The 114,730-nt window shown below is 52.7% G+C and carries 114 protein-coding genes, 1 tRNA gene, 1 other RNA gene and 1 pseudogene (1 of these 117 cut by a window edge); 99 read left to right on the top strand and 18 right to left on the bottom strand.

All coding sequences use genetic code 11. The features are described 5' to 3' along the window. The 10 genes from B5E62_RS00810 to B5E62_RS00855 all read left to right on the top strand — a co-directional run. Positions 1–1,482 carry the 3' portion of a L,D-transpeptidase family protein gene (locus B5E62_RS00810; protein ID WP_087172870.1) on the top strand. The gene continues 255 nt to the left of window position 1, outside the view, so the window shows 1,482 of its 1,737 coding nt (coding positions 256–1,737); its start codon lies beyond the left edge, outside the window; the stop codon is at positions 1,480–1,482. A 22-nt stretch (positions 1,483–1,504) separates the two neighbouring features. After that, positions 1,505–2,635, top strand: coding sequence for a tRNA guanosine(34) transglycosylase Tgt (gene tgt / locus B5E62_RS00815; protein WP_087172871.1), 1,131 nt, complete (start codon positions 1,505–1,507; stop codon positions 2,633–2,635). 103 nt (positions 2,636–2,738) lie between these two features. Next, the gene (gene yajC, locus B5E62_RS00820; protein ID WP_033125393.1) at positions 2,739–3,044 is read left to right on the top strand and encodes a preprotein translocase subunit YajC; all 306 of its coding nucleotides are present in this window, start codon (positions 2,739–2,741) and stop codon (positions 3,042–3,044) included. Between the two features lie 82 nt (positions 3,045–3,126). Further along, complete coding sequence (locus tag B5E62_RS00825; RefSeq protein WP_087172872.1) at positions 3,127–3,678, top strand: hypothetical protein; 552 nt, start codon at positions 3,127–3,129, stop codon at positions 3,676–3,678. 68 nt (positions 3,679–3,746) lie between these two features. After that, positions 3,747–4,832, top strand: a complete 1,086-nt coding sequence (leuB, locus tag B5E62_RS00830) for a 3-isopropylmalate dehydrogenase (protein ID WP_087172873.1) — start codon at positions 3,747–3,749, stop codon at positions 4,830–4,832. 33 nt (positions 4,833–4,865) lie between these two features. Beyond that, positions 4,866–6,545, top strand: a complete 1,680-nt coding sequence (gene ilvD, locus B5E62_RS00835) for a dihydroxy-acid dehydratase (RefSeq protein ID WP_087172874.1) — start codon at positions 4,866–4,868, stop codon at positions 6,543–6,545. 48 nt (positions 6,546–6,593) lie between these two features. After that, the gene (gene ilvB, locus B5E62_RS00840; RefSeq protein ID WP_087172875.1) at positions 6,594–8,273 is read left to right on the top strand and encodes a biosynthetic-type acetolactate synthase large subunit; all 1,680 of its coding nucleotides are present in this window, start codon (positions 6,594–6,596) and stop codon (positions 8,271–8,273) included. A gap of 32 nt (positions 8,274–8,305) precedes the next feature. After that, entirely contained in the window at positions 8,306–9,388 is a 1,083-nt protein-coding gene (serC, locus tag B5E62_RS00845) for a 3-phosphoserine/phosphohydroxythreonine transaminase (RefSeq protein ID WP_087172876.1), read from the top strand. A gap of 2 nt (positions 9,389–9,390) precedes the next feature. Next, entirely contained in the window at positions 9,391–10,554 is a 1,164-nt protein-coding gene (locus B5E62_RS00850; protein ID WP_087173025.1) for a phosphoglycerate dehydrogenase, read from the top strand. A gap of 173 nt (positions 10,555–10,727) precedes the next feature. Continuing rightward, on the top strand, positions 10,728–12,200 hold the full coding sequence (locus B5E62_RS00855) for a polysaccharide deacetylase family protein (RefSeq protein WP_087172877.1): 1,473 nt from the start codon (positions 10,728–10,730) through the stop codon (positions 12,198–12,200). A gap of 71 nt (positions 12,201–12,271) precedes the next feature. On the opposite strand, the gene B5E62_RS00860 is transcribed toward B5E62_RS00855, so the two are convergent. Then, positions 12,272–13,906, bottom strand: coding sequence for an ABC-F family ATP-binding cassette domain-containing protein (locus B5E62_RS00860; protein ID WP_087172878.1), 1,635 nt, complete (start codon positions 13,904–13,906; stop codon positions 12,272–12,274). Positions 13,907–14,066: 160 nt separating this feature from the next. On the opposite strand from B5E62_RS00860, the gene B5E62_RS00865 reads away from it, so the two are divergent. Genes B5E62_RS00865 through B5E62_RS00875 form a run of 3 tightly spaced genes read left to right on the top strand, consistent with a single transcriptional unit; the run spans position 14,067 to position 15,918 of the window. Beyond that, positions 14,067–14,924 carry a patatin-like phospholipase family protein gene (locus B5E62_RS00865; protein WP_087172879.1) on the top strand — a complete coding sequence of 286 codons (858 nt, stop codon included), beginning with the start codon at positions 14,067–14,069 and terminating at the stop codon, positions 14,922–14,924. 16 nt (positions 14,925–14,940) lie between these two features. Further along, positions 14,941–15,345 carry a secondary thiamine-phosphate synthase enzyme YjbQ gene (locus tag B5E62_RS00870; protein WP_087172880.1) on the top strand — a complete coding sequence of 135 codons (405 nt, stop codon included), beginning with the start codon at positions 14,941–14,943 and terminating at the stop codon, positions 15,343–15,345. Between the two features lie 6 nt (positions 15,346–15,351). After that, positions 15,352–15,918, top strand: coding sequence for an HD domain-containing protein (locus tag B5E62_RS00875; RefSeq protein WP_330397963.1), 567 nt, complete (start codon positions 15,352–15,354; stop codon positions 15,916–15,918). Here the strand turns inward: B5E62_RS00875 and B5E62_RS00880 are convergent. Next, entirely contained in the window at positions 15,915–16,559 is a 645-nt protein-coding gene (locus tag B5E62_RS00880; protein ID WP_087172881.1) for a GntR family transcriptional regulator, read from the bottom strand. The genes B5E62_RS00875 and B5E62_RS00880 overlap by 4 nt on opposite strands. Before the next feature lie 378 nt (positions 16,560–16,937). On the opposite strand from B5E62_RS00880, the gene garR reads away from it, so the two are divergent. From garR to B5E62_RS00910, 6 genes are all read left to right on the top strand, one after another. After that, the gene (gene garR, locus B5E62_RS00885; RefSeq protein ID WP_087172882.1) at positions 16,938–17,825 is read left to right on the top strand and encodes a 2-hydroxy-3-oxopropionate reductase; all 888 of its coding nucleotides are present in this window, start codon (positions 16,938–16,940) and stop codon (positions 17,823–17,825) included. Positions 17,826–17,839: 14 nt separating this feature from the next. After that, on the top strand, positions 17,840–19,264 hold the full coding sequence (locus tag B5E62_RS00890) for a four-carbon acid sugar kinase family protein (RefSeq protein WP_087172883.1): 1,425 nt from the start codon (positions 17,840–17,842) through the stop codon (positions 19,262–19,264). A gap of 236 nt (positions 19,265–19,500) precedes the next feature. Then, positions 19,501–20,805, top strand: a complete 1,305-nt coding sequence (locus tag B5E62_RS00895) for a four-carbon acid sugar kinase family protein (protein WP_087172884.1) — start codon at positions 19,501–19,503, stop codon at positions 20,803–20,805. Positions 20,806–20,855: 50 nt separating this feature from the next. Further along, positions 20,856–21,854, top strand: a complete 999-nt coding sequence (gene pdxA / locus B5E62_RS00900) for a 4-hydroxythreonine-4-phosphate dehydrogenase PdxA (protein WP_076777625.1) — start codon at positions 20,856–20,858, stop codon at positions 21,852–21,854. A 30-nt stretch (positions 21,855–21,884) separates the two neighbouring features. Beyond that, on the top strand, positions 21,885–23,288 hold the full coding sequence (locus B5E62_RS00905; RefSeq protein WP_076777624.1) for a GntP family permease: 1,404 nt from the start codon (positions 21,885–21,887) through the stop codon (positions 23,286–23,288). Between the two features lie 32 nt (positions 23,289–23,320). Then, on the top strand, positions 23,321–24,067 hold the full coding sequence (locus B5E62_RS00910; RefSeq protein ID WP_087172885.1) for a DeoR/GlpR family DNA-binding transcription regulator: 747 nt from the start codon (positions 23,321–23,323) through the stop codon (positions 24,065–24,067). Positions 24,068–24,116: 49 nt separating this feature from the next. On the opposite strand, the gene B5E62_RS00915 is transcribed toward B5E62_RS00910, so the two are convergent. Then, positions 24,117–24,977, bottom strand: a complete 861-nt coding sequence (locus B5E62_RS00915; protein ID WP_087172886.1) for a MerR family transcriptional regulator — start codon at positions 24,975–24,977, stop codon at positions 24,117–24,119. A 100-nt stretch (positions 24,978–25,077) separates the two neighbouring features. Between B5E62_RS00915 and B5E62_RS00920 the strand changes: the two genes are divergently transcribed. The 3 genes from B5E62_RS00920 to B5E62_RS00930 are packed head-to-tail and all read left to right on the top strand — an operon-like array spanning position 25,078 to position 28,690. Next, on the top strand, positions 25,078–26,256 hold the full coding sequence (locus tag B5E62_RS00920; protein WP_087172887.1) for a pyridoxal phosphate-dependent aminotransferase: 1,179 nt from the start codon (positions 25,078–25,080) through the stop codon (positions 26,254–26,256). Continuing rightward, the gene (locus tag B5E62_RS00925; RefSeq protein ID WP_087172888.1) at positions 26,253–27,332 is read left to right on the top strand and encodes an iron-containing alcohol dehydrogenase family protein; all 1,080 of its coding nucleotides are present in this window, start codon (positions 26,253–26,255) and stop codon (positions 27,330–27,332) included. The genes B5E62_RS00920 and B5E62_RS00925 overlap by 4 nt, the downstream gene beginning before the upstream one ends. A gap of 44 nt (positions 27,333–27,376) precedes the next feature. After that, positions 27,377–28,690: a YjiH family protein gene (locus B5E62_RS00930; RefSeq protein ID WP_162610237.1), complete on the top strand. Its 1,314-nt coding sequence runs from the start codon at positions 27,377–27,379 to the stop codon at positions 28,688–28,690. 78 nt (positions 28,691–28,768) lie between these two features. Here the strand turns inward: B5E62_RS00930 and truA are convergent, their stop codons facing one another. Then, entirely contained in the window at positions 28,769–29,506 is a 738-nt protein-coding gene (gene truA / locus B5E62_RS00935; protein WP_087172890.1) for a tRNA pseudouridine(38-40) synthase TruA, read from the bottom strand. Between the two features lie 118 nt (positions 29,507–29,624). Here truA and B5E62_RS00940 point away from each other — a divergent pair, with 118 nt between their 5' ends. Continuing rightward, a complete protein-coding gene (locus B5E62_RS00940; protein WP_076777617.1) occupies positions 29,625–30,089 on the top strand; it encodes an acyl-CoA thioesterase in 465 nt (154 codons plus the stop codon). Positions 30,090–30,151: 62 nt separating this feature from the next. Here B5E62_RS00940 and B5E62_RS00945 read toward each other — a convergent pair whose 3' ends face one another. The 3 genes from B5E62_RS00945 to B5E62_RS00955 form a co-directional block, all read right to left on the bottom strand. Continuing rightward, complete coding sequence (locus B5E62_RS00945; protein WP_242957679.1) at positions 30,152–30,409, bottom strand: hypothetical protein; 258 nt, start codon at positions 30,407–30,409, stop codon at positions 30,152–30,154. Further along, positions 30,396–30,926 (bottom strand): hypothetical protein, encoded by a 531-nt coding sequence (locus B5E62_RS00950; protein WP_087172892.1) that lies wholly within the window; start codon positions 30,924–30,926, stop codon positions 30,396–30,398. The genes B5E62_RS00945 and B5E62_RS00950 overlap by 14 nt, the downstream gene beginning before the upstream one ends. 123 nt (positions 30,927–31,049) lie before the next feature. Continuing rightward, positions 31,050–31,289, bottom strand: coding sequence for a chorion class high-cysteine HCB protein 13 (locus B5E62_RS00955; RefSeq protein WP_076777614.1), 240 nt, complete (start codon positions 31,287–31,289; stop codon positions 31,050–31,052). A 141-nt stretch (positions 31,290–31,430) separates the two neighbouring features. Between B5E62_RS00955 and ylxM the strand changes: the two genes are divergently transcribed. The 18 genes from ylxM (at position 31,431) to B5E62_RS01045 (ending at position 46,701) form a co-directional block, all read left to right on the top strand. Continuing rightward, complete coding sequence (ylxM, locus tag B5E62_RS00960) at positions 31,431–31,775, top strand: YlxM family DNA-binding protein (RefSeq protein ID WP_087172893.1); 345 nt, start codon at positions 31,431–31,433, stop codon at positions 31,773–31,775. Between the two features lie 41 nt (positions 31,776–31,816). After that, positions 31,817–33,178, top strand: a complete 1,362-nt coding sequence (ffh, locus tag B5E62_RS00965; RefSeq protein ID WP_087172894.1) for a signal recognition particle protein — start codon at positions 31,817–31,819, stop codon at positions 33,176–33,178. Between the two features lie 63 nt (positions 33,179–33,241). Beyond that, on the top strand, positions 33,242–33,487 hold the full coding sequence (gene rpsP / locus B5E62_RS00970; protein WP_033125421.1) for a 30S ribosomal protein S16: 246 nt from the start codon (positions 33,242–33,244) through the stop codon (positions 33,485–33,487). Positions 33,488–33,505: 18 nt separating this feature from the next. Beyond that, positions 33,506–33,736 carry a KH domain-containing protein gene (locus tag B5E62_RS00975; RefSeq protein ID WP_076777611.1) on the top strand — a complete coding sequence of 77 codons (231 nt, stop codon included), beginning with the start codon at positions 33,506–33,508 and terminating at the stop codon, positions 33,734–33,736. A gap of 84 nt (positions 33,737–33,820) precedes the next feature. Beyond that, the gene (rimM, locus tag B5E62_RS00980; RefSeq protein WP_087172895.1) at positions 33,821–34,333 is read left to right on the top strand and encodes a ribosome maturation factor RimM; all 513 of its coding nucleotides are present in this window, start codon (positions 33,821–33,823) and stop codon (positions 34,331–34,333) included. Next, positions 34,333–35,148, top strand: coding sequence for a tRNA (guanosine(37)-N1)-methyltransferase TrmD (gene trmD / locus B5E62_RS00985; RefSeq protein WP_087173027.1), 816 nt, complete (start codon positions 34,333–34,335; stop codon positions 35,146–35,148). The genes rimM and trmD overlap by 1 nt, the downstream gene beginning before the upstream one ends. A gap of 210 nt (positions 35,149–35,358) precedes the next feature. Then, positions 35,359–36,591, top strand: coding sequence for a M20 metallopeptidase family protein (locus B5E62_RS00990; protein ID WP_087172896.1), 1,233 nt, complete (start codon positions 35,359–35,361; stop codon positions 36,589–36,591). Next, a complete protein-coding gene (locus B5E62_RS00995; RefSeq protein WP_242957680.1) occupies positions 36,570–38,048 on the top strand; it encodes a YfcC family protein in 1,479 nt (492 codons plus the stop codon). The genes B5E62_RS00990 and B5E62_RS00995 overlap by 22 nt, the downstream gene beginning before the upstream one ends. 216 nt (positions 38,049–38,264) lie before the next feature. Then, positions 38,265–38,612 (top strand): 50S ribosomal protein L19, encoded by a 348-nt coding sequence (rplS, locus tag B5E62_RS01000; protein WP_033125426.1) that lies wholly within the window; start codon positions 38,265–38,267, stop codon positions 38,610–38,612. An 85-nt stretch (positions 38,613–38,697) separates the two neighbouring features. Further along, positions 38,698–39,282, top strand: coding sequence for a signal peptidase I (gene lepB / locus B5E62_RS01005; protein ID WP_087172897.1), 585 nt, complete (start codon positions 38,698–38,700; stop codon positions 39,280–39,282). Positions 39,283–39,309: 27 nt separating this feature from the next. Further along, positions 39,310–40,158, top strand: a complete 849-nt coding sequence (gene ylqF, locus B5E62_RS01010) for a ribosome biogenesis GTPase YlqF (protein ID WP_087172898.1) — start codon at positions 39,310–39,312, stop codon at positions 40,156–40,158. A gap of 43 nt (positions 40,159–40,201) precedes the next feature. After that, a complete protein-coding gene (gene lepB, locus B5E62_RS01015; RefSeq protein WP_087172899.1) occupies positions 40,202–40,765 on the top strand; it encodes a signal peptidase I in 564 nt (187 codons plus the stop codon). After that, positions 40,758–41,420 (top strand): ribonuclease HII, encoded by a 663-nt coding sequence (locus tag B5E62_RS01020; protein ID WP_087172900.1) that lies wholly within the window; start codon positions 40,758–40,760, stop codon positions 41,418–41,420. Before lepB (B5E62_RS01015) ends, B5E62_RS01020 begins: the two co-directional genes overlap by 8 nt. Before the next feature lie 57 nt (positions 41,421–41,477). Further along, entirely contained in the window at positions 41,478–41,861 is a 384-nt protein-coding gene (locus tag B5E62_RS01025; RefSeq protein ID WP_087172901.1) for a YraN family protein, read from the top strand. 4 nt (positions 41,862–41,865) lie between these two features. After that, positions 41,866–42,714, top strand: coding sequence for a peptidoglycan editing factor PgeF (pgeF, locus tag B5E62_RS01030; protein WP_087172902.1), 849 nt, complete (start codon positions 41,866–41,868; stop codon positions 42,712–42,714). A gap of 31 nt (positions 42,715–42,745) precedes the next feature. Then, complete coding sequence (locus B5E62_RS01035) at positions 42,746–43,618, top strand: mechanosensitive ion channel family protein (protein WP_087172903.1); 873 nt, start codon at positions 42,746–42,748, stop codon at positions 43,616–43,618. A 48-nt stretch (positions 43,619–43,666) separates the two neighbouring features. Continuing rightward, a complete protein-coding gene (locus B5E62_RS01040; RefSeq protein WP_087173029.1) occupies positions 43,667–45,508 on the top strand; it encodes a DUF975 family protein in 1,842 nt (613 codons plus the stop codon). After that, positions 45,469–46,701 (top strand): metallophosphoesterase, encoded by a 1,233-nt coding sequence (locus tag B5E62_RS01045; protein WP_087172904.1) that lies wholly within the window; start codon positions 45,469–45,471, stop codon positions 46,699–46,701. The genes B5E62_RS01040 and B5E62_RS01045 overlap by 40 nt, the downstream gene beginning before the upstream one ends. 60 nt (positions 46,702–46,761) lie before the next feature. On the opposite strand, the gene B5E62_RS01050 is transcribed toward B5E62_RS01045, so the two are convergent. Together B5E62_RS01050 and B5E62_RS01055 are read right to left on the bottom strand one after the other, a co-directional pair. Next, positions 46,762–46,834, bottom strand: a tRNA-Thr gene (locus B5E62_RS01050). A gap of 175 nt (positions 46,835–47,009) precedes the next feature. Further along, entirely contained in the window at positions 47,010–47,465 is a 456-nt protein-coding gene (locus B5E62_RS01055) for an HD domain-containing protein (protein ID WP_242957681.1), read from the bottom strand. Positions 47,466–47,655: 190 nt separating this feature from the next. Here B5E62_RS01055 and B5E62_RS01060 point away from each other — a divergent pair, with 190 nt between their 5' ends. The 5 genes from B5E62_RS01060 (at position 47,656) to B5E62_RS01080 (ending at position 50,846) form a co-directional block, all read left to right on the top strand. After that, positions 47,656–48,456 (top strand): MBL fold metallo-hydrolase, encoded by an 801-nt coding sequence (locus B5E62_RS01060; protein WP_087172906.1) that lies wholly within the window; start codon positions 47,656–47,658, stop codon positions 48,454–48,456. 43 nt (positions 48,457–48,499) lie between these two features. Continuing rightward, the gene (locus B5E62_RS01065) at positions 48,500–48,757 is read left to right on the top strand and encodes a hypothetical protein (RefSeq protein WP_087172907.1); all 258 of its coding nucleotides are present in this window, start codon (positions 48,500–48,502) and stop codon (positions 48,755–48,757) included. Positions 48,758–48,816: 59 nt separating this feature from the next. After that, on the top strand, positions 48,817–49,008 hold the full coding sequence (locus B5E62_RS01070) for a hypothetical protein (protein ID WP_087172908.1): 192 nt from the start codon (positions 48,817–48,819) through the stop codon (positions 49,006–49,008). 73 nt (positions 49,009–49,081) lie between these two features. Beyond that, complete coding sequence (locus B5E62_RS01075) at positions 49,082–50,356, top strand: AAA family ATPase (protein ID WP_087172909.1); 1,275 nt, start codon at positions 49,082–49,084, stop codon at positions 50,354–50,356. A 4-nt stretch (positions 50,357–50,360) separates the two neighbouring features. Beyond that, entirely contained in the window at positions 50,361–50,846 is a 486-nt protein-coding gene (locus tag B5E62_RS01080) for a hypothetical protein (protein ID WP_087172910.1), read from the top strand. Between the two features lie 93 nt (positions 50,847–50,939). Here the strand turns inward: B5E62_RS01080 and B5E62_RS01085 are convergent, their stop codons facing one another. Beyond that, positions 50,940–51,176, bottom strand: a complete 237-nt coding sequence (locus B5E62_RS01085; RefSeq protein WP_087172911.1) for a helix-turn-helix domain-containing protein — start codon at positions 51,174–51,176, stop codon at positions 50,940–50,942. 188 nt (positions 51,177–51,364) lie between these two features. Between B5E62_RS01085 and B5E62_RS01090 the strand changes: the two genes are divergently transcribed. The 9 genes from B5E62_RS01090 (at position 51,365) to B5E62_RS01130 (ending at position 64,123) form a co-directional block, all read left to right on the top strand. Continuing rightward, positions 51,365–52,315 (top strand): helix-turn-helix transcriptional regulator, encoded by a 951-nt coding sequence (locus B5E62_RS01090; protein ID WP_087172912.1) that lies wholly within the window; start codon positions 51,365–51,367, stop codon positions 52,313–52,315. Between the two features lie 142 nt (positions 52,316–52,457). After that, on the top strand, positions 52,458–53,783 hold the full coding sequence (locus B5E62_RS01095) for a dynamin family protein (RefSeq protein WP_143468784.1): 1,326 nt from the start codon (positions 52,458–52,460) through the stop codon (positions 53,781–53,783). Continuing rightward, a complete protein-coding gene (locus tag B5E62_RS01100; RefSeq protein ID WP_087172914.1) occupies positions 53,758–56,307 on the top strand; it encodes a dynamin family protein in 2,550 nt (849 codons plus the stop codon). The genes B5E62_RS01095 and B5E62_RS01100 overlap by 26 nt, the downstream gene beginning before the upstream one ends. Positions 56,308–56,333: 26 nt before the next feature. Then, positions 56,334–57,305, top strand: coding sequence for a hypothetical protein (locus B5E62_RS01105; RefSeq protein WP_087172915.1), 972 nt, complete (start codon positions 56,334–56,336; stop codon positions 57,303–57,305). A gap of 21 nt (positions 57,306–57,326) precedes the next feature. After that, positions 57,327–60,758, top strand: coding sequence for an ATP-binding protein (locus B5E62_RS17175; protein WP_087172916.1), 3,432 nt, complete (start codon positions 57,327–57,329; stop codon positions 60,756–60,758). Next, positions 60,755–61,693 carry a DNA/RNA non-specific endonuclease gene (locus tag B5E62_RS01115; RefSeq protein ID WP_087172917.1) on the top strand — a complete coding sequence of 313 codons (939 nt, stop codon included), beginning with the start codon at positions 60,755–60,757 and terminating at the stop codon, positions 61,691–61,693. The genes B5E62_RS17175 and B5E62_RS01115 overlap by 4 nt, the downstream gene beginning before the upstream one ends. A 43-nt stretch (positions 61,694–61,736) precedes the next feature. After that, entirely contained in the window at positions 61,737–61,985 is a 249-nt protein-coding gene (locus B5E62_RS01120; RefSeq protein ID WP_087172918.1) for a hypothetical protein, read from the top strand. 202 nt (positions 61,986–62,187) lie between these two features. Next, positions 62,188–62,946 carry a hypothetical protein gene (locus tag B5E62_RS01125; RefSeq protein ID WP_162610238.1) on the top strand — a complete coding sequence of 253 codons (759 nt, stop codon included), beginning with the start codon at positions 62,188–62,190 and terminating at the stop codon, positions 62,944–62,946. 100 nt (positions 62,947–63,046) lie between these two features. Further along, positions 63,047–64,123: a hypothetical protein gene (locus tag B5E62_RS01130; protein WP_087172920.1), complete on the top strand. Its 1,077-nt coding sequence runs from the start codon at positions 63,047–63,049 to the stop codon at positions 64,121–64,123. A 252-nt stretch (positions 64,124–64,375) separates the two neighbouring features. Here B5E62_RS01130 and B5E62_RS01135 read toward each other — a convergent pair whose 3' ends face one another. Together B5E62_RS01135 and B5E62_RS01140 are read right to left on the bottom strand one after the other, a co-directional pair. Further along, positions 64,376–65,173, bottom strand: a complete 798-nt coding sequence (locus B5E62_RS01135) for an ABC transporter permease (protein ID WP_087172921.1) — start codon at positions 65,171–65,173, stop codon at positions 64,376–64,378. Beyond that, on the bottom strand, positions 65,166–65,933 hold the full coding sequence (locus tag B5E62_RS01140) for an ABC transporter ATP-binding protein (protein WP_087172922.1): 768 nt from the start codon (positions 65,931–65,933) through the stop codon (positions 65,166–65,168). Before B5E62_RS01140 ends, B5E62_RS01135 begins: the two co-directional genes overlap by 8 nt. A 146-nt stretch (positions 65,934–66,079) precedes the next feature. Between B5E62_RS01140 and B5E62_RS01145 the strand changes: the two genes are divergently transcribed. The 4 genes from B5E62_RS01145 (at position 66,080) to asd (ending at position 70,248) form a co-directional block, all read left to right on the top strand. Then, the gene (locus tag B5E62_RS01145) at positions 66,080–67,033 is read left to right on the top strand and encodes an L-lactate dehydrogenase (protein ID WP_087172923.1); all 954 of its coding nucleotides are present in this window, start codon (positions 66,080–66,082) and stop codon (positions 67,031–67,033) included. A 4-nt stretch (positions 67,034–67,037) separates the two neighbouring features. After that, entirely contained in the window at positions 67,038–67,673 is a 636-nt protein-coding gene (locus B5E62_RS01150; protein ID WP_087172924.1) for an epoxyqueuosine reductase QueH, read from the top strand. 84 nt (positions 67,674–67,757) lie between these two features. Then, complete coding sequence (gene argH, locus B5E62_RS01155) at positions 67,758–69,140, top strand: argininosuccinate lyase (protein ID WP_087172925.1); 1,383 nt, start codon at positions 67,758–67,760, stop codon at positions 69,138–69,140. A gap of 22 nt (positions 69,141–69,162) precedes the next feature. After that, positions 69,163–70,248, top strand: coding sequence for an aspartate-semialdehyde dehydrogenase (gene asd, locus B5E62_RS01160; RefSeq protein ID WP_087172926.1), 1,086 nt, complete (start codon positions 69,163–69,165; stop codon positions 70,246–70,248). Between the two features lie 90 nt (positions 70,249–70,338). Here the strand turns inward: asd and B5E62_RS01165 are convergent, their stop codons facing one another. After that, the gene (locus tag B5E62_RS01165; protein ID WP_087172927.1) at positions 70,339–71,001 is read right to left on the bottom strand and encodes an ATP-binding protein; all 663 of its coding nucleotides are present in this window, start codon (positions 70,999–71,001) and stop codon (positions 70,339–70,341) included. Positions 71,002–71,106: 105 nt separating this feature from the next. Here B5E62_RS01165 and B5E62_RS01170 point away from each other — a divergent pair, with 105 nt between their 5' ends. From B5E62_RS01170 to hypD, 12 genes are all read left to right on the top strand, one after another. Further along, positions 71,107–71,802 (top strand): Crp/Fnr family transcriptional regulator, encoded by a 696-nt coding sequence (locus tag B5E62_RS01170; RefSeq protein WP_087172928.1) that lies wholly within the window; start codon positions 71,107–71,109, stop codon positions 71,800–71,802. 105 nt (positions 71,803–71,907) lie between these two features. Next, positions 71,908–74,016, top strand: coding sequence for a polyphosphate kinase 1 (gene ppk1 / locus B5E62_RS01175; RefSeq protein ID WP_087172929.1), 2,109 nt, complete (start codon positions 71,908–71,910; stop codon positions 74,014–74,016). A 60-nt stretch (positions 74,017–74,076) separates the two neighbouring features. Beyond that, entirely contained in the window at positions 74,077–76,170 is a 2,094-nt protein-coding gene (locus B5E62_RS01180) for a DNA topoisomerase (RefSeq protein WP_087172930.1), read from the top strand. Further along, complete coding sequence (locus tag B5E62_RS01185) at positions 76,167–76,832, top strand: UDP-N-acetylglucosamine pyrophosphorylase (RefSeq protein WP_087172931.1); 666 nt, start codon at positions 76,167–76,169, stop codon at positions 76,830–76,832. The genes B5E62_RS01180 and B5E62_RS01185 overlap by 4 nt, the downstream gene beginning before the upstream one ends. A gap of 28 nt (positions 76,833–76,860) precedes the next feature. Further along, complete coding sequence (locus B5E62_RS01190; protein ID WP_087172932.1) at positions 76,861–77,265, top strand: bifunctional adenosylcobinamide kinase/adenosylcobinamide-phosphate guanylyltransferase; 405 nt, start codon at positions 76,861–76,863, stop codon at positions 77,263–77,265. A gap of 3 nt (positions 77,266–77,268) precedes the next feature. After that, positions 77,269–77,595 (top strand): bifunctional adenosylcobinamide kinase/adenosylcobinamide-phosphate guanylyltransferase, encoded by a 327-nt coding sequence (locus B5E62_RS01195; protein WP_076777558.1) that lies wholly within the window; start codon positions 77,269–77,271, stop codon positions 77,593–77,595. A gap of 72 nt (positions 77,596–77,667) precedes the next feature. Next, a complete protein-coding gene (locus B5E62_RS01200; protein WP_087172933.1) occupies positions 77,668–78,144 on the top strand; it encodes a MogA/MoaB family molybdenum cofactor biosynthesis protein in 477 nt (158 codons plus the stop codon). Positions 78,145–78,151: 7 nt separating this feature from the next. Then, positions 78,152–78,871, top strand: coding sequence for an MBL fold metallo-hydrolase (locus tag B5E62_RS01205; protein ID WP_330397965.1), 720 nt, complete (start codon positions 78,152–78,154; stop codon positions 78,869–78,871). A gap of 20 nt (positions 78,872–78,891) precedes the next feature. After that, positions 78,892–79,377: a ribonuclease HI gene (gene rnhA / locus B5E62_RS01210; protein ID WP_087172934.1), complete on the top strand. Its 486-nt coding sequence runs from the start codon at positions 78,892–78,894 to the stop codon at positions 79,375–79,377. A 27-nt stretch (positions 79,378–79,404) separates the two neighbouring features. After that, positions 79,405–79,754: RNase P RNA component class A (rnpB, locus tag B5E62_RS01215), an RNA gene on the top strand. 295 nt (positions 79,755–80,049) lie between these two features. Continuing rightward, positions 80,050–80,958 carry a trans-4-hydroxy-L-proline dehydratase activase gene (locus B5E62_RS01220; RefSeq protein WP_076777555.1) on the top strand — a complete coding sequence of 303 codons (909 nt, stop codon included), beginning with the start codon at positions 80,050–80,052 and terminating at the stop codon, positions 80,956–80,958. A gap of 4 nt (positions 80,959–80,962) precedes the next feature. Then, positions 80,963–83,341 carry a trans-4-hydroxy-L-proline dehydratase gene (gene hypD / locus B5E62_RS01225; protein WP_076777554.1) on the top strand — a complete coding sequence of 793 codons (2,379 nt, stop codon included), beginning with the start codon at positions 80,963–80,965 and terminating at the stop codon, positions 83,339–83,341. Between the two features lie 48 nt (positions 83,342–83,389). Here hypD and B5E62_RS01230 read toward each other — a convergent pair whose 3' ends face one another. Continuing rightward, on the bottom strand, positions 83,390–84,040 hold the full coding sequence (locus B5E62_RS01230) for a GntR family transcriptional regulator (RefSeq protein ID WP_087172935.1): 651 nt from the start codon (positions 84,038–84,040) through the stop codon (positions 83,390–83,392). Positions 84,041–84,208: 168 nt separating this feature from the next. Between B5E62_RS01230 and proC the strand changes: the two genes are divergently transcribed. Both proC and B5E62_RS01240 read left to right on the top strand, forming a co-directional pair. Then, entirely contained in the window at positions 84,209–85,003 is a 795-nt protein-coding gene (gene proC / locus B5E62_RS01235) for a pyrroline-5-carboxylate reductase (protein ID WP_087173031.1), read from the top strand. A 103-nt stretch (positions 85,004–85,106) separates the two neighbouring features. Continuing rightward, positions 85,107–85,706: a TetR/AcrR family transcriptional regulator gene (locus B5E62_RS01240; RefSeq protein WP_076777551.1), complete on the top strand. Its 600-nt coding sequence runs from the start codon at positions 85,107–85,109 to the stop codon at positions 85,704–85,706. A gap of 103 nt (positions 85,707–85,809) precedes the next feature. Here B5E62_RS01240 and B5E62_RS01245 read toward each other — a convergent pair whose 3' ends face one another. From B5E62_RS01245 to B5E62_RS01255, 3 genes are read right to left on the bottom strand one after another with little or no spacing between them, the layout of a single operon-like run. Next, positions 85,810–86,256, bottom strand: coding sequence for an aspartate carbamoyltransferase regulatory subunit (locus B5E62_RS01245; RefSeq protein WP_087172936.1), 447 nt, complete (start codon positions 86,254–86,256; stop codon positions 85,810–85,812). 11 nt (positions 86,257–86,267) lie between these two features. Then, complete coding sequence (gene pyrB / locus B5E62_RS01250; protein WP_087172937.1) at positions 86,268–87,185, bottom strand: aspartate carbamoyltransferase; 918 nt, start codon at positions 87,183–87,185, stop codon at positions 86,268–86,270. A 47-nt stretch (positions 87,186–87,232) separates the two neighbouring features. Next, entirely contained in the window at positions 87,233–87,769 is a 537-nt protein-coding gene (locus tag B5E62_RS01255; protein WP_087172938.1) for a nitroreductase family protein, read from the bottom strand. A gap of 140 nt (positions 87,770–87,909) precedes the next feature. On the opposite strand from B5E62_RS01255, the gene pheA reads away from it, so the two are divergent. Both pheA and B5E62_RS01265 read left to right on the top strand, forming a co-directional pair. Then, positions 87,910–89,040 carry a prephenate dehydratase gene (gene pheA / locus B5E62_RS01260; RefSeq protein ID WP_076777547.1) on the top strand — a complete coding sequence of 377 codons (1,131 nt, stop codon included), beginning with the start codon at positions 87,910–87,912 and terminating at the stop codon, positions 89,038–89,040. An 18-nt stretch (positions 89,041–89,058) separates the two neighbouring features. Continuing rightward, positions 89,059–90,360 (top strand): ATP-binding protein, encoded by a 1,302-nt coding sequence (locus tag B5E62_RS01265; RefSeq protein ID WP_087172939.1) that lies wholly within the window; start codon positions 89,059–89,061, stop codon positions 90,358–90,360. 56 nt (positions 90,361–90,416) lie between these two features. On the opposite strand, the gene B5E62_RS01270 is transcribed toward B5E62_RS01265, so the two are convergent. Next, positions 90,417–92,159: an Rqc2 family fibronectin-binding protein gene (locus tag B5E62_RS01270; RefSeq protein ID WP_087172940.1), complete on the bottom strand. Its 1,743-nt coding sequence runs from the start codon at positions 92,157–92,159 to the stop codon at positions 90,417–90,419. A gap of 160 nt (positions 92,160–92,319) precedes the next feature. Here B5E62_RS01270 and B5E62_RS01275 point away from each other — a divergent pair, with 160 nt between their 5' ends. The 24 genes and pseudogenes from B5E62_RS01275 to B5E62_RS01380 all read left to right on the top strand — a co-directional run. After that, entirely contained in the window at positions 92,320–93,201 is an 882-nt protein-coding gene (locus B5E62_RS01275; protein WP_087173032.1) for a YicC/YloC family endoribonuclease, read from the top strand. 18 nt (positions 93,202–93,219) lie between these two features. Next, entirely contained in the window at positions 93,220–93,849 is a 630-nt protein-coding gene (gene gmk, locus B5E62_RS01280) for a guanylate kinase (protein ID WP_087173033.1), read from the top strand. 4 nt (positions 93,850–93,853) lie between these two features. Beyond that, positions 93,854–94,096 (top strand): DNA-directed RNA polymerase subunit omega, encoded by a 243-nt coding sequence (gene rpoZ / locus B5E62_RS01285; RefSeq protein WP_087172941.1) that lies wholly within the window; start codon positions 93,854–93,856, stop codon positions 94,094–94,096. A gap of 74 nt (positions 94,097–94,170) precedes the next feature. Further along, positions 94,171–95,493 carry a 30S ribosomal protein S12 methylthiotransferase RimO gene (gene rimO, locus B5E62_RS01290; RefSeq protein WP_087172942.1) on the top strand — a complete coding sequence of 441 codons (1,323 nt, stop codon included), beginning with the start codon at positions 94,171–94,173 and terminating at the stop codon, positions 95,491–95,493. Position 95,494: 1 nt separating this feature from the next. Continuing rightward, complete coding sequence (gene pgsA, locus B5E62_RS01295; RefSeq protein ID WP_087172943.1) at positions 95,495–96,037, top strand: CDP-diacylglycerol--glycerol-3-phosphate 3-phosphatidyltransferase; 543 nt, start codon at positions 95,495–95,497, stop codon at positions 96,035–96,037. A gap of 1 nt (position 96,038) precedes the next feature. Further along, positions 96,039–97,313: a competence/damage-inducible protein A gene (locus tag B5E62_RS01300; RefSeq protein ID WP_087172944.1), complete on the top strand. Its 1,275-nt coding sequence runs from the start codon at positions 96,039–96,041 to the stop codon at positions 97,311–97,313. A gap of 17 nt (positions 97,314–97,330) precedes the next feature. Then, positions 97,331–98,788: a GNAT family N-acetyltransferase gene (locus tag B5E62_RS01305; protein ID WP_087172945.1), complete on the top strand. Its 1,458-nt coding sequence runs from the start codon at positions 97,331–97,333 to the stop codon at positions 98,786–98,788. A 43-nt stretch (positions 98,789–98,831) separates the two neighbouring features. Continuing rightward, positions 98,832–101,015 (top strand): DNA topoisomerase III, encoded by a 2,184-nt coding sequence (locus B5E62_RS01310; protein ID WP_087172946.1) that lies wholly within the window; start codon positions 98,832–98,834, stop codon positions 101,013–101,015. 151 nt (positions 101,016–101,166) lie between these two features. Then, on the top strand, positions 101,167–101,859 hold the full coding sequence (locus B5E62_RS01315) for an iron-sulfur cluster assembly scaffold protein (RefSeq protein WP_033125472.1): 693 nt from the start codon (positions 101,167–101,169) through the stop codon (positions 101,857–101,859). Positions 101,860–101,908: 49 nt separating this feature from the next. Next, complete coding sequence (locus tag B5E62_RS01320) at positions 101,909–102,919, top strand: GGGtGRT protein (protein ID WP_033125473.1); 1,011 nt, start codon at positions 101,909–101,911, stop codon at positions 102,917–102,919. Between the two features lie 214 nt (positions 102,920–103,133). Further along, positions 103,134–104,045 (top strand): 4-hydroxy-3-methylbut-2-enyl diphosphate reductase, encoded by a 912-nt coding sequence (locus tag B5E62_RS01325; RefSeq protein ID WP_087172947.1) that lies wholly within the window; start codon positions 103,134–103,136, stop codon positions 104,043–104,045. 21 nt (positions 104,046–104,066) lie between these two features. Further along, on the top strand, positions 104,067–105,080 hold the full coding sequence (locus B5E62_RS01330) for an acyltransferase (protein WP_087172948.1): 1,014 nt from the start codon (positions 104,067–104,069) through the stop codon (positions 105,078–105,080). Positions 105,081–105,160: 80 nt separating this feature from the next. Continuing rightward, positions 105,161–106,249 carry a Yip1 family protein gene (locus B5E62_RS01335; protein WP_087172949.1) on the top strand — a complete coding sequence of 363 codons (1,089 nt, stop codon included), beginning with the start codon at positions 105,161–105,163 and terminating at the stop codon, positions 106,247–106,249. 137 nt (positions 106,250–106,386) lie between these two features. Then, the gene (locus tag B5E62_RS16700) at positions 106,387–106,572 is read left to right on the top strand and encodes a hypothetical protein (RefSeq protein WP_143468786.1); all 186 of its coding nucleotides are present in this window, start codon (positions 106,387–106,389) and stop codon (positions 106,570–106,572) included. 32 nt (positions 106,573–106,604) lie between these two features. Further along, positions 106,605–106,739 carry a hypothetical protein gene (locus B5E62_RS17380; RefSeq protein WP_275532569.1) on the top strand — a complete coding sequence of 45 codons (135 nt, stop codon included), beginning with the start codon at positions 106,605–106,607 and terminating at the stop codon, positions 106,737–106,739. Positions 106,740–106,771: 32 nt separating this feature from the next. After that, positions 106,772–106,924: a hypothetical protein gene (locus tag B5E62_RS16865; RefSeq protein WP_162610239.1), complete on the top strand. Its 153-nt coding sequence runs from the start codon at positions 106,772–106,774 to the stop codon at positions 106,922–106,924. 129 nt (positions 106,925–107,053) lie between these two features. Next, the gene (gene udp, locus B5E62_RS01340) at positions 107,054–107,851 is read left to right on the top strand and encodes a uridine phosphorylase (RefSeq protein ID WP_087172950.1); all 798 of its coding nucleotides are present in this window, start codon (positions 107,054–107,056) and stop codon (positions 107,849–107,851) included. Between the two features lie 14 nt (positions 107,852–107,865). Next, complete coding sequence (locus B5E62_RS01345) at positions 107,866–108,312, top strand: cytidine deaminase (protein ID WP_442911346.1); 447 nt, start codon at positions 107,866–107,868, stop codon at positions 108,310–108,312. Between the two features lie 21 nt (positions 108,313–108,333). Further along, a complete protein-coding gene (gene deoC, locus B5E62_RS01350; protein ID WP_087172951.1) occupies positions 108,334–108,984 on the top strand; it encodes a deoxyribose-phosphate aldolase in 651 nt (216 codons plus the stop codon). 459 nt (positions 108,985–109,443) lie between these two features. Further along, on the top strand, positions 109,444–109,785 hold the full coding sequence (locus B5E62_RS01355) for a TIGR04076 family protein (RefSeq protein ID WP_087172952.1): 342 nt from the start codon (positions 109,444–109,446) through the stop codon (positions 109,783–109,785). Between the two features lie 27 nt (positions 109,786–109,812). Then, positions 109,813–110,862 (top strand): aldo/keto reductase, encoded by a 1,050-nt coding sequence (locus tag B5E62_RS01360; RefSeq protein ID WP_087172953.1) that lies wholly within the window; start codon positions 109,813–109,815, stop codon positions 110,860–110,862. 19 nt (positions 110,863–110,881) lie between these two features. Next, entirely contained in the window at positions 110,882–112,378 is a 1,497-nt protein-coding gene (locus B5E62_RS01365; RefSeq protein ID WP_087172954.1) for a Na+/H+ antiporter NhaC family protein, read from the top strand. A 437-nt stretch (positions 112,379–112,815) separates the two neighbouring features. After that, the gene (locus tag B5E62_RS01375; protein ID WP_087172956.1) at positions 112,816–113,349 is read left to right on the top strand and encodes a helix-turn-helix domain-containing protein; all 534 of its coding nucleotides are present in this window, start codon (positions 112,816–112,818) and stop codon (positions 113,347–113,349) included. A 27-nt stretch (positions 113,350–113,376) separates the two neighbouring features. Continuing rightward, positions 113,377–114,456: pseudogene (locus B5E62_RS01380) on the top strand (ABC transporter ATP-binding protein); the annotation flags it as partial. Between the last annotated feature and the right edge of the window lie 274 nt (positions 114,457–114,730).

Here is a 114,730-nt window from a genome sequence, read left to right on the forward strand (position 1 = left end):
GAGTTTTATGACAGGGAAGAGGACGGGGAGGACTCGTTTATGACTGATGAGGACGAGACAGAGGAAGAGGAGAAGAAAGGCGGGAGCGGGAAGGGAAGGAAGAAGGCTCTGACGATCCTTCTTGTCATCCTGGGTGTGCTGGTGCTTGCCTACCTTGGCATGGCCCTGTTTTTTACAAGACATTTCTTCTTCTATACAAAGATCAATGGAACAGTGTTTTCCGCTCAGACAGTCAGTGCCGTGGAGAGCTATATGGAAGGACAGGTCGAGGACTACGAGCTGACTCTGGAGGAGATTGACGGCGGGACAGAGTCCATTGACGGAGATGACATAGACCTCACCTATGTGGACGGAGATGGTGTGGATGAGCTCCTGAAAAAGCAGAATCCCCTTCTTTGGATCACGGCTCTTTGGGACCACCCGGACATCGAGGCTTCCGTGGGCGTGGAGTATGACAAGGACAAGCTGAGTGAAGTGATCGCGGGGCTGACGTGCATGCTGCCTGAGGAGCAGACGGCGCCCCAGTCGGCACGCCCGGTATTCCAGGATACGGAATTCGTCATCCAGGACGAGGTCATCGGTTCCCAGATCGACACGGAGAAGTTTACAGAGGCGGTCAATACGGCCATAAGCGGCTTTCAGTCCACTCTGGATATGGAGGCGGAGAGCTGCTATGTGATGCCCGCCTTCACGGCCGATTCCCCGGAGGTGGCGGCAGCCAGGGATGCTATGAACAGCTATCTGGGGGCGAATATTACTTATGATTTCAGCCCGTATACAGAGGTGGTGGATTCTTCTGTCATCTCCCAGTGGGTGACTGTGGACGACAGCATGAACGTGACCTTTAACCAGGATGCGGTGCGTGCCTACATCCAGGAGCTGGCAAATAAGTACGACACCTACGGAAAGACGAGGACCATTGTCACGAGCCTTGGTAATACCGTGGAGGTGTCCGGCGGCTCCTACGGCTGGCAGATCGACCAGGAGGCAGAGTACAATGCTCTCACTGCCAATATCCAGAATGCGGAGACCGTGACGAGAGAGCCCCAGTACGCAAGGCGGGCTGCCTCCCACGAGGGGAATGATTACGGCAGCAGCTATGTGGAGATCGATCTGACCAACCAGCATGTGTGGGTCTATGTAAACGGCCAGTGCGTGGTCGAGACGGACTGCGTCACAGGTGACCCGACCCAGGGCAATGGTACGCCCCAGGGAGTGTACTCTTTGGCCTACAAGCAGATGAACACGACCCTGCGGGGACCGAAGCTGCCGGACGGGACATATGAGTGGGAGTCACCGGTCACATACTGGATGCCTTTCAACGGCGGTATCGGACTTCACGATGCCAACTGGCGTTCTTCCTTCGGGGGTACTATCTACCAGGGCAACGGCTCTCACGGCTGCGTCAACCTGCCGCCGTCAGTGGCCGGAACGGTGTATGATAACATCCAGGCAGGCACACCGGTTGTGTGCCACTATTAAGGATAGATAAGGAATTTGCAGAATGTATGAGCTTATAAAAAGAGACGGGGCGGCCCGCAGGGGCCGGCTCCACACAGTACACGGGGTCATAGAGACCCCTGTATTTATGAATGTAGGAACGGTCGCTGCCATCAAGGGGGCTGTGTCCACGGCGGACCTGGAGCAGATCGGAACACAGGTAGAGCTGTCCAACACCTATCACCTCCACGTGAGACCGGGCGACCAGGTCATCAGAAAGCTGGGCGGACTGCACAGGTTCATGTCCTGGGAAAAGCCCATCCTCACAGACTCAGGCGGGTTCCAGGTGTTTTCCCTGGCAGGCCTGCGCAGGATAAAGGAAGAGGGAGTCTATTTTCACTCTCATATAGACGGGAAAAAGATCTTTATGGGGCCAGAGGAGAGCATGCGGATCCAGTCCAACCTGGCTTCCACTATTGCCATGGCCTTTGATGAGTGTCCATCCAGCGTGGCGGACCGGGAGTACATGGAGAAATCCGTGGCGAGGACGACAAGGTGGCTGGAGAGATGCAAGAGGGAGATGGACAGGCTGAACAGTCTGCCGGATACCATCAACCGCCGTCAGCTGCTCTTTGGCATCAATCAGGGGGGAGTCTACGAGGATATCCGCATAAGACACGCGGAGGAGATCGCGGCCATGGACCTGGACGGCTATGCCGTGGGGGGACTTGCCGTGGGTGAGTCCCATGAGGAGATGTACCGCATACTGGATGCGGTCGTACCCCACTTTCCCCAGGATAAGCCTGTCTATCTCATGGGAGTAGGGACGCCTGCCAATATACTGGAGGCGGTAGACCGGGGTGTGGACTTCTTTGACTGCGTCTATCCCAGCAGGAACGGGCGCCATGGACACGTGTACACAAAGCAGGGAAAGAGAAATCTCTTCAACGCGAAATATGAGCTGGATGAGCGCCCTATCGAGGAGGGCTGCCAGTGTCCGGCCTGCCGCAGGTATTCCCGGGCGTATATACGTCATCTCCTGAAGGCGAAGGAGATGCTGGGGATGAGGCTGTGCGTGCTCCACAACCTGTATTTCTACAATCACCTGATGGAGGAGATACGCCAGGCTATCGACGAGGGCAGCTACAAAGAGTACAAGAAGAGGACTTTAGAGAGCCTGCAGGGCGGAAAATAATTATAAAAAAACAATATACCGGAAAAAAACTCTTGATGAAAACCCGGATATTGTGTATGATTACAATAGTGTCAAAAAGTGAGTGATTTAGGAGGAAATGTTTATGTATACTTTGGCAGCGGGCAGCTTTTTGAACAGCCCCATAGGGCTGATCCTTTTATATGCTGTGATCATCGGCGCTTTCTGGTTTATCCTGATGCGTCCTCAGAAGAAGGAGCAGAAGAGAGTCGCAGCTATGATCGCTGATATGGAGGTGGGTGACACAGTGCTCACCACAAGCGGATTCTACGGAGTGATCATCGACATCACAGACGATGACGTGATCGTGGAGTTTGGAAGCAACAAGAACTGCCGTATCCCCATGCAGAAGGCAGCTATCGCACAGGTAGAGAAGGCGGATGCGGAGTAAGTAAAAGATAAAGCGGAATGCTGAAGGGGCTGGCTGGAATGCCGGCTCTTTTTTTGTGACCGCGGCGAGCCAAAGCCGGGACTTGTCCTGGATACCGGCGACCGCTTCATCCACTGTCCTCTACACAACAGGATCGGCTTCCAATTACGCTGTCTTTATCAAAAACAGCACTCCGGAAAACGGATTTTATCAGATCCAGAGCGACGCGGTGCTGGACAGCGGCAGAAGCTCTGTTGTAGGGGGGAGCGGTGTCTACAGCTTTGACGGCATGTACGCATACATCTCTTCAGATTATGTGCAGATCGTAAATCAGGGAACTGCGGCATCCCAGCCACAGCCCGAACCTGAGCCGCAGCCTGAACCCGAACCAGAGCCAGAGCCTGCGACGCTGGACTCTGTGTCCATCGCGGCAGCGCCGCAGAAGACAGTCTACACAGAGGGAGAGACCTTTGATCCCGCAGGTATGGCTGTGCAGGCAAAATGGAGTGACGGGTCCGTCACCGATGTGACCGGTGAGGTCAGCTACAGGACAGAACCCCTCACGACAGACGTGACATCCGTGGAGATTTCCTACACCAGCGGTGAAAACAGAGGACACTCTACTTTTTTGCGCTTTTACAGAGTAAAGGGTTGAAACACCGTCAAAAATGCGATATGATTATGAAATAGCGAAATTTGTTGTACATAGAAAGGAAGGAGCATATGAACCTCAAGATCGGAGTTATCAAAGGGGATGGCATCGGACCGGAGATTGTCACAGAGGCCATGAAAGCGTTGGATAGAGTAGGAGAAGTATACGGGCATACACTGGATTACGACCAGCTGCTGATGGGAGGCGCGTCCATTGATGTGCATGGCGTGCCGCTGACGGATGACACGATCCGGAGAGCAAAGGAGTGCGACGCGGTGCTCATGGGCTCCATCGGAGGGGACGCAAAGACTTCCCCGTGGTATCAGCTTGAGCCGGACAAGAGGCCGGAGGCAGGCCTTCTGAAGATCCGGAAAGCCTTAAACCTTTTTGCAAATTTAAGACCCGCGGTCCTCTATGAGGAGCTGAAAGGCGCCTGCCCGCTGAAGGAAGAGATCACAGAGGGCGGATTTGACATGATGATCATGCGCGAGCTGACCGGAGGACTCTATTTCGGAGAGCGGAAGACCGTGGAAGAAAATGGAGTGATGACAGCCTGCGACACACTCACCTATAATGAGAACGAGATACGCCGGATCGCAAAGCGGGCTTTTGACATAGCCATGAAGCGCCGCAAAAAAGTGACAAGCGTGGACAAGGCGAATGTGCTGGACTCCTCGAGACTGTGGAGAAAGGTTGTGGAGGAGGTCGCCGTGGATTACCCGGAGGTGACTCTGGAGCATATGCTCGTTGACAACTGTGCCATGCAGCTTGTGAAGGATCCGAAGCAGTTTGACGTCATCCTGACAGAGAACATGTTCGGAGACATCCTCTCCGACGAGGCGAGCATGGTCACCGGTTCCATCGGGATGCTGGCCAGCGCCAGCCTCAATGAGACAAAATTCGGACTGTATGAGCCAAGCGGCGGCTCCGCGCCGGACATTGCGGGCAAGGGCATTGCCAATCCCATCGCTACCATCCTGTCAGCGGCCATGATGCTCCGGTTCAGCTTCGACCTGGACGAGGAGGCGGACGCCATCGAAAAGGCTGTGGCTGATGTGCTGAAGGAAGGCTGGCGGACCATCGATATCATGTCCGATGGCAAGAGCCAGGTGGGCACAGAAAAGATGGGCGACCTGATCGCTGCGCATATTGCGTAATATTGTGTGAATTGTAGATGGAGGTAGAACAATATGAGAAGTGACAATGTGAAGAAAGGGGCCCAGCAGGCGCCCCACCGTTCCCTATTTAACGCGTTAGGACTTACGAAGGAGGAACTGGACCGACCGCTGATCGGTATCGTCAGCTCCCACAATGAGATCGTGCCGGGTCACATGAACCTGGACAAGGTCGTGGAGGCTGTAAAAATGGGAGTTGCCATGGCGGGCGGAACGCCCATCGTGTTCCCGGCCATTGCCGTCTGTGACGGCATTGCCATGGGACATATCGGCATGAAGTACTCCCTGGTGACAAGAGACCTGATCGCGGACTCCACAGAGGCCATGGCCATGGCCCACCAGTTCGACGGACTGGTCATGGTGCCCAACTGTGACAAGAACGTGCCGGGCCTTCTGATGGCAGCCGCAAGGATCAACATTCCAACGATCTTTGTCAGCGGCGGCCCCATGATGGCTGGCAGAGTACAGGGAAAGAAGACCAGCCTCTCCAGCATGTTTGAGGCTGTAGGAGCTAACGCGGCGGGCCTTCTGGACGACGAAGGGCTTCTGGAATATGAAAATAAGACCTGCCCCACCTGCGGTTCCTGCTCCGGCATGTACACAGCAAACAGCATGAACTGCCTGACCGAGGTGCTGGGCATGGGACTTCGGGGAAACGGCACCATCCCGGCCGTGTACTCTGAGCGCATCCGCCTTGCAAAGCACGCCGGCATGCAGGTCATGGAGCTTGTCCGCAGGAACATCTGCCCGAGGGACATCATGACAAAGGAGGCCATCTTAAACGCCCTGACAGTTGACATGGCCCTTGGATGCTCCACCAACAGCATGCTCCATCTCCCGGCCATTGCCCACGAGATCGGCATGGATTTTGAGATTGATTTCGCCAACGGCATCAGTGAGCGGACACCCAATCTGTGCCACCTGGCGCCGGCAGGCCCCACTTACATAGAGGACCTCAACGAGGCGGGCGGTGTGTACGCTGTCATGGCGGAGCTGAACAAGAAGGATCTTCTCCACACAGACTGTCTGACCGTCACAGGAAAGACCGTGGGAGAGAACATTGCAGGCGTTGTCAATAAAAACCCCGAAGTCATCCGGCCCATTGACAACCCGTACAGCCAGACAGGCGGCCTGGCCGTGCTGAAAGGCAACCTGGCGCCTGACGGAAGCGTGGTAAAACGCTCCGCCGTGGTGGAGGAAATGCTGGTGCACGAGGGACCGGCCAGAGTGTTCGACTGCGAGGAGGATGCCATTGCAGCCATCAAGGGAGGACAGATCAAAGAGGGAGATGTGGTTGTCATCCGCTATGTGGGACCAAAAGGCGGGCCCGGCATGCCGGAGATGCTCAATCCTACCTCCGCCATTGCGGGCATGGGCCTTGGCTCCAGCGTGGCCCTCATCACAGACGGACGCTTCAGCGGCGCTTCCCGGGGCGCATCCATCGGCCACGTGTCGCCGGAGGCGGCAGTGGGCGGCCCCATCGCTCTTGTGGAAGAGGGGGATATCATCAAGATCAACATCCCGGCCCTGACCATCGAGCTTGACGTGCCGGAGGAAGTGCTGGCCAAGAGGAAGGCCAACTGGCAGCCCAGACAGCCCAGGATCACCACAGGCTATCTCGCAAGATACGCCGCCATGGTCACATCCGGCAACAGGGGGGCTGTCCTGGAGGTGCCCAAGAGCAGCCAGCAGTAAAGAGCTGTAAAAGGATGGAATAATCAGAGGAAAGAGGAAGATAGATTTATGCAGTTAACAGGTGCAGAGATTGTAGTGGAATGTTTGAAGGAGCAGGGCGTGGACACTGTGTTCGGATACCCGGGCGGCGCCATCCTCAACGTATATGATGAGCTGTATAAGCATAGTAATGAAATCAGGCATATCCTTACCTCCCACGAGCAGGGAGCCGCCCACGCGGCGGACGGGTATGCCAGGGCCACAGGCAGGGTGGGCGTCTGCTTTGCCACGAGCGGCCCGGGTGCGACCAACCTGGTGACGGGCATCGCCACAGCCTACATGGACTCCATCCCGCTTGTGGCCATCACCTGCAATGTGGGCGTGTCCCTCCTGGGGAAGGACAGCTTTCAGGAGATCGACATTGCGGGCATCACCATGCCCATCACAAAGCACAACTATATCGTGAAGGACATCACCCGGCTGGCAGATACCATCCGCAAGTCCTTTGTCATCGCAAAGAAGGGCCGTCCCGGCCCGGTGCTCATCGATATCCCCAAGGATATCACAGCGGCGAAGACGGAGTATACGCCCAGGCCGGCTGCTGAAGTCGTGCCTTCACGGGATATAGACGAGAAGGATCTGGAGACAGCCCTTGCCATGATCCGCAGGTCAAAGAGGCCCTTTATCTGTGTGGGAGGCGGCGCTATCCTGTCAGACGCGGCAGAGGAATTATATAAGTTCGCCAAAAGGGTGGACGCTCCTGTGACAGACACCCTGATGGGACACGGAGCCTTCCCGGAGACAGATGAGCTCTACACGGGCATGGTGGGCATGCACGGGACCAAGGCGTCGGACTACGGCGTGGACGAGTGCGACCTTCTGATCGTGGCAGGCGCCCGTTTCAGCGACAGGGTCACAGGAAATGTGAATGAATTTGCAAAAAATGCAGAGATCCTGCAGCTTGACATTGACGCGGCGGAGATGAACAAAAACGTGCTCATCACCGAGGGCGTGATCGGAGACCTGAGGGTGATACTTGAGAAGCTGAATGAGCGGCTGGAGCAGCAGGACCACGGCCAGTGGAAAGAGAAGATACAGGGCTACAAGGAGCAGTATCCGCTCGTGTATCCGGCAGAGGGACTGTCCGGGCCCTGGGTGGTGGAGGAGATCTACCGTCAGACGAAAGGCGACGCCATCGTAGTGACTGAGGTGGGGCAGCACCAGATGTGGGCGGCACAGTTCTATCAGTTCACGAAGCCCCGCACCTTCCTTACATCCGGGGGGCTGGGAACCATGGGATATGGCCTGGGAGCCTCCATCGGAGCCAAAATGGGGCGTCCGGACAAGACTGTGGTCAATATCGCGGGAGACGGCTGCCTGCGCATGAACATGAACGAGATCGCCACAGCTGCCAGGAACAGCGTGCCGGTCATCGAGGTGGTCATCAACAACCATGTGCTCGGCATGGTGCGCCAGTGGCAGGACCTGTTCTACGGGCAGAGATATTCCCAGACCGTGTTAAATGACGCAGTGGATTTTGTCAAGCTGGCGGAAGCCATGGGCGCCGTGGGATACCGGGCCCAGACAAGGGAGGAGTTCCGGAAGGCGTTCGCCGAGGCCCTGACTCTTGGAAGGCCGGTGCTCATCGACTGCCAGATAGACAAGGATGAGAAGGTATGGCCTATGGTGGCTCCCGGGGCGGCTATCCGGGATGCCTTTGACGAGGCCGACATGAAGAAAGAAGACTAGAAAAAGAAAACAGAAAAATGGAGGGATCAACAATGAGCAGAGTGTACAATTTTTCAGCAGGTCCGGCTGTACTGCCGGAAGAAGTCCTCAGAGAAGCAGCAGACGAGATGTTAGATTACAGGGGAACGGGCATGTCCGTGATGGAAATGAGTCATCGCTCAAAGGCATTTGCCGGGATCATCCAGGAGGCAGAGGCGGACCTGCGGGAGCTGATGCATATTCCTGACAATTACAAGGTCCTCTTCCTGCAGGGAGGAGCGTCCCAGCAGTTTGCCATGATCCCCATGAATCTGATGAAAAACGGGGTAGCGGACTACATCGTCACCGGACAGTGGGCGAAAAAGGCGTACCAGGAGGCGCAGAAATACGGGAAGGTGAACAAGATAGCCTCATCGGAGGACAAGACATTTTCCTATATTCCGGACTGCTCGGATCTGCCTGTCTCCCCGGATGCGGACTATGTGTACATATGTGAGAACAACACCATCTACGGTACAAAATTCAAGACCCTGCCCAACACAAAGGGGAAGACACTGGTGGCAGATGTGTCCTCCTGCTTCCTCTCTGAGCCTGTGGATGTGACAAAGTACGGCGTCATCTACGGCGGCGTGCAGAAGAATATCGGCCCTGCCGGCGTGGTCATAGTCATTATCCGGGAGGATCTCATCACAGACGATGTGCTCCCCGGCACCCCCACCATGCTGAAGTATAAGACCCATGCGGACGCAGGGTCCCTCTACAACACGCCGCCGGCCTACGGCATCTACATCTGCGGAAAGGTGTTCAAGTGGCTGAAGGCCCAGGGCGGTCTTGGGGCGATGAAGGAGAGAAACGAGAGAAAGGCTGCACTTCTCTATGATTTCCTGGATCAGAGCCGCCTGTTCAAGGGGACTGTCCGCAGGGAAGACCGCTCCCTCATGAACGTACCCTTTGTGACAGGGGACGGAGAGCTGGATGCGAAATTCGTCGCTGAGGCGAAGGCGGCCGGGCTTGAGAGCCTGAAGGGACACCGCACAGTTGGCGGCATGAGAGCCAGCATTTACAACGCAATGCCTTACGAGGGCGTGCAGGCACTGGTAGACTTTATGGCACAATTTGAAAAGGAGAACTTATGATCATGTATCACTATTACTGCCTCAATCCTATTTCCGAAGTGGGAATAGATGCTATGACTGAAAATTATGTACCTGTCAGTGATCCTAAAAATGCAGATGCACTGCTCGTCCGCAGCGCCGGCATGCACAATATGGAATTTTCACCGGAGCTGAAGGCTATCGCCCGGGCCGGGGCCGGCGTCAACAACATTCCCCTGGAGCGCTGCGCCGAGGAGGGGATCGTGGTGTTCAACACGCCGGGGGCCAACGCCAACGGTGTGAAGGAGCTGGTCATCGCCGGGATGCTCCTGGCATCCCGGGACATCATCGGTGGGATCAACTGGGTCCAGGAAAACGAGGAGGACGGCAACATCGCCAAAGATACGGAGAAGGCCAAGAAGGCCTTTGCCGGCTGTGAGCTGGAGGGCAAGAAGCTGGGCGTGATCGGTCTGGGAGCCATCGGCGGCCTGGTGGCCAACGCAGGCATCCATCTGGGCATGGAGGTGTTCGGCTTTGATCCCTATGTGTCTGTGGATGCAGCCTGGAGGCTGTCCAGGAACATCCATCACGCCAAGACGGTAGATGAGCTGTACAAGAACTGCGACTATATCACGCTTCACGTGCCTGCCACGGTGAACAACAAGGGCATGATCGACAAAAATGCTATTGGCCTGATGAAAAGGGGCGTGGTGGTGCTGAACTTTGCCCGGGATGTGCTGGTCAATGAGGAGGATATGATCGACGCGCTGGAGAGCGGACAGGTCAAGCATTACGTGTCCGACTTCCCGACACCTGTCATCGCCGGAGTGAAGGGAGCCATCGTTATCCCTCATCTGGGAGCCTCCACAGAGGAGTCAGAGGACAACTGCGCAAAGATGGCGGTCAGGCAGCTGATGGAATATCTGGAGTATGGGAATATCAAAAACTCCGTCAATTATCCCGACTGTGATATGGGCAAGCCGGGGGACAACAAGCGCATTGTGCTCCTCCACTACAACAAGCCCAACATGCTGGGGCAGTTCACAAAAATCCTGGCGGACGATAATATGAATATCGCCGACCTGTCAAACAAGAGCAAAGGCGCCTACGCCTACACGATGATCGATATTGACTCAGATATCCCCGCAAATGTGGAGAAGGATCTGAGGAACATAGAGGGTGTTTTAAGAGTAAGGGTCCTGAATTGATTCAGGACTCTTTTTTATTAACAAACTGTTACATGAAAGATAATTAATATTACATCTTTGTCACTTTTATTGCAGTGTACCCTATATGGTGTTATCCTCTACAATATATAGTGATTTTATATATTTTTCGGCAAATAACAACAAAAGAGAAACGTGCCGGAGAAGAGGTACATATGTCAAAGAGAAGCAGAAATATCCGTTCCATGAACGCAAGGAAGAGGTGGCTTGTCCACAGGCTGAGGAGAAGAAGGATCATGGGGGCCCTGCTCATTTTGTTCATCCTGGCCGCCGGAGCGGTGACAGCCGCCGCGGCTGTCAGAGCATCCAGGACGTATATCACATTAGAAGTACAGTCCACGTCCATCAAGCAGGGTGAGCAGATGCCGGTGCTGCAGGCGGAGGTGACCTGTGATAAGAAAGAGAAAAAGCTGAAGAGGAAGGTGCTGGACAAGGAGACTGGCTACACAGCCTGGGATCTGCTGGAAGAGCTGAGAGAAGGGGAGCATTATCAGCTGCTATGCGACAGCGACGGCGTGACGGAAGGGAAATACCCTGTCCGCATCGAGCTGGACAGTGACTTTGAGAAAAGGCTGGGAGACAAAGGCGACTGGAACAAGAAGGTCATACTCCACACAGAGGATGGAAGCTTTACCGTACTCAATCAGGTGGGGGAGTGGGACGGAGACAGGTTTAAAAAGTGGGACGGCAGCTATGTCCAGAATGATTTCGTGAATGTAAAGGGAAAGACCTACTATTTCGGTGAGGACGGCGTGAAAGTGACCGGCTGGAAGGAAATAGGCGTCACATACTACCATTTTGACAAGGACGGGGTCATGCAGACCGACATGTGGCTGGACAAGGGAGAGAGCCGGGCCTACCTGCAGTCAGATGGAAAGGCGGCGGCCGGATGGTTTGACCTGGACGGAGCCACCTACTACTTTACCCAGGAGGGGGAGATGGTCACCGGGAAAAAGCGGATCGGCACCCTGGACTGTGTCTTCTCTGAAGATGGAAAACTGGAATCCCAGAAGAGCAGCATTGACCCGGACAAGCCCATGATGGCCCTGACCTTTGACGACGGGCCGGGGGAGAGGACCGGAGAGCTCCTGGATATGCTGGAGAAATACGACGCCCACGCCACCTTTTTCATGCAGGGAGTCAATATCCCGGGGCGTGAGGACACGGTAAAGCAGATGCTGGAGGCGGACTGTGAGCTGGGCAACCATTCCTACGACCATCCGGAGCTGACCAAGATCAGCGACGCGGACATCCGCGCCCAGGTCGGTAATACCAATGACCTGATAAAGGAGGCCTGCGGACAGGGAGCCACGCTGATCCGTCCGCCCTACGGTTCCATCAACGATGCGGTGAAGGCCAATGTGGGGATGCCTATGATCCTGTGGAATGTGGATACACTGGATTGGAAAGGGGACACCCAGACTGTCATCAACTCCGTTCTCCAGAATGCGGACGACGGGGACATCGTGCTCCTGCACGACATACACAGCACAACAGTGGACGCGGCCCTGCAGCTCATCCCCAGGCTGGTGGATGAGGGGTACCAGCTTGTGACTGTGTCCGAGATGGCCCAGGCGAGAGGCATCAACATGAAGGCGGGAGAGACCTACACAGACTTCAACAAGTAGAAAAGACAGATAAAAAAGAGAAGGCAGAAATGCCTTCTCTTTTTGTCCGGTATCCTGCGGAGCAGCAGGGGCTAGTTGTCCTCGCCTTCCACGACAGTGTAAGTCTGGCGTTTTCTGGCCATCTCGTCGCTCTCCAGATACTCGTCGTATGTGGTGATCTTGTCGATGAGCTTTCCGCCGGGGACGATCTCCATGATCCGGTTTGCTGTTGTCTGTACAATCTGATGATCCCTGGAGGAGAAGAGGATGACGCCCGGGAATTTGATCATTCCGTTGTTGAGGGCTGTGATGGACTCCATATCCAGGTGGTTGGTGGGCTCGTTCAGAAGAAGTACGTTTGCACCGGAGATCATCATCTTGGAGAGAAGACATCTCACCTTCTCGCCTCCGGAGAGAACCTTCACACGCTTCACGCCGTCGTCGCCGGAGAAGAGCATACGTCCAAGGAAACCGCGCACATAGGTGGCATCCTTCTCCTCGGAGTACTGGGTCAGCCACTCCACGATAGTGTAGTCGTTGTCAAACTCATTGCCGTGATCAAGGGGGAAGTAAGCCTGGGTGGTGGTCACGCCCCACTTGTATGTTCCCTCATCCGGCTCCATCTCTCCCATAAGGATCTGGAAGAGGGTGGTCTTTGCCAGCTCATTGCCGCCTACAAAAGCTACTTTGTCCTCCCTGTTCAGGGTGAAGGAGATGTTGTCCAGCACCTTCTCCCCGTCGATGGTCTTGGAGAGGCCGTCCACAGTGAGCACCTCGTTTCCGATCTCCCTGTTGGGGCGGAAGTCGATGTAAGGGTATTTTCTGCTGGATGGCTGGATGTCGTCAAGCTGGATCTTCTCCAGGGCGCGCTTTCTGGAGGTAGCCTGCTTGGATTTTGAGGCGTTGGCGCTGAACCGGGAGATAAATTCCTGCAGCTCCTTGATCTTTTCCTCTTTCTTTTTGTTGGCTTCTTTCATCTGGCGGATGAGAAGCTGACTGGACTCGTACCAGAAATCGTAGTTTCCGGCATAGAGCTTGATCTTTCCGTAGTCGATATCCGCGATCTGTGTGCAGACCTTATTCAGGAAATAGCGGTCGTGGGACACCACGATGACCGTGTTCTCAAAGCCGATGAGGAACTCCTCCAGCCAGGCGATGGCGTCCAGATCCAGGTGGTTGGTAGGCTCGTCCAGAAGAAGGATGTCCGGGTTGCCAAAGAGAGCCTGGGCCAGAAGGACCTTCACCTTCTCGGGACCGTTTAAGTCCTTCATCAGTTTGTAGTGCATATCTGTGTCAATGCCAAGGCCGTTTAAGAGAGAAGCGGCGTCGGACTCGGCCTCCCAGCCATTCATGGTGGCAAACTCGGCTTCCAGCTCGCTGGCCTTGATGCCGTCCTCGTCTGTGAAATCCTCCTTGGCGTAGAGCGCTTCCTTTTCCTTCATGATCTCATAGAGTCTCGCATTCCCCATGATGACCGTGTCAAGGACAGGGAACTCGTCGTATTTAAAATGATCCTGCTGCAGGAAGGAAAGCCGCTCCCCGGGGGTGATGATGACCTCGCCGCTGGTCGGCTCAAGCTGCCCGGAGAGGATGCGCAGGAAGGTGGATTTTCCCGCCCCGTTGGCGCCGATGAGGCCATAGCAGTTCCCTTCCGTGAATTTAATATTTACATCTTCAAACAAAGCCTTTTTGCCGACACGAAGTGTCACATTACTTGTACTGATCATAGTAATCTTTCTCCTATCAGATTCTTTTCAAGGTTTCATTGCATACAAAGCCTATCTTAGCAAAAAAAGGCGGAAATGGCAAGGAAAAACAGGGAGAAAAGGAGGGTTTTCATCTGTGTGAAATACGTTTATAATATACCTTGAAAAGGAGGCAGACAATATGGTAAAAGCAACACTGGTACTGGAAGGCGGAGCCACCAGGGGAGTATTTACCTCGGGTGCTCTGGACTATCTGATGGAAAAGGATTTCTATACATCCTATGTTATCGGCGTCTCGGCCGGGAGCTGCAACGCCCTGGGATATGTGTCAAAGCAGCCCGGCAGGACAAGGGACTGCATGATACACAAAGAGAAGGAATACAGCTATTACTATGGCTTTAGAAAATTTATCAAAGAGAAAAGCCTGATGGATATGGACATGGTCTTTGACCGCTACCCCAACGAGATCTATCCTTTTGACTACGACACATACTTTGCCTCGGACATAGAGTGCGAGATCGTGACAACCAACTGCGTGACAGGGCGTGCAGAGTATATGACTGAGGATTCAGACAAACAGAGGCTGATGAAGATCTGCCGGGCGTCCTGCAGCATGCCCCTCATCTGCCCTATGGTCAACGTGGACGGTATCCCCTACCTGGACGGCGGTCTTGCGGACTCCATCCCCATAGAGAGGGCCATGGAGATCGGCAACGGAAAGAGTATTGTGATCCTTACGAGAAACCCGGGCTACCGCAAGAAGATGCCTTCCCGGGCCACTGTACAGCTCTACAGCAGGGCCTACAAAAAATACCCTAACCTGATCCGGAGCATTGTGAACCGGAGCATCATGTACAACAGGACCATGAAACTTCTGGAGCAGCTGGAGTCGGAGGGGAAGATCTTTGTGCTGCGGCCCCTGATCCCCACGGTGTCCAGGCTGGAGAAGGACTACGATGCCCTGATGCACTTCTACGAGCACGGCTACAGACTGATGAGAAAAGAGTACGATGAGCTCATGAGATTTCTGGAGAAATAATAAGGAGGACAAAGATATGCATTTGTTTGAACATCACATTTCCACGAGAGGATCACAGCAGATGACCAAGGTGACGGACATGGTGAGGGAGGACATTGAGAAGAGCGGCGCGAAGGACGGCATCGTGGTGGTCTTCTCCCCTCACACGACAGCGGGATTTACCATCAATGAGAACGCGGATCCGGATGTGGTGCGGGACATGCTCCAGGGCTTTGAGAAGGCCTTCCCCACAAAGACGGACTATTACAGACACGCGGAGGGCAACTCCCACGCCCACATGAAGACCACCCTCTTCGGACCCTCCCAGACCATGATCTTAAGCGGCGGAGAGCTGATACTGGGCATCTGGCAGGACCTGTATTTCTGTGATTTTGACGGGCCCAGGAACCGGACCTTCTATGTCAAGATACTGGAAGGATAAAACAGCATGATGGATCACGATACTCTGCTTGGGTTCCTTGACCTGGCGGAGAAGCTGAAATGCAATACGCGCCACTCCTGGACGAGCAGCGGGCGCCATGAGAGCGTGGCGGAGCATGTGTACCGCCTCATGGTCTTTGCCTGGCTTGTGAGGGATGAGTTCCCGGAGCTGGATATGGACCGGGTCATGGAGCTGGCCCTCTTTCACGATATGGGGGAGGCGGTCACAGGGGACATCCCTGCCTTTGAAAAGACCGGGGAGGATGAAAAGACGGAAGGAGAGGCGCAGGAAGAGATTGCCGGCCTTCTGCCGGGCCCCCGCGGGGAAAAGCTGCGGGAAATTTTCCGGGAGGTCCGGGAGAAGCAGACGCCGGAGGCACGGCTTGTGAACGCCATGGACAAGCTGGAGGCGCTGATCCAGCACAATGAGGCGGACCTTTCCACCTGGCTGCCCCTGGAGTACGACCTGCAGCTCACCTACGGGGAGAAGGAGACGAGGGATATCCCCTGGATGGCGGCGCTTCGGGAGAGGGTGAACCGGGACTCAGTGGAGAAAATAAAAAAGGAGGACTAAAGATCCTCCAGGTTGATGCCCCTTGGCACATCCATATGGCGCAGGGTAATGTCGTAGATATGGGCTGTGTCCCCGGCCTCCATGGCTTCCAGGATGGCGAGGTGCTCGTTGTACGTGTCCTCCATACGTCCCGGGTGGGAGAGGGACATATGGGCCAGCCGCTGCATCCGGTACATAAAGGTGTCAAATATGGCGGAGAACTGCTGGTTCTCCAGATAGCGGACCACCGCTACATGAAACTGAAAATCGTAGGTACAGAAATCCTGGATAGACTGTGTTGTGTCCAGGATTTCTTTCATTTCTTCCATATTGAAGCGAAGCTCCCTGAACAGCCGCTTTGCTTTCCTGGAGGTGTGGGTGCGGGTGATCTCCATGGTGCAGTAGGTCTCCAGAGCGGAGCGGACCTGGAAGGTCTCTGTCACATCCTGCTTTGTGAGCTGGTGAAGGCGGAATCCCTTGCTTGGGATGATGTCGATGTAACCCTCCTGCACCAGCCTGTGGATGGCGTCCCGGAATGGGGTGCGGGAGATGCCCAGCTCTTTCGCAAGTTTTGTCTCCGAGTAGATCTCCTGGTAGGAGAGCTGATCTTCCGTGATCATCTTTTTTAAATGTTCATAGGCTTGTTCGTTCAATGTCATCATGTCTTAGGGCTCCTTTTTGGCAATCGTTTATGTTTTGTCAAAGATAGATGCAAATCCTAAAAAAACCTGGTTCTATTGTACACTGTTTCCTGTATAAAATCCAATAGAAACCTGTGAAAAATCCACTTTTTATCCATCCGCCACAGGTGGGATGGAGTGTTAATAAAATAACGCACAAATTCAGTGTTTATGGGGATTCTGCCCAAATTTGAAAGGCCTGGATTGGCAAAAACAGAGAAAGAAATTTAGGGGATTGACCGGTATACCGGTATGTAGTAAAGTGTAAGCATAAGGAACAAAAAGTAACAAATATGTACGGATAATGTGTGACTTTTTGTGCAAAACAATCAAAAACATATGTAAAGGAGAGAACGAAGTATGAAAGCAGGATTTATCGGACTTGGGATCATGGGACGTCCCATGGCAAAGAACCTTCTGAAGGCAGGCGTGGAGCTTCTGGTGACTGACCTCAATAAAGAGGCTGTGGCAGATGTGGTGGCAGCCGGTGCAAAGGCAGCCAGCTACGCACAGATCGGAGAAGAGTGCAGTACAGTGTTCATTATCGTGCCCAACGGCGATATTACAAAATCCATCCTCTTCGATGAGGGAGGCGTGGCATCCACCATTAAAGAGGGCAGCATCGTGTGTGACATGAGCTCCGTCACACCTGTGGAGTCAAAAGAGTGCTATGAGAGACTGAAAAAACAGGGCGTAGGTTTTGTAGATGCTCCCGTGTCAGGCGGAGAGCCGGGAGCTGTGGCAGGCACGCTGGCTATCATGGCCGGAGGCGAGGAGAAGGATTTCAAGGCCCTGAAGCCTTACTTTGATATCCTTGGATCTTCTGCTCTTCTCATCGGTGAGGCAGGCAGCGGCAGCGTCACCAAGCTGGCCAACCAGATCATTGTAAACAATACCATCGCTGTTGTGTCCGAGGCCTTTGTCCTGGCTGTGAAGGCAGGGGCAGATCCGGTGAAAGTCTACGAGGCCATCCGCGGCGGACTGGCAGGCAGCGCCGTGCTGGATGCCAAGATCCCTATGATCGTGGAGCGCAACTTCAAACCCGGCGGACCGATCCGCATCAATCACAAGGATATCAAGAATGTTGTCAATACAGCTCACGCCATTGACGTGCCCATTCCCTACACAGCGCAGCTCTACGAGATCATGCAGACACTGAAGATCCACGGGCATATGGAGGACGATCACGGCGGCATTGTACAGTACTTTGAGAAACTGGCAGATGTGGAAGTAAAGAAAGTGGATTAGAGGAGGAAAGACATATGTCCATCAGTGCAGATGTGATCACTTCTTATAAAAAGATAGACGAGGCTTACATTGACAGCCTTCTGGAGGCGGAGATCAAAGCCAGCAACAAAAAGATCGTAGTCCTGGACGACGACCCCACCGGCGTGCAGACGGTCCACGATATCTCTGTCTACACAAGCTGGGACAAGGACAGCATCCGGGCAGGCTTTGACGAGGAAAACAGCCTGTTCTACGTGCTCACCAACTCCAGAGGATTTACGGCGGAGCAGACCACAAAGGCGCACCATGAGATCGCGGCTGTGGTAGACGAGGTGGCAAAGGAGACAGGAAAAGAGTATATCTTTATCAGCCGCAGCGACAGCACCCTGCGGGGACACTACCCGCTGGAGACCGAGCTTTTGAAAGCGGACTATGAGAAGAACACCGGCAAGGTGATAGACGGGGAGATTCTCTGCCCCTTCTTCAAAGAGGGCGGAAGGTTCACCATAGAAAATGTCCACTATGTCAAATACGGCGATGAGCTGGTTCCGGCCAACGAGACCGAGTTCGCAAAAGACAAGACCTTTGGGTACACGGCGGCCACCATGCCGGAGTATGTGGAGGAAAAGACAAAAGGAGCGTACAAAAAAGAGGACGTAACCTGCATCTCCCTGGAAGATATCCACAACATGGAGATCGACAAGATTGAGGAGCAGCTCCTGGCTGTGCATCATTTCAACAAGATCATTGTCAACGCAGTGGACTATGTGGACGTGAAGGTGTTCTGCGTGGCCCTCTACCGCGCCATGAGGAAAGGAAAAGTCTACATGATGCGCACAGCGGCTGCCATTGTCAAGGTCATGGGCGGCGTCACAAGCCAGCCCCTCCTTACAAGAGAGCAGATGGTGGTGAAGGAGACAGAGAACGGCGGCATTATCGTGGTGGGCTCCCACACCGAGAAGACCACCCGCCAGGTGGAGGCTTTAAAAGAGCTGAAAGAGATCGAGTTCATCGAGCTTGACGCCACTCTGGTAAAGGATGATGCGGTCTTTGAAGCGGAAGTGCAGCGCTGCCTTGAAAAGGAAGAGGCCTGCATAAAGAGCGGCAGGACCGTGTGCTGCTACACCACGAGAGCGCTCATCACAGCGGACACAGGGGACAAGGAGGACGAGCTGCGTCTCTCCGTGAAGATCTCCGACGCGGTCCAGTCCCTGGTGGGAAGATTGTCTGTGACCCCCGCTTTTGTCATTGCTAAGGGAGGCATCACCTCCAGCGATGTGGGCACAAAGGCGCTGGCTGTAAAACGCGCCAATGTGCTGGGACAGATCCGTCCCGGTATCCCGGTGTGGCAGACGGGAGATGAGAGCAGATTTCCACTGACGCCCTATGTGATCTTCCCGGGCAACGTGGGAGATGACGAGACTCTCAGAGAGGCTGTGGAGATTCTGATCGGGAAATAAGCGGATTGACAAATATATAACGGGAAAAGAAAGGGAAAGGCCTGGCTCTGGGCAGGTCTTTCTTTTTTAAAGGCATAATAGACGAAAACAAACGTAAAAAACAACAAAAACAAACATTTTATTTGTTGATTTTGCATGACTACATTGATAAAAATTAGATTAAATTGACAAAAACGAACAACAGAAGTATAATATAAACAGAAATGAACATACAAAGCGCAAAGGAGGAACAAGACATGCCTCAGTGTGTTGTAATTGCAGATGATCTGACAGGGGCAAATGCCACTGGTGTACTTCTGAAGAAGATGAACTATACAGCCTACACGGTCATGAATGCGGAGAGGATCGAACTGAGCACTCTGAAGGACTGTGACTGTGTACTGTATCCCACGGACAGCAGAGGTGTAGACCCGGAGATAGCCTACAACCGTGTACACAATGTCTGCAGCCTGCTCAAAAACGATGATGTAAAGGTTTATTCCAAGAGGATCGACAGCACCCTCCGGGGAAACTTAGGAAGCGAGACAGATGCTATGCTGGACTGTCTGGGCGAGGACTATGTGGCCATTGTGGCACCCTGTTTCCCGTCATCGGGACGCATTGTCATCGGCGGCTACATGCTCGTAAACGGGCTGCCGCTGCACAAGACAGACATTGCCATTGACCCAAAGACACCGGTCACTATATCAGAAGACGCGGTGCTCTTTGAACAGCAGAGCAAGTACAAAGTGGCATCCATCCTGATGAAGGATCTGATGCACGGGAAGCATTATCTTGCGGACCTGATGAAAAAGCATGTGGCGGAAGGATGCAGGATCCTCACCATTGACTGTGTGACCCAGGAAGACCTGGATCTTATCGCAGACGCGGTGATCACAAGCAAGCTGAAAGTAGTGGCAGTGGATCCGGGCGTCTTTACAGCTACTCTGGCAAGAAAGCTGATCACACCTTCCCAGAAGCAGGAAAAGAGCCGTATCCTGGCAGTGGTCGGGAGCGTGCATCCAAATACAAAGAACCAGATGGAGGAGCTGTGGCTCTCCCAGAGGACGCACAATGTATTTGTGAACACAAAAGAACTTCTGGAGGACGAGGAGAGAAGGGAAAAAGAGATCAGCCGGGTAACGGAGGAGATCCTGAAAGAATGTAAGCTGAATGTAGTCTCCACAGTGACAGGGGACGGCATCTACCCGGAGAACCGCATTGACTTTAAGCCCTACATGGAGAAGTACAACTGCTCCATGGACGATGTGACAGGGCGCATCAATTCCGGATTTGCAGAGATCACCTACCGGATCTTCAAAGCGGAGCCTGAATTCAAGGGGCTCTACACAAGCGGCGGAGACATTACAGTAGCTGTGTGCGCCAGGTTTGACACGGCGGGCCTGAGCCTGATGGACGAAGTGCTCCCGCTGGCAGCCTACGGGCAGTTCCTGAAAGGAGAGTTCGAGGGCGTCCACATTATCACCAAGGGCGGCAGCCAGGGACAGAATGATGCCATCAACCGGTGCATCACCTATCTGAAGGAGAAATTGTACATCTAAGATGTGCAGTATAGACAGCAACCATGCAGACAAAAAAGGAGGATGAGAATATGAGTAAACCGCTTATTGCAGTGACCATGGGGGATCCCGCCGGCGTAGGCCCGGAGATCGTGGCAAAATCGCTGGCATCTGAGGAGGTCACAGACGTGGCGGACTGCGTCATCGTGGGAGACAGAAAATGTATGGAGAACGCGATCCGCATTGTGGGCGCGGATCTGAAGATCAACGTGATCCAGAAGCCGGCTGAGGGGCAGTACGAGAAGGGGATCCTGAACCTGATCGATCTGGACAATGTGGACATGGATGCTTTTGCATTCGGAAAAGTCAGCGGCATGTGCGGAAAAGCGGCCTATGACTACATTGCCAGGAGCATCGAGCTTGCCAATGCCGGGGAGGTGGACGCAGTGTCCACTACACCTATCAACAAAGAGGCCCTGAAGGCAGGGGATGTTCACTTTATCGGACACACAGAGATCTTCGGAGCCCTGACCGGCACGGAGGATCCGCTGACCATGTTTGAGACAAACGGCATGCGGGTATTTTTCCTGACAAGGCATGTGTCCCTGCGGCAGATGCTGGACATGATCAAGAAGGACCGCATCGTGGACTATGTGGTAAGGTGTACGGAAGCGTTAAGAAGGCTGGGTGTGAAGGAAGGAACTATGGCTATCGCAGGATTAAATCCCCACAGCGGAGAGCACGGACTCTTCGGCTGGGAGGAGGTGGAGGAGATCATCCCCGCCATTGAGGAGCTGAAAAAGATGGGCTACGACGTGGCAGGACCTGTGGGCGCTGACTCTGTCTTCCACCAGGCGGCTATCGGAAAATACAACAGCGTTCTCTCCCTGTATCACGATCAGGGACACATCGCCACAAAGACACTGGATTTTGAAAAAACCATCGCGATTACAAATGGAATGCCGATCCTGCGGACATCCGTGGACCACGGCACTGCATTTGATATAGCGGGCACCGGAAAAGTGAGTGCCGTGAGCATGATCGAAGCCATCCGGCTGGCCGCAAAATACGCACCTCATTTTACAAAGTAAAAAGAAACATATCTAAAGGAGGAAATTGTTATGATAGGAGGACTGGACGGCAACAGGATGCTGATCGGACTTTTGATCGGTATCGTTGTACTTATTTTCCTTGTGCTTAAGACAAAAGTGCAGGCATTTCTCGCACTGATCATCTGTACAGTTATCGTGGGCGTTGTGGGTGGCATGCCGCTCTCGAACACGACGCTGGATGACGGCACTACATTGGGTATTGTCAACTCCATAACAGGAGGATTTGGAAGCACCCTGGGCAGCATCGGTATCATCATCGGCTTCGGCGTTATGATGGGGCAGATATTTGAGGCCACAGGAGCAGCCAAGCGGATGGCGTTTACCTTCCTGAAACTTTTTGGCAAGAAGAGAGAGGAGGAAGCTCTGTGTCTGACAGGTTTCCTTGTATCTATCCCGATCTTCTGTGACTCCGGTTTCGTGGTTCTTTCACCTATCGCAAAAGCGATTTCAAAGGCTACGAAGAAATCAGTCATCGGACTGGGTGTTGCCCTGGCGGCAGGTCTTGTTATCACCCACTCCCTTGTGCCCCCTACACCGGGACCTCTCGGTGTGTGCGGTATCTTCGGCATTGATGTAGGATCCTTTATCCTTCTCACTATCGTGCTGGGTATCCCGATGGCTATCGGATGTATCGCTTATTCCAGATTATATCTGAGCAAAAAGTATTTTCAGATTCCGGACGACAATGGGGACTTTATCTCCATGCCCTACCAGGAGCCTGACTATGAGAACGCATTCCACATGGACGAAGAAGGACTGCCGGGAACATTTTCATCCTTTGCACCGCTTCTTCTGCCTATCGTGCTGATCCTTATCAACACAGTTGCAACAGCCCTTGGCGCAACGACAGGCATCATGGAGGTGCTGATCTTCCTTGGGCAGCCCATTATCGCAGTGGGCCTTGGACTCGTGCTTGCCATCTTTACGCTGGGCAGGGTGCTTGACAGACATACAGCCCTGACAGAGATGGAGAAAGGTATGGAGTCAGCCGGTATCATCATGCTGGTAACAGGCGGTGGCGGAGCCCTCGGACAGATCATCAAGGACTCCGGACTTGGCACATACATGGCAGAGGGACTTGCCCAGACTGCTATCCCGATCATCGTGCTGCCTCTTATCATTTCCACACTGATGCGCTTCATCCAGGGATCAGGAACAGTTGCCATGACAACGGCTGCAAGTATCTCTGCGCCGATCATCATCGCGGCAGGTGTGAATCCCACACTGGGCGCCATCGCATGCTGCGTGGGCTCCCTGTTCTTCGGATACTTCAACGACAGCTATTTCTGGGTTGTAAACAGGACACTGGGCGTAAAAGAGGCGAAAGATCAGCTTATAACCTGGTCTGTCACATCCACCATCGCATGGGCTATCGGAGTTGTTGAAGTTCTGATATTGAGTATTTTCATGTAATCGTGTACAATAATCCTTAAGAGGTGATTTGTATGCTGGCAGCAGAGAGGCAGGCAAAGATAGCGGAATTGATCAGAGTGCAGGGGAGTGTGCAGGTGGATGACCTGGCTCACGACCTGAAAGTCAGCACAATGACGATCAGAAGGGATCTGGAAAAACTGCAGGAAGACAATATACTTGAGCGATGCCATGGAGGTGCGGTGGCAAAGCAGGAAGTGACTTACGCAGACAAAAGTACCAGTCATATGCAGGACAAGGTGAGACTGGCCGCCAGGTGCGCGCCCCTCGTCTCGGCGGGAGACAACATTTATCTGGACGCCGGGACGACCACCTATGAAATTGCAAAAGCTATCCAGAACGTGCCGGATATCATGGTCATGACCAATGACCTGGAGATTGCCGGACTTCTGAAAAACAGCCAGGCTGAGCTGCTGCTGTGCGGCGGAATGGTACAGAAAAGTACCGGAAGCATGCTGGGCTATTATGCGACGCAGATGCTGGAAGATTTCCGATTTGATGTGGGCTTTTTCGGGGCCGCATCCATCAATGAAGAGCTGGAGGTTTTCACACCGACGGTAGACAAGGCTTTCCTGAAGAGGAAAGCTCTCCAGAGATGCCGGAAGGCGTATCTGGTAGTGGATGAATCCAAATTCGGAAAACAGGCCGTGACAAAAGTCAACCATCTGGCGGATTACACGGCTGTGATCACCACAAGGAGGCTGACTGTCGAGGAACAGAGGAAAGCAGAAGAGTCTGATATCAGGATGATATATGTGTAAAGAGTGAACCGCTGTGCGGCAGAGACAGATCTGCCCTCACAGCGGTTTTTTACTGCCTTTCTTTCTTGCCGCAGAATAGGGAAATCCTTGTGAGATAGTGTTCCTCATCTGCCGAGAGCTCATCCAGCACGGCTTCCTTGTAGACAAAACTGCCAGGAGACAGGCCATTTTCCCCTGCAAAGGCAAGGAGCCGGCGGCAGGCTTCCTCGGAACGGTAGTAGTCGCCCCGCAGGTAGATGGCGGCATAGGTGCCGGCCGGCTTGATGTGTACCTGTGTGTCCGGCGGGAGTGCGTCCACGGAGAAAGAAGTCTTGGTGAAAAAATATGCATAAGTCTCATAGTCTCCCTCCTGCAGAGCCGGGGTGGGGAGCATGGCGCCGTAGGGGTGACCGCAGTTGAGATGTTCCCGGCTGCACAGGCCGATGTGGCTGCAGAGCACGGAGAAGATCTTGTCATGGTCAGATGTATACAGAGGACTGCTGAGTACCAGCAGTTCTTTTTTTGTCTGCTCTTCCAGGAGAACAGGGGAGAGGCATTGTACATCCTGAAAGTCTCTGGCCTGTCTGACAAGGGAGAGCTTTGTCTCAATGACGGTGCGGATGCGCTGGAGCTGAGCCAGCTCTGCCTCCACCTTTTCCTGCTGTGTGAGCAGAAGTCTTTCTAAGCTGTCCGGGCTGCGGTGGTCTATGTAGTCCTTGATCTTCTTGAGAGGCATGCCCAGCTCTTTCAGGCAGGTGATGGTGAAAAAGACATCGCACTGGTTTTCGCTGTAATAGCGGTATCCTTTTTCATCTGTGAGAGCGGGAGAGAAAAGGCCGATCTCGTCGTAGTGAAAGAGGGTCCGCTTGTTGGTGCCGCACAGAGCGGCAAATTCCCCGGTTTTTATGCATGGAATGTCTAATTTTTGCATAATTATACATTTCCTCCTTGACTATACCCTAACGGTATACTTTATTATAATCGGGATAGACAGGACAGTCAATTTTAAATAGATGAGGAGACAAACGATCATGCCAAAATTAAGTGAGAGAGTGGGCACATTTACCGACTCAGTGATCCGCAGGATGACCCGGATCAGCGATGAATACGGAGCGATCAATCTATCCCAGGGATTTCCGGATTTTGATCCGCCGCAGGAGATCATGGATGCCCTGGCAGAGGCGGCCTACAAGGGACCTCACCAGTATTCCATTACATTCGGGGCGGAAAATTTCCGCCAGGCCCTGGCAAGAAAGCAGGAGAAAGCCATCGGGCGGGCCATTGACCCGGAGACGGAGATCGTGGTGACATGCGGCGGCACAGAGGCCATGATGTGTGCCATGATGACCATCTGCAATCCCGGGGACAAGGTGATGGTGTTCTCGCCTTTCTATGAAAATTACGGGGCGGACGCCATCTTGTCCGGTGCGGATCCTATCTATATCCCCCTGGTGCCGCCGGCGTACACTTTCGATATCTCCCTTGTGGAGGAGGGATTTAAGGCGGGGGCGAAAGCTATCATTGTCTGCAATCCTTCCAACCCCTGCGGAAAGGTGTTTTCCAGGGAAGAGCTGATGGCCATCGGAGAGCTGGCTGTGAAGTATGACGCCTTTGTGGTGACAGATGAGGTGTACGAGCATATGGTGTATGAGCCCTATCATCACACATGTATGGCTTCCCTGCCGGGCATGTATGAACACACCATCACCTGCAATTCCCTCTCCAAGACCTACTCCATCACCGGATGGCGCCTTGGATATCTCATCGGGCCGGAGGAAGTGGTGGAAGCGGCCAAGAAGGTCCACGATTTCCTGACAGTGGGAGCGGCAGCGCCCCTCCAGGAGGCAGCTGTGGCGGGGCTGAACTTCCCGGACAGCTACTATGAAGACCTGAAAAAGATCTACACAGAAAAGAGGGACTATTTCCTGACCGGGCTGGACCGCATCGGACTTGCCCACAATGTTCCACAGGGTACCTATTTTGTCCTGATCGATATACAGAAATTCCTGGATCTGCCCAGATTTGCGGGTTACACGGACCTGGAGTTTTGCGAGTGGATGATCAAAAATATCGGTGTGGCCGCTGTGCCGGGTTCCAGTTTCTTTAAAGAAGAAGTGAACCATCTGATCCGACTGCATTTTGCCAGAGAAAAAGAGACCATCGACGAGGCGATCAGCCGCCTTGGAAAGTTACAGGAGTTGTTATCATGAGATCATATTCAGTATTTTTTGCAAATTACACCATCGGGGAGGACGCCTACGGGCAGGTGCCCCAGGTCTGTCTCCCTTTTGGAACAAAGATCTTCCTGATCGGCGGGCGAAAGGGCATGGACGCCGCAGGCGGGCTTCTTGAGGAGGTCCTGAAGGGGACGGACCTTGTCGTTTTGGAATCTGTGGAGTTCGGATCAGACTGCACCTACAAGGATATTGACCGGTGGGCGGACCGGGCGAAGGAGCTGGGAGCGGACATGATCTTTGGCATGGGCGGTGGCAAGGCGCTGGACACAGCGAAGGGAGCTGCCGACAGAGCCGGACTTCCGGTCTTTACCTTCCCAACCATCGCGGCCACCTGTGCGGCAACGACAGCCCTGTCTGTGGTGTACAGGGAAGATGGAAATTTTGACAGCTTTTACTTTTATGACAAGCCGGCAAGGCACTGTTTTATCAATACCCGCGTCATTGCGGATGCGCCCTGGGAGTATCTGCGGGCCGGCATGGGAGATACGATGGGTAAATTTTTTGAGTGTCACTTCGCGGCCAGAGGAGACAGGCTGGATCACAGCTCTGCCCTGGGCAGGGAGATCAGCAACCTGTGTTATGGCCCCCTCCTGGAGCACGGTGTCCAGGCCCTTGCGGACTGCAAAAGACATGAGCCATCCTTTGCCCTGCAGCAGGCGGTGCTGGCAAATATCGTCAGCACAGGCATGGTGTCCCTGATGGTGCTGGATGACTACAACTGTGCCATCGCCCACTCGGTATATTACGGGCTTGTGCTCCTCCCGGGCTTTGAGGAGAAGTACCTCCACGGAGACGTGGTGGCCTACGGCGTTCTGGTGCAGCTTGCGGTGGACCAGGACAGAGAGCGCCTCGGGGAGGCGAAGAAGTTTCTTGAAAAGCTGGGTATTCCCTCCACGCTGAAAGAGATGGGCGTTCCCCTTGACAGGGAGTATCTGGCGGCGGTCCTGAGGGAGACGGTGACAGGTCCTGACATGGAGCATATTCCCTACCCGGTGACGGAGGATATGATCTTTGAGGCCATGAGAGAAGTGGAGGAGCTGGGAGAATAATGGGAAATACAGCAGAAAAAACTTATATAAATAAGAAGAATCTTTTGAAATTTATTTTCGGGTCAGCCTTCGGCGTGCTCATGTTCCTGGTGCCCATCCCCTATGAGTCCTCTTTTACGACTCTGCTGGACTTTGTGAAAATGTGGCTCCAGGCTCTCTTTGGGGGCAGCCTGATCTACATTGTGGTGACGCTGATCGTGGCGTCCGCGGTGCTCAGCACCTATGACTTTTTCGCAAAGCCGGATCTTATCCGGAAGAACCGCTACCTGAGCAAGGCTTTCTGCACCACGCCTCTGTATCTTGTGTCCAAGATCATTGGAGCCGTGGCGGGCGTCATGGTTGTGACAGGTGTGGGGCCGGAAGTGGTGGTCTCCCCGGATACAGGCGGGACCATCATTGACCTGTGCGGAACACTGTTCTGCATCCTGATCGCCTTCAGCTTTGTCCTTCCTTTCCTGACCGACTGCGGGATCATGGAATTCCTGGGCGTCATCGCCCGGCCTGTGGTGCGGCCACTGTTCCACGTGCCGGGAAGGGCCTCCGTTGACCTGATCGCATCCTGGTTCGGAGCGGCCAATGCAGCGGTCATCCTGACAAGAGAGCAGTATATGAAAGGGTATTACACGAAGAGGGAAGCAGCCTACATTATGACCAACTTCTCCCTTGTGTCCGTGCCCTTCTGCCTGATGGTGGCAAACACCATTGGACTGGACTCTATTTTCCCGGTCTTTTATCTCTGCATCTGCGTCATCGGCATCATCCTGGCGGTTATCATTGTGCGCATCCCGCCCATCCGCACGATCCCGGATACATACCGGGAGGTGACAGGCCGGCAGGTGGCTGAGGACAGACCCCAGGAAAAAGGATTGTGGAAATTTGCCCTGGAGTCCAGCTGTAAGAGAGCGTCCCAGTTCCATCTGGACACCGTGCTGACCAATGGTCTGGAAGTCATGATGGGAACCCTCTTTGACCTGATCCCCATTGTGGCGTCCTGGGGTGTCGTGGCCCTGGTCATTGCCACCTACACACCATTCTTTGACTGGATCTCCTATCCTATGGGGCTGTATCTGCAGCTCTTCGGCGTGGAGGATGCATTTGCTGTGGCGCCGGCCACACTGGTCGGATTTACAGACATGTTCATCCCGGCCCTCCTGATCGCGGGGACCGAGGTGGCTGTAAAGACGAAATTCATCATCGGTGTCCTGTCCCTTGTGCAGATCATCTATCTGACCGAGGTGGGAACCGTGGTCATCAAGAGCGAAGTGCCGATGGGCTTCTGGAAGCTCTTTGCCGTTTTCATGGAGAGGACCCTGATCGCCATACCGTTTATCGTGCTTTTTGCCAATCTGATCTATTGAATATGACCAGACCGTATATATGGAAGAACAAAAAAGGGAAGCCCAAACGGGTTTCCCTTTTCGCTCAATTTACCCTCTTTATTCATATCGCACTTCCTGCAGATACATCCCCTTGGGGTCGCAGGGCGCACTGGCCGGCTGTTCGCCTGCGAAGATGGCGGTGATATCTTCCGGCTTCCTTGTGCCCAGGCCGACTTCGAGAAGCGTGCCCACGATGGTCCGCTGCATGTTGTGGAGGAAGTCGTCCGCGTGCATGGAGATCTGCATCTCCTCCCCGTCATCGTAGATGTCGATCTGGTACATCTCCCGCTCGGTGGACTTGTTGTGCTTTACCGTGGAGAAATTTTTAAAGTCATGCCTTCCGAGAAGGAGCTGTGCCGCCGCCTTCATGGCATCCATATCCGGCCTGCGGAAGCAGTGGAAGGTGTACTTGAAGTCAAAGACGCTGGGCACGTCGCTGATGGTGGCGCGGTAGATGTAGATCTTTGACCTGGCATTCAGCTGGGCGTGGAAGCGCTCCGGCATGTCCTCCACTGATATGATGGCGATATCCATAGGCAGATACCGGTTCAGATAGTGCTGGATCTCATAGTCCTTCATGTCCGTGTTTGTCTTAAAGCTGGCGGTCTGGGCGTAGGCGTGGACACCCACCTCTGTGCGGGCGCCGCAGAAGAGCTCCACGTCCTCGCCGGTCATTTTCCGGATGACCTCCAGGATCTTGTTGGAGATGGTGTTGGTGGACTCGTTTTTTCCCAGACGGACCCAGCCCTGGTAGCGGCTGCCGTCGTATTCTATGGTAAGCTTGATATTGCGCATGGTTCTCCTCCTATCACGATATGAAATCACAAAAACATCTAAAATCAGTTTTAGTATAGCAGATTATCTGATATACTGTCCAGTGAACAAAGAAATGACAGACAGGAGAGATTGCAAAATGACAGAGAGCAGAAAAGTATCAGAGTCCGTATCGGAGACTGTCCACATGGTGCGTCCCAACCACCTCAATGCGGCGGGACGACTGTTCGGAGGGATCCTCATGCAGTGGATGGACGAGCTGGCCGGGCTTGTGGCGAAACGGCATACAAGAAAAAATGTGATCACCGCCTCCGTGGACAACTTAAGCTTCCTGCGGGGCGCCTATCAGAAGGATGTGGTTGTGATCACGGGAAAGGTGACGTACGTGGGAAATACATCCATGGAAGTAAAAGTGGACTCCTGCGTGGAGGACCTGGACCGCAACCGGACCCTCATCAACCGGGCCTACTTTACCATGGTGGCGCTGGACGAGAATGACCATCCCACCAGAGTGCCCCGGCTGGAGCTGGAGACAGAGGATGAAAAGGAAGAATGGAAGAATGCAGAGAAAAGGCGGGAGATGCGGAAGCACTACAGGCTGTGATCCGCATTCCCGTTCCCTATGTTTATGCCGGCAGAAGAGGAAAAAGCCCTCGGATGCCGGCCTTATTTTTTCCTGTGGTCCATCTGTGCCATCACGAGGCTGACCATGCTGTCGATCTGCCTTTTCTCCTCTGGGGAGCGTCCCTCCTTCAGGATCTCAAGGATGAGGGACGTCTCTTCCGGGGAGAAGCGGATGCCCTCCCTGTTTGCGGAGGAGATGAGAGCCATCATGGCGGCCGCCAGGCTGTTCCCGGTCTTGCCGGAGGTCCGGGCGGCCGCCGTCCTGATGAGCTCCAGCTTGACAGGATCAATATGTTTCATTGCCGGATGATCCATCCATTCCTGCGCCATTGTCATTCATTTCCTTTCTGTTTAGATCGTTGCCGTCTTCTGTGTCTTCCCGGGTGTCCCCGCCCGAAGGAGGGGACTGGAACATGTGCATCATATTTAGGATGTCTTCCATATTTCCCCCTCCTGACGCGGACGGGTCAGGGGAAGACATCCCGGACAGATCCATGTCCTTCATCATCTCCATCATGCTCATGGCGGAGAGGATGCTGTCTACGGTCTCACTGCTTTCCCCCATGTAGGGTTTCAGCTCTTCCAGTATTTCCGGAAAGGAGGGAGCCGACCCCTGAAACTCCTCCCGCGCCGGAGTGTGGGAGAAGACGCCGAAGTAGCGGACTGTGTTCTGCAGCTCGGTGAATTTGATGAAAAAGGCCAGCATCCTCTGAATGGCAGGGGGAGTATAGGGGAGTAAAAGCTTCACCATCTGCAGTTCCCCGGAGGATGTGAGGGTGTCAAAAGGAGTCATGGGAAGCGGCGTGCGTTTATCCATACAGCCCACCTGTCTTGCGTGTTGTAACTATATATATGGAGAAAAAGAAAAGAGTATGACACTTAAAAGGGGCCGCGCCCGACAGACGCATATGTCCATCGGCCGCAGCCCTCTCATCTGCCATTAGCAGCAGCCGTTTCCTCCGAAACCGCCGCAGCAGCACAGGAGAAGGATGATCCACAGGCAGCTGTCATTGCCGCATCCGCAGCCGTAGTCGCCGCCGCTGCGCCCGAAACCGCCGCAGCAGCACAGGAGAAGGATGATCCACAGGCAGCTGTTCCCTCCAAATCCGCTCCCGCATCCACAGCCGGAACGTACACCGGAGTCACATCCGCATCCGCAGTTTGCTGATAAGTCGCTCATATGATTGCCTCCAACATTTTTTGTTTACAGTACATCATATGCTTGGGACCGGGATGTGTGAAAAATAAATCTGGCCTGGTGTCAAGAAAAAATGCTTGACAGCAGGAAAACTTTGTTATATGATAACACAGGTGATTTGAGATGGATGATTTTTTAAAGCAGACATTGTTATATGATTTCTACGGAGAACTTCTGACCAGTCACCAGAAAGAGATCTACGAACAGTCCGTGCTGGAGGACCTTTCTTTGAGTGAGATCGCCCAAGCGGCGGGAATCAGCCGGCAGGGGGTCCACGATCTGGTAAAGCGCTGTGACAAGACGCTCCAGGGATATGAAGACAAGCTCCATCTGGTGGAGAAGTTCCTGGCAGTCCGGGAGAAAGTGCACCGGATCGATCAGGTGCTGGACCAGTATGACCCGGAGGATGACAGTGAGCTTGCCCGGGAGATCCGAAAGATAGCAAGAGAGATCATAGACGAATTGTGATCTGTAATTGTATGTAATAGAGAGGCAAAGAGGAGTTAAGAATGGCTTTTGACAGTCTGACAGAAAAACTTCAGAATGTGTTCCGCAATCTGCGGAGCAAGGGACGGCTGACAGAGGACGACGTCAAAGAGGCTATGAAGGAGATCAAGCGGGCGCTTCTGGCCGCGGACGTCAACTTTAAAGTCGTAAAGAACTTCATCAAGAATGTGCAGGAGCGTGCTGTCGGGCAGGACGTGATGAACGGGCTGAACCCGGGGCAGATGGTCATCAAGATCGTCAACGAGGAGCTGGTTGCCCTCATGGGATCCGAGACCACAGAGATCAAGCTCCAGCCCGGAAGCGCCATCACTGTGATCATGATGGCAGGTCTCCAGGGTGCAGGTAAGACAACGACCACCGCAAAACTGGCGGGAAAATATAAACTGAAGGGGAAGAAACCTCTCCTTGTGGCCTGTGACATATACCGTCCGGCTGCTATCAAGCAGCTCCAGGTGAACGGAGAAAAGCAGGGAGTGGAAGTCTTTTCCATGGGTGACAGCCACAAGCCGGCGGACATCGCCAGAGCAGCTCTGGAGCATGCCCGCAAGAACGGCAACAATCTGGTGATCCTGGATACAGCGGGCCGTCTTCACATTGATGAGGACATGATGGCAGAGCTCCAGGAGATCAAGGAGACTGTGGAAGTACACCAGACGATCCTGGTGATCGATGCCATGACCGGACAGGACGCGGTCAATGTGGCGGAGGAATTCAACCAGAAGATCGGCATCGACGGTGTCATCATCACCAAGCTGGACGGCGACACAAGAGGCGGTGCGGCCCTGTCTGTCAAGGCAGTGACCGGCAAGCCGATCCTCTACGTGGGTATGGGAGAGAAGCTGTCGGATCTGGAGCAGTTCTATCCGGACCGGATGGCGTCCCGGATCCTTGGCATGGGCGATGTGCTGACCCTCATCGAGAAGGCAGGAGCCGAGATCGACGAGGAGAAGGCCAAAGAGATGACCCGCAAGATGAAAAAGAACCAGTTCGATTTCGACGACTTCCTGGAGAGCACCAAGCAGATGAAGAAGATGGGCGGGCTCTCCGGTATCATGAGCATGCTTCCCGGCATGGGCGCCATGGGCGGCCTGGGCGGTAAAAAGGGCATGCAGTTAGATGACAGCCAGGCCGAGGAGGCCGAGAAAAAGATGGCGCGGATGGAGGCCATGATCTATTCCATGACTCCGGCGGAGCGCCGCGACCCGGATCTTCTGAATCCTTCAAGAAAGCACCGCATCGCAAAAGGCGCAGGTGTGGACATCAGCGAGGTAAACCGCATGGTCAAGCAGTTTAACGAGATGAAGAAGATGATGAAGATGATCGGAAAAGGTGGTAAAAAGGGAAAATTCAGATTACCTTTTTAACCAGCACAGGCGTGTACAGCGCATGTGCCATATAGATCAATAAATATGTGGAGGTGAAACAAAATGGCAGTAAAGATCAGATTAAAGAGAATGGGACAGAAGAAGGCTCCTTTCTATAGAATTGTTGTAGCTGACTCCAGATCCCCAAGAGATGGCAGATTCATCGAGGAAATCGGCACTTACGATCCGAATCAGGATCCCAGCGTCTTCAAAGTAGACGAGGAGGCCGCTAAGAGATGGCTGAACAACGGTGCGCAGCCTACAGAGGTAGTAGGAAAGATTTTCAAGGCAGCAGGCATTGAAAAATAATACTGGGAGGTGCGCAGTATGAAAGAACTAGTGGAAGTCATCGTCAAAGCACTTGTAGATGATCCCGAGAGCGTTGTTGTGACAGAGAAGGAAGAAGGCCGCACGACCATTGTGGAAGTGAAAGTGGCTGACTCAGATATGGGTAAAGTCATCGGCAAGCAGGGGCGTATCGCCAAGGCAATCCGCGCTGTCGTGAAAGCAGCAGCCTCAAAAGAAGATAAGAAAGTGGTAGTAGATATCGCTGGCTAAGAAAAAGAGCGGGTCCAGGAAGGGACAAAGAGACAGTATGTCGGGATCTTCCGGGACACGCTTTTCTTTACAAGGAGAATAAAGATGGAAAAACAACTGCAGGCAGGCGTCATCACCTCCACCCACGGCATCCGCGGCGAGGTGAAGGTATTTCCCACCACAGATGACGCACAGTATTTCAGAGAGCTGAAAAAAGTATATCTTGACACGGGAAAAGAACAGATCCCCCTGGAGATCGAACATGTAAAATTCTTCAAGCAGTTCGCTATCCTGAAATTCAAGGGGATCGATAACATAAACGACATAGAAAAATACAAAGGCAAGAGCCTTATGATCGACAGGGAGGACGCCTCCCCCCTGGGCGAAGACGAGTACTACATCGGCGACATGATCGGCATGGACGTCTACACGGACGACCCGGCAGAGCACTTTGGCGTCCTTCGGGACGTGCTGGAGACCGGGGCCAATGACGTCTACATCATCGACTCAGACCGGCACGGGGAAGTCCTCGTCCCGGCCATCCACCAGTGCATCCTCCGTGTGGACACGGAAAAAAATGAGATGCACATCCATCTGATGGAGGGACTTCTGCCATGATGCATTTTCATATTATGACACTATTCCCCGATATGGTGATGGCCGGCCTTGGCACCAGCATCACAGGGCGGGCCATCGCGAAAGGGCTTCTCTCTATCGAGGCTGTCAACATCCGGGACTATGCTTTCAATAAACACAACAGCGTGGACGACTATCCCTACGGCGGCGGGGCCGGCATGCTGATGCAGGCGGAGCCGGTATATCTGGCTTACCAGGCCATTGAGGAGCAGATCCAGAAGCGCAGAGAAGATACAGAGGCGCGCGAAGAGGAAGGCGCCCTATCTGCCCGGCCTAAGAGGACAAGAGTCATCTACCTCTCCCCCCAGGGACAGACATTCAGCCAGGAGATGGCCCAGGAGCTGGCAGAGGAGGAAGATCTGGTGCTGCTGTGCGGCCACTACGAGGGCATCGATGAGAGGGTGCTGGAGGAGATCGTGACAGACTATGTCTCCATCGGGGACTACGTGCTCACCGGCGGCGAACTCCCCGCCATGGTCATGGTAGATACCATCTCCCGCCTTGTGCCGGGAGTCCTTCACAATGACGTGTCTGCGGAATTTGAGAGCTTCCAGGACAACCTCCTTGAGTATCCCCAGTATTCCAGGCCGGAGGTATGGCACGACAAGCAGGTGCCCCCCATCCTCCTGTCCGGACACCACGCCAATATCGAAAAGTGGCGGCGGGAGCAGTCTGTCATCCGCACGGCCAGGAGAAGGCCGGACCTTCTTGAGAAGGCGGAGCTGACAGCAGACGAGAAGAAGCTGGCGGCGGAGATCCTGAGGGAGAAGGAAACAGGAGAAAATTCCGAAAAATAGTTGCATGCCTCCCTGGAAAATGCTATGATAATTGCAATTATATATGATCAAACGACTATTACATTATATTGAGACAATGCGCAATGGAGTGTTATGGGCAGTTGTCGGTTCGAAGAGTTCCGTCAGAGGGACTCTTTTCTTTATTTATAAGCAGCCGGTGCCTTCCCAGGGCCCGGCGTTATTGGACTCAGGAAAGACAGGTGAGAGATTATGGGAGTGACGGCGGCCGAGATCAGGAGGAGAGCGGAGGAGCTCCGGGAACAGATCACAGCGGACAGGCGGTACCTGCACCAGATACCGGAGATCGGGATGGAGCTGCCTAAGACAGCGGATCATATCAGAAAACGGCTGGATGAGATGGGAATACCTTGGGAGAACTGCGGCGGGGACCTGCCGGAACAAGTGACCAGGGATTTTATGGAAGCAGGGTTCCCCAGGATGGAGCGGGCCGAGGGAGTGACGGCCGTGATCGGCCATGGCAGCCCCTGCATCCTGCTGCGGGCGGATATGGATGCACTTCCCATTCGGGAAGCCAGTGATCTGGAGTTTAGATCCGGGAATGGATATGGACATATGTGCGGCCATGACAGCCACGTGGCCATGCTCCTGGGGGCGGCTCAGATACTGAAAGAGAGGGAGAGCTCCCTGAAGGGCTCGGTCAAGCTGGTGTTCCAGCCCGGCGAGGAGACAGGCGCCGGGGCCAGGGTCCTGGTGGAGAACGGCCTTCTGGAGAACCCGAAAGTGGACGCCGCATTCGGGCTCCATGTCCAGTCCGTGACCAGGACGGGGGAGCTGGGATATGCAGTGGGGGTTAACTCGGCTTCCCTGGACACCTTTATCCTGAAGATAAAGGGCAGCGGCGGCCACAGCTCCCAGCCGCAGCTCTGCATTGACCCCCTGATGATCATGAACCAGGTATACCAGGCTGTCAATCTGCTTGTCACCAGGGAGGCGGACCCTGCGGCCATGGTGGCCCTGACCTGCGGCGTGGCAAAGGGGGGCACGGCTGTCAATATTATTCCCGGGGAGGCGGAGCTCCATATCGGGGTGCGGACTTTGGATGTCCAGGCAGCGGACCATCTGACGAGGCGGATCCCGGAGGTCATCGACCACTATGTGAAGGCCTGGAGAGGGGCGTATGACCTGACCGTGTTCCACACGCCCTGCACCTACAGCGACGAGGCGCTGTGCCGGGAGCTTGTCCCCTTTGCGGAAGAGATACTGGGGAAAGGACATGTTTCCCAGATCCCGCCTATGACGGGGACAGAGGATTTCGGTTATATCACCAGGGAGGTTCCGGGCATGTTTGCCTTTATCGGAGCGGGACAGCCGGGAAATGCGCCCCTCCACAATCCCCATATGGTGCTGGATGAGGAGGTGCTCCCTCTGGGCGCGGCCCTTCACGCATACACGGCCATGGCATGGCTGGACTCCAGGAGATGACCAGGAGAAAAGAAAGCAAGAGTATCATCATAAAGAGAAAGAGAGTGAAGAAAGTGGACAAGAAAACTTCCAGGGGTAAAGGCTTCCACATGCCCCACGTATTTATCATCTTACTGCTCATCATGCTGTTTGTGGTCGTTTTGTCCTATGTGATCCCCAGCGGGAGCTACGAGCGGCTCACTGATGAGGTGACAGGAATGTCCGTGGTGGACCCGGACACGTTCCGGTATGTGGAAAATGAGGATCCTATCACATTTATGAACTACTTTGAGGCAGTGTACAACGGGTTTGTGAACGGCGCCACCATCATGGGGACGCTGTTCATCAGTTCCGGCGTCATCTACCTCCTGGAGGTCAGCGGGGCGTTCGGCGCGGGGATCAGCGCCATCTTAAAGCGGACCAGGGGCCGGGAATTTTCCGTTGTGTGGATCTTTTACACCATCTTTGTGGTGTTTGGCGTCCTGGGCTACGGTGAGGCTGCCTATCCCTTCTATCCGCTGGCTGTGAGCATCGGCTTTGCCCTTGGATATGACAGGATCGTGGGCACCGGGCTGGCTATCGTGGGGAGCACGGTGGGCTTTACATCGGGCCTTATGAACATGTTCACCACCGGTGTGTCCCAGCAGATAGTGGGGCTTCCCATGTTCTCAGGCATCGGCTACCGGGCCGTGGGTCTGGTGGTGTTCTACCTGATCGGTCTTGCCGGCCTTTACAGCTACTGCCGGAAGATACGGAAGGATCCGGCAAAAAGTATCGTGAGTGAAGAGTACATGGGCCAGAAGACAGAGGAGGAGATGGAGCACGCGGAGGAGATGACCGGGCGAAGAGTGCTGGGACTGCTGGCCTTCCTTGCGGTCATCGTCATCCAGGGGTACGGCTGTATCACACAGGGCTGGTCTTTTGCCCAGATCGGGGCGCTTTACGTCATGTTTGGCATTGTGCTGACCGCCATTTTCCGGTTCAGCCCAAGTGAGGCCTGTCAGCTTTTCTGCAAAGGCGCCACCAGAGTGTTCGCGGCGGCCTTTGCCGTGGGCCTTGCCCAGTCGGTGGTAGTGCTCATGGACCAGGCCTGCATCATGGACACTATCGTCCACGCCATGGGAGAGCTTCTGGAGAGCAAGAGCGCGGTCCTGGCCCTGCTGATCATCTTTGTGTTTGTGACCCTCTTTAATTTCCTGGTGGTATCGGGAAGCGGAAAGGCGGTCATCATCATGCCGATTCTCCAGCCCCTGGGAAAGATCCTGCATATCAACCAGCAGGTGCTGGTGCTCACGTACCAGTACGGCGACGGCATCACCAACAGCTTCTGGCCGGGCAGCTCCCTTGTCCAGCTGTCCATGTGCGGGGTGGACTATGGCTCCTGGATCCGATTCTGCTGGAAGATCTATCTCTCTTTCATAGTGAGCGCCTTCGTCCTGATCATGGTGGCCCACGGCATCGGCTACGGCCCCTTCTGACAGGACCGGCAGGCGCAGGCTCCGAAGAAGCCTTACAAATGGAACTGCCCAAATGCAAGCCCAAATGCAAGAGAAATTTTCCTTGCAATTCTCCTGCACATATGCTATGATAAAATGCGTTGTGAGAAGAAAGAGATGGTCCTCTGATACGCTCCCGCACTGAGGCGGGAATAGAAAAATGTATTAAGAACGTCCGAATAACAAGGAGGTCACACAATGAACGATATCATTAAGAACATTGAAGCTGAACAGCTCAAAGAGAACGCGCCTGAGTTCAGAGTAGGCGACACCGTAAAAGTTTACGGAAAGATCAAAGAGGGTAACCGTGAAAGGATCCAGGTTTTCGAGGGAACAGTCCTGAAGAAACAGGGTGGCAGCACAAGAGCAACATTTACTGTAAGAAAGAATTCTAACGGCGTAGGTGTTGAGAAGACATGGCCGCTCCATTCTCCTAACGTAGAGAAGGTTGAAGTTGTCCGCAGAGGTAAAGTAAGACGTGCAAAACTGAACTACTTAAGAGACCGCGTAGGAAAAGCAGCCAAGGTAAAAGAATTAGTAAAATAAGAAAACAAAGAGGAAGGGACAAATACATACTGTATCTTGTCCCTTTTATGCTATACAGACAGGAGTTTCTGACAGGGAAAGATTTATGAGAGGATTGAAATTCAGAAGAAGGCGGCGCAGGAGAAGTAAATTCCGGATCGAGATGCTGAAGCCGGTGGCGGTGTGGACAGGCAAGATTGCGATCGTCTGCCTGTTTGCCTTTGTCTTTGTGTGGTATTTCGGGCAGAGGGTGGCCGTGGTGGGGGACTCCATGAGCCCCATCCTCAGCAACGGGGACGTGACGCTTGTGAACCGGATCGTATATGACGCCACAGCGCCGAAGCGAGGAGACATTATCGTCTTTAAGCCCAAGGGAAATGAGAACTCCCACTACTATATCAAGCGTATCATCGGCCTTCCGGGGGAGACAGTGCAGATACTGGAGGGAGAGATCTACATCGACGGCGAAAAGCTGGAGGAGGATTACGGGGTCAGCGAGATCACGGACCCCGGCATTGCGGCGGAGGAGATCGAACTGGCAGGAGATGAATTCTTTGTGCTCGGAGATGACAGGGAGAACAGCGAGGACAGCCGCATGGCGGACGTGGGGGCTGTGAAGCGGTCCTATATATACGGGAAAGTCTGGTTTATCGTCTCGCCATGGGAAGATTTTGGGCTGGTGCGTTCTTAGAGCACATTTTTCATAAGGAGGAAACACATGCATTTTCAATGGTATCCAGGCCATATGACAAAGGCCAAGCGGATGATGCAGGAGAATATAAAGCTGATTGACCTGGTGATCGAGCTGACAGACGCCCGGGTCCCTGTGAGCAGCCGGAACCCGGACATTGACGAACTTGGAAAGAACAAGGCCAGACTGGTCCTTCTTAATAAGGCGGATCTGGCGGAGGAGAAGTGGAATGACGCCTGGATGGAGTATTTCCAGGGCAAAGGCTTTTCCTGTGTCAAGGTCAACTCGAAAAAGGGGGGCGGGATGAAGAGCATCCACGCGGTCATACAGGAAGCCTGCCGGGAGAAGATCGAGAGGGACAGAAAGAGAGGCATTCTGAACCGGCCGGTGCGCGCCATGGTGGTGGGCATTCCCAACGTGGGCAAGTCCACCTTTATCAACAGTCTGGCGGGAAAGGCCTGCGCCAAGACGGGAAATAAACCTGGCGTGACAAAGGGAAAACAGTGGATACGGCTCAATAAAAATGTGGAGCTGCTGGATACACCGGGCATCCTCTGGCCCAAATTCGAGGATCAGTCCGTGGGCATGAAGCTGGCCTTTATCGGCTCCATCAAGGATGAGATCCTGCAGAGGACAGAGCTGGCCGCAGAGTTTGTCAAGCTCATGCAGCAGGACTACCCGGGTGTCCTTGCGGAGAAATACAGCGTAGAGGAGAACGGGGATGCGTACGGCATCCTGGAAGGGATCGCCAGGAGCCGCCACTGTGTTGTGCGGGGGAGTGAGCTGGACATAGAGAAGGCCTCCGCCCTGCTGCTGGACGATTTCCGGGACGGCAGGCTGGGGCGGCTGACACTGGAATATCCGGATCAGATATGATAGAATTTTATTTGATAGAAAAAAGAAGGCAGGATGGATAAAAATGGCAAGACGCAGACGAGAAAAAGAACACGGCATATTCCGGGAGCTCCTGGGATGGCTTATATATATACTGATCATCATAGGTCTGAGCTATCTGATCATCAACTATGTGGGACAGAGGACCATGGTCAGCGGACAGTCCATGGAGCCCACCTTAAGTGACGGTGACAACCTGATCGTGGATAAGATTTCCTACCGCTTCCGGGATCCGCAGCGGTATGATATCATTGTATTTCCATATAAATATGAGGAGGATACGTACTATATCAAGAGGATCATCGGCATGCCGGGGGAGACGGTCCAGGTCATCGGGGGCTATGTCTATATCAATGGGGAGCTGCTGGAGAGCGACATCTACGGAGCGGAGCCCATGGAGAGCGGACAGCTTGCGGACCAGCCCATCACCCTGGGGGCAGACGAGTATTTTGTGCTGGGTGACAACCGGAACCACAGCTCCGACAGCCGTGACCCCAGCGTGGGGGTGCTGAAAAGTAGCGACCTTCTGGGACGTGCCTGGGTGCGCATCTATCCATTTGATAAGATAGGATTTATCAGACATGAATAAGCGGGAAGAAGAAAAGAAGAGGAAGCAGGAAGAGAAGCTGAAAAAGGAGCTGGAGCGGCTGGAAGCCATGAGTGTGTACGAGAGAGAGTATGCCGACTGGGGGGCGGTCTGCGGCATCGACGAAGCCGGGCGCGGCCCTCTGGCGGGCCCTGTGGTGGCGGGCGCTGTCATTCTTCCAAAGGACGAAAAGATATTATATGTAAATGACTCCAAGAAGCTGTCGGAGAAGAAGCGGGAGATGCTCTACGATGAGATCATGAGCCGGGCCCTGGCAGTGGGAGTGGGTGTCGTGGGGCCGGAGCGCATAGACGAGATCAATATCCTCCAGGCCACCTACGAGGCCATGAGGATGGCGGTGGCGCAGCTGAAGGTGCCGCCGGATATCCTTTTAAACGATGCGGTCACCATACCGGATCTTCCAATTCGCCAGGTACCCATCGTCAAAGGGGATGCCAAGAGTGTCTCCATTGCGGCGGCCAGCATTATCGCAAAGGTTACCAGGGACAGGCTGATGCGGGAGTATGACCAGATCTTCCCGGAGTATGACTTTGCCTCCAACAAGGGGTATGGTACAAGGAGCCACATCGAGGCACTGAAGGCCCTGGGGCCGGCACCTGTCCACAGGAGGACGTTTATCCGGCATTTTGTGCAGTGACAGGGAGCAGGTGCAGCGGGAGGACAAAGAGGGAGCAGTCATGCCGACAGGAGATGGATGACAGGATCTATTTACAGCCGGACGTCCGGCAGAAGACAGACCGGAGCGGTCTATGAGAAAAAGGCGGGAGCCTACCTTGAGGAGCAGGGCTATGTGATCCTGCAGTACAATTACAGGTGCCGGGCAGGAGAGGTGGACATCGTGGCCAGGGACGGCTCTTTTCTTGTGTTCTGCGAGGTGAAATACAGAAGGACCGCAGGGAAGGGCGGGGCTCTTGACGCCGTGACATGCGGGAAACAGAGGACTATCTCAAAATGCGCTCTTTTTTATCTGATGGAGCATCATCTGACAGGCGCCGCCTGCCGCTTTGACGTGGTGGGCATTGAGGGCGCGGCGGAGAAGATCACACTGGTAAAGGGCGCTTTTGAATATGAGGAGTGAAGCTATGGGCATTGGGTTAAGATACAGGGATGAGAGGCATATATTTGACGAGAGGGAGAGGAACGGGGTCCCCTATCTCTCCTTTCCTCTTCTGGAACGGACGGGGCTCGTGGATCAGGGGTTTTCCACCAGACTGGGCGGAGTCAGCCGGGGAGGGTGCGCGTCCATGAATATCAGCACCCACAGGGGAGACGACCCGGCGGCCGTGGAGGAGAACAGAAGGAGGATCGCCTCCGCTATCGGTGTGGATCCGGAGAAGATGGTCTACACCTGTCAGACCCACACCACCAATGTGGCGCTCGTCACTGCGGAGGATGCGGGGAAAAGCCTGCCGGAGACGGACGGTATGATCACCCGGGCGCCGGGGCTGTGCCTGGTCACCTTTTACGCGGACTGTGTCCCGCTCTATTTTGTGGACCCGGTAAGAAAGGCAGTGGGCCTTTCCCATTCCGGCTGGAGGGGGACTGTTGGAAATATGGCCGGAGTGACTGTGAAAAGGATGGAGGAAGTATTCGGGAGCCGGCCGGAGGACATCCTGGCCGCCGTAGGCCCCTCCATCTGTCAGGACTGCTACGAGGTCAGCGAGGATGTGGTCAGCCGGTTCAGGGAGAGCTATGCCCCGGAAGAGTGGGGAGAGCTGTTTTACCAGAAGGACGAGCAGAGGGAGAAGGGAAAGTACCAGCTTGACCTGTGGAGGGCCAATGAGCTCAATCTCCTGAAGGCAGGACTCCTGCCGGAGCACATTGCCGTGACCAATCTGTGTACCTGCTGCAACCCGGAGCTCCTTTTCTCCCACAGGGTGACCGGCTGGGACAGAGGGAACCTGAGCGCCTTCCTTGCTTTGAAGGAGTAGACCTATTTGCACTATAAGGAGGAAAACACCTGTGAATACTGAGGAGATAACCGAGACGACCCAGGAGACCGTAGAGAACGTCAATCTGTTTATCCGGTTTATAGAGGACCATATCCCGGACATGATCGGATTTGGATTTAAGATCCTCTTTGCGGTCCTCCTGTTCATTGTGGGGAAATATATCATACGAGCTGTCCGCAGGCTGACGGCGAAGGCTTTTGCCCGCTCCAACGCGGACACGGGAGTGAGCCAGTTTACAGACTCCATCATCAAGTACGGCCTGTACACAGTGCTCGTCATCCTCGTGGTGACAAGCTTTGGCGTCAATCTGTCGTCCATCACAGCTATCCTGGCCGCGGCGGGAGTGGCTGTCAGCCTGGCATTGCAGGATGTGATATCCAACTTTGCGGGCGGCGTCCTGATCCTGACGCTGAAGCCTTTTGTCGTGGGCGACTATATTATAGAGGACAACAATAAAAATGAAGGCACGGTGAAGGAAATCCAGCTTTTTCACACAAAGCTGACCACGGTGGACAACAAGACTATCGTGATCCCCAACGGAATGCTGACCAACAACAGCCTCACCAATGTGACCGCCAAGGATGAGAGGCAGCTGGATCTGCGGATCGACATTTCCTATGAGTCCGACCTGAGGAAGGCAAAGAGGATACTGGAGGATATGCTGCGGGATACGCCCGGTATACTGAAGGATATGGAAATGTCCGTCTTTGTGGACTCTCTTGGGACGAGCAGTGTGGTACTGGGCATGCGGGCCTGGACCCGTATGGACGAGTACTGGAATATACGCTGGAAGCTTTTGGAGGATATCAAACTGACCTTTGACCAGGAGGGGATAAGCATTCCCTACAACCAGATCACGGTACACACTGCACAGAGAGATTAAAGGAGGGGGCTTCCGGTCAGGAGGCCGCAAAGGATGAGGGGGAACAGCATGCCAACGAGAAAAGAGATGAAACGAAAGGCCAGAAGAGCCTTAAAGAGACACTATATCATGTATGTGGCGATATGTCTGATCGCGGCTTATGTGGGATCGGAGTTCACCTCCTCCCTGAACGTGCTGGACGTTACGCCCGCCTCCGGATCGTACCACACAGAGGAACGGCTGGAGAGGCCGTCGGGGATCAACGAGGGCTTTGCGGACGTGATGTACGATATGCTGGCGGGAGATGAGGAGGACGGGAAGGCTCTGTCTGATGAGCTCAAGGCGGAGGAGATTGAAAGGTCCAGGACCGGAAATCCGGCCTTTGGGAGGTCCAGGGGAGTGCTTGCCAGTCTGGTGAACAGTGTGACATCCGGCTCTATCGTGGTCAGTATGCTGGCGGCGCTGCACTCCCTGACGGGCTCGGAGAATCTTGCCATCCTCATTTTTATCCTTCTGGGGGCAGCTTTTCTCTTTTCTATATGGTTTTTCTTTGTCAATATTTTTAAGGTGATATCCAGGCGCGTGTTCCTGGAGGGCAGGGTCTACGAGAAGGTGCCCTTCCAGCGCATGCTGTTTCTCCTGCGGGTGAAAAAGTGGACAAAGGTGAGCTGCACCATGTTTCTGGCATCCCTCTATCAGCTGCTCTGGAGTCTGACTATCGTGGGCGGCTTCGTGAAATATTTTTCCTACTACCTGGTGCCTTACATTGCGGCGGAAAACCCGGACATCGCCCCGGGGGAGGCTATCCGCCTGTCCCGCAGGATGATGAAGGGGCACAAGTGGGAGTGCTTTGTCTTTGAGATGTCCTTCTTTCCGTGGCTCCTCCTGGGGGGCGCCACATTCGGGATCTCGGAGATCCTGTATTCCAATCCCTACAGAGCAGCCTTTTTCAGCGAGTACTATGCGGATATGCGGGCGGAGGCGAAGAAGGCCCACCTGAAGGGCAGCGAGCTCCTCAACGATACGTACCTGTATGAGATGCCGGAGGACGAGCTGATCTATCTGGCTTATGAGGATGTGATATCGGCCCTGATACGCCGGCCAAAGGATATCCTGAAGCTGTCCGGCGTGAGGAAGTTTTTTGCGGATCAGCTGGGGGTGCTCCTCACCAATTCAAAAACAGAAAAAGAATATGAGCAGATGCAGGGGCGCCTGGTGAAGATGGAGCTCTTAAAGGATGCCGTGGACAGAAAAGCTTATCCCAGCAGACTTTCCGCCGTGCCGGAGGTGGAGAAGAGGCAGCGGATCGAGACGATCCACTATCTCAGGCACTATTCCATATGGTCCATTGTCCTTCTGTTTTTCATCTTCTCCGCCATCGGATGGGTCTGGGAGGTCAGCCTTCATCTTGTGACAGACGGAGAATTTGTCAACAGAGGCGTGCTCCACGGGCCATGGCTGCCTATCTACGGCGGAGGGGGCGTGCTGATCCTGATGCTGCTCAACAGGCTGAGGAAACGGCCTGTGCTGGAGTTTATCGGCATAGTCGTCCTGTGCGGCTGCGTGGAGTACACGACCTCCTTTGTCCTTGAAATCCTCCACAACGGGGAGCGATGGTGGGATTACAGCGGCTATTTCCTGAACCTGAACGGAAGGATCTGTGCGGAGGGGCTGCTTGTCTTCGGCATAGGAGGCATTGCCATTGTCTACATGCTGGCTCCGCTCCTGGACAATCAGATCCAGCGCATCAGGCCCTGGGTCCTGATACCCCTGTGCCTGATACTTTTGACAGCCTTTACTGTTGACAATGTCTACTCGGCCAGACATCCCAACAGCGGAAAGGGCATTACAGATTACGAGGAGAAAACAGCGTGCTTGCAGTATACTTATCCCCCCTATACATACTTGTAAATGTCTATATTTTCTGGAGGCTCATACAGTGGCTGTCCGCATGCCACGGCCTTTTTGGGAAAAGGCCGGTGCGTGTGGCAGCCGGCCTGGTGTACCTTTTCTTTGCCACGTCTCTGCTGGTAGGATTTTTTCTTCCGGCCGGCAGCCTTCAGCGCTTTTTTAAATCCGCCGGCAATTACTGGCTGGGCGTGCTCCTGTACGCGGTGCTTGTCCTGGCCTGTGCGGAGCTGGTCCGCCTTGTCGTCTGGCTGCGGCGCCGCCACGGGAGGCGCGGGGAGACGCCGGAAGAGGAGAGCCCGGAAGACCGGTCTTTGGTCCGGAGGCGGAGGGCGATAGCAGGAGGCGCGGCAGCACTGTTGGTCACCGCGCTGTCCCTCTGGGGCGTGGTGAACGCCAGGATCATCCACACAACAAAGTACCAGGTGACGGTTGACAAGTCCGCAGGCGAGCTGGGAGACCTGCGTGTGGTGCTGACGGCGGACCTGCATCTGGGCTACAATATCGGCTGCAGGCAGATGGAGGACATGGTGGAGAAGATCAACGGGGAGGACCCGGACCTGGTAGTCATTGCGGGAGACATTTTTGACAATGAATACGAGGCGTTGGAGGACCCGGACAGACTGGCTGAGATCCTGGGCGGTATTTCCGCCAGGTACGGCGTCTACGCCTGCTACGGGAACCACGACATACAGGAGAAGATACTGGCCGGCTTTACCTTTGGAAGCAAAGACGGGAAAAAAGAGAGCGATCCGCGGATGGACGCCTTTCTGGAGAGGGCTGGTATCACGCTTCTCCAGGACGAGGGCGTGCTCGTCGATGACAGCTTCTACCTTTTTGGCAGAGCTGACGCGGGGAAGCCGGGACGTGGCATCACAGTCCGGAAGACGCCGGAGGAGATCACGGCCGACATGGACCAGACAAAGCCTGTCCTTGTGATGGACCATGAGCCGGAGGAGCTGCAGGAGCTGGCGGATGCCGGGGTGGATGTGGACCTGGGCGGCCACACCCACGATGGGCAGATGTTCCCCGGCAATATCGTTATGAAGTTTTTGTGGGAGAATCCCTGCGGTTATCTGAAAAAAGACCAGATGCACAGTATCGTCACCTCCGGCGCGGGACTCTTTGGCCCCAATATGAGGGTGGGTACAAAGGCGGAGATATGCGTGGTGGATATCCATTTTGCGGGGGAGTAGAGAAGAGAAAAGAGGGTGCCTGCTAGGCCCCCTCTTTTGCTCTGTACTGAAAAAAATAAAAGCCGGAAATCAGACTCGAACTGACGACCCCTTCATTACGAGTGAAGTGCTCTACCGACTGAGCTATTCCGGCTTGACAGCTTTTGTACAAAAGCCACAACTAATATTATATCGTATTTCTTCTAAAATGCAAGAAGTTTTTTCACTATTTTGCGTATACTTTTTTTGTATATGAAGAGGCATCCCTTCCCGGTAAAGCTGAGAACCCACAGGGACAGGATGCCTCTTTATTTGCCCTTTCTGCTCTGCTAGGCCGGACCTACCACAACGCGGCCTTCCTTTGCAAAGGCCACAGGCAGACAGCACAGCTCGGCCGTGGCGCAGAATTTGTCCGCGCAGGTGATGATCCAGGCCTCCCTGCTTGTGGGGAGGGGACCCAGCGGAAACATGTGTGACAGGATCGCCAGACGCTCTTTCTCAGAGATGTCAAACCGCTCCTGGCTGTTCCTGGCAGCCACCTTCGGGTGGTAGAATGCCTGGAATTCCTTTACCGGTTTTGGATCGCTGAATTTATAGAGGAAGAAATCGTGGAGAAGGCCTGCCCTTGCGGCTGCCCGCTCATCGCATCCCAGCTTTCTGGCCATCTTCCAGGAGAGGTAGGATACATTTAGGCTGTGGACCAGCCGTGTCGTCTTCAGGTGCTGGATGTAGCCGGACAGCTTCCGGAATTCTTCATCCTCCAGGATATCTCTGACGATCCCCATAAATTCTGAGGAAATATCCTCCGTAACTTTAATGTCCATCGGCGCTCACTCACTTTCTTTTGATCTGCGCATTTTACTGCTCTTACTTTCTATATAGCTTTCAAAATGAAAAAAGTCAATGAAATTAATGAAAAAATAAGGAAGGATATGTTAGAATAGTAAGGCAGGATTTCAGGAAGGAGAAGATCATATGAAGCTTACGATATTAGGGACCGGAAATGCGGCGGTGACGGAGGTCTACAACACCTGCTTCGCGTTTTCCGACGGAGACAGACATTTCCTGGTGGACGCAGGCGGCGGAAACCAGATCTTAAAGAGGCTGAAGGACGCGGGCATCCCGCTGAAGGACATCCACGATATATTTATCACGCACGAGCACATAGACCATCTGCTGGGGCTGATCTGGCTCGTGCGCATGATCGGGCAGAACATGAACAAGGGAAAATACGAGGGGGACCTGCGCATCTACTGCCACGCCGACCTCATTCCGGTCATCAGGACCATCACAGACCTCACCATCCAGAAAAAGGTGACAAAGCACATCGGAGAGCGCATCCAGCTCATCCCGGTGGAGCACGGCGAAACAAGGGAGATCGTAGGATGTCCGGTGACATTTTTTGATATTTATTCCACAAAGGCAAAGCAGTACGGCTTTACCGCCATGCTGCCGGGCGGCGTGAAGTTTACCTGCGCCGGGGACGAGCCCTACAATGAGAAGGACTATGAATTTGTGAAGGGCAGCGACTGGCTCATGCATGAGGCATTCTGTCTGTACGGGGAGGCGGACGAGTTCGGCCCCTATGAAAAGCACCACAGCACGGTGAAGGAAGCCTGTCAGACAGCCGAGCAGCTCCAGATACCGAACCTGATCCTCTATCACACAGAGGACAAGAATATCGCCAGGAGAAAAGAGCTCTACACAAGCGAGGGCAGAGGATTCTACCGCGGCAGCCTGTATGTGCCGGACGACATGGAGACCTTTGAGATCTGATGAGATATGATATAGGGAGATATAAGGAAAGGAAGGGACGGCTATGCCGGTTACGAGACAGATGATCTTTCCTCTTGCCTTTTACAAAAAGTCCAAATTTCACGGCAGCAAGGGGAAATGGAACTACCGGATCGAGAAGGTGTCCGGCGATGAGAAGGAGGAGTTCCTCCTGACAGTGTGGAAGGGGCCCTTCTGCTATGACGCCACGAAGGAGGAGAAGACTACCTACAGGTATCCCTTCAGCGATGAGGGACTGGATGCCATCGTGGAGCAGCTGAACAAGCTGCCGACGGCACAGTAGAGTTCAGGAGAAACAATGGATATGTAGGGCAGCCTGCGTTTTCGGACGCGGCTGCTTTTTTGCTGCCTGTTTCTGCTGGAAACCACCCCGGAAATACGCCTGCGGCAGAACGTCTCGAGGAGATTGATGACGGCGTAGAGGAGCACGGTGAGGCACAGGAGAACGATGGGCATGAGGAGCCAGTAGGGGATTTTGAAAAGAAGCCTGCTTTTAGAGATTGTACTGAGAAAAATATGGAGATTATAATATAAGTATATTATAATATACCTATGTTATAATTTGTTATAGTAGTTAGAGTAAATACTGTATAAGGCGGAAAATACTATGATTAAAAGTTTTATTTTTGAGAACTATAAAAGCTTTGAAAAGGCAGAATTAAATTTGGAATCTGTAACAAGTTTGATCGGAACAAATTCGTCAGGAAAAAGCAACGCTATTGAAGGAATTCAGATATTGTCTGAAGCCGCAACAGGTCTGGATTTAAGTATTATCCTCGATGGCACACGAAATAGCGACAGTCATATACGAGGGGGCAGCAGCTCGTGCTGTCGGTTTCGAACATCCTCATTTAAGCTGGGATGTCTTGTGGATTTGGATGAAAACTTTGATTTGTACTATTATATACGGATCAGTACCAATAAAAGAGTCTGGGTTGAGGAAGAAGCACTTTACAAGGTTGAAAATGGCAGCCTGAGCTTGTTGGACGGTGAGAAGATATTTAGGACAAAAAAAGCAAATAAGGATAGCGGTGATATAAAAGCAGAGTACAACAATAGAAAAGCAGGGAAAAACCCGGATATCATGTGTATGAGAGTGTCCTCAGTCTTGGCACAGTTAAAAAGTAAACTTCCACAGGAGACAACCCATGACCAGGAATGTCTCAGTTACATTAATCTGGTACTTGATAATCTGAAGGGGATATTTGTACTCAATCCTATTCCTTCGATAATGCGCGATTATGTAAGAATTACGGATATGAATTTAAAATCGAACTGTGAAAATATTTCTCCGGTCTTGTACCATTTGTGTCAGAATGAAGAAAAAAGGAAGGAACTGTTGAATATGGTACGCAATCTGCCGGAAAATGAGGTTGAGTCCATTGAATTTATTAAAACGCAGTTGGACGATGTTATTTTCGGGCTGAAAGAGAAATATATGAGCGTCTCTGAAATTGTAGACGCCAAAAAACTATCGGATGGGACTCTTAAATGTATCGCGATTTTGGCAGCAATTTTATCTATGCCAAAAGGAGGAATATTGGTCGTAGAAGAGATCGATAACGGAATTCATCCGGGAAGAATATATGCTCTGATAAATACTTTGGAAAGGATTGGAAAAGAAAGGAATATTGATATTATTCTGACTACCCATAATCCAACATTATTAAACGGATATGATAAAAATAAATTATTAGGAGTATCCGTTGTTTACAGAGAAGCGGAAAAGGGCACAAGTGTCATTGCTTCCCTAATAGATATTGAACATTTTCCTGAAATTTTTGCAATGGGTGGCATTGGAGATGCAATGATAGATAATTCTCTGATCAAAATGATCAAAGAACCCAGACAGACGCCAGACACTTCATGGTTGGGGGTGTAGTAATATGAGAGTAAGATTTATAGATACTTCCATTATTATGAATCTCCTGGAAATTCCGGGCAAGTGCTCTGACGCAGAAAGGGTAAAGGCAGATTTTAAATCGATTGTAGAAAGTGGAGAGGTTTTGATTTTGCCATTTTCCACGATTATAGAAAGTGGGAACCATATTGCACATATCGCTGACGGGAGAATACGGAGAGAACGGTCGTTAATATTCAAAGAATTTCTTGAAAAAACAGCAAATAATGAAGCTCCGTGGAAATTATATGGTGTTAAACTGGAAAAGGATGATCTGCTTGCGTTAGCAGAAAAATTTCCGGATTATGCACTGCAATATGAAATGGGTTTAGGCGATATGAGTATCATACATTTTTACGAAAAATATAAAGAAGAGACACCGGCTGTGGGACACATCATGATTTGGAGTACAGACAGGCATCTCTCGGGATATGAGGAAGATGTGGCGATAAGGCGAAGAAAGGACAGGTAAACTAAATATACATACGTTGAGGTAAAAGGTATATAGAGAACACTTTGGACAGAGCTCATAACGGGCTCTGTCTTTTTTGAAAACAGAGGGTCTTTATTTAAAAAACTCCTCCACCGGCGTATCCAGAACCTGGGACAGGCCGTACAGCTCAAGATCTGTAACCGTGCGGGTCTGGTCCTCAATCCGGGAAATGGAGCCCCGGCAGATGTAGATGGCCAGGACCTCCAGCTTGTCGGAAAGCTCCTGCTGGGTCATATGTTTCTCCAGCCGCAGTCTGCGGACCTTTGCGCCGATCATATTTTTTTGCTCCCTGTCAATAATCCGTGCCATAACAGTCTGCCTCCTGTCTTGTAATAGGACATTTCTAATGCTATACTAATAATCAGAATTTTATGTCCTGTTACAGGACATTATATGGAATTGGATGACAAAAAATGTCTGAGAAAAAGGTGCGTGATGACACATATTGTCCATATACTGTTCTATAATGTAAAAAAACGCACAGGAGGCTGTATGAGATGGGGAATGAAGCACAGGACAAGGCACAGAGAGTGTTGACTATTTATTCAAAACTGAAACAGGGGAAAATGATCTTTAAAGGAGCTGAGAGCAGGAAATATGGAGTTTCCGCCAGGACGATACAGCGGGATATCGCAGACATCCAGGCTTTCCTGCAGGAACAGGAGAACGAAAACGGTGAGCTTAGGGAGGTGGTATTTGACAAAGAAAAAGGGGGATACAGGCTGGAGACAAAGGTGTCCGAAAACCTGTCTGCCAGAGAAATACTGGCAGTAGGAAAAATACTCCTTGAGAGCAGAGCCTTGATGAAGCGTGAGCTTTTTCCGATCATTAACAAGATGGTCAGCCTCTGTGCGGATGACAGAGAGCGGGCGGTTGTGAAAGAGCTGCTCCAGAATGAGATGCACCATTATATAGAGCTGCAGCATGGGAAGGGCCTTCTGGATTATCTCTGGAAGATAGAGCAGGCTGTCCGTCAGCAGTATTTTGTAAAAATGCGATATCGAAAGACGAAAGGAAACGAGATCGTGGAGAGAAAGGTGATGCCGGTAGGTCTTATGTTCTCAGAATTTTATTTCTATATGCCAGCCTTTATCGAGGATATTGACCGTACTCTGGAATTCCAGAATCCGGATGATACCTTCCCCACTATTTACAGAGTGGACAGGCTGGAGAGCCTTGAGGTCACAGGGGAACATTTTTCCATTCCCTATGCTTCTCGTTTTGAGGAGGGAGAATTCCGAAAGAGAGTCCAGTTTATGTTCGGCGGGAAGCTGCGGAAGATTAAATTCAAATACGCAGGGAGCTGTCTGGATATGGTGCTGGACAGGTTCCCGACAGCAGAGGTTGTCAGGAGAGAAAAGGACGGGGTGATCGTCAGGGCTGAGGTGTTTGGAGATGGAGTTGAGCGGTGGATCCGCATGCAGGGGAAGGATGTGGAGATGATGTGAAAGAAACAATATGTGAATTGGATAATTTGTCTAAAAATGTTACAAAAACAAATAAAAATGTGGTAAAATGACATAGAAATATCAGAAAAAACATTCTGATAATGAGGTGGGGGTGAGGACAATTAATATTGCTTTTTTGTCAATGTCACATATTGTTGGCTTTAATCCAATCGTATATGATGCGGAAGAAACTAAAAAAGAATATTTGAGAAGGCTAAAGAGATATTTAAAAGCAGGCAGATGGAGAGAAAGAAAATATGTGCGGGCACAAATCCAGGCATATACCAGTATTATGAATGCAACAATTCAAGAGGGCGATGCGCATGGTATAGATTTTTACCGATATTATATTCTCCTTGATCTGCTGCATATATTGTCGGGCCGGGCAGGAGCGGATGCGGAAGAAAAGGTGAAAAAGGTAAAAGAAAAATATTTCCAGGATTTTTGCCTTAAATCCGAAGAAAGAAAAATAGCAGGTCAAATATTACAGGCTCTGGTAAACAGCGGACAGAAAGTGTCGCTGCCAATCAGAGCAAAGACTTTGTTTGGCCATGAAAAGGAGTACATGCGGCTGATAAAAAGTAATATTAAGTTCCTGCACAGAGAACCATATATCGTGCTGGTGACGGCAACCATGAGCGCAGGGAAGTCCACATTTATTAATGCTCTTACAGGAAAGCACGTCTGTCTCTCGCAGAATATGGCCTGTACGAGCAAAAGACACTGTATCATCAATAAGGCTTTTGAAGATGGATATTCCTCTGAGTATGACTATGATTTGGTTATGACGGCAGGTCAGACGGAATTAATGAATAATAATGAAGAAAATATGTCTGATACAATAGCAGTGGCTACGCACTTCGACAGTATACTGGGAAATAAAAGGATTATTGTGAATGATTCTCCTGGAGTGAATTTCAGCGGGGATGAAGGGCATAAAAAGCTTACAGACAAGCTGATCAAGAAGAAAAAATATCAGCTGCTGATTTACATTATGAACGCCACGCAGCTTGGAACAAATGACGAGGACGAGCATTTGGATTTTGTGAAAAAATGTGTGGGGCGGAAAAAGATTATTTTTGTTGTAAATAAAATTGATGCATTTAATGTGGAAGAAGAAAATATGATTTCAGCAATAGAAGCGCAGGAGGCTTATTTAAAAAAGAAAGGATTTAAAGATCCCATCATATGTCCGGTTTCTTCAAGAGCGGGATATCTGGCCAAACGTTTTAAGAAGGAAGAATTATCACGGTCAGAAAAAAGAGAATTGTATAATTATGTTGATAAATTTGAACGGATGAATTTGCCGGCATATTACACGAGAAGATTTGGACAGATGGGAATTAAAAATGCTGACACAGAAGAGGAACAATTGATCAAGACAAGCGGCATGGCGTTTGTTGAAAAAATAATAGCTTTATACGCTGAAGGAGGAAAAGCAGATGGCACAGATTTATGTAAAGTATAATCCGTATCGGATGGAAACACGGATTGAGGTGAATGGGAAAACAATCTCTAAAGACAGCACTCTTTATAAAGTCGTAAAAGGAAAGAGGATGCAGGAGTGGATAGGAGAGTTTCCCAGGATGCTTGTCGAAGAGCTAAATACAGTAGAATTCCAGATAGAATTCTATGGAATGGATCTGGACTGGGATGATTTTGAGGATTCCTTTAACCACGCAAGAGACGCCGGTATTATCAAAAAGCTTGATATGAAATTTATCCAGGGAAAATCAGATGCGGATATTAATGATAAGATCATCAAGATCTTTTCGGATCTTCAGGAAGGTCCGGTAGATGATTTCCGGGATCCAAAGCTTATCAAGGCGTTTGAAAATATTAATAACACCATTTTCCCGATAAACGTGATCGCGACGATGAGCTCCGGAAAATCAACTCTGATCAATGCTCTTTTGAGAAGACGCCTGATGCCGTCCAAAAACGAAGCGTGTACTGCGACCATTACAGAGATCCTTGACAATGACGGGGATATATTTTCAGCTGCCGTATATGATGAAAACGGAGAGCTGATCCAGGAAGTGCCGGAGCTTTCCTACGATAAGATGAGCGAGCTGAATGATGATCCGGAGGTTTCCCGGATCATGGCAAGTGGAAACATTCCATTTCTTGACGCGAGAGATACGGCACTCTCCCTTATTGACACTCCGGGACCTAATAATGCTCAGAACCAGGCCCATAAAAATACGACTTACCGCGCTATCAACAATGACTCGAACAACCTTGTCCTCTATGTGTTAAATGGCACGCAGCTGAGTACAAATGATGATGCGGCACTTTTGACTTATGTGGCAGAACAGATCCGAAAAGGCGGGAAACAGGTAAGAGACAGATTTATATTTGTGATCAACAAGATGGATGGCTTTAATCCTGAGGAGGAGGATATCGGCAAGGCTATCAATGCGGCTAAAAATTACCTGGCTTCCTATGGCATAGAGGATCCGCAGATATTTCCGAGCTCAGCTTTCACGGCATTGAATATACGAACTTACTTCGATGGGATTGACATTGACAGCCTGTCGAGACAGGAGGAGAAAAAGCTTCCTCAGGCGGCAAGAGACACGCTCCCGATGATAGACAAGTTCGTAGAGTATCCGTCCATGCATCTGGAGACCTACTCAACACTGTCGCCGAGTGCGCAGAGAGAGCTGGATTACAGGCTGAGCCAGGCAGAGGAAAATGAAGACACAAAAGAGCAGGCGCTGATACACTGTGGCATCTGTTCAATTGAAGCTGCGATCACAGCCTATGTAAAAAAATATGCGAAAACAAAAAAAGTGAAAGACCTGGTTGAATCTTTCCAGGAAACACTTGAGAGCACACAAATTTTGACAAAGGCGAAAACACAGGTAGCTACAGACGAGGAAGCGGCCAAAGCCTGCGCCAGGAGAGCGGAGGCAGTACGGACTAAAATTGCCAATGGAAAAGAAGCCGAGGTTTTCAAGGAAAAGATTGCGGCCCTAAATCCTATGGAAAAGATAAAAAACAAGGCGGAGTTATTAAAGGGGGAGGCCACGAGAAAGACGGGACGCGTCTTCGCCCCGTATGGAGACACGATCACAGATCAAGGCGAGGCAAAACGTCTTGTGGTACAGTTCTCTACCATGTGCTCTGATTATATTGCTGAAATGACTTCTGAGCTGGAGAGTGTCATCAATCATGAGGTGATGGAGACAGGGGAACAGCTTCTTGCAGAATATCAGGAGAAGCTGTGCAAAATCGATGATGGAGCAGAAGAGAAGGAACTGGATTTTAGTACTGCAGATCTGATACGCGGCGTGTTGAATAATATGCGCGAGAATGTGGCGGCCTGGTGTTCCGATGACTTTGCGGCAGAGGTTGTAGATGATGTGGGAGAGGTCTCCTATGAAGAGAGGGTATACTACGAAAAGGTAGGACAGGAAGAAGAAAAAGTTCCGGACGGAACAGAACAAGTTAAAGCTGGAACCAGGAAAGAGAAGATAGGGTCACATCGGGAAAAGCGCGGGACTCGAAGAGTAAGAAATCCTGAAAGAGAGGGCTTTTTTGGATTTTTCAAATTTTGGGAGCCTAAGTATATAGAAAAAGATATATACGAAGATGTCGATGATTATAAGGAGGTGGATGTATATAAGACAGTTGTTAAATACAAGACAGTAATGAGAGACATCTTCGAGGAGAGAAGAGAACAGATCAAAAAGTTTTCTGTCGATACAGCGGTTATCCAGACAGGGCTTGTCAGCAGGCTTCGTAGGAGCCTTGATGAGGGGATTGAAGATGCTCTTCAGTATGCTGAAGACCAGATTGGAAGAATCAAGGATCAGTTCTCAGAGATCTTTGATGAACTGGATGAATTGATACAGAAGAAGTATCAGGAGCTTGAACAGTGCGCCAATGACCAGCGTATCAAAGAAGCAGAGCTTGAAAAGAACAGAAAGCTGCTCAAGTGGATCGAGGCAAACAAGGAAGAAATTGACCAGATTCTTGAAATTTGACGATCATAGTTGATGGAGGAGTTCGGATGCTGACGGAAATAAGAAAATGTGTGGATGCCAACGATATAAAAGGGCTCAGGTATATATTTGTGGACTGTCTGGATGTGGATCCGACATTTGAAAAGTATAAGCCCGATTATGAGTATTGCACTAATATGGACGGGCTGTTTGAATCATACAGAGAGCTGACGCCTTTGAGCCTGGACAAAGCCGCGTGGGATATGAACTATTGGGAACAGCTTAAGCTGGATCTTATGAAAAACTTTTCGCGGAAAAGATTTGAACATATGCGAGAGGTGGCAAAGGTTGTTTATGCAGAAAAGATAGGTAAACTTTTTAGAGAAAGAGAACAGCAGAGGGCTGTTACTGCACAGACACAGGACTCTGAAGAGAAGAAAATTGAATCTTTAGCATTAAAAAATAAAACAGAGAAAGCAGAAGAATCACAAATCGTCCAAGAGAATGAGCTTGAAGAAGAAAAGGAGAAACGAAAAAATGAGGCGGAGAGGGGAGAAAAGTCAAACGAAAAAAATAGCCAGTCAGGAAAAGAAACCAAGATAAAAAATGTAGATGGGAATTGTGCTCAGAATTGTCACGGCAGAGGTTATAGTGTCTCTGATAAAAGAGATTCTATAAAATCGCAGTCACCCGACAAAATTAAAAGTACACGATATTTTGCAATATATGAGAAAGACAATCAAATATATGAGCTTTCGGAGGGAAAAACATTTTTAAGGGAAATGCGTATAGATGTCAATGGTAGAATTATCGAAAAAGGTCTATATAAGAGAATAACAGCTTCTGATTATATTAAGTACCTGGAAAAGAAGAAGTGGTCTCTGCTATGCTGGAAGTGTTCATATGAGTATTATATACAGAAAGCAGATGGGGCTAATGTATATAGAATTGTGAAAAAATCACGGGTAAAACCTCGGATTATGGTGGAGATTATTGGGTCCAAGTTGCCATGGATTTATTTTGAAGGCGGCGCTAAATGAGGAAAGGGAGGCACGTGGGAGATGAGGTATGATCAGATGGCGAACGAGACTTTTTGTCCGAATGAAGAGCCCTTACAAGAAGAGAACACAGAAATAGTTGAAGCTGCCCGAGCAACTGCTGTTTATGCAGAGTCCCCAAGGGACTTTAATTTCATTACACTGCAAAACAATTTGCAGAACTGTCTTTCTATCGTTGATGATGAAGTAATGAAAAATTATGTACCTACACTGCCAAACTGTTCAGTTGTACCGATAGATGACGCAGCTATTTCTGCCCTTGAGCAGATTCAATTCTTCCGCATTTCAGAACTGGTATATCAGGATGATGAGTTTTCTGTTCATAAACTGGCCACCATCTTCAATGCTCTTTCAAACAAACCTTGTACGCTGGTGCTGATGATCCAGAGCGATGGTCAGACAAATGATTTTTATCTCGGAGTTCGTTCCAGGGACAGCCGCTTTTCCGGTGGTACAATGCGTCAGCTGCTGGAACAAAGCCTTTTGGGATTATTCCCTGGGAGTAAAACAGACGATTACTTTAACGAGGATATGAGGGCGGATCTCGACAAACTGAATATTGGGGCTATTTCCAGTGTTACATGTATTGCGGACTATAAGCAGGATCAGGACTCTTTTGAGAATAAGAACTTTATCCAAGGGCTTGAAAAGTTTATTTACAGTATGCAGGGCAAAGCGTTTACCGCTATCTGTATTGCGAATAACCTTGAACATCGCGACCTGGTGGATACAAGAAAGGAATATGAGCGTATTTATACACTCATGTCCCCTTTTGCAAATATGCAGTACAATTATGCCCTGAATAAGAGCTCCAGCACATCTGACAGTGAGACTCAAGGAGAAACCAACACAGATTCTACCGGAATCACGACAGGAACAAGTACAAACCTGAGTGAGTCCGACGCAAAAACGCATGGCACAAATTCGGCCCATACTACAACAGACACGGAAGGAAACAGCGCATCTGTTAGCCTTGGAAAGAGCCATACTACCGGCACAGCAGAAGGTTCATCTGATTCTGAGACTACTACCAGAACAGTAGGAACATATGCAGGCATAAACATAGGTGATGATGGAAGTCCTGTTAAGGCTAATGTTGGCGTCACATCCAGCGTTTCCCGAGGCAAAACACACGGAACTTCCCACACGGATTCAATCTCCGATTCTATTTCGCAGAATCTGACCTTCGGAATCAATTCCTCTAAATCCAGCGGAGATACTGTGGGGAAAAACGAGAGCTCCACCAAAACACAAACTATCGGGTCCGGAGCACAGTACAGCGAAAATGAAGGCCACAGCACGTCTACAAATTACGCGCATACCAAGGCCCTTACAGACACTTTTGGAAATTCTCAGGCTGTTACCCTTAACGTGCAAAACAAATCTTTGATAAACACACTGGAGAGACTTGAAAAACAGCTTAAACGGCTTGATGAATGCGAGAGCATTGGTATGTGGGACTTTGCCGCATATTTTCTTGGTGAAAGTGCGGCTGAGGCGGAAACGGCTGCAAGTATGTATCGTTCTCTCATTTCCGGCAATCAGAGTGGTCTGGAAATAGCATCTGTTAATACCTGGACAGATGAAGAACGAGTTAAGGATATCTCCAGGTATGTAGTAAATTTCATACATCCTGTTTTTCTCTACAAATTTGCGGATAGTGCCGTAAATCGTCAAACCTTTGTAGATGCCACTGCGCTGGCAAGCACAAATGAGCTTGCCATCCAGATTGGCTTGCCTAGAAAGTCTGTAAAAGGGCTTCCGGTTATCGAACACGCATTATTTGCCCAGGAAGTACTTTCCAACAAACATGCAGAGAACGAGGGCAGACATATAGAGCTAGGTGTTGTCAGCCACTTTGGAAAGGATACCGATACCAAGGTGGAACTGGACCTGGAAAGCCTTTCCATGCATACCTTTATTACGGGTTCAACCGGTTCGGGGAAAAGCAATACTGTTTACCAAATCTTGTCTGAGCTGCTTAAGAACAAGGTTCGATTTTTAGTTATTGAGCCGGCTAAAGGTGAGTACAAAAATGTATTTGGCGGACGAAGTGATGTCTCAGTGTATGGAACCAATCCACTGCTTACAGAACTTCTAAGAATTAACCCATTCAGTTTTCCAAAAGAAGTTCATATTTACGAACATCTAGACAGACTCGTTGAGATATTTAATGTATGCTGGCCAATGTACGCGGCTATGCCCGCCATCTTAAAGGACGCTATTGAGCGTTCTTATGTCAATGCTGGATGGGATTTGCGCAAATCCCAAAATAAATATGATGAGAGACTCTTCCCAAATTTCATTGATGTCCTTCAGCAGATTGATGAAGTTATGGATATCTCTCAGTATTCAAGTGACAACAAGAGCGACTATAAGGGTGCTTTAAGCACCAGGCTTCGTTCTTTGACTAACGGGATAAACGGGCTTGTTTTCACTACCGATGAAATCCCCGCAGAGGCTTTGTTCGATAAAAATGTCATTATAGATTTGAGTCGGGTTGGTTCCTCTGAAACCAAATCGCTGATAATGGGATTACTGGTTATGAAGCTCCAGGAACACAGACTCGCGGATTGTGACAGCATGAATGCACCCCTCAGTCATGTTACAGTTCTTGAAGAAGCCCATAACCTTTTAAAGAGGACATCTACCGAACAGTTTACCGAAGGTGCTAACTTATTGGGGAAATCTGTCGAAATGCTTACTAATGCAATTGCGGAAATGAGAACCTATGGAGAGGGATTTATCATTGCGGATCAGTCTCCTGGTATGCTGGATATGGCAGTCATTCGTAATACAAACACAAAAATTATCATGCGTTTGCCGGAATATTCTGACCGGGAACTTGTTGGCCGGGCTGCTGGATTGAATGATGAACAGATTGTTGAACTTTCTAAGCTCAACAGGGGAGTTGCAGCTATTTATCAAAACGACTGGATCGAATCCGTTTTGTGTAAGGTAAAAAAGTATTCCGTTGATGTTCCAGAATATAAGTTTGAAGCAAGAGAAACGATAGAGTATCGTGATATCAAAGGCGAGATTATTAGTCGCCTGATCGCAAAAGATTTAATGCACTTGATTGATACCATTGATGAGGAACTTATTGTTTCAAATATTCCTGCTGCGGCAAAATGCAGACTATTTGACTACGTATCGGCACCGAACTTCCAGAAATTTGATTTAGCTTCTGCAGTTACTTATGAGTTGTTCTGTGCTGAAACTGCATTTTCCACACTGGCAAAAACCAAATATGATTTTGAGCAGCAGAAGCGTTTTATCATCGAGCATCTCACACCATCTATTGCTCCACTCCCGGAACAGTGTAGTAGGCTCATTCTATACTTAGTCACATACTGGAATGCCCACATTACAGAAAGCACATTAACTAAGAAGCTTCTTGGTTATTTGATTGAAAAGGAGGAGCTAGTAAAATGAGGGGTAGTTTTCAAGAATCAGTTGGGCTTGATGATGTAAAAATACCAGAAACCGGGGAACGAATGGAACAAAGAGACCAGCCCTCTGTTCCAACATTGGATGATTTTAAAGACAAACTGGAAGATATTTTCAAATCAGAAACGCCAGACAGTGTGCCTATGAAAGAAGATTTTTCAGAAGCAGAACTATTAGAAGAAAGCGCATCTAGCTCAGTGACACTTGAGGATGGCACTGTTGTGATACTTTCTGGCGTAAAGAACTACGAAAACGTGATCAAAACAGACGATAATGGTACGGTATATTCAAAAGAGGGAAAGCTTGAACCGAATACAACTTACGAATTGAATGGGAATATCTATACAACTGATGAACAAGGCAGGATTATACATTGTGAAGCTAAGCCGGAAAAGAGCCCTGAGAATCCAAGAGATATTAGCGCTCAGATACGGGTGGGGGGAGAGGACCGCCGCCCATCGGACCAAGGCGGCCATATTGTCGGTCGTGATCTTAATGGTGATAGCGGAGTTGGCAACTTGGTTGCAATGGATTCCAGGATAAACCAGAGCGACTACAAGAGAATGGAAAACGAGCTGAAAGCTACCCTGGATGAGGGAAAGGACGTTGCTGTAACAGCGGATATAAGCTACTCTGACGACTCCGAACGCCCGGACACTATTACCGTAACTATGACTGCTGATGGAGTTAAAACCGTCTACAAATTTGACAACAACCTTGATGGCAACTTGAAGAATAAGGTTCCTGAGAACGGGAAGGATGCTGTCCAAGAAAAACTCAACGACACAAATGGTGAAATTTCCTCTATTAGAGAGGAATATGATGAAAACGGAGAACTTACCAAAACGGCCGTAAATATCACATACACTGACGAAAGTGGTACAAATCATCGAACGGTAAGAGCAATTGATGCATACTAGAAAGCAAGAAAATGACTGAATTAGAAAATATATTATTATCCAAGTGAAAGAGCTTGTACCAGATGCTGATGTTTTTGAAGTTCGTGCGAATATCGGTGATAAAAGTTATTCTATTGAGTTTTTCGTATGTATAAATGGGACAAAATACCAGTGCTATGACATGATTGATAAAGGGATGTTTGAAGAAAAAGATTTTGATGCCGTCGTAAAGCAGATTGCTGAATACATCAGAAATTGTCCTGAGTATCATCCAGGAGAAATAAATAAATTCAAATTTGCAACAAACATATAAAAAATGCCACGCTCTACACTCCATCTCGGAGTAAGGCCGTGGCATTTTCGATTAACAGATTTAAAAAAATATTCGTAAAAATACAGATGTTGTTTTTGATAAGATGACATCTTTTGTCCATACGGCATCTTATACTTCTCTATATAAAATGAACCAAAAAATTCAAACAGATGAGGGAGGAAGTACTATGGGTTTTTTTACTATGAAAGACAGGATGGAGATGCTGCAAAGAGACATAAGCGTTGCATACAATTCTGTAAAGTACAAGCACAGGTGTAATCAGGCAAATCGAAGACTGGAGAAAGCCTGGAAAGAAATGGCGGAAAGCGGAAGGTTTTACGGGGATGAATATGATGTGATCGTAGGATTGGAGGAAGACTTAATCAACCCTGAGAGCATTTATGAACTAATAGCAAAAGCAATCGTTCAGTGTGGAGTATGTGATATAAAAAACAGAGAACAGGAACAGAAGCGGGATGGGTATGTCAGAGATCATTCTATTAGAGAAATAATCAGATTCATTTATGGGGCGATTATTTATTGCCAGGACGACAGCCTGGAACTGATAGATGAGGATGAAATTGATGATTGGATCTGTCTCATGAAACGGGCTCACAGCTGGCGCGTCCTTCGTGATTTTGACACCTATTTTCCCGGGAAAATATCATTAACCGGACTGGCTAAAGAAATAAATGGTATTCTTTATCAGTGCTATCCGGATTTTGACCAGAAATGTATTGAAAACGGATGTGAAGAAGACGAAAAGCTTCCGTTTACAAATTATATTTCAAAGGAATTACTTGCTGAAGCGGGCGCTGTTTTGGCTCGATTAGTCGAAGAAAAATATGGAGATCCAGATGGCGGAGACGATAGTGATGATGAATATGACGATATACAAGAGATCGATACAAATTCACACCCCCGGAACGCCAGAGGGATAAATGAACTGCTGCGAGAGTGACCGGAGAGACTCTGGAAGTTGCCCTGCCTGTCTGCTATAATGACACATATAATAGATGTATCGGAGCAGCAGTGTCCGAAGGACAGGAAAGGATGAAAATATGCAGCTTTTATTAAAGGATCACCCGGTTATGGAAATACAGGACAATGGCGCCTGCCGTATTCTGGACCATGACAGGCTGCCGTTTGCCCTCAGAAAAGACAGGGTTTCTCTGGAGGAGTTCATAGAGTGGGCGTCAGGGAGGACTCTCTCTATAGGGAGGAGCTACGCCAAGGAGATACTGAACACTCTCCGGCTGTCTCAGACAAACCGGTATGCTGTGTGCAAGGCCTGCCGGGGATTAAATCTTGAAGATGCCTACTGGATCCGGCAGGATGGGGATGAGAAGACCTGGCAGGAGGTTAATCTGTACCATAATCCTTTGTCTCTCTTTGTGACGGAGGTTTCCCTGTCAGGAACCATTGTCCATTATACGGCGGAGGCCCACAAGACAAAGGAGATACGCACACCGGAGCTGACGACACTGGGAGCCAGCGCCAAGGGCTGGATACGAAGAGACGGGACGCTCTGTCTCCACAAGGTGGGAAAATATGAGATTCCCGCAGACCAGATTTTGACAGCCCTGGATATCCCCCATATCCATTACCATATTTCCACGGAGGAGGAGACAGACTCCTATCTGACGGAGGATAGAAAGCAGTGGATCAGGGGAGTGGGGGAAGAGGTGGTCAACTCCCGGATCTTTACATCGGAGGATGTGTCCCTTGTGACATTTGAAGAGTTCCGGATCTACTGTGAAAATAACGGTATGAACGCTTTCAGGGAAGCATTTGAGTTTAACAATGAATTTTATATAGGCATGCAGATTGCGGACTATCTTCTTAATAATAATGACCGGCATGAGCAGAACTGGGGCTTTCTCATGGACAATGCCACGGGGAAGCTGACCAGGTATTGCCCGCTCTTTGACCACGATCACGCATTTTCTTCCTATGAAAATATCCTGTCCCAGACGACAGAATTTACTTCCACATTAAAGGAGGCGGCCCGGGTGGCATGGGAACAGCTTCCCATGGATCTTCGGGCACTGGAGGAGATGGACAGGCCGGCGCTTTTGAGCGACAAGCAGTGGGGGGATGTACTGAGGAGGAAAGAGGAGCTGGAGCGCGGATCGTGATGCCCTTTATTATGGTGATTTGTCGGAAGAAAGTGGTGGAGAAAGCCGTTTAAATATATTGCAAATTGAGGCGATTTTAAGTAAATGCAAGTAGCGTCATTGAAACAAGATATTCTTTTGCGGCATCCGGATTGAAATATATTACTTTTTTGCCCGCCTTAAGCACAGTGCTGCACGCTGTGCTTAAGGCGGGCGTTCTACTGCCGCGCCAAAGAGAACGTGTAACGCATCCTGTGAGGCAAAATTGGCAGCTCACAATCTCTTCATATATAATTTTTCTACCACTCCGATCACTGCGTACAGCGCCATCGCCATAATACAGAGCAGCACGATCGACATGAGCAGCCAGTCCAGCTTGAACGTCTGGCTGGCGTAGATGATGAGATATCCAAGTCCCTGCCGTGCGGCCAGGAACTCCCCGATGATGACTCCCACCAGACAGAGGCCGATGTTCACCTTCATGGTGCTGATGAGGGCCGGGATGGAGCTGGGGATGACCGCCTTTGTGAGGGCCTGGAGCCGGGTGCCCCGGAGGGTGTAGATCAGCTTGATCTTCTCCGGTTCCACGATGCGGAAGGCTGTGTACAGGTTCAGGATGCTGCCGAAGATGGCCACGGACATGCCGGCCACGATGATGGTGGTGGTCGTGGCTCCCAGCCATACGATGAGGAGGGGAGCCAGTGCGGATTTGGGCAGGCTGTTCAGCACCACCATGTAGGGGTCCAGTATCTCCGAGAGCTTCGGGCACAGCCACAGGGCGACCGCCATCAGGACGCTGATGGCAATGACCAGGAGAAAGCTGACAATGGTCTCGTACAGGGTCACCCATATGTGGAGAAAGATGCTGCCGTCCCGGGCCATATCCAGAAAGCAGACAGCGATCCTGGAGGGGCTGCTGAAGATGAAGGAGTCGATGACTGCTGTGGCGGCGCAGAACTCCCACAGGCAGAAGAAGCCGATGAGGATCGCGAGCCTGGACAGGATCACGGTCAGACGGTGCCTTTTTTGTCGGTTCAGATAGCGCAGCTGGGCTGCAGAAAGTTCATTCATTGCTGTTCAGTTCCTTCCAGATCAGATTGAAATAGGTCTTGAACTCCGGGGCGGCCCGGCGGTTCAGGGGCGTATCATTCTCCAGGTCAAAGATGAGGGGCAGGGTCTGCCGGATGGTGGCGGGCCTGGGGCTTAAGATGATGACCCGGTCGGCCAGGGACACGGCCTCTGACAGGTCGTGGGTCACCAGGATGGCCGTCTTTTTCTCTCTGCGGATGATCTGCCCTATGTCGTCGCTGACCCGGAGCCTTGTCTGGTAGTCGAGGGCGGAGAAGGGCTCGTCGAGGAGCAGGATATCCGGCTCCAGCACCAGGGTCCGGACCAGGGCCGCCCTCTGGCGCATGCCGCCGGAGAGCTGGGAAGGCCTGGCATTTTCAAACCGGGACAGGCCGTAGGTGTCCAGAAGCTCATGGGCCTTCTGGCGGGACTTGGTGGTCAGCATGTGCTGCACCTCCAGGCCCAGGATGACATTGTTGTAGATCGTCCGCCACTCAAAGAGCTGGTCGTGCTGCAGCATGTAGCCGATGTTGGTGGTGCTCTCCTTAAGGTCCTTCCCCCTTACCCGGATCCGCCCTTTCTCCGGTGTGAGCAGTCCGCAGATGAGGGAGAGCAGGGTGGACTTGCCGCAGCCGGAGGGGCCTACGACCGCCACGAACTCTCCCTCCTTCATGCCAAACGAGATGTCTGAAAGTGCAGAGGTCTCTCCATCCATAGTATGATAGGAATAGTAAATATGTTTCAGCTCTAAAATTTCTTCCATGGGAACCTCCTGATAAAAATCCTGATGCACAGTGAGTATATATTAGTTTATGCCATGAGCCTCAAAGGGTGCTTGCATACGGTGTGAAAATGCCATATACTAAGTACCGGCAGAGAATATATTCGAAAGATGAGGAGGCAGATACCATGGATAAAAGGAAAAAGATTGTCATTATCGGAGCGGGACACGTGGGCTCCCACTGTGCGCTCAGCCTTGTGTACACAGGGGAGGCGGACGAGATAGTCCTTATTGATATAGACAGGGCCAAGGCGGAGGGACAGGCCAAGGATATCAGCGATGCGGCCGCAGGGCTTGGAAACGCGGTAAAGGTCTATGCGGGGGACTATGTGGATGCGGCGGACGCGGATGTCATGATCATGGCCGCGGGGCGCAGCCGCCGTCCGGGAGAGACAAGGCTGGACATGCTGGACGACTCTGTCCGCATGATACAGGATATCATCCCCGGCATTAAGGAGAGCGGCTTTCACGGATTTTTTATCAGCATCTCCAACCCGGCGGATGTGATATGCGAGTATATAAGAAGGGCAGTCGGGTTTGACAGGGCAAGAGCCTTCTCCACGGGGACCAGCCTGGATACCTTCCGGCTCTACAAATACATTTCCCAGGCCACAGGCTACAGCACCCAGTCCATCCAGGGCTTCTGCATGGGTGAGCATGGTGACTCCCATGTGCCTGTGTACTCGAGGCTGACGCTGAACGGGAAATCCTTTTTTGAACTGCGGGAAGAGAGGCCGGACACCATCGGGAAGATCGATCTGGAGCAGATGGAGAAGGATATCAAATGGGAAGGCTTTGCCGAGGTGGAGGGCAAGGGCTGCACGGAATTTGGCATAGCAGCCGTGGCCTCCAAGCTGGTGAAAGCCATTTTCCATGACCAGAAGCTGATATGGCCGGTCTCCGTGGCACTGGAGGGGGAGTACGGGGAGAAGGATGTGGCAGCAGGCGTCCCCTGCGTGATCGGAAAGGACGGCGTGGAGGAGATACTGGAGGTGGCCCTCACAGAGGCTGAGGCGGAAAGGTTCCATCAGTCCTGCGGCGTGATACGGTCCTTCCTGGACAGGGCGGCGGAAGTGAGGTAGCAGGATGGCTGTCAACTATCAGAGAGAGCTGGACCAGCTCCTTGGAAGGCTCCGGGAAGATAAGAAGGTGCCTTCTCTTTTGCTCCACAGCTGCTGCGCCCCCTGCAGCAGCTACGTGCTGGAGTATCTGAGCAGGTATTTTGAGATCACGGTGTTCTATTACAATCCCAACATTTTCCCGGAGGGCGAGTACACGAAGCGGATCCTGGAGCAGCAGACGCTGATCAGCCAGATGGAGACAGAGCATCCGGTGGCCTTCCTGGCAGGATGCTACGACGAGGAGAAGTTTTACGAGATGGCAAGAGGACTGGAACATGTGAGAGAGGGCGGAGAAAGATGCATGCGGTGCTATGAGCTGCGTCTGCGGGAGTCAGCACAGATAGCCGCGCAGGGCGGATTTGACTATTTTACAACTACCTTGAGCATCAGCCCCATGAAAAACGCGGCAAAGCTCAATGAGATCGGCGGCAGGCTGGCGGAAGAGTACGGAGTGAGATACCTTCACTCGGATTTCAAGAAAAAGAACGGATACAAGCGTTCCATAGAGCTGTCCAGGGAGTACGGACTGTACAGACAGGACTACTGCGGCTGCGAATTTTCGTTCCGGGAGGCTGAAAAACGCAGAAACCAGCAGTTTTAGTTGTGTTTTGCGGTGAAAGTGTGATAAACTATAGCGTATATATAACATTTTATAAATATTTATACAAAAGAAAGGGGATCGAAAATGGCACAGTTATGGGGCGGACGCTTCACAAAGGAGACGGATCAGCTTGTATATAATTTCAATGCCTCTATTTCCTTTGATAAAAGGCTGTATGCCCAGGATATAAGAGGCAGCATCGCGCATGTGATGATGCTTGCAAAGCAGGGGATCCTGACAGACGCAGACAAGGATAAGATCGTGGAAGGTCTGGAGGGGATCCTGGATGATATAGAAAAGGGAAGGCTTGAGATCTCGGATAAATATGAGGACATCCACAGCTTTGTGGAGGCAGTGCTCACAGAGAGGATCGGTGAGCCGGGAAAGAAACTCCACACAGGAAGGAGCAGAAATGACCAGGTGGCGCTGGATATGAAGCTCTACACAAGAGATGAAGTACATCTCATCGACAACCTGTTAAAGGAGCTGCTGTTTGCCATCCTGAATACTATGGAGGAGCATACGGAGACGATCATGCCCGGGTTCACCCACCTGCAGAAGGCACAGCCTATCACACTGGCCCACCATATGGGCGCCTATTTTGAGATGTTCAAGCGGGACCACGAGAGGATGCAGGACATTTACGGCAGGATGAATACATGTCCCCTGGGATCCGGGGCGCTGGCTGGCACCACCTATCCGCTGGACCGGGACTACACCGCCAAACTCCTTGGATTTGACGGCCCTACGCTGAACAGCATGGACGGCGTGTCAGACAGGGATTATCTGATCGAGCTGCTGGCCGCCCTTTCCACAGTGATGATGCATCTGAGCCGCTTTTCCGAGGAGATGATCATCTGGAATTCCAATGAATATCAGTTTGTGGAGCTGGATGATGCCTACAGCACAGGCAGCAGCATCATGCCCCAGAAGAAAAATCCGGATATCGCGGAGCTTGTACGGGGAAAGACCGGGCGTGTGTACGGGGCTCTGATGTCTCTTCTCACTACGATGAAGGGCATTCCCCTTGCCTACAATAAAGATATGCAGGAGGACAAGGAGCTTGTCTTTGACGCCATCGATACGGCCAAGGGCTGCATCTCCCTCTTTACGGGCATGCTCCGCACGACCCGCTTCAATAAGGAGCGCATGGAGGCCAGCGCGAAGCACGGCTTCACCAACGCCACAGACGCGGCGGATTACCTGGTGGGAAAAGGAGTTCCCTTCCGGGATGCGCACGGTATCGTCGGGCAGCTTGTGCTCTACTGCATCGAAAGAGGCATTACACTGGATGATATGACGCTGGAGGAGTACAGGGAGATCTCTCCCGTCTTTGGGGAGGACATCTACGATGCCATCAGCATTGACACCTGCGTCAACAGGCGGGTGACCACAGGAGCCCCGGGAAAGAAAGCTATGGAGGAAGTGATCGCCATATATAAAAAATATATGCGCGAATACTCATAAAAGGAAAAGGAGAGCAAAGGAAATGGAGAAAAAATTACGAGTTGGTATTTTAGGTGCGACAGGAATGGTGGGACAGCGTTTTATCGCTCTCCTGGAAAACCATCCCTGGTTTGAGGTGGTGACAGTGGCAGCGAGCCCCAGGTCAGCAGGCAAGACATACCAGGAGGCTGTGGGCGGCCGCTGGAAGATGGACACTCCCATGCCGGAGGCAGTGAAGGACCTGGTGGTCCTCAATGTAAACGAGGTGGAGAAGGTTGCTTCCACAGTAGATTTCGTGTTCAGCGCCGTGGATATGACCAAGGAAGAGATCAAGGCTATTGAGGAGGCCTACGCAAAGACAGAGACTCCGGTTGTCTCCAACAACAGTGCGCACCGCTGGACACCGGACGTGCCCATGGTCGTGCCGGAGATCAACGCGGATCATTTTGACGTGATCAAAGACCAGAAGAAGCGTCTTGGAACAGAGAAGGGCTTCATTGCTGTAAAACCGAACTGCTCCATCCAGAGCTACGCTCCCTGTCTGGCAGCATGGAAGGAATTCGGCCCGAAAGAGCTTGTGGTGACTACATACCAGGCTATCTCCGGATCCGGAAAGACATTTAAAGACTGGCCGGAGATGGAGGGCAACATCATCCCCTACATCGGCGGCGAGGAGGAGAAGAGCGAGAAAGAGCCTCTGCGCGTTCTCGGAAAAGTGGAGAACGGACAGATCGTCATGGCAGATTCCCCGAAGATCACCTGCCAGTGCGTCCGCGTGCCGGTTCTCAACGGCCACACAGCAGCCGTGTTCATCAATTTTGAGAAAAAGCCCTCCAGGGAGGAGCTCATCGAGAAGCTGGTGACATTTAAGGGCTTCCCCCAGGAGGCGGAGCTGCCCAGCGCGCCGAAGCAGTTCATCCAGTATCTGGAGGAGGACAACCGTCCTCAGGTGACCATGGATGTGAACTACGAGAATGGCATGGGCGTTTCTATCGGACGTCTGCGGGAAGACAGCATCTATGACTACAAATTCATCGGTCTGTCCCACAATACAGTGAGAGGCGCGGCGGGCGGAGCAGTGCTCTGTGCTGAGGCGCTGACAGCCAAGGGTTATATCCAGGCAAAATAGAAGAACAGGCAAGATTCCCCGGGGCGAAGCTGCTGTGAGCTTTGGCTCCGGGGGATCTTTTGCTGTAAAAATATGAGCAGTGAAAAGTTTCTAGTCCAGTATCCGGCCGTCTGTGGAGATGGTCACCACCTGCCAGGGGATGGATTTTCCGCTGGCCTTCAGCGCCTCCGTTGCGGCGTGTTGGATGCCGCCGCAGCAGGGCACCTCCATCCGGACGATAGTCAGGTCCCGGATGTCGTTTCCGGAGAGGATCTCGGTCAGCTTCTCTGTGTAGTCCACGCCGTCCAGCTTGGGACAGCCGATCAGCGTCACACGGCCACGGATGAAATCCTGGTGGAAGCTGGCGTAAGCGTAGGCGGTGCAGTCGGCGGCGATGAGGAGCCGGGCGCCGCTGAAATAGGGGGCGCTGACAGGAGCCAGCTTGATCTGCACCGGCCACTGGCAAAGCTGGGAAGGCTGGGGTGCCAGGCCAGGCTGAGAAGCCGCTGCGCCGGAAGCAGAGGGAGCGCCGTCACGCTTTGCGAGATGCCTTTTCACCGCCTCCTCATCGTAGGCGGCGGCCTCCCGCTCTGTGAAGGTGATGGCACCTGTGGGGCAGGCGGGCAGACAGTCTCCCAGGCCGTCACAGTAGTCATCCCGCATCAGGCGGGCCTTACCGTTCACCATCTCAATGGCGCCCTCGTGGCAGGCCTCGGCGCAGAGTCCGCAGCCGTTGCATTTTTCTTCGTCAATGTGTATGATCTTTCGTATCATGTATCGTCCTCCTCGCTGTTTCGATAGATGTTCTTGTTTTACACAGGCAGTATAGTATAATAGAACAAAATAATCAGTTGCAAATGCAACGGAAAAGAGCGAAAAATGAAGAAATATGAAAAAATATTGTTGTCACAGCCGTTTTTTGCCGGGATCGCTGAAGAAGACATGGAGAAAGTCCTGTCCTGTCTGTCGGCAAGGATGCAGGAATATGAGAGAGGATCCGTCCTTTTCAGGCAGGGTGAGAAGATGGAACAGATGGGGATCGTCCTGGAGGGCAGTCTTTCCCTGGAGAAGGAAGATTTCTGGGGAAATCGGAGCATCCTGGCGATGGTAGAGGCCGGAGAAGTCTTCGGAGAGGTGTACGCCTGCAGGAAGGAGCGGACTTTGAACATCAATGTGACGGCTCAGTACCGGACAAAGGTGCTGCTCCTGGACCTGACGCCGGTGCTTGACAGGGGAGAAGGGGAAGGCCCGGGAAAGGAGAAAGCGCTCTATGAGAAGCTGACCGTCAATCTTGTCCACATTCTGGCAGATAAGACCTGGTCCATGGCCAGGAAGACAGAGTATCTCTCCGGGCGCGGCATACGGGAGAAGGTGGAGGCCTACCTCTCTGCCCAGGCTCAGATGGCCGGAGGAGGAGATTTTATCATTCCGTTTAACCGGCAGGAGCTGGCGGATTTTCTGGCTGTTGACCGGAGCGCTCTGTCCCGGGAGCTGGGGAAAATGCGCCGGGAGGGGATACTGGATTACAGGAAAGATCATTTCCGTCTTCTGGCGGCAGACAGACTGCCGGACTGACCGGGCAGTGTGGACGGAGAAAAAGAAGACTGGATATATTTTCGGTTTACATGTATAATCTTTATGAAAGAAATTCCGTGACCGGAAAGGAGAGGCGGGAGAAAGATGAGAAAGGACATTTTAAAATACACTCAGAACAGGGAGCTGTCCTGGCTGAAGTTCAACCAGCGGGTGCTTGAGGAGGCCCAGGACCCGTCCGTGCCGCTGCTGGAGCGGATGAAGTTTGTGGCCATCTTTACCAGCAATCTGGACGAGTTTTTTATGATCCGTGTGGGAAGCCTTTTTGATATGGCGGCCACAGACCCTAAGACGGTTGACTCCAGGTCCGGCATGACGCCGGCCCAGCAGCTGGAGAAGATTTACGAGGCGGTAGCCCCCCTTTACAAAGAGAGAGATAAGACCTACGGGGAGATCAAGAAGCAGCTGCACCCCTACGGCGTGTGCGGGCTGGATTACAAAGAGCTGGAGCAGAGTGAGAAAAAGTACGTGAAAAAATATTTTAAGGAGCAGGTGCTCCCCATCCTGTCGCCTCAGATCGTGGATGCGGGGCATCCCTTTCCGCACCTGCTCAACAAGGAGCTCTATGTGACGGCCATGCTGAAGCTGGAGGGACGCAGTATGATGGGGATCGTGCCGGTGCCCAACTTTGTGTCTGATATCCTCTATCTGCCGGGGCATGATATCCGCTATATCCGGATGGAGAAGGTGATCATGGAGCATCTGGACCTTGTGTTCGGGCACTACGAGGTGTCTGACCGGAACTATATCTGCGTCACGCGAAATGCGGATATCGCACCGGATGACGAGTCACTGGAGGTCACGGATGATTTCCGTTTTCTGATGAAGCAGACCCTGCACAAGCGCCGGAGGATGGCGGTGGTCCGGCTGGAGATAGCGGAGAAGCTGAACCAGGATATGGAGAAATATTTCTGTGAGAAATTTAATATCACAAAGAAGCAGATCTTCCGCACAAAGATGCCTATGAAGCTGGATTACATGTTTGCTATCAGCGGAAATCTGCCGGACTCCATGAAGAGGTCCCTCATCTATCATCCCTTCTCTCCGCAGCCGGGGCGCCAGGTGGAGGAGGGGAGCATGATGCGGCAGATCCGAAAGCAGGATATCCTGCTTTTCTACCCTTACGAGAGTATGGAGCCTTTCCTGCAGCTTATCAAGGAGGCGGCCTTTGACCCCTCAGTCATGACCATCAAGATCACGATCTATCGGCTGGCGAAAAAGGCCAGGCTGGTGGAGTATCTGTGCGCTGCCGCTGAGAACGGCAAGGAGGTAACCGTTCTTATTGAGCTCAGAGCCCGCTTTGACGAGCAGAACAACATTGACTGGTCCGAGCGGCTGGAGGAGGCGGGATGCCGCGTCCTGTATGGATTTGAGGGGTACAAGGTGCACTCCAAGATCTGCCTGATCACCTATCGGCAGAGAAACGAGATCCAGTATATCACTCAGATCGGAACAGGCAATTACAATGAAAAGACAGCCGCCATGTACACGGACCTGTCGCTTATGACAGCAAATCGGGAGATCGGCGAGGATGCGGCCCTCTTTTTCCAGAATATGTCCATCGGCAACCTGGACGGCATCTACCGGCATCTGATCGTATCTCCCACCTCCCTCAAGCCCAAAGTGCTGCAGCTTATGGACGAGGAGATCAAAAAGGGGCCCAGGGGACGTGTCATCATGAAAATGAATTCCCTGACAGATGTGGATTTTATTGCCAAGGTGGCGGAGGCGTCCCGGGCAGGTGTGAAGGTTGACCTTATCGTGCGGGGCATCTGCTGCATCCTTCCGGGCGTGCCGGGCTACACGGACAATCTGACCGTGTCCAGCATTGTGGGGAGATATCTGGAGCATCCCAGGATATTCTGCTTCGGCACAGGGGCGGACCAAAAGATCTACATAGGATCTGCGGATATGATGACCCGCAACACGGAGAAGCGGGTGGAGGTGGCCTGCCCGGTACTGGACGATGGGGTCCGGCGCCAGATCAGCTACTATATGGACGTGATGCTGGCGGACAACGTAAAGGCCCGGGTGCTGCAGAGCGATGGCACATACAAGAAAAAGCCCATCACAGAGCACAGGGTGAACTCCCAGGAGCGCTTTATGAAGGAGGCCGTGCACGCTGCGAGAAGTGCGGGCGCTTCCCAGAAAAAGAAAGGGCTGCGGGAGAGGATAGCCGGGCTCCTCAGGAGATAGCACCGGATATCCGGGGAGAGAATGTAATAAGGGACAAGAACAGGAGATCAGACAGCATTTATGGGAAAATCATTATACATCGCAGAAAAACCGAGCGTGGCCCAGGAGTTTGCCAGGGCCCTTCACCTCCGGACAGGCAGGCATGACGGCTATCTGGAGTCGGAGGAGGCGGTGGTGACCTGGTGCGTGGGGCATCTGGTGACCATGAGCTATCCGGAGGCCTACGATGAAAAATATAAGCGGTGGAGTCTGGAGACTCTGCCGTTTTTACCGGGGGAATTCAAGTACGAAGTGATTCCCGGGGTGGCCAAACAGTACCGCATCGTGGCTTCCCTTCTTAACCGGGAGGATGTGGAGACGATCTATGTGTGCACCGACTCCGGGCGGGAGGGAGAGTACATCTACCGGCTTGTGGAGCAGATGGCGGGCGTGAAAGGAAAGGAGCGCCGCAGGGTGTGGATCGACTCCCAGACCGAGGAGGAGATCCTGCGGGGGATCCGGGAGGCAAAGAATCTGTCCGCCTACGACAATCTGTCTTCCTCCGCCTACCTGCGGGCCAAGGAGGACTACCTGATGGGGATCAATTTCTCCCGCCTGCTCACCTTAAAGTACGGAAACAGCATTTCCAACTACCTGCGGACTAAATATGCGGTCATTTCCGTGGGCCGGGTCATGACCTGTGTCCAGGGTATGGTGGTGCGCAGGGAGCGGGAGATCCGGGAGTTTGTGGAGACGCCCTTCTACCGGGTGGTCAGCACGATCCCTGTCGGAGAAGGCGGTGAGACCCAGGGGCCATCCCCGGAGCTTACGTTTGAGGGAGAGTGGCGTGCGGTGGAGGGCTCCAGGTATTTTGCCTCCCCCTGCCTCTACAAGGAAAACGGATTTAAGGAGAAAGAGAAGGCCCAGGAACTGATCGACCATCTACGCGGAGAAGATGACAGGCTGACCTGCAAGATCCTCTCTATTGAGAAAAAGAAGGAAAAAAAGAATCCGCCTCTTCTCTATAATCTGGCGGAGCTGCAGAACGAGTGTTCCAAAAGGTTCAAGATCAGCCCGGATGAGACCCTGCGCATTGTGCAGGAGCTGTACGAGAAGAAGCTGGTCACCTATCCAAGGACAGATGCCAGGGTGCTCTCCACCGCGGTGGCAAAGGAGATCAGCAAAAATCTCAACGGACTGATGAAATACAGCCCGGCGGTTCCCTTTTTAAATGAGATCGCCTCCATGGGCACCCACAAGGGACTGGCAAAGACCCGGTACGTCAATGACAAGCAGATCACAGACCACTATGCCATCATTCCCACCGGGCAGGGGCTCTCTGCGCTGAACAGTGTGGCGCACACGGCAAAAGAAGTGTATGATGTAATTGTGCGCAGATTCCTCAGCATTTTTTATCCTGCGGCTGTGTACCAGAAGGTATCCATTGTAACAAGCATGAGGGAGGAGCAGTTTTTTTCCAGCTTCCGCGTGCTGGCGGAAGAAGGGTACCTGAAAGTGGCGGGTATCCCGGGACAGAAAAGAGGAAAGCAGGAGGAGACAGCCGGGGAGCCAAACGACAGCGCTGACTCCGGAAAGGATGATCCGGCAGCTCTCTTTGCAGCGGTGAAGAGCCTGAAAAAAGGCATGACCCTTCCAGTGTCCTCCCTGGACATCAAGGAGGGAAAGACTTCCCCGCCCAAGCGGTACAATTCCGGGTCTCTCATCCTGGCCATGGAGAATGCCGGACAGCTCATTGAGGACGAGGAGCTGCGGGAACAGATCAAAAGTTGCGGCATCGGCACCAGTGCCACGAGAGGCGAGATACTGAAAAAACTGTTTAACAACAAGTATCTGGCGCTTAATAAGAAGACCCAGATCGTGACCCCCACCCTCCAGGGGGAGATGATCTACGACGTGGTAGACCACTCCATCCGCTCTCTCCTCAACCCGGAGCTGACAGCCAGCTGGGAGAAAGGGCTGAACTATGTGGCGGAAGGAGAGATCACATCGGAGGAATACATGGAGAAGCTGGAGCATTTTATTAAGACAAGGACAGACGGAGTCCTGGGGCTTAACAACCAGTATCAGTTAAGAAGCTGCTACGACAGAGCAGCTGCATTTTATAAAACAAAAAATAAAAAGCCGGAAGGCGGAAATGGAGCGAAGAAAAAATGAAAGAACTGACCATCAAAGAACTCTATACACTGGACGAGACCATCGCGAAGGACATTTTCGAGGGAGCTACCTATCCCTGGGAGGTGCTGCCGAAGATCAAGGACTTTATCCTGGAGCTTGGCAAGAGCCTTCCCGAAGACGAGTACGACAAGGTGGGAGAGGATGTCTGGATCGCAAAATCCGCAAAAGTATTTGAATCCGCCTACATCCACGGGCCTGCCATCATCGGAAAGGACGCAGAGGTGCGCCACTGCGCCTTCATCCGGGGTAACGCCATCGTGGGCGAGGGGGCTGTGGTTGGAAATTCCACAGAGCTGAAAAACGTGATCCTCTTTAACAAAGTACAGGTGCCCCACTACAACTATGTGGGCGATTCTATCCTGGGATACAAGGCACACATGGGCGCCGGCTCCATCACTTCCAATGTAAAGTCAGATAAAAAATTGGTGGTGGTGAAGACACCGGAGGGAAATATGGAGACCGGGCTTAAGAAATTCGGCGCCATGCTAGGCGACGAAGTGGAGGTTGGCTGCGGCACAGTCCTGAACCCGGGCAGCGTGGTGGGAAGCCACAGCAACATCTATCCGCTCTCCTCTGTGAGAGGCTTTGTCCCGGCGGGGAGCATTTACAAGAAGCAGGGCGAGGTTGTAGAGAAACAGTAAACAGAAAGTGCAGAAGAGGTGGAGTGGTATGTTTTTGCTGATCACAGGCGGAAGCGCAAGCGGAAAGTCCTGGATCGCGCAGGAATTTGCGGGGAAAATGGATAAAGAGCAGTCCACCGTTGTGCTGGACTGTGTGGCGGAGACGCTGACAGAAAAGATCCGGGCATACCAGGGGGAGATCCTTCCCCAGCAGCAGATCGTGGAGGAAATCCTTTCAGAAATCCATGCGCTGGGGGAGCAGACGGACAATCTGATCGTTGTGACAAACCAGGTGTTTTCTGATGTGCCGGGGACAGATGAGGAGCGGAAATTCCTGGAATGTCTCGGACAGATCAACCAGACGCTGGCGAAAGAGGCGGATCTTTTCGTGGAAGTGGTCTACGGCATCCCCATCTGGAGAAAACAGCGGGATGAAAAGAAAGGTTGGTGGTAAGACATGATTTTCATAACAGGCGGAAGCTGTCAGGGCAAGGTGGCCTTTGCAAAGGAGCAGTTTCCGGATCGCATCCTTATGCCTGCCTATCAGTTTTCCGTGGAAAAATATGTAAAAGAGGGCAAGGACCCGGTGGAACAGACAGAGGCCATGTTGCAAATGAACCCGGAAGTTGTTATTATTATGAGTGAAATGGGATGCGGTATGACTCCAGGGAAAGCGGAGGACCGGATCCTTAGGGAACAGGTTGGCCGGGTAGGGTGCTATCTGGCGGACATGGCAGACAAGGTGTACCGGGTGACGGCCGGCATCGGTGAACGCATCAAATAAAAGAGACAGGCAGGAACTTCTGTTGTATCATGGAAAGCCTGTGTACAAAAGAATGGTTTATGGAGGTACAAGATGAGAGTTGCGATTATAACAGCGAATACGGCAGTATACAGAGAAAAAGAGGAAGATGCCGCAGGAAAAGTGATAAAGAAGCTGATCGAGCAGGCGGGACACACGATCGTGTTCCAGAAAGCCCTTCCCTGTGACAGGACTGTCCTCTCCACTGTTATGCAGAGGATGGCGGACGGACATCTGACCGACCTGATCCTGACAACAGGCGGAGCGGGCTGCAATGCCGGAGACTGCACGCCGGAGGCCACCATGGATGTGGTGGAGCGGCCGGTCCTTGGTATACCGGAGGCCATGCGCGCGTACACGATGAAGCTGACAAAGAGATCCATGCTCAACAGGAGCGCTGCCGGGATCAGGGGAGATGTCCTGATCGTTAATCTTCCCGGAAAAGCAGGGGCTGTTAAGCAGTGCCTTGAATATCTGCTTCCGGAGATCACCCACGCGGTGGAAGTGATCCAGAAGGCACCCCAGGAGTAATTTTGCAATGAGTATGAAGGTTACTTATATCCAGCACAGCGGATTTGCAGTGGAGCTTGGGAAAAAGGTCCTGATCTTTGATTATTACAGAGGTGAGCTGCCCGCTTTTGGCCGTGACAGGGATGTGTACGTCTTTGTGAGCCACAGACATTATGATCACTACCAGAGGTCCATCTTCCGGTGGTCGGAAGGGCTTCCACGCATTACCTACATCCTGTCCGGCGATGTAAAGGAGGCTGTCCCCTCCTACGCACCAAAGGGGGACATCCTCTTTGTCGGACCGGGGGAGAGCCTGCGGATCGGAGAAGGAGAGGGAGCGCTTTTTATAGAGACCCTGGAGTCTACAGATGAGGGCGTGGCCTTTGTGGTGAAGGCAGAGGGGCGGACCATCTACCATGCGGGGGACCTGAACTGGTGGCACTGGGAGGAGGAGACCGACAGGTACAACCAGCTCATGAAAGAAGACTACCAGAGGGAAATCGGGAAGCTGGAGGGGCTGCACATTGACGCAGCCTTTGTCCCTTTGGACCCGAGGCTGGGGAAGGAGTATTACTGGGGATTGGACTGGTTTATGCGCCACACAGACACGGATATCGTGTTCCCCATGCACATGCAGGGTCAGTACGGCCTGTGCGATCGGCTGATGGAGGAGACAACGGCTGGCTACAGGGACAGAGTGGCCCGCATCACAGGGGAGGGCCAGGTCTTTATATTTGATGAAATCTGACACGGGAGCTTGAAAAATTTATGCTGGTAAAAATCTATACAGACGGGGCGGCAAGGGGCAATCCGGACGGACCGGGGGGCTACGGGGCCGTCCTTGAATATGTGGACACAAAGGGGCAGCTCCACACAAAGGAGCTGTCCCAGGGATATAAGAAGACCACCAACAACCGGATGGAGCTGATGGCGGTGATCGCCGCGCTGGAGGCGCTGAACAGGCCCTGCAGCGTGGAGCTCTACTCAGACTCCAAGTATGTGGTGGATGCCTTCAATCAGAACTGGATCGGCGGCTGGCTGAAAAAGGGCTGGAAGAGGGGGAGGAATGAGCCGGTGAAGAATGTAGACCTCTGGCAGCGACTTCTCCGGGCCAAAGAGCCGCACCAGGTCCGGTTTATCTGGGTGAAGGGCCATGACGGCCATCCGCAGAACGAGAGGTGTGACACCCTTGCCACCACGGCAGCAGACGGGGAGGACCTGATCGAAGATGCGGGGCTTGCCATAAACTCATAATTGTGATAAAATCGAAATCCGTGAGACCAGGTATGACAGGTGATCGCGGCTGCGCACGCCGAAAGGCAGCAGGTGAGGAAAGTCCGGGCTTCACAGGGCAGGATGCCGGATAACGTCCGGTGGAGGCAACTCCAAGGCCAGTGCAACAGAAATGTACCGCCGGGATCTTCCCGGTAAGGGTGGAAGGGCAGTGTAAGAGACTACCGCCCTCCTGGTAACAGGAGGGGCACATGTAAACCCCATCCGAAGCAAGACCGGAACGAGACAATGCGGCGGCCCGCCGCGTCTCAGGTTGGTCGCTCGAGCCTGCCGGCGACGGCAGGCCTAGATAGATGATCACCCAACGACATAACCCGGCTTATCGTCATGCCTGGTTTCACACAATTACGACAATTGTGAATTCGGGACGTAATACTTTTAAAAAGTATTACGTCCCGAATTCATATAACTGGTGTGCAAATGTGTATGAACATGCGAAAAAAGACTGCATTGGCAGTCTTTTTTTGTACAAAATATACAATACACTATGATACAAATTTCACAAAATTTGCCGCTGGATTATGGAAAAGATGCCGATTGACAAAAATATAACAACACGATATATTTAAATCAAAGATTAGACTATAGTTCAAACGATAGTTTAGACTGTGGAAGCATGTACAGGAGAATGCGATGAAAAATATAACCAACATACAAAAGTTTTCCATTCATGACGGTGACGGGATACGGACTACCGTGTTTTTTAAGGGATGTCCGCTGAAATGTGAATGGTGCCATAACCCGGAGACTCAGCGGTTTGAAAGAGAGATGCAGGTAGACCGGGAAAAATGCACAGGGTGCGGCACCTGTCAGGCGGTCTGTCCGGCGGGCGCGGTACATATGGAGGACGGGCAGCCTGTCCTCGATGCGGCGGCTTGCACGCTCTGCGGGAAATGCGTGAATTTCTGCCCGGCAGGGCTCCGGGAGATCGTGGGGCAGGAGTATCCCGTCAGAGAGCTGGTGAGGGAGCTGATGAAGGACCAGATGTTCTACGAGGAGTCCGGCGGCGGGGTGACCTTTTCCGGCGGAGAGGTCATGGCCATGGATATGGATTTTGTCCTTGCAGTGGCCAGAGAGCTGAAGAAGCAGGGCGTGACCCTCACCATAGACACCTGCGGCTATGTACCTTATGAGAGATTTCAGATGCTCCTTCCCTATGTGGACACCTTCCTCTACGATGTGAAGGTGATGGATCCGGAGCTCCATAAAAAATATATCGGTACGGACAACAGTCTTATCCTTGACAATCTGGTCCGCCTTGCGCGGGACGGGGCGAGGATTTACATCCGCATTCCCACAGTGAAGGAAGTAAATGGGAATGAACAGAACATGAGGGAGACCATCGCGTTTCTCCAGGAATACGATATCCATCCGGCACAGGTCAATCTGCTGCCCTACCACGATACGGGGAGCGGTAAGTACAGAAAGCTGGATATGGAATATAAAGGCACCGACCTGCACGCGCCGGAAAGAGAAGAGATGGAGGCGCTGGCCGCTCTTTTCGTTGATGCAGGTTTCAAAAACACGAAAATAGGAGGGTAAGAAAATGGCAAAACTGCGGGGTATGAATGAGAGGATCCAGAAGCTCAGAGAAATCAGTGTGAACACGCCTGTACACATTGATCTGGAGAGGGCGAAGATCGAGACGGATTTTTACAAGGAGAATGATGGAAAATATTCCATACCGGTCATGAGGGCCATGACGCTGAAGGAATATTTTTCCAAGAAGACGCTGTATCTCGGGGACGGGGAGCTGATCGTCGGGGAGAAGGGCAAGGACCCCCAGGCGTCCCCCACATTCCCGGAGCTGTGCTGCCACAGTGAGGAGGATATGGTTGTCATGAGCGAGAGGGAGCTTGTGTCCTTCAAGACAACGGAGGAGGATAGAAAGCTCCAGAGGGAGGAGATCATCCCCTACTGGACGGGGCGCAGCATGAGAGAGAAGCTCCTCTCCAGGATGACACCGGAGTGGCATGACTGCTACGAGGCGGGCATGTTCACCGAGTTTATGGAGCAGAGAGGCCCGGGGCACACCTGCGGCGGCGAGCAGGTGTTCACTACCGGCTATATGGAGTATAAAGAGAAGATCAAAAAGACAATGGACGGCCTGGACTACATGAACGATCCGGATGCTGTGGATAAATGCGAGGAGCTGAAGGCTATGGACATTGCCTGTGACGCTGTCATCATCCTGGGCGAGCGCTACCACAGCCTGGCTCTTGAGATGGCGGAAAAGGAAGCGGACGAGACGAGGAAGTCCGAGCTCCTTCAGATTGCTGCCAACCTGGAGGTCGTACCTGCGCACAGGCCTCAGACCTACTGGCAGGCAATCCAGCTCTACTGGTTCACCCACCTTGCAGTCACCACAGAGCTGAACCCCTGGGACGCTTTCAGTCCGGGAAGACTGGACCAGCACCTGTATCCCTACTATGAGAGGGATGTGGAGGCCGGCATCCTGGACGATGAAAAGGCACTGGAGCTGCTGGAGTGCCTGTGGGTGAAATTCTACAACCAGCCGGCGCCTGTAAAGGTGGGCATCACGCTGAAGGAGAGCGCCACTTACACCGATTTTGCCAATATCAACACAGGCGGAGTGACGCCGGACGGGCGCAACGGGGTGAACAATGTCAGCTACCTGATCCTGGACTGCATGGATGAGATGAAGTTGGTGCAGCCTAACTCCAACGTGACCATCAGCAAGAAGACGCCCGCTAAATTCCTGAAGAGAGCCTGCGAGATTTCAAGGAAGGGCTGGGGGCAGCCTGCCTTCTACAACACGGAGGCCCAGATCATGGAGCTGGTCAATGCCGGCAAAAAGCTAGAGGACGCCAGAAGGGGCGGCTCCTCGGGGTGTGTGGAGACAGGCGCGTGGGGAAGCGAGGCATACATCCTGACAGGATACCTGAACATCCCCAAGGTATTCCAGCTCACACTGTTCAATGGATTTGACCAGTACAGCGGAAAGCAGATCGGACTCAAGCTGGGGTATGCGAAGGATTTCAAGACGTACGATGAGCTCTGGGATGCCTTCAGGAAGCAGCTGGAGTATATTGTTGACGTGAAGATACGCGGAAATAATGTGATAGAGAAGCTGTATGCGAAGGAGATGCCAGCTCCCTGTCTGTCTGTGGTGACAAACGACTGTATATCCAACGCAAAGGACTACAATGCAGGCGGCGCCAGATACAACACAAACTATATCCAGGGTGTGGGCATCGGAACGGTGACAGACTGCCTGACAGCTGTAAAATACAATGTCTATGACAAGAAAAACTTTACCATGGAAGAGCTGATCGATGCCATGGAGCACAACTATGAGGGATATGACGCCATCTACCGCATGGTCCATGACAGGACGCCGAAATATGGCAATGACGATGATTATGCGGACGGTATCATGCAGGATGTGTTTGAACTCTACAGGAGCACCATCACGGGGCGCCCGAACATGAAGGGCGGAAAGTACGGTGTGGATATGCTGCCTACCACCTGCCACGTGTACTTCGGAGACGTGATTCTGGCAACGCCAAATGGAAGAAAGGCCCATCAGCCTGTTTCAGAGGGGATTTCGCCGGAGAAATCCGCAGACACAAACGGTCCCACAGCTGTGATCAAATCCTGCTCCAAGATGGACCATCTGGCGACTGCCGGCACACTTCTGAACCAGAAGTTCACGCCTGATGTGGTGGCGGGAGAGGAAGGGCTGAACAACATGGCCAGCCTGATACGGTCCTACTTTGCGATGGACGGACACCATATCCAGTTTAACGTGGTGGACCGTCAGACACTCATCAACGCCCAGAAGCATCCGGAGGACTACAAGGACCTGATCGTCCGCGTGGCCGGATACAGCGATTTCTTCCGCAACCTGGACAAACCGCTCCAGGATGAGATCATCAACCGCACGGAGCAGTCCTTTCAGTAAATAGAATGACAAAGCAGCGCCTGGACCACAGCGGCCAGGCGCATTTCTTTAAAGATATTCCTGAAGGGAACAGTCCATGCCGGTTGTAAAGTGGTCGTCCCGGAGGATGGCGTAGGCGTTCTCGTAATCCCCGGCGCGCATGAGCTCCACCATCCTTTTCAGGTTTTCATTGGTGCGGTCTATGTCCATGCCGTTCCTGACAGAGAACTGGCCCATGCGGATCAGCTCGGACAGGTTGTTCTCATATATCCTGTCAACGCGGCTGTTTTCCAGAATGCTGATGATTTCCATGTGCATGGCTGTGTCGGCTACCTCCCAGGCGTAAGTGTCGGAGGCTGCGGCGCACATGCGGACCACCTTCTCCTCGATGCGGTAGGAGTACTCTTCGTTCTTGCCGGAGGTGAAGATGAGGCGGAAGGCGGCGCCCTCCAGCAGCTCCCGCAGTTGGTAGATCTCCCGGATGTCCTTTTCCGTTATCTCTTTTACAGTCATGGATTTGTAGTAGTCCGTGACGATGAGTCCCTCTGTCTGCAGCATCCGGATGGCTGTGCGGACAGGGCTGCGGCTCATGCCCAGGTCCCGGGCCAGCCGGCTCTCTGTCAGAGTCATGCCCGGAGGGTAGGTCATATTCAGGATATTTGTCTTGATCGTCTCATAGGCCTGGTCGGCGAGAGAGACATTCTTTTCTTTCTGCGGCATGAAACACACTCCTTGCGTATGAAGATAAATTTGTATACAAATTATAACGTGAAAAAAAGCGGCAGGCAATACCTCTTTTTCTTGACAGGAAGAAGGACGGATGGTATATTATAAACAAAGTTGTATACAAAATATAAAAATGTATACAAAAAAGAGGAGGATAAGCAGATGAAACTTGGATTTATCGGAACGGGAAATATGGCCACAGCCATGATGGGCGGAATCATTGAAAATCACATTGCGGCGCCGGAGGAGATTATTGGAGCAGACCCCTTTGCGCCAGGGCGGGAGAGAGTAAAAGAAAAGTACGGTATCCGTGTGACCGGGGACAACAATGAGGTCGTAAAAAATGCGGAGGTTGTCATCCTCTCTGTAAAGCCCCAGTTTTATGCGGACGTGATCGCGGGTATCAGAGACAGTGTGACGGACAGTCATCTGATCATCACCATCGCGCCGGGAAAGACTCTTGCCTGGCTGGCGGAGCAGTTCCAGAAGCCGGTGAAGATCGTGCGCACCATGCCAAACACGCCTGCCATGGTGGGAGAGGGAATGACAGGAGCCTGCAAAAACGCTTATGTGACAGACGGGGATATGGAGAAGGCGCTGTCCATTTTAAATGGCTTTGGAAAAGCGGAACTGGTCCCCGAGCACATGATGGATGCGGTCGTGGCAGTCAGCGGAAGCTCACCGGCCTATGTGTTCATGCTGATCGAGGCCATGGCAGACGCAGCTGTATCCGGCGGTATTCCGAGAAATCAAGCGTATAAATTCGCCGCACAGGCAGTGCTGGGAAGCGCGAAGATGGTGCTTGAGACCGGCAGGCATCCGGGAGAGCTGAAGGATATGGTGTGCTCACCGGCCGGGACGACCATCGAGTCCGTTCGGGTACTGGAGGAAAAAGGCTTCAGGAGCGCTGTCATCGAGGCGATGAAAAAATGCGAGGAGATATCTAAAAGTCTTTAAAAGTAAACAGGGATACAGGGACAGAGGTTTTCGTTTTCCTCTGTCCTTTTTTGTGCTAAAATATAAGAAGCATATCAACTAAAAAGGACAGAGGGACAAGATAATGGAGAAGACAGAAGAAAAGAAGAGTGTAAAGAGCAGGATCATCTCGGCTGCCTGGGAGCTGTTCCGGGACAAGGGCTTTGGCGGGACGACAGTGGATGACATCATAGAAAGGTCCGGAACGTCCAAGGGTTCCTTTTACTACTATTTCAGCGCCAAGGATGAGCTGCTGAACACACTGGCGGAGATGCTGGATGACTACTACGGGGAACTGGAGGACAAGCTGGATCCCGGCGAGGACTGCTTTGAGAAGCTCCTCTATCTGAACAGGGAAATGCACGCCATGATGGAGGAGAATATCAGCATGGAGCTGCTGGCTTCCCTGTACTCCACCCAGCTTGTGGCCCAGGGAGAGAGCCAGCTCCTGAATGAGAACCGGAAATACTACAAGCTGATATCCGGGATCGTGGAGGAGGGGCAGAAGAGGGGAGAGATCCGCGGGGATGTGTCTATCCGAACGGTGGTGAAATATTACGCCATGTGCGAGAGGGCTCTCGTGACAGAGTGGTGCCTCGGAAAGGGGAGCTATTCCCTGGGAGAGTACAGCAGGGAGTATTTTCCTGTCATGATGGAGCATTTCCGGGGGACAGGCAATCCCTGAAACGCCTGAAATTTATGGAAAACACACGGAGAATGGAAACAGGGACAGATACGGCTTCTGCCATATCTGTCCCTGGATCGTCTGATACTATCTGAGGTCCTTCCTATCTGGGCCTTCTCTCATACTTTTCTTCGCAGTACATGCACCGGTAGATTTCTTTATCCGGGTCAGTCAGGACGAATACGTGATCCAGCTCCTGCTCAATGGAAGTGATACACCGGGGGTTTTTGCACCGGATGACATTTTTTATCTTTTTGGGCAGATGAAGCGCTTTTTTCTCGATGATCTGCTCGTCCTTGATGATGTTGATGGTGATGTTGTGGTCAATGAACCCCAGGATGTCCAGATCCATAAAGTCGATGGGACACTCGATCTTCATGATATCCTTCTTCCCCATCTTGCTGCTCTTGGCGTTCTTGATGATGGCCACGCAGCAGTCCAGCTGGTCCAGGTGGAGATATTTGTAGATGTCCATACTGCGGCCTGCCTGGATGTGGTCCAGCACAAAGCCCTCGGAAATGCGTCCGACATTCAATGTATTCTTAACCATGTTTCTTCCTCCTACACTTCAATTTCCAGCAATGTCAAAATGAGAGCCATGCGGACATAGACACCGTACTGCATCTGTTTGAAATAGGCGGCTCTCGGGTCGGAGTCCACCTCCGTGGAGATCTCGTTGACGCGGGGCAGCGGATGGAGCACGTACATGTCATCCTTGGCCAGTTTCATTTTCTTTGCATCCAGGATGTAGAAGTCCTTCATGCGCACATAGTCTTCCTCGTTGAAGAAGCGCTCCTTCTGCACACGGGTCATGTAGAGCAGGTCCAGATTAGGAAGAGCATCCTCCAGGCGGACAACCTCCTCGTAGGGAACCTGGTTCTTCTCCAGCACATCGTGGCGGATATATCCCGGAAGTCTCAGCTCCTCCGGTGAGATGAGGACAAATTTCATGCCCGGATAGCGCACCAGGGCGTGGATCAGGGAGTGGACTGTGCGGCCGAATTTCAGGTCTCCGCACAGACCGATGGTCATATTGCCCAGATGCCCTTTCAGAGAGCGGATCGTCATCAGGTCCGTCAGTGTCTGGGTGGGATGCTGATGCCCTCCGTCTCCCGCATTGATGACCGGGATGGAAGAGTGCTGGCAGGCAACCATGGGAGCCCCCTCTTTGGGGTGGCGCATGGCGCAGATGTCCGCGTAGCAGGAGATGGTGCGGATGGTGTCAGACACGCTCTCTCCCTTGGCGGCGGAGCTGGAGTCAGCGGAAGAAAATCCCATGATGCTGCCTCCCAGGTTCAGCATAGCTGCCTCGTGGCTTAAACGTGTTCTCGTGCTTGGCTCGTAGAACAGGGTGGCAAGCTTTTTCCCGTCGCAGGCGTGGGCATATTTCTTCGGGTCTGCCTCAATGTCCTCTGCCAGGTCCAGCAATTTATCCAGCTCTTCCACTGAAAAGTCCAGTGGGCTCATTAAATGTCTCATAAAAACCTCCTTCGTGTTATGTGCCCTTCTCATGGCACGGTAAAGAATTAACGGTACGTCAGAAGCTCGTCCACGCTCTTTCGCTTCGGCGCCTCGGGAGCAATGTCCGGATACCCCACTGCGATCAGTGCCCCAAGCTCACGATCAGCGGGAATGTCAAGAAGCTCTCCTATGCCGTCCTCGTCAAAAATCCCCATGATGACCGTGCCAAGGCCCGCTTCATGGGCAGCCAGACAGAAGGTCTGGCAGGCGGCTCCCACATCAAACATCTGCCAGCGGTCCCCTTTCTTTGTAGAGAAAGAGCCGTCCCTCTCAAAGCCGCTGCGCCCTTTGACAAAGGTGACAGCCAGGAGGAGCGGTGCCTGACGGATAATATGACTGTTGAATGACGGGGTGAAATCATCGGCAATTTTTGCGAGAATAGAAGAATCTTCGATAGCGATATAGCGTGTGATCTGACTGTTTTTCCAGGAAGGAGAATAGGATGCCGCCTGGATGACTGTCTCAAGAAGCTGGTGCCCCACAGGGTCCGGCTTGAATTTGCGGATACTTCTTCTGCTGAAAATGCAATCCATAGTGTTCATACTGTTCGCCTCCCTTTAGATCAATCCACCGTACCTACATCATATAATAAATGCCAAAGTTTTTCAACGTCTGACGTGGATTTTGACGTGGACTTGTATTATAATACCTTTTAGTATGTGTGCAAAAGGAGACAGAAGAAATGGCAGAATTAGAGGAACTGAGAGAACATCTGGCGCAGATCGACAGCCAGATCGCGGAATTGTACAAGAGCCGTGTGCAGGTGTGCGAAAAGATCGGCGATATCAAGATAGATGCAGGAAAGAAAGTGTTTGACAAAAAGCGGGAAAAGGACCAGCTCGCCAGGATCACCCGGAATGTAGAGGACGATTTCCTGCGCCTCGGCCTGACGGAGCTCTTTGAGCAGCTCATGTCTCAGAGCCGAAAAATGCAGTACCAGATGCTGACTAAGAAGGGAGCGCTTGGAAGGCTGCCCTTTATCGGAGTGGACAAGCTGGATTACGAGCAGTCCCGGATCGTCTTTCAGGGGACAGACGGCGCCTACTCCCAGGCAGCCATGCACGCTTATTTTGGAAAGGATATAAACAGCTTCCATGTGCAGACCTTTCGTGACGCCATGGAGGCCATAGAGGAGGGTTCTGCGGATTTTGCGGTCCTCCCCATTGAAAATTCATCAGCGGGAGTGGTGAGTGAGGTCTATGACCTGCTTGTGGAATTTGAAAATTATATCGTGGGAGAGATCATCCTCCCCATCGACCATGCTCTCGCAAGCGTGGAGGGAGCGTCCCTGGACACGATAAAGACGGTCTACTCCCATCCCCAGGCACTGATGCAGAGCTCCAAATATCTGGATGAGCAGCCGGGATGGCAGCGGATCAGCGCTCCCAACACAGCGGTGGCGGCAAAAAAAGTACTGGAGGACGGGGACATCACTCAGGCGGCCATCTGCAGTGAGCATGCGGCACAGATATACGGACTGAAGATACTGGACCGGAAGATCAACTACAATGACAACAACTCCACCCGGTTTATCATTGTGACGAACCAGAAGATTTTCCTGAAGGACGCGAAAAAGATCAGCATCTGCTTTGAGGTGGACCACTCCAGTGGTTCTCTCTATCACCTGCTGGCCCATTTTACCTACAATAACCTGAATATGACAAAGATCGAGTCCCGTCCGGTGGAGGGACGGACCTGGGAGTACCGCTTCTTTGTGGATTTTGAAGGAAACATGGGGGAGGGCGCTGTGAAGAACGCTATCCGGGGCCTGCGGGAGGAGTCCAAGAGCCTGAAGATACTGGGAAACTATTGATGCGGAGGGAGAAACGATATGAGGACACATGAGCTGATCATCTATAAAAATCTGGAGCAGGAACAGATCTTAAATGACATGACGTTCCTGATGGAAAACTACGACAATGAATACTATAACGAGGAGGACCTGAAAAGCCTTCTCTTTGCGTGCACAGGCAGCATACTGGAGCTCTGTGTGGACCACGGCTTTGAGGGAAATCTCTGGCACGATTACCTGACCTTTCTCCTGGCAAACGATGAGAACGCCTACAGCACTTCCTGCGAGATCGTGGGAGAGACAGGGGGGAGCATCAACAAGGTGGCCCTCCACGACTTCGCTATCTTCAAGGAGCTGTTTGACTACGACTTCTCGGCGATGGAGGCGAGCCTTGGCGTGGACTGCGTCTCCATGATCCTGGACTACACAGGATCGGGCACACACGGCAGTGTGTTCAACGGCCGCATCCGGGACCGGATCTGCGCCCTGGCAAAAAGCCTGGGGCAGACAAAGGACGCGGAGGAGTTCAAGGCTTCCGTGACCCAGTTCTACAAGGAGTTCGGCGTAGGCAAGCTGGGCCTTCACAAGGCTTTCCGGGTGGCCCACGACGAGGAGGGCGTCCACATTGTGCCTATCACAAAGATCGCCCATGTACAGCTTGACGAGCTGGTGGGGTATGAGAGCGCCAAGAAAAAACTCATTGACAACACAGAGGCCTTTGTGAAGGGGCGCCGGGCCAACAACTGCCTTCTCTTCGGGGACGCGGGGACCGGGAAATCCTCCTCCATCAAGGCTATCCTCAATAAATATTACGACCAGGGCCTTAGGATGATCGAGGTGTACAAGCATCAGTTCCAGGACCTCAACGATGTCATCGCCCAGATCAAGAACCGGAACTATAAATTTATCATCTACATGGACGACCTCTCCTTCGAGGAGTTTGAAATCGAATACAAATACCTGAAGGCGGTCATCGAGGGCGGACTGGAGAGAAAGCCGGACAATGTGCTCATCTACTCCACCTCCAACCGCCGCCATCTGATCCGGGAGAGCTTCCGGGATAAGGAGGAGAGAGACGAAGAGCTGCACACAAACGACACGGTGCAGGAGAAACTTTCCCTTGTGGCAAGGTTCGGTGTCACCATATATTTTGGAAAACCGGCCAAGAAGGAATTCCAGGAGATCGTCCGTCAGCTGGCAAAGAGAAACGGCATAGAGATGGACGAAGAAAAGCTCCTTCTGGAAGCCAACCGCTGGGAGCTGAACCACGGCGGCATGTCCGGGCGGACAGCTCAGCAGTTTATAGACTATCTGCTGGGGATGGAAACGCAGTCCTGCTGATCTGACCGCTGATCCTGTTAATATGTTGCAGATAAAGAAGTGCGGATGAACTGATGTCAGTTCGTCCGCACTTCTTCAATTCCGCTGATATCCGAGTCAATGACAAGCGAGTAGTTTGTGTGGTAGATGACAAAGCCTGGCTTTCCGCCGCCGGGCTTTTTCACATGTTTCTTTTCAATGTAGTCGATCTCGACTTTATCGTTTCCGCGGCTCTTTGAGTAGTAGGCAGCCAGCCGGCCGGCCTCCTCAAAGGTGCGGTCCGGCAGCTCATCCCCGCCGGATTTCACGATGACGTGGGAGCCGGGCACCTTCTTTGCGTGGAACCACCAGTCGTTGCCGGAGGCAAAGTGGAAGGTCAGCTCCTCGTTCTGCAGATTGTTTTTTCCTACATACATATGATAGCCGTCGCTGGAGATGTAGTGGAAGGGACGGCTTGTGATGCGCACCTTCTGCTTTGTGCTGCGCCGGCGGATATAACCGGTCTGGGTCAGCTCCTCCTTGATCTGTACCAGGTCCTCCTCGGCCCGGGCGATGTCCAGGGCGTTGCTGATGGACTCCAGGTACTGGATGTCATCCCGGGTCTCCTGTATGAGCTGGCTCAAGGCCTCGAAGGTCCGCTTCTGTTTGTTGTATTTCGCAAAATAGCGCTGGGCATTCTCACCGGCTGTGAGATGTTCGTCCAGAGGGATGGTGACCTCCTCGTTGGTGTAGTAGTTGAGGGCGGTGAGCTTTTTCGCGCCGGGCTCCAGGCCGTAGCCGTAGGTGTTGATCAGCTCCCCGTAGACTTTAAATTTATCCCGGCCCTCCGTGTCCTTAAGCTGCCTGGACTGCAGGTCGTATTTCTTTCGGTTCCTCTCCAGGGCCGTCTGGACAACGTGGCGCAGGTCTGCGGACTTCTGCCTGATGCGGGTCAGCGCCTCCCGGGAGGAGTAGTAGGTGCGGATCACCTGGGAGATGGAAGAAAGTTCTTCCCTTCTGTAATTGGAGAAATGACTCAAGGGCAGGGCGGAAAATTCCTTCGGTTCCGTGCCGTCGTAATAGATGGCAGGAGAGAAAGAGCCAAGACGCACCTGTTCCATATAGTAGCTGAACTGCCGGTGGAGGTGGATGAGCATGTCTCCAGAGAGGTCCTCTGCCGTCATCCGGGACTCCAGGGCGGCCAGATAACAGATCTCCTCCGCCACCACAGGACTGATGCCGGTAAAGCTGGTGTACAGGGCTTTGGAGAGAGGCCCGCCCCTTGCCTTGAGAGCGTGGATAAAATCCTCCTGTGTCACAGTCAGGGAATCCAGTTTGTGCATGGTATCGGGTATAAAATATTCCCGGCCGGGGAGCACCTCCCGGATGGAGCTTGTCTGGGCAGATATGTGCTTGATGCTGTCGATGATGCGGCCGCTGTCATCGCAGAAGATAATGTTGCTGTGCTTTCCCATCAGCTCCACCACAAGCGTCTTCTGGCACAGATCTCCCATCTCATCCAGGTGCTCGATGTCAAAGCGGATGATGCGCTCCATCTTTGGCTGATGGATGCCCATGATGCGCCCGCTGCCGATGTGCTTGCGCAGCAGCATGCAAAAGCCCGGAGCCTGCATGGGGCTCGTCTTGTTTTCGTCAGTGAGATATATAAGAGGAAGAGAGGCGCTGGCGCAGATGCACAGCCGCCTCTGTCCTGCGGGAGTCTTGACTGTCAGGAGAAGCTCATCTGCCTCCGGCTGAGCGATCTTGCTGATCCGCCCGCCTTCCAGAGCCTCCTTTAATTCTTTTGTCACAGCTGCGATCGTAATTCCGTCAAAAGCCATATAGATACAATCCTTTCTATTTTAAGTGTCCACAGTGCCAAGTGTTCACAGGACCAAGTGTTCACAGTATACCACAGAAAGGAGGGTTTGCAAAGTTGACGGGGGAGGGGAAATGAATTATAATAATGCAGTATCAAAAAGCGAAAAAGAGGTTGCCAAAATGATAAAGAGTATGACAGGCTTCGGGCGGTGTGAATTTGCTGACGGAGAGCGGAAATTTACGGTGGAGATGAAGGGCGTGAACCACCGCTACCTGGATGTCAACATCCGCATGCCCAAGAAGCTGAATTTTTTTGAGACATCTATCCGCAGTCTTTTAAAGCAGTCTGTCTCCAGAGGCAAGGTGGATATTTTTATTACCTACGAGGATCTGTCTGAGGGGCAGGCGGTGCTGAAATACAATGCGTCTCTGGCAAAAGAGTATATGGAAAGGCTCAGGGAGATGGAGCAGCAGTTCGGTCTGGACAATGACGTCCGCGTGTCCACGCTGTCCCGGTATCCGGAGGTCCTCACTATGGAGGAGCAGGCCCTGGATGAAGAGGAGATATGGAACTGCCTGAAAAAGGCCATGGAGGGCGCCATCGCCCAGTTCGTGGAGACCCGGACTCTGGAAGGGGAAAATCTCCGCAGGGATATCATCGAGAAGCTGGACGGCATGATGGAGCTGGTAGGCTTCATCGAGGTGCGCGCTCCACAGATCATCGCCGAGTACAGGGAAAAGCTGGAGGAGAAGGTGAAGGAGCTTTTGGAGGACACCCAGATAGACGACAGCCGCATCGCCGCGGAGGTAGTTGTATTTGCAGATAAGATATGCACGGACGAGGAGGTAGTGAGACTCAAAAGCCATATCAGCCATATGAAGGACGTGCTTCTCTCCGATGAGGCGGGCATAGGAAGAAAGCTGGATTTTATCGCCCAGGAGATGAACCGGGAGGCAAATACCATCCTGTCCAAGGCAAACGACCTGGAAGTCTCCAACAGAGGCATTGACCTGAAGACAGAGATCGAGAAGGTCAGAGAACAGATACAGAACATAGAATAGAAAAGCGGGGACATGAACATGAGCAAGCAAAAAGGAATCCTCACCGTCCTGTCCGGTTTCTCCGGAGCAGGGAAAGGGACTGTGCTTAGAAGGCTTCTTGAGAAGTATGACAATTATGCGCTCTCCATCTCGGCCACCACAAGAGGACCCAGAGAGGGAGAGGAAAACGGCAGGGAATATTTTTTCAAAACGCGGGAAGAATTTGAAAAAATGATTGCGAAAGATGAACTGATAGAGTATGCTATGTACGTGAATAATTACTATGGCACGCCCAAAGCGTACGTGCAGGAGCAGCTCGCAGAGGGAAAAGATGTGATACTGGAGATCGAGGTCCAGGGCGCTCTGAAGGTGAAGGAGAAATTCCCTGACACTCCCCTCATCTTTATCACGCCTCCCACCGCCAGTGAGCTGAAAAGAAGGCTGACAGACAGAGGGACAGAAAGTCCCGAAGTGGTGGAGGAGAGGATGGAGACAGCGGCAAAGGAAGCCCGCTTCATGGAGTCCTACGACTACATCATCCTCAATGAGAGAGACCGGCTGGAAGAGTGCGTGGAGGCAGTCCACGGGGTGATCCTGGCGGAGCACGAGAAGAGTACGCGCAATCAGGCATTTATTGATCATATGAAAGAAGAGTTGAAAGGAGAATAAGAATATGCTGCATCCATCATACACGGATCTGATGAAAGTAGTGAACAAGGACGTGGAGGAGGGCGAGACAAAGGTTGTCAACAGCCGGTACTCCATCGTCATGGCGACAGCCAAGAGAGCCAGACAGCTGATAGACGGCGACCTGCCTCTTGTGAAGACGAAGGACGGTGAGAAGCCTCTCTCCGTTGCCATTGATGAGCTGAACAGCGGCAAGATCACGATCATTGCAGAGGACTCTGAAGAATAAGCAGACGAAAATGATGAGGCAGATGCTTTTATTTTATAAGGTATCTGCCTTTCTGACTGAAAGGAGAAAAAGCTATGAATGTGCTTTTTATATCGCTGGGCTGCGACAAGAACCTGGTGGACTCGGAGGTCATGATCGGCCTGCTGGCAGACAGGGGCTACCAGATGACAGACGATGAGACCCGGGCGGATGTGATCGTCATCAACACCTGCTGTTTCATTCACGACGCCAAGGAGGAGAGCATCCAGACCATCCTGGAGATGGCGGAATACAAAAAGACAGGCACCTTGAAGGCCCTCATTGTCACCGGCTGCCTGGCCCAGAGATACCAGGAGGAGATCCTGGAGGAGATACCGGAAGTGGACGAAGTGCTGGGGACCACATCCTACGACAAAATAGTGGAGGCTATTGAGGAGGCCCTGGAGGGAAGAGGGGGCGTCCGGATAGAGGATATCGACGCTCTGCCTCTGCCTGACACCAAGCGGCTTGTGACCACAGGCGGGCATTTTGCCTACCTGAAGATCGCGGAGGGCTGCGACAAGCACTGCACCTACTGTATCATCCCGAAGATCCGGGGCAATTACCGCAGCGTTCCCATGGAGCGGCTCGTGAAGGAGGCCAGGGACCTGGCAGAAGACGGCGTGAAGGAGCTGATCCTGGTGGCCCAGGAGACCACCATTTACGGGACTGACCTGTACGGGGAGAAATCTCTGCACCGGCTTTTGCGGGAGCTGTGTAAGATAGACGGCATACGGTGGATACGTATCCTCTACTGTTACCCGGAGGAGATTGATGACGATCTCATCCAGGTCATGAAGGAGGAACCAAAGATCTGCCACTATCTGGACCTGCCCATCCAGCATGCCAGCACGGAGATACTCCGCAGGATGGGACGGCGCACCTCCAGGGAGGATCTGGAGGAGATCATCGGGAAGCTGAGGAGAGAGATACCGGATATCGCCATCCGCACCACCCTCATCACCGGATTTCCCGGGGAGACAAAGGAACAGCATGAGGAGCTGATGGACTTTGTGGATCAGATGGAATTTGACCGACTGGGCGTCTTTACCTACTCGCCGGAGGAGGGGACACCGGCGGCCGGGATGGAGGGCCAGGTCCCGGAGGAAGTGAAAGAAGACCGGCAGGCAGAGCTGATGGAGCTCCAGCAGGAGATTGCCTTTGACCTGGCAGAAGACATGATCGGCCGGGAGGTGCTGGTCATGATCGAGGGAAAGGTGGCCGACGAGAACGTCTACGTGGGCAGGACCTACAAGGACGCCCCGAACGTGGACGGGCTGATCTTTGTAAATACAGATGAGGAACTGATGTCCGGTGATCTTGCCAGGGTGAAAGTCACAGGGGCAGCAGAATACGATTTGATGGGAGAGTTGATGTAAGATGAATTTGCCAAATAAACTGACCGTACTGCGGGTGATCATGGTACCATTTTTTGTGTTTTTTATGCTCACGGATGTGGCGGGAGGAGCCGGCAAGTGGATTGCTCTCGTCCTGTTCTGCCTGGCAAGCCTGACAGATATGCTGGACGGCAAGATAGCCAGGGCCCGGAACCTGGTGACTAACTTCGGAAAATTCATGGACCCTCTGGCGGACAAGCTGCTCGTTTGTTCTGCCATGATCTGCCTGATCCCCTCCGGGCAGCTTCCGGCCTGGGTGGTCATTGTCATTATCGCGCGGGAGTTCATTATCAGCGGGTTCCGCCTCGTGGCGGCCGACAGCGGCATTGTCATCGCGGCCAGCTACTGGGGAAAATTCAAGACCGTGTCCCAGATGTTCATGGTGATCGTGCTGATCGCGGACCTGGGAGGTGTGTTCGACACAGTGGGTACTGTGCTCATCTGGATCGCACTGGTCCTCACGGTAGTCTCGCTTGTTGACTATATTGCGAAAAACGTGGAAGTGCTGACAAAGGGAGGAATGTAGGATGACCGTTGAGCTGATATCAGTCGGTACGGAGATACTTCTCGGGAATATCGTAAATACAAACGCTGCCTATCTGGCAGAGAAGATCGCCCTTCTGGGACTTTCCTGCTACCATCAGAGCGCGGTGGGAGACAATGAGGAGCGTCTGGAGGACGCCATCCGGCTGGCACTGTCCAGATCGGATATCGTCATCCTGAGCGGTGGCCTTGGACCCACCAAGGATGACCTGACAAAGGAAGTGACGGCCAAGGTGTTTGGAAGGGAGCTCTATGAGGACGCCCACTCCCGGGAGCGGATACAGGCCTATTTTGACAGGAGGAGGGCCCAGGGCCGGGAGATCACGGCCAACAACTGGAAGCAGGCCCTTGTCCCGGAGGGAGCCATCGTGGTGGACAATTACAACGGCACAGCGCCGGGCATCATCCTGGAGGATAAGGGAAATGGAAAGACAGCCATCCTGCTGCCGGGGCCTCCCAACGAGATAAAGCCCATGTTTGAGCGGGACATCGCTCCCTATCTGAATAAACTGCAGCCGGAGGGCATCTACTCAAAGATGGTGAAGATCTGCTCCATCGGTGAGAGCCAGGCGGAGACTATGGTGGCGGACCTGATGGAAGCCCAGAGCAATCCCACTCTTGCGCCCTACGCCAAGACCGGGGAGGTGCATTTCCGGGTGACTGCCAAGGCATCGGACGAGGAGACTGCCGAGAGACTGATGGCGCCTATGCTGGCGGAGCTTGAGAAGCGCTTCGGGGACTACATCTACACTACAGACGAGGAGGTCACTCTGGAGGAGGCCGTGGTAGACCTGCTCCGGGAGAGACAGATGACGGTCACTACAGCCGAGTCCTGTACCGGGGGACTGCTGGCAGGCAGGATCATGAATGTGCCGGGAGCCTCCAGAGTGTACAGAGAGGGCTATATCACCTACTCCAATGAGGCCAAGGAAAAGCTCCTGGGTGTGGAGCACCGGACCCTGGAGACTGTGGGGGCAGTGAGTGCGGAGACTGCGGCGCAGATGGCCCGGGGAGCGGCCCGCCAGGCAGATGCGGACGCAGCCCTGTCTGTCACCGGCATAGCAGGGCCGGACGGAGGAACGAAGGAAAAGCCGGTGGGCCTTGTGTACATCGGCTGCTGCGTGCAGGGCCGGACCCGGGTGGAGGAGTTCCGATTTACCGGAAACCGCAGCAAGAACAGAGACTATGCTGTCGTCAGGGCGCTGACCCTGCTGCGGGAGGAGCTGCTCCGGCCAGAGGAAAAGGCACAGATACGATAGAGAAGGAGGAAGACCCTATGAACATACGCAGACTGGAGAGACAGGAGGTACTGGACGCCCTCCACCTTGTGTGGGATGTGTTTGCCCAGGATGTGGCGCCCCTGTACACACCTGAGGGAGTGGCTTCTTTTCAGGAGTTTATCAGATATCCGAATATAGAGAGAAAGATGCAGACAGAGGGACTGGCCCTGTTCGGCGCCTTCGAGGGGAGCCAGATGCTGGGGGCGGGGGCTATCCTGCCTACCGGCCATATCGCCCTCCTCTTTGTGAGGCGGGAGCACCAGCACAGAGGGGTCGGAAAGGCTATCCTGCTGGAGATGTGCTCCTTCGCGGTCCAGGTGTACCGGGTGGAGAAGTTTACCGTCAACGCCTCGCCGGGGGCGGTGGACGCTTACCGCCACATGGGCATGCACGACACGGCACCGGAGCAGAACGCAGGCGGGATGCGGTATATCCCCATGGAAATGTGGGCGGCCTCTGTTCCCATTAAGAAAAAGCGGCGAAAGAGCGCCTACATTGCCGCCGGCGTGGGGGCGGCCTGCCTCGTCCTGGCCATCGTGGCGGGAGCAGCCATCTCAAATGAGCTGCGCTACGTGGCGGAGAACGGTGTGGACGAGTATATGCAGGACGGCAGCCAGTGGGGAGACGACGGGTCCTCCATAGAGGACTGGTACGATGAATTTTACGGGGACTATGGCCAGGACGGCTACGGGCAGGATGAGGACAGCCAGGAGGAGTCCGGCATCAACGCGATCCCGGAGTATGTGGACGAGGACTGCGGCTACGACGTGACGGAGGACAATTACATTTACACGGCGGACAATACGAGCAGCACCACCATCCAGTTCGAAGTGTACTATCCCCAGGTGGAGGGCCTGAGCGGGGATGTGCAGGAGAAGGTGAACGGGGCGCTCCAGGACTGTGCGCTGGAATCTGTTGACAAACTGTATCTGGAGCCCTCTGACGAGATGAAGGAGAAGGTGCTGGGCGAGGAATATCCGGTGCTGGCCAGCTTTGTGGAGTACAAGGTCACCTACCAGAGCAGGTCCCTCCTGAGCGTAGTGTTCCAGGATTACAGCTATGAGGGCAGCGAGAGCGACTACCACGTGGCTCTCCGGTGCGTGAATGTGAACCTCCAGGACGGAACTCTCTACGAGGTGAAAGACATTGTCAATCTGGACGACAGCTTTGTCAGCCAGTGGGCGCAGGTCATGCAGGATGAGGCAGATGACGACACCTTCCTCTCAGAGCTGACCGCAGAGGACATGAAGGCTGTCCTTGGCGGAGACACAAAGGACGGCGTCTACACACCGGGATTTTTCGTGGACGAGGACGGGCTGGAGATCGGCCTTTCCTTCCGCTATCCGGCGGAAAGCCAGGACGACAGAGGATACGCCTGGGTGACAGCGCCCTTTGACTTTGACGAGATAGGTCCCTTTGCCTCTGACAGCGGCTTCTGGGCGCTCGTTCAATAGAAATCCCCGAGGAATAGAAGACGACTGAGGAGAAGACTGACAGATGAAAGCATTGGTTATCGCAGAAAAGCCATCGGTGGCCCGGGACATAGCCAGAGTCCTGAAGTGCGGGAAAAATATTTCCGGCGCCATCGAGGGCGGACAGTATATCGTCACCTGGGGGCTGGGGCACCTTGTGACCCTGGCGGACCCGGAGGACTATGACCCCAAATACAAGGCCTGGAAGCTGGAGGACCTGCCCCTGATGCCAAAGGAGTTCAGGCTGGAGGTGATCCGCCAGAGCCAGAAGCAGTACCAGGCCGTGAAGGCCCAGATACACAGGAAGGACGTGGGGGAAATTATCATCGCCACCGACGCCGGGCGGGAGGGGGAGCTGGTGGCCCGGCTGATCCTCGCCAAGGCGGGCAATAAAAAGCCCATCAGGAGGCTCTGGATCTCCTCCGTCACGGACAAGGCCATCCGGGAGGGCTTCGCCCGGCTGCGGGACGGACACGACTATGACCCTCTCTACGACGCTGCCCTGTGCCGCGCGGAGGCGGACTGGCTTGTGGGGATCAACGCCACGAGAGCGCTGACATGCAAGTACAACGCCCAGCTCTCCTGCGGCAGGGTCCAGACCCCCACCCTGGCTATTGTGGCCAAGAGGGAGGAGCAGATACGCAGCTTTGTCCCCCAGACCTACTACGGGCTGCGGGCGTCCGCAAAGGGCATCACTCTTATGTGGAAGGACAGAAGCTCGGGGAGCACAAGGACCTTTGACAGAGGCAGGATACAGGGCCTTGAGAGAGACCTGGAGGGACGGGAGGCAGTCGTGGAAGAGGTGAGGACCTCCAGGAAAAAGACCTATGCGCCTCTTCTCTATGATCTGACAGAGCTCCAGAAGGACGCCTACAAGAAGTTCGGGTTTTCGCCAAAGGAGACGCTGAACATCATGCAGCGGCTCTACGAGGATCACAAGGTGCTGACCTATCCCAGGACAGACTCCCGGTATATCAGCAGCGATATCGTGCCCACCATAAAAGACAGGCTCGGCGCCTGCGCCGCAGGCCCCTACCGGAAGCTGGCCGCAAAGGTGATGCGTGTCCAGGTAAGTCCGAAGGCCGCCTTTGTCAATGACAAAAAGGTGTCTGACCACCACGCCATCATCCCCACAGAGCAGTATGTGGAGCTGACCCACATGACGAACGAGGAGAGAAGGATATACGACCTGGTGGTGAGACGCTTCCTGTCCGTCCTCTATCCGCCGGCAGAGTACGAGGAGATACAGCTCACAGCGGCCATCGGAGGGGAGAGCTTCACCGCAAAGGGAAGGCACATGCTGAAGGAGGGCTGGAGAGAAATCTACGGCCCGGATGAGGAAGATGAGAGCGGGGATGAGGAGGAAGTGAAGAGCCAGTCGCTCCCCGGCCTGGAGAAGGGAGACCGGATCGGGGACATCCATCTTGTCATCACGGAGGGGAAAACAAAGCCCCCTGCCAGATTTAACGAGGGAACTCTTCTGGCTGCCATGGAGGATCCGGCTGCCTACATGGAGAGCCATGATAAGAAGGCGGCAAAGACACTGGGAGAGACCGGCGGACTTGGGACTGTGGCCACCCGGGCGGACATCATGGACAAGCTTTTTGGAAGCTTTCTCCTGGAGAAAAGGGGGAACGAGATCTATCTCACCTCCAAGGCAAAGCAGCTTTTGGAGCTGGTCCCTGCAGACCTGAAAAAGCCGGAGCTTACCGCAGACTGGGAGATGAAGCTCTCCCGCATCGCGGAGGGAAAGCTGAAGCGGACTGTTTTTATGCGCGATATCCGGGACTATGCGCAGGCGGTCACGGAGGAGATCCGTACCGGCACAGGAACTTTCCGCCACGATAATCTGACCAACACGAAATGCCCGGTCTGCGGCAAGCGGATGCTGAAGGTGAAGGGAAAGAACGCGGAGATGCTGGTGTGTCAGGACAGAGAGTGCGGCCACCGGGAGACCATTGCCCGCACCTCCAACGCGCGGTGCCCAAACTGCCACAGGAAGATGATGCTCAAAGGGCAGGGTGACGGACAGGTCTTTGTCTGCTCCTGCGGATACAAGGAGAAGCTGTCCGCCTTCAAAGAGCGCAGAAAGAAAGAGGGGGCAGGTGTCAGCAGGCGGGACGTCCGGAAATATCTGGACAGACAGAAGGATGAGCCGGTCAACACGGCCTTTGCGGACGCCCTCGCAGGAATAAAGCTGGACCAGTAGAGGGACCGGCAGAAAAATTGCTGAAACCAGATTGACGAATGTCGAAAATTATGAGAAAATAATTTTAGCTATGGGTTAAATATATAACAACCCTGCAAAAAATCCATACGTGCAGCCAAGGGCATGTATGCATATCGAAAGGAGTTTTAAAATGATTTATTCACATGAAGTAGAAATGATGTGTCCGGTAGCTCAGGGTGCAAATCACGGACCGGCTCCGATCCCGGAAGAAGCAAAATGGGTACAGGCTAAAGAGATCAAGGACATCTCCGGATTTACACACGGTGTGGGCTGGTGCGCACCTCAGCAGGGAGCATGCAAGCTGACACTGAACGTAAAAGACGGCATCATCCAGGAGGCTCTCGTTGAGACACTGGGATGTTCCGGAATGACTCACTCCGCAGCTATGGCTTCTGAGATCTTGCCTGGAAAGACCATCCTCGAGGCACTGAACACAGACCTTGTCTGTGACGCTATCAACACAGCCATGAGAGAGCTCTTCCTCCAGATCGTTTACGGAAGAACACAGAGCGCGTTCTCTGAGAACGGCCTTGCTATCGGAGCAGGACTGGAAGACCTCGGAAAAGGACTCCGTTCACAGGTTGGAACCATGTATGGTACATTAGCCAAAGGTCCCCGTTACCTTGAGATGGCAGAGGGATATGTAACAGGTATCGCTCTTGACGAGAACGATGAGATCATCGGATACCAGTTCGTAAACCTTGGAAAGCTGACAGACTTTATCAAAAACGGCGATACACCGAACGATGCCTGGGAGAAGGCAAAGGGCCAGTACGGACGTGTAGATGACGCTGTGAAGATCATCGATCCGCGCAAAGAGTAATAGCAGGTTGTCGCAGAGAATAAAGGTAATAATTCAGGAGGATACATAAATGGCTTTATTTGAATCATATGAAAGAAGAATTGATAAAATCAATGAAGTATTAAACAGCTACGGCATTGCTTCACTGGAAGAAGCTGAGAAGATCACAAAAGATGCCGGACTGGACGTATACAACCAGATCAAAGGCATTCAGCCGATCTGTTTCGAGAATGCATGCTGGGCTTACATCACAGGTGCAGCTATCGCCATCAAGAAGGGCTGTGAGACAGCTGCAGACGCCGCCGCAGCGATTGGAGAGGGCCTGCAGGCTTTCTGTATTCCGGGATCCGTTGCTGACCAGCGTAAAGTAGGTCTTGGACATGGTAACCTTGGCAAGATGCTCCTTGAGGAGACAACAGACTGCTTCTGCTTCCTGGCTGGACATGAGTCCTTCGCAGCAGCAGAGGGTGCAATCGGTATCGCTGAGAAAGCAAACAAAGTGCGCAAGAAACCTCTCCGTGTTATCCTGAACGGACTTGGAAAAGACGCTGCAAAGATCATTTCCAGGATCAACGGTTTCACATACGTACAGACAGAGTACGACTACTTCACAGGCGAGCTGAAAGAAGTACAGAGGATTGCTTACTCTGACGGACTTCGCTCCAAAGTAAACTGCTACGGTGCAAACGACGTGCGCGAGGGTGTTGCCATCATGTGGAAAGAGGGCGTTGACGTTTCCATCACAGGTAACTCCACAAACCCGACACGTTTCCAGCATCCGGTTGCAGGAACATACAAAAAAGAGTGCGTAGAAGCAGGAAAGAAATACTTCTCCGTTGCATCCGGCGGCGGTACAGGACGTACACTCCACCCGGACAACATGGCTGCAGGACCGGCTTCCTACGGTATGACAGATACAATGGGACGTATGCACTCTGACGCTCAGTTTGCAGGATCCTCTTCCGTACCGGCTCACGTAGAGATGATGGGTCTCATCGGCGCAGGAAACAATCCGATGGTTGGTATGACTGTTGCGGTTGCCGTTTCCATCGAGGAAGCAAAGAAAGCTGGCAAATTCTAATGAAAATCCTTTGAAATGAAAGGCTCCCCATATGGCGGACACCGGAAGATCCGGAGCTGCCTTGTGGGGAGCTTTTTTATGTCTGAGGGATGTGCCTTTTGTAAGAAAACGGTATAAACTTTGGCGTTATTATGATACACTGTAAACACCGGCATAAAATCCGGAAAGGAAAATATCAGAAGAAATATAAGAGAGTGAACAGGAGAGAAGGAAGATGCAGGTCAAAGCGATAACTCCGAGGGGATACTGCAAGGGCGTTGTGCGGGCAATAGAGATGGCAAAAAAGGCAAGGGATGAAAAGAAGCCCATCGTCATCCTGGGTATGATCGTCCACAACCAGTACATTGTGGATGCCTTGAAGGAGATGGGCATTGAGACCATCGATCATCCGGGCAAGACCCGGCTGGAGCTTCTGGATGAGATTGAGGAGGGGACGGTCATCATCACGGCCCACGGGGCCAGCGACCAGGTGTTTGAGAAGGCCCGAAGAAAGGGACTCCACGTCATTGACGCCTCCTGCCTGGATGTCATCAAGACCCACAATGTGATCAAGACAAGGCTGAGAGAGGGGTTTGAGGTATTATATTTTGGAAAGGCAGGGCACCCGGAGGCGGAGGGCGCCGTCTCCATCGACACAGAAAGGGTCCACCTGATCACAAGCAAAGAGGACCTTGATGGCATGGACGCGGACAGGTCCTACGTCATCACAAACCAGACCACTATGTCTCTGTACGATGTGCAGGAGCTGTGCGAGTACGCGGAAGGACTGCTGCCCCGCGTACTCGTTGAGAAGGAGACGTGCACGGCCACCAAGATACGGCAGGAGGCTATCAAAAATATGGACGAGGATGTGGATATCGTGTTTATCGTGGGGGACCCCCACTCCAACAACACCCAGAAGCTGGCCGCTATCGCGCGGGAGAAGAGGGAGGTCCACATGATAGAAAGCCTGGACGACCTGGATGTGGAGCTCCTGAGAGGAAAGAGAAAGGCGGCTGTCTCCTCCGGGGCTTCCACCCCCACCTACCTGACAAACCAGGTCATTGCCTTTCTGGAGCAGTTTGAGGAGGATGACCCTGCCACCTGCCAAAAGCCGGCCACTGACCTGACGAAAATCCTTGACTGACGGGTCATAGAAAGGAACCTGATGAGAGAAAAAAATTATAATCTGGAACTGATACGCATGGTGTCCTTTGTCCTGGTGATCGCCATACATGTGAGCAATTATTTCTGCCGGGGCTACGGGGAAATCCCGGACAGTGAATACCTCTTTTCACTTGTGGTGGACACGGCGGCAAGAGTGAGCGTGCCCTGCTTTTTCATGATCACCGGGGCGCTGCTGATGGGGAGAGATGAGCCCCTTGAAAAGCATGTGAAGAGGCTCGTCCGCTTTTTTACCGTGCTGGTGGTGTGGAGCCTGGTCTACTATCTGTGGAATATCTTTTACATGAAATCGGATTTTGACCTGCGGACGATCCTCTATGAGCCGGCGGAAGCGCATCTGTGGTATCTGTATGCCATGATACCCATTTACCTGGTCCTTCCGTTCCTGCAGGTGATGTGCAGGAATTTCAGCGTAAGGCTGGAGAAGGCGTTCTTTGTGGTGACGACAGGAACGGTCATCGCCAACTATCTGCTGTGGCTGATGCACGGCGAATTTTACTACGACCCGCCCCTGATAGGAGACCGGGTCTATGTCTATTACCTGTACGCAGGCTACTACCTCTATAAGTACAGGGACCGCATCCGCCTCAGCCAGAGAGTGGCAGCAGCGGTATGCCTCGTGAGCCTTGCTGCCTCCTTTGGCATCACGCTGGCCGCGACGGTGGCCCAGGAGGATCACTACGAGGGAGCCCTCACCTACGGCATGCCCTTTATCGTGCTGGCCTCAGCCATGTTTTTCCTCTTTATGCTCAGGCTGGGAGGAGGAAAGCTGCGGCCCGGTGAGAGGGCGAAAAAAGTCATCGACCTCTTCTGCGGATGCTCCTTTGGGATTTATCTCATCCATATCCTGTTCCTGGACAACTACAAAAAACATATGGAGCCCTGTGACCTGTCCGCCTGGATCGCGGTGCCGGCGCTTGTGGCGAGCATCACGGCCGTCTCCTTCCTGTGCGTCTGGCTGCTGCGGAGGACAGGAGCCGGCAGGAAGATCACCTGATGCCGGCGGGTAGAGATTGACAAGACCCGACAATCTTACTACAATAAAGCTATCAGAAATGAGAAGGAAGGGGACAAAAGATGGCAAAATTTTGTACACAATGCGGAAGAAGATTGGAAGAAGGCGAGGTCTGCAACTGCACACAGCAAGAACAGAGCGCAGCACAGAAACAAAGTACAACTCAGAACCAGAGTGCAGCGGCCCCCGGAGCAGCGGGCTGGCAGCAGAGCGGTGATCAGCACCAGAGCTCAGCCTACACGAATTACCAGGGAGGACAGCAGAGCCAGAGCGCAGGCCCCCGGCAGCAGTCCCAGGGGACAAATTACCAGCAGTACGGTCAGCCGCAGTATAACCAGGGCGTGGGTGGCAATCAGCAGTATAACCAAGGAATGAACAGCGGCCAGCAGTACAGGCAGGGAATGAACAATGGCCAGCAGTACAGGCAGGGAATGAACAATGGCCAGCAGTCCCAGTGGGCGGGCATGAACAGCCAGCAGATGAAGCAGATGGGAGCGCAGGCCATGGCGGGAGCTCAGAATATGTTCCGCGAGGTCCTTCCCATCCTGAAACGCCCTGTGACAGAGACAAGGAGGATAGCCGCAGGAAACTCCCCGCTGGTGGGGCTGGAGCTGATCGGCTTAAAGGCGCTGGTCATCCTTATCATTGTCCTGATCGCGGCGTCAAGGATTTCTGGAGCTGCAAATGGGCTGATACAGATGCCCTATTTTAAGCTGGTCATTCTCGTTCTCCTCTTGACACTGGGAGTGGATGCCCTGGAGGCAGTGCTCCTGAACGTGTTTGCCGGCATGTTTAAGGGCAGCGCCAATATAAACGCCATGTTCTGTGTAGTGGGAAGCCGGGCGCTCTACGACGGGATCATCGCCATCGTGGCGGGTATACTGGCTCCGTTTTTCCTCACAGGTTCTGTCTTTGTCCTTGTGTTCGGCAGCCTGATCCTGCCCTATGTCCAGTACGGGGCTTACCGGGCAGTCGCACAGGGCGACGATGACAGGAGAGTGTATGCGTTCTTTCTCGTGAAAGTGATCTCGTCGCTTGTCCTGTATATCATTTTATACATGATGGCAGCTGATATGCTGACTTCTATGCTTGGGAGCGCCATGAGCGGCTTTGGCTCAGGCCTTGGTTCAGGCTTTGGCTCATATTATTAAAAAAGGGAGCGTGATCCGGGATGATGGTAAAGCTGAATGACCAGGCAAAGGCATATATGGAAAGGCTGGGGTGGAAGGACCTTGTGCTTGGCGTGGAGGAGTACACCAGCTGATGCGCGCCTCCGTATAAGGAGGTCGTGGTAAGTTTTACCCGAGAGGAAAAGGAAGCCATGGAGGCGAAGGGCTATGTGGCCGCAGAGAGCGAGGTCGGCAGTGTGTATTACCCTGCGGAAGGGGTGAAGACCTCGGAGGAAATAGCTGTGAATTACATAGAATATCCGTGGCTTACCAGATTTGAAGTGGAAGGGATCGAGCCGTCATAGAGCCGGCGGCAGGTGAAAGAGGGGGATGCTTTATGGACAGCCGGACTGTAATGGAGCTTGTGCTGGTCACGGTACTTGCGGTTTTGGGCATTGTCCTGACTGTCTGTGAGAGCAGGAGGGTGACAGAGCCGATCACCGTGCAGACTCGCCTTACCGCTCTGTCCTGATCAGCGGGATGACAGCCGCTCTCGCAGCAGCCGTGTTATGCGTGGCCGCGCTGTGGGAGCATGCGGGGATGTACAGCATCCTGGCGGCCGGAGCATATCTGGCGGTGTATTTCCTCGTCAGATATTTCTGCGGAAAGAGGCAGGCCGAGCGGAGCGGGGACGGCCAGAACGGCCGGAGCAGCTAGAAAGAAAACTCTGTGCAGACGAAAAAAATAAGTCTGCACAGAGTTTTTTTCTGTTTAACTCTTTCAAAAAGATACTGACAGCACCTCGACCTATGATGTAAAATTATAGCACAGAAAGAGGTGAAAGCGATGATCAATTACTCGGAAAATGAACAGAAACAGTATCACACCCAGGTGGGCGAGGGGGATGTGGGAAGATATGTGATCCTTCCCGGTGACCCGAAGCGGTGCGCGAAGATCGCGAAATATTTTGACAGTCCAAAGCTGGTCGCGGACAGCAGGGAGTATGTGACCTACACCGGCTGCCTGGAGGGGGAGAAGGTGAGTGTCACCTCCACCGGCATCGGCGGTCCGTCAGCGGCCATCGCCATGGAGGAGCTGGTCATGGCCGGGGCGGACACCTTTATCAGAGTGGGCACCTGCGGCGGCATGCAGCTTGATGTGAAGAGCGGGGACATAGTGGTCGCCAGCGGCGCCATCCGGATGGAGGGGACCAGCAGAGAATATGCGCCCATCGAGTTCCCGGCAGTGGCGGACATAGGGATCACCAACGCGCTCATGGAGTCGGCGAAGGAGCTGGGGTATCCCTGCCACGTGGGCGTGGTGCAGTGCAAGGACTCTTTTTTCGGACAGCATGCGCCGGAGACAAAGCCGGTCAGCTATGAGCTCCTGAACAAGTGGGAGGCCTGGAAGCGCCTGGGATGCCTGGCCTCCGAGATGGAGTCGGCGGCTCTCTTTGTGGTGGCCAGCGCGCTCCACGTCAGGGTGGGCTCCTGCTTCCTCGTCATGGCCAACCAGGAGCGGGCGAAGGCCGGACTGGAAAATCCCGTGGTCCACGACACGGACACAGCCGTGCGGACAGCAGTGGGGGCGCTGCGCAGGCTGATACGTGCTGAGAAACAGGCCGGCGGGGAGGAGAAGAAGTGACAGAAAGGGAACAGATGGAAAGAGGACAGGTGGATAAAGAACAGACACAGGAGCTGATAAGCGCGGCCATGGCCCAGCTAGAGAGGGCCTACGCACCCTACTCCCACTTTAAGGTGGGGGCGGCCCTGCTCACAGAGGAGGGAAGGATCTACACCGGGTGCAACATTGAAAATGCCGCCTACACGCCCACCAACTGCGGGGAGAGGACCGCTTTTTTCAAGGCGGTCAGCGAGGGAGAGCGGAGCTTCCGGGCTATCTGCATTGTGGGAGGCATGGACGGCGTGCCGACAGACTACACAGCCCCCTGCGGGGTGTGCAGGCAGGTCATGATGGAGTTCTGCTCCCCGGAGGAATTTGAGATTATCCTGGCCAGGGGAGTGGAGGACTATCAGGTCTATAAGCTGAAGGACCTGCTGCCCTGTGGCTTTGGGCCCGGCAATCTGGAAAAGAGGGAGCAGTAGAAAGAGAGGACAAAAAAGAGAATGGATAGACTGGAAATATTAAAGTATGTAGACCACACGCTGCTGGCCCAGGACGCCACCTGGGAGGACATCCGGCAGATACTGGACGACGCTGTCGCCTACGGGACAGCCTCCGCCTGCATCCCGGCGGCCTATGTAAGGCGGGCGGCGGATTACGTGGATGGGAGGCTCCCCATCTGTACAGTGATCGGCTTCCCCAACGGATACAGCACCGCGCAGACAAAGGTATATGAGACCCGGGACGCTGTCGCCAATGGAGCGTCGGAGATTGACATGGTGATCCATGTGGGAGCTCTTAAAGACAAGCGATACGATGAGATCGAGGAGGAGATACGCAGGGTTCACGAGGCCTGCCAGGGAAGGGCCCTGAAGGTCATCATCGAGACATGCCTTCTTGCGGAGGAGGAGAAGATCGCCATGTGCGGCATCGTCACAAGAGCCGGGGCGGAGTACATCAAGACATCCACCGGATTTTCCAGCGGCGGAGCCACCTTTGCGGATGTGGAGCTGCTGAAAAGGCATGTGGGAGAAGGGGTGAAGGTCAAGGCAGCCGGAGGCATCCGCTCCTTTGAGGATGCGGAGCGGTTCCTTGAGCTGGGGGCTGACCGGCTGGGAACAAGCAGGCTGGTGAAGTTGATGAAGAGCAGTTGAGAAAACAATTTCAAAAAACAATTGATAAAAAAACAAATTGACAGACAAGTATGTCCGGTGCTATACTTACTACCATAAACCGGAGACGGGGAAGTTGTATTGTCAAACGGTCTGCAGCGAATTCGGGATGGTGGAAGCCGAAGAGACGTCAGTGGCAGTAAGTGGGCCCCGGAGGGCGAAGTGAAAAGAAGAGGTCTGCATCTGAACAGTTTTTGCGGGCGGCTTCCCAGTAGCCGAGACGCAAGGCCAGCGTTAGAGGGCCAGGGATGTGATGGCATTCCGGCAGAGTGGGCATATCATATATGATTTGTCAAACAGGGTGGTACCGCAGGTTTTTACCTGTCCTTGAAGTGTTTTCAAGGACGGGTTTTTTTATTTTACAGGAAAGCCCTTCGGGCTCCACTGTTGCAGAAAATCTGTCAGCCGGGTGCACTAGGAAGACAGTCTGGAGGTGAGAAAATGGATGACAGCTTTATGCTCTATGACCTGAAGGTGGAAGTGATCGGGTCAGAGAAGCCCATGGTGTGCAGCCATAAGGAAGGAGATCATTTTCTGGTGATAGGAGAAAATCTTGTCTTTCCGGAAAACAATTCCTTTTCAATGTACGCCCTGAGCGCGCTGCTCCCCCTGCTGCCTGCGAAGCAGCGGGTGCTGGATCAGAACGACTGGATGCTCTCGGACAGCGTCATTGCCTGTCCGGACCCGAACTGCGGGGCGAGATTTAAGATCACCCGCATCGGGAAGAGAAAATTCAGTCACGGCGAGTGTACAGTGGAACCTCTGTACAGAGGGGAAGATTAAAGGACTCAAAAAAGGAGAAGACAGACTATGACAGAGAAGATCGAACTTACAGACGGCTATAAGATAAACAGAGTGATCAACGGGTGCTGGCAGCTCTCTGAGGGGCACACCATCAAGAATGATCTGGATTTTGGCGATGTGATGCGGGCCTTCCACATGCTTGCCGAGAGAGGATTTACCACCTTTGACTGCGGCGACATCTACACAGGGGTGGAGGAGTTCCTGGGGAAATTCGTGCTGGAGCTGAAAAACGGCAGCGGCGTCTCCCCGGCAGACATCCAGATACACACGAAATACGTACCGGACCTGGATATGCTGGACAAAGTGGATTTCCAGTACACGGAAAAGATCATTGACAGGAGCCTTAAGAGGCTGAACAGGGATGTACTGGACATGGTGCAGTTCCACTGGTGGGATTACGATGTGCCGGGATGCGTGGAGACAGCCGGATATCTGTGCAGGCTGAAAGAGAAGGGGAAGATCCGCAACATCAGCGTCACCAATTTCGACACGGCTCATCTGGCAGAGCTGGTGGATGCGGGGATTCCTGTGGTCACAAGCCAGACCCAGTACTCTGTGTTCGACAGAAGGCCGGAGAAAGGATATCTGGATTACCTGAAGCAGCATCACATCCCCATGCTCTGCTACGGAACCCTGTCCGGCGGATTTCTGGCGGAGAGATGGATCGGGAAGAAGATGGAGGAGCCGGAGACAAGGTCCCAGGTGAAATACATGCAGGTCATCGAGGACTCCCTCGGCTGGGACGGGTATCAGCAGCTTCTCCTCATACTGAAGGACATCGCTGATAAATACGGCGTAGGTATCTCCCAGGTGGCATCCCGGTATATCCTGAGCCAGGAGGGCGTGGGAGCCGCCATCATCGGCGTCAGGAACAGCCGCCACGTGGAGGCTAATATGGGGATATTCTCCTTTGAGCTCTCTGAGGAAGATATAGAGAGGATACGGAGCTTCCTTAAGCAGTACCCCACAGTGGAGGGCGAGCCCTTCCAACAGGAGAGGACCGTGGGGTCCAAGTACAGGAGCATCATGTGGATGAACCTGAGTGAGGAAGAGTAAAAAGGAAGGAGGTATTTTTATGGAGCAGCAGAAGAACACGCAGACAAAAGAAAGACTGGAATTTCGCGGCGGATGGGCCATGGCTTTTCTTCCGGTTGCGATCTTTCTCTTTTTCTGCATCCTCTATTTTGTCGTCTTTAAGGCATTTGAGATGTATGCGCTGGCCATGGGAGCCTTTGTGGGGCTTCTCGCGGGGGCCATGTTTGTGAAAAAAGGACAGTATGACCGTTTCTGGGAGGCTGTCTATGAGGGGGCCAAAGAGGCGGTGCCCATCGGTATCCTCCTTCTCATCATCGGCATGTTTGCATCCATGATAAAGGCGGCTGATATCTCCTCCGGCTTTGTATGGCTGGCAGATTATTTCCATGTGAGCGGCGGGCTCTTTACGGCATTTACCTTTTTTGCTGTCTGCGTCATAGCCACTGCCACCGGCTCCTCTCTGGGGACCATGTTTACCTGCTTCCCCATCTTTTATCCGGCAGGCATCCTGCTGGGGAGCAATGCGCCGGTGCTGGCCGGGGCCATCGTGGGCGGCGCTATCTTCGGAGACAATCTGGCGCCCATCTCGGACACCACCATCATCTCAGCCGGGACCCAGGAGTACAGGAACCGGCCGGGAACGGCGGATGTAGGAGGATGCGTGTCCACCCGCCTGAAATATTCCCTTGTAGCTGCGACCTTTTCCTTTGTCCTGTTCTGGGTGTCCGGCGGAGGCGGGACCGCAGGGGCAGGAGGAGAGGAGATACTGGCAGGAAACAGGAACCCGGCTACCCTGATCATGCTCATACCTGTGGCAGTCATGCTGGTGCTTGCGGTGAAGACAAGGAACATCTACAAAGCCATCACAGCCGGCATCCTCCTGGGAACAGCGATCGGCCTGGGGTCCAGGCTCCTCACGTTTGCTGATGTGATCTCTATCCAGGACGGCGTTCCCGCAGGATTTCTGACAGACGGCATCAGCGGCATGATGGCCACGGTGGTGCTGGTGCTCTCCGTGTACGGCATCATGGGTGTGCTCACTGCGGCAGGCGTTCTGGACCGTATCGCGGAGGCAATCCTGTCGAGCCGCCTCGGAAAGAGCGCGAGGGGAGCGGAGGTGGCCATGATGCTTGGCATCTCCGTCACCACCCTTATCTTCGGCGGGGTGACAAGCGCCTCCATGGCGACTTTTGGAAAGATACAAAATGAGATCGGCAGGCGGGCCGGGCTCCATCCCTACCGCCGGGCCAACCTGCTGGACGGCTTCGCCAACGCCATTGTGCTGAATGTTCCCTTCCTCAGCGTGTTTGTATTTATAGGCACCTCCCTGACAGAGGGCTACGACATGGCAGCGCCCCTCACTGTTACACAGGTGGGAGGCAGCATGTTCTACAGCATGATGCTGTTCCTTGTCCTCCTCTTTTCTGTCATCACTGGATGGGGCAGAGATTATGAGGGGGAGAACGGCGAGCCTGTGAGGGGGAAGAAAGAGAGGAAAGAGAAGGCGGCCGGAAGGAAGAGCGTGCTGGAAGCTTAAGAAAGGAAAATGGCTGGACAGCGACAATTAGCCGATAACCAGCCTGTGGTTTAAGCCGCCACAAAAACGGAATAGAAAACCCCGGAGGTCTGGCACACCTCCGGGGTTTTCGTTTTGCGTGTTCCTCTTGGAATATTTGTATCTTTTAGCCTAATGGCATTATAGTATATGCTTTCTGAGAATGCAATATACATATTGGAAGAGTATACATATGTGATATCTGATCTTGCTACATCTAAATCTACCGTATCCCCGTCAGAGTTGATGAGGGTACGCCCCGCCAGGTCAGGCAGATGGGAAAAATCCTTCACAGAGAGCAGACAGAAAAGATAAAAATTCGTCAAAACCTATTGCATTTCCGACAGACCTATGTATAATAGAGAAGGTTCATTAATTTTTAACGAAAAGTATAGTATTAGAAAACAGGAGGCGCACAGGTGGATATTGGAAAAAAATTGAAAGAACTTCGTCTGCAGAACGACCTGACTCTGGGAGACCTGGCATCCAGGAGCGAGCTGACAAAGGGATTCCTGTCCCAGGTGGAGCGAAATCTTACTACTCCCAGCATCGCCACCCTGGAGGATATCCTGGAAGCCCTGGGCAGCAGTCTGTCTGAATTTTTCCGGGAGGAGGAGGAAAAGCAGATCGTCTTCCCGACAGAGGATTTCTTTGTGGATGAGCAGGAGGACTGCACCATCGAGTGGATCGTCCCCAATGCCCAGAAGAACCAGATGGAGCCTATTATCCTGACGCTGCACCCGCGCAAAAAGAGCCAGGTCATGTCCGCCTACCAGGGGCAGGAATTCGGATATGTGCTCAAGGGAAGCGTGACCATTGTACAGGGAGGCAAGAAGTACAGGGTGAAGGCAAAGGAGACCTTTTACCTGGACGGGACCACAAGCCATTATCTGTACAACCATGGCAGCAGTGATGCCAGAGTGCTCTGGATCACCACGCCGCCCATGTTTTAGCAAGTTCTTACAGGAAGGAGAAGTGAGATGGAAGAGAAAAAACTGATAGAGTTCCGCAATATTGTAAAGAATTTTGACGGACAGATCGTTCTGAAGGGGATCAACCTTGATATATACGAAAATGAATTTGTCACCCTGCTGGGGCCCAGCGGATGCGGAAAGACTACCCTGCTGCGGATCCTGGGAGGATTTCTGGATGCGGACGAGGGTTCTGTCATCTTTGACGGGGAGGAGATAAGCAAAAAGCCGCCCTACGAGAGGGAGCTGAACACCGTGTTCCAGAAATACGCCCTTTTCCCCCATCTGAGTGTGTATGAAAATATCGCCTTTGGGCTGAAGATCAAGAAGATGAGCAAGGACGTCATCGACCAGAAGGTGATGAAGATGTTGAAGCTCATCGGCCTGGAGGGCTTTGAGGACAAGAATACCACCCTTCTGTCCGGCGGGCAGCAGCAGAGGGTGGCCATCGCCAGGGCCCTTGTAAACGAGCCCAAGGTCCTGCTTCTTGACGAGCCACTGGCAGCCCTGGACTTAAAGCTCCGAAAGGAGATGCAGTACGAGCTGAAAAGGATCCAGCAGGAGGTGGGGATCACCTTCATCTTTGTTACCCACGACCAGGAGGAGGCCCTGACCATGTCTGACAAGATCGTGGTCATGAAGAACGGAGAGATCCAGCAGGTGGGCAGTCCCCAGGATATCTACAACGAGCCTGCCAACCGTTTTGTGGCCAACTTTATCGGGGAGAGTAACATCATCCCGGCAGTCATGCCGGAGGACTACAAGGTGCGCTTTGACGACATCACCTTTGACTGTGTGGATTTTGGCTTCAAGGAGAACGAGCCGGTGGACGTGGTCATCCGTCCCGAGGATATCGACATCGTGGATGTGAAGGACGGCAAGATGACAGGCGAGGTGTTGAGCGTGCTCTTCAAGGGAGTCCACTATGAGATCATGGTGGAGACCGTGCCCGGTACCAGTGTGACAGTCAACATGCGCGTCATAAGGAACCAGGATGTAAAGAGCGAGGACGGCAAGGAGATGATCAGCGCAAACGACTTCTATGTGGATATCGACGATGTGGAGGGACTGGACGACAAGGAGATCATCGCCCTGTCCAACGCCCAGGCCTGGGACCCGGAGACGGACGAGTACATTTCCATCGCAAAGGTGGAGTACAGCCTGGAGAAGGAGGAAGGAAAATATCCGGTCACCTTCACCACATCAGGCGGCACCAGCATCGAGAAGACCATCTACGTGGTGGACCAGCCCTTTGTCAAGAACGAGAAGGCAAACGAGGGCGTCATGGCCTTCAACTTCTTCAAGACTGTGGATGAGATCACAGAGTCCCAGGCTCTGGACACGGACCTGAAGACCTGGGCCG

The organism is Lachnoclostridium sp. An118 (assembly GCF_002160985.1).
Lineage (GTDB): Bacteria > Bacillota > Clostridia > Lachnospirales > Lachnospiraceae > Claveliimonas > Claveliimonas stercoravium.

What these genes read in the sequence shown, in the direction of transcription:
- B5E62_RS00865 (WP_087172879.1), top strand. Translation starts at nt 14,067, where the DNA reads ATGGTAAAAGCAACACTGGTACTGGAAGGCGGAGCCACCAGGGGAGTA.
- B5E62_RS01150 (WP_087172924.1), top strand. Translation starts at nt 67,038, where the DNA reads ATGGCTGTCAACTATCAGAGAGAGCTGGACCAGCTCCTTGGAAGGCTC.
- B5E62_RS00915 (WP_087172886.1), bottom strand. Translation starts at nt 24,977, where the DNA reads ATGCAAAAATTAGACATTCCATGCATAAAAACCGGGGAATTTGCCGCT.
- B5E62_RS01240 (WP_076777551.1), top strand. Translation starts at nt 85,107, where the DNA reads ATGGAGAAGACAGAAGAAAAGAAGAGTGTAAAGAGCAGGATCATCTCG.
- B5E62_RS01270 (WP_087172940.1), bottom strand. Translation starts at nt 92,159, where the DNA reads ATGGCTTTTGACGGAATTACGATCGCAGCTGTGACAAAAGAATTAAAG.
- B5E62_RS00855 (WP_087172877.1), top strand. Translation starts at nt 10,728, where the DNA reads ATGTCAAAGAGAAGCAGAAATATCCGTTCCATGAACGCAAGGAAGAGG.
- B5E62_RS01140 (WP_087172922.1), bottom strand. Translation starts at nt 65,933, where the DNA reads ATGGAAGAAATTTTAGAGCTGAAACATATTTACTATTCCTATCATACT.
- argH (WP_087172925.1), top strand. Translation starts at nt 67,758, where the DNA reads ATGGCACAGTTATGGGGCGGACGCTTCACAAAGGAGACGGATCAGCTT.
- B5E62_RS01245 (WP_087172936.1), bottom strand. Translation starts at nt 86,256, where the DNA reads ATGGTTAAGAATACATTGAATGTCGGACGCATTTCCGAGGGCTTTGTG.
- B5E62_RS01330 (WP_087172948.1), top strand. Translation starts at nt 104,067, where the DNA reads ATGAGAGAAAAAAATTATAATCTGGAACTGATACGCATGGTGTCCTTT.
- B5E62_RS01040 (WP_087173029.1), top strand. Translation starts at nt 43,667, where the DNA reads ATGCCAACGAGAAAAGAGATGAAACGAAAGGCCAGAAGAGCCTTAAAG.
- B5E62_RS01100 (WP_087172914.1), top strand. Translation starts at nt 53,758, where the DNA reads ATGGCACAGATTTATGTAAAGTATAATCCGTATCGGATGGAAACACGG.
- B5E62_RS01145 (WP_087172923.1), top strand. Translation starts at nt 66,080, where the DNA reads ATGGATAAAAGGAAAAAGATTGTCATTATCGGAGCGGGACACGTGGGC.
- B5E62_RS01125 (WP_162610238.1), top strand. Translation starts at nt 62,188, where the DNA reads ATGAAAGACAGGATGGAGATGCTGCAAAGAGACATAAGCGTTGCATAC.
- B5E62_RS01200 (WP_087172933.1), top strand. Translation starts at nt 77,668, where the DNA reads ATGAGAGTTGCGATTATAACAGCGAATACGGCAGTATACAGAGAAAAA.
- rplS (WP_033125426.1), top strand. Translation starts at nt 38,265, where the DNA reads ATGAACGATATCATTAAGAACATTGAAGCTGAACAGCTCAAAGAGAAC.
- rimO (WP_087172942.1), top strand. Translation starts at nt 94,171, where the DNA reads ATGAATGTGCTTTTTATATCGCTGGGCTGCGACAAGAACCTGGTGGAC.
- B5E62_RS01300 (WP_087172944.1), top strand. Translation starts at nt 96,039, where the DNA reads ATGACCGTTGAGCTGATATCAGTCGGTACGGAGATACTTCTCGGGAAT.
- B5E62_RS01220 (WP_076777555.1), top strand. Translation starts at nt 80,050, where the DNA reads ATGAAAAATATAACCAACATACAAAAGTTTTCCATTCATGACGGTGAC.
- asd (WP_087172926.1), top strand. Translation starts at nt 69,163, where the DNA reads ATGGAGAAAAAATTACGAGTTGGTATTTTAGGTGCGACAGGAATGGTG.
- B5E62_RS01115 (WP_087172917.1), top strand. Translation starts at nt 60,755, where the DNA reads ATGAGGGGTAGTTTTCAAGAATCAGTTGGGCTTGATGATGTAAAAATA.
- B5E62_RS01360 (WP_087172953.1), top strand. Translation starts at nt 109,813, where the DNA reads ATGACAGAGAAGATCGAACTTACAGACGGCTATAAGATAAACAGAGTG.
- B5E62_RS01190 (WP_087172932.1), top strand. Translation starts at nt 76,861, where the DNA reads ATGTTTTTGCTGATCACAGGCGGAAGCGCAAGCGGAAAGTCCTGGATC.
- B5E62_RS01080 (WP_087172910.1), top strand. Translation starts at nt 50,361, where the DNA reads ATGAGAGTAAGATTTATAGATACTTCCATTATTATGAATCTCCTGGAA.
- garR (WP_087172882.1), top strand. Translation starts at nt 16,938, where the DNA reads ATGAAAGCAGGATTTATCGGACTTGGGATCATGGGACGTCCCATGGCA.
- B5E62_RS01195 (WP_076777558.1), top strand. Translation starts at nt 77,269, where the DNA reads ATGATTTTCATAACAGGCGGAAGCTGTCAGGGCAAGGTGGCCTTTGCA.
- B5E62_RS01320 (WP_033125473.1), top strand. Translation starts at nt 101,909, where the DNA reads ATGGCTTTATTTGAATCATATGAAAGAAGAATTGATAAAATCAATGAA.
- B5E62_RS00995 (WP_242957680.1), top strand. Translation starts at nt 36,570, where the DNA reads ATGGCTGGACTCCAGGAGATGACCAGGAGAAAAGAAAGCAAGAGTATC.
- rpsP (WP_033125421.1), top strand. Translation starts at nt 33,242, where the DNA reads ATGGCAGTAAAGATCAGATTAAAGAGAATGGGACAGAAGAAGGCTCCT.
- B5E62_RS01180 (WP_087172930.1), top strand. Translation starts at nt 74,077, where the DNA reads ATGGGAAAATCATTATACATCGCAGAAAAACCGAGCGTGGCCCAGGAG.
- B5E62_RS00975 (WP_076777611.1), top strand. Translation starts at nt 33,506, where the DNA reads ATGAAAGAACTAGTGGAAGTCATCGTCAAAGCACTTGTAGATGATCCC.
- B5E62_RS00925 (WP_087172888.1), top strand. Translation starts at nt 26,253, where the DNA reads ATGAGATCATATTCAGTATTTTTTGCAAATTACACCATCGGGGAGGAC.
- B5E62_RS01345 (WP_442911346.1), top strand. Translation starts at nt 107,866, where the DNA reads ATGGAAAGAGGACAGGTGGATAAAGAACAGACACAGGAGCTGATAAGC.
- B5E62_RS00950 (WP_087172892.1), bottom strand. Translation starts at nt 30,926, where the DNA reads ATGGATAAACGCACGCCGCTTCCCATGACTCCTTTTGACACCCTCACA.
- pyrB (WP_087172937.1), bottom strand. Translation starts at nt 87,185, where the DNA reads ATGAGACATTTAATGAGCCCACTGGACTTTTCAGTGGAAGAGCTGGAT.
- B5E62_RS01335 (WP_087172949.1), top strand. Translation starts at nt 105,161, where the DNA reads ATGGCAAAATTTTGTACACAATGCGGAAGAAGATTGGAAGAAGGCGAG.
- pheA (WP_076777547.1), top strand. Translation starts at nt 87,910, where the DNA reads ATGGCAGAATTAGAGGAACTGAGAGAACATCTGGCGCAGATCGACAGC.
- lepB (WP_087172899.1), top strand. Translation starts at nt 40,202, where the DNA reads ATGGCAAGACGCAGACGAGAAAAAGAACACGGCATATTCCGGGAGCTC.
- udp (WP_087172950.1), top strand. Translation starts at nt 107,054, where the DNA reads ATGATCAATTACTCGGAAAATGAACAGAAACAGTATCACACCCAGGTG.
- rpoZ (WP_087172941.1), top strand. Translation starts at nt 93,854, where the DNA reads ATGCTGCATCCATCATACACGGATCTGATGAAAGTAGTGAACAAGGAC.
- B5E62_RS01365 (WP_087172954.1), top strand. Translation starts at nt 110,882, where the DNA reads ATGGAGCAGCAGAAGAACACGCAGACAAAAGAAAGACTGGAATTTCGC.
- truA (WP_087172890.1), bottom strand. Translation starts at nt 29,506, where the DNA reads ATGCGCAATATCAAGCTTACCATAGAATACGACGGCAGCCGCTACCAG.
- B5E62_RS01055 (WP_242957681.1), bottom strand. Translation starts at nt 47,465, where the DNA reads ATGGGGATCGTCAGAGATATCCTGGAGGATGAAGAATTCCGGAAGCTG.
- rimM (WP_087172895.1), top strand. Translation starts at nt 33,821, where the DNA reads ATGGAAAAACAACTGCAGGCAGGCGTCATCACCTCCACCCACGGCATC.
- pgsA (WP_087172943.1), top strand. Translation starts at nt 95,495, where the DNA reads ATGAATTTGCCAAATAAACTGACCGTACTGCGGGTGATCATGGTACCA.
- B5E62_RS00880 (WP_087172881.1), bottom strand. Translation starts at nt 16,559, where the DNA reads ATGATGACATTGAACGAACAAGCCTATGAACATTTAAAAAAGATGATC.
- B5E62_RS01305 (WP_087172945.1), top strand. Translation starts at nt 97,331, where the DNA reads ATGAACATACGCAGACTGGAGAGACAGGAGGTACTGGACGCCCTCCAC.
- hypD (WP_076777554.1), top strand. Translation starts at nt 80,963, where the DNA reads ATGGCAAAACTGCGGGGTATGAATGAGAGGATCCAGAAGCTCAGAGAA.
- B5E62_RS01085 (WP_087172911.1), bottom strand. Translation starts at nt 51,176, where the DNA reads ATGGCACGGATTATTGACAGGGAGCAAAAAAATATGATCGGCGCAAAG.
- B5E62_RS01315 (WP_033125472.1), top strand. Translation starts at nt 101,167, where the DNA reads ATGATTTATTCACATGAAGTAGAAATGATGTGTCCGGTAGCTCAGGGT.
- rnhA (WP_087172934.1), top strand. Translation starts at nt 78,892, where the DNA reads ATGCTGGTAAAAATCTATACAGACGGGGCGGCAAGGGGCAATCCGGAC.
- tgt (WP_087172871.1), top strand. Translation starts at nt 1,505, where the DNA reads ATGTATGAGCTTATAAAAAGAGACGGGGCGGCCCGCAGGGGCCGGCTC.
- B5E62_RS01325 (WP_087172947.1), top strand. Translation starts at nt 103,134, where the DNA reads ATGCAGGTCAAAGCGATAACTCCGAGGGGATACTGCAAGGGCGTTGTG.
- B5E62_RS01105 (WP_087172915.1), top strand. Translation starts at nt 56,334, where the DNA reads ATGCTGACGGAAATAAGAAAATGTGTGGATGCCAACGATATAAAAGGG.
- B5E62_RS01075 (WP_087172909.1), top strand. Translation starts at nt 49,082, where the DNA reads ATGATTAAAAGTTTTATTTTTGAGAACTATAAAAGCTTTGAAAAGGCA.
- lepB (WP_087172897.1), top strand. Translation starts at nt 38,698, where the DNA reads ATGAGAGGATTGAAATTCAGAAGAAGGCGGCGCAGGAGAAGTAAATTC.
- ylqF (WP_087172898.1), top strand. Translation starts at nt 39,310, where the DNA reads ATGCATTTTCAATGGTATCCAGGCCATATGACAAAGGCCAAGCGGATG.
- B5E62_RS01355 (WP_087172952.1), top strand. Translation starts at nt 109,444, where the DNA reads ATGGATGACAGCTTTATGCTCTATGACCTGAAGGTGGAAGTGATCGGG.
- B5E62_RS01060 (WP_087172906.1), top strand. Translation starts at nt 47,656, where the DNA reads ATGAAGCTTACGATATTAGGGACCGGAAATGCGGCGGTGACGGAGGTC.
- B5E62_RS01185 (WP_087172931.1), top strand. Translation starts at nt 76,167, where the DNA reads ATGAAAGAACTGACCATCAAAGAACTCTATACACTGGACGAGACCATC.
- B5E62_RS00870 (WP_087172880.1), top strand. Translation starts at nt 14,941, where the DNA reads ATGCATTTGTTTGAACATCACATTTCCACGAGAGGATCACAGCAGATG.
- B5E62_RS00905 (WP_076777624.1), top strand. Translation starts at nt 21,885, where the DNA reads ATGATAGGAGGACTGGACGGCAACAGGATGCTGATCGGACTTTTGATC.
- pgeF (WP_087172902.1), top strand. Translation starts at nt 41,866, where the DNA reads ATGGGCATTGGGTTAAGATACAGGGATGAGAGGCATATATTTGACGAG.
- ylxM (WP_087172893.1), top strand. Translation starts at nt 31,431, where the DNA reads ATGGATGATTTTTTAAAGCAGACATTGTTATATGATTTCTACGGAGAA.
- B5E62_RS00875 (WP_330397963.1), top strand. Translation starts at nt 15,352, where the DNA reads ATGATGGATCACGATACTCTGCTTGGGTTCCTTGACCTGGCGGAGAAG.
- B5E62_RS17175 (WP_087172916.1), top strand. Translation starts at nt 57,327, where the DNA reads ATGAGGTATGATCAGATGGCGAACGAGACTTTTTGTCCGAATGAAGAG.
- B5E62_RS00955 (WP_076777614.1), bottom strand. Translation starts at nt 31,289, where the DNA reads ATGAGCGACTTATCAGCAAACTGCGGATGCGGATGTGACTCCGGTGTA.
- B5E62_RS01275 (WP_087173032.1), top strand. Translation starts at nt 92,320, where the DNA reads ATGATAAAGAGTATGACAGGCTTCGGGCGGTGTGAATTTGCTGACGGA.
- pdxA (WP_076777625.1), top strand. Translation starts at nt 20,856, where the DNA reads ATGAGTAAACCGCTTATTGCAGTGACCATGGGGGATCCCGCCGGCGTA.
- B5E62_RS00850 (WP_087173025.1), top strand. Translation starts at nt 9,391, where the DNA reads ATGTATCACTATTACTGCCTCAATCCTATTTCCGAAGTGGGAATAGAT.
- B5E62_RS01025 (WP_087172901.1), top strand. Translation starts at nt 41,478, where the DNA reads ATGACAGGATCTATTTACAGCCGGACGTCCGGCAGAAGACAGACCGGA.
- B5E62_RS01065 (WP_087172907.1), top strand. Translation starts at nt 48,500, where the DNA reads ATGCCGGTTACGAGACAGATGATCTTTCCTCTTGCCTTTTACAAAAAG.
- yajC (WP_033125393.1), top strand. Translation starts at nt 2,739, where the DNA reads ATGTATACTTTGGCAGCGGGCAGCTTTTTGAACAGCCCCATAGGGCTG.
- B5E62_RS01255 (WP_087172938.1), bottom strand. Translation starts at nt 87,769, where the DNA reads ATGAACACTATGGATTGCATTTTCAGCAGAAGAAGTATCCGCAAATTC.
- B5E62_RS01310 (WP_087172946.1), top strand. Translation starts at nt 98,832, where the DNA reads ATGAAAGCATTGGTTATCGCAGAAAAGCCATCGGTGGCCCGGGACATA.
- B5E62_RS01230 (WP_087172935.1), bottom strand. Translation starts at nt 84,040, where the DNA reads ATGCCGCAGAAAGAAAAGAATGTCTCTCTCGCCGACCAGGCCTATGAG.
- B5E62_RS01170 (WP_087172928.1), top strand. Translation starts at nt 71,107, where the DNA reads ATGAAGAAATATGAAAAAATATTGTTGTCACAGCCGTTTTTTGCCGGG.
- B5E62_RS01090 (WP_087172912.1), top strand. Translation starts at nt 51,365, where the DNA reads ATGGGGAATGAAGCACAGGACAAGGCACAGAGAGTGTTGACTATTTAT.
- B5E62_RS01205 (WP_330397965.1), top strand. Translation starts at nt 78,152, where the DNA reads ATGAGTATGAAGGTTACTTATATCCAGCACAGCGGATTTGCAGTGGAG.
- leuB (WP_087172873.1), top strand. Translation starts at nt 3,747, where the DNA reads ATGAACCTCAAGATCGGAGTTATCAAAGGGGATGGCATCGGACCGGAG.
- B5E62_RS00920 (WP_087172887.1), top strand. Translation starts at nt 25,078, where the DNA reads ATGCCAAAATTAAGTGAGAGAGTGGGCACATTTACCGACTCAGTGATC.
- B5E62_RS01020 (WP_087172900.1), top strand. Translation starts at nt 40,758, where the DNA reads ATGAATAAGCGGGAAGAAGAAAAGAAGAGGAAGCAGGAAGAGAAGCTG.
- B5E62_RS01135 (WP_087172921.1), bottom strand. Translation starts at nt 65,173, where the DNA reads ATGAATGAACTTTCTGCAGCCCAGCTGCGCTATCTGAACCGACAAAAA.
- ilvB (WP_087172875.1), top strand. Translation starts at nt 6,594, where the DNA reads ATGCAGTTAACAGGTGCAGAGATTGTAGTGGAATGTTTGAAGGAGCAG.
- B5E62_RS01165 (WP_087172927.1), bottom strand. Translation starts at nt 71,001, where the DNA reads ATGATACGAAAGATCATACACATTGACGAAGAAAAATGCAACGGCTGC.
- gmk (WP_087173033.1), top strand. Translation starts at nt 93,220, where the DNA reads ATGAGCAAGCAAAAAGGAATCCTCACCGTCCTGTCCGGTTTCTCCGGA.
- ppk1 (WP_087172929.1), top strand. Translation starts at nt 71,908, where the DNA reads ATGAGAAAGGACATTTTAAAATACACTCAGAACAGGGAGCTGTCCTGG.
- B5E62_RS17380 (WP_275532569.1), top strand. Translation starts at nt 106,605, where the DNA reads ATGGACAGCCGGACTGTAATGGAGCTTGTGCTGGTCACGGTACTTGCG.
- B5E62_RS01265 (WP_087172939.1), top strand. Translation starts at nt 89,059, where the DNA reads ATGAGGACACATGAGCTGATCATCTATAAAAATCTGGAGCAGGAACAG.
- deoC (WP_087172951.1), top strand. Translation starts at nt 108,334, where the DNA reads ATGGATAGACTGGAAATATTAAAGTATGTAGACCACACGCTGCTGGCC.
- B5E62_RS00890 (WP_087172883.1), top strand. Translation starts at nt 17,840, where the DNA reads ATGTCCATCAGTGCAGATGTGATCACTTCTTATAAAAAGATAGACGAG.
- trmD (WP_087173027.1), top strand. Translation starts at nt 34,333, where the DNA reads ATGCATTTTCATATTATGACACTATTCCCCGATATGGTGATGGCCGGC.
- B5E62_RS00860 (WP_087172878.1), bottom strand. Translation starts at nt 13,906, where the DNA reads ATGATCAGTACAAGTAATGTGACACTTCGTGTCGGCAAAAAGGCTTTG.
- proC (WP_087173031.1), top strand. Translation starts at nt 84,209, where the DNA reads ATGAAACTTGGATTTATCGGAACGGGAAATATGGCCACAGCCATGATG.
- B5E62_RS00910 (WP_087172885.1), top strand. Translation starts at nt 23,321, where the DNA reads ATGCTGGCAGCAGAGAGGCAGGCAAAGATAGCGGAATTGATCAGAGTG.
- ffh (WP_087172894.1), top strand. Translation starts at nt 31,817, where the DNA reads ATGGCTTTTGACAGTCTGACAGAAAAACTTCAGAATGTGTTCCGCAAT.
- B5E62_RS01130 (WP_087172920.1), top strand. Translation starts at nt 63,047, where the DNA reads ATGCAGCTTTTATTAAAGGATCACCCGGTTATGGAAATACAGGACAAT.
- B5E62_RS01095 (WP_143468784.1), top strand. Translation starts at nt 52,458, where the DNA reads ATGTCACATATTGTTGGCTTTAATCCAATCGTATATGATGCGGAAGAA.
- B5E62_RS00895 (WP_087172884.1), top strand. Translation starts at nt 19,501, where the DNA reads ATGCCTCAGTGTGTTGTAATTGCAGATGATCTGACAGGGGCAAATGCC.
- B5E62_RS00945 (WP_242957679.1), bottom strand. Translation starts at nt 30,409, where the DNA reads ATGAAACATATTGATCCTGTCAAGCTGGAGCTCATCAGGACGGCGGCC.
- B5E62_RS00940 (WP_076777617.1), top strand. Translation starts at nt 29,625, where the DNA reads ATGACAGAGAGCAGAAAAGTATCAGAGTCCGTATCGGAGACTGTCCAC.
- ilvD (WP_087172874.1), top strand. Translation starts at nt 4,866, where the DNA reads ATGAGAAGTGACAATGTGAAGAAAGGGGCCCAGCAGGCGCCCCACCGT.
- serC (WP_087172876.1), top strand. Translation starts at nt 8,306, where the DNA reads ATGAGCAGAGTGTACAATTTTTCAGCAGGTCCGGCTGTACTGCCGGAA.
- B5E62_RS00990 (WP_087172896.1), top strand. Translation starts at nt 35,359, where the DNA reads ATGGGAGTGACGGCGGCCGAGATCAGGAGGAGAGCGGAGGAGCTCCGG.